The sequence below is a fragment of the Micrococcus sp. EWR3.9.1 genome (assembly GCF_052615555.1).
In genome coordinates this window covers 54,786-168,149 of record NZ_JBQXFD010000004.1, presented here as the reverse complement: position 1 = coordinate 168,149, position 113,364 = coordinate 54,786, and the positions used below count along the sequence as shown (strand labels likewise).

Annotated in this window: 99 protein-coding genes and 2 tRNA genes (2 of these 101 running past the window's edge); 33 read left to right on the top strand and 68 right to left on the bottom strand. The window is 73.4% G+C overall.

All coding sequences use genetic code 11. From position 1 onward, the window contains the following. From lepB to rsmI, 14 genes are all read right to left on the bottom strand, one after another. Positions 1-237: the start of a signal peptidase I gene (lepB, locus tag ACUJ8O_RS04455; protein WP_036317400.1), read on the bottom strand. The gene continues 510 nt to the left of window position 1, outside the view; 237 of the gene's 747 nt are visible here — the first part of the coding sequence; it begins with the start codon at positions 235-237; its stop codon lies beyond the left edge, outside the window. 2 nt (positions 238-239) lie between these two features. Next, the gene (locus ACUJ8O_RS04450; RefSeq protein WP_061867435.1) at positions 240-1,220 is read right to left on the bottom strand and encodes a ribose-phosphate diphosphokinase; all 981 of its coding nucleotides are present in this window, start codon (positions 1,218-1,220) and stop codon (positions 240-242) included. Positions 1,221-1,331: 111 nt separating this feature from the next. Then, complete coding sequence (locus ACUJ8O_RS04445; RefSeq protein ID WP_225348330.1) at positions 1,332-2,360, bottom strand: nucleotidyl transferase AbiEii/AbiGii toxin family protein; 1,029 nt, start codon at positions 2,358-2,360, stop codon at positions 1,332-1,334. Further along, positions 2,347-2,889: a type IV toxin-antitoxin system AbiEi family antitoxin domain-containing protein gene (locus tag ACUJ8O_RS04440; protein ID WP_255420483.1), complete on the bottom strand. Its 543-nt coding sequence runs from the start codon at positions 2,887-2,889 to the stop codon at positions 2,347-2,349. The genes ACUJ8O_RS04445 and ACUJ8O_RS04440 overlap by 14 nt, the downstream gene beginning before the upstream one ends. 112 nt (positions 2,890-3,001) lie before the next feature. Then, on the bottom strand, positions 3,002-4,495 hold the full coding sequence (gene glmU / locus ACUJ8O_RS04435; RefSeq protein WP_123243900.1) for a bifunctional UDP-N-acetylglucosamine diphosphorylase/glucosamine-1-phosphate N-acetyltransferase GlmU: 1,494 nt from the start codon (positions 4,493-4,495) through the stop codon (positions 3,002-3,004). 37 nt (positions 4,496-4,532) lie between these two features. Further along, positions 4,533-4,604, bottom strand: a tRNA-Gln gene (locus tag ACUJ8O_RS04430). 64 nt (positions 4,605-4,668) lie between these two features. Continuing rightward, positions 4,669-6,162: a sugar transferase gene (locus ACUJ8O_RS04425; protein WP_123243901.1), complete on the bottom strand. Its 1,494-nt coding sequence runs from the start codon at positions 6,160-6,162 to the stop codon at positions 4,669-4,671. A 140-nt stretch (positions 6,163-6,302) separates the two neighbouring features. After that, the gene (locus tag ACUJ8O_RS04420; protein WP_206495771.1) at positions 6,303-8,144 is read right to left on the bottom strand and encodes an ABC-F family ATP-binding cassette domain-containing protein; all 1,842 of its coding nucleotides are present in this window, start codon (positions 8,142-8,144) and stop codon (positions 6,303-6,305) included. A gap of 65 nt (positions 8,145-8,209) precedes the next feature. Next, the gene (locus ACUJ8O_RS04415; RefSeq protein WP_041104575.1) at positions 8,210-9,178 is read right to left on the bottom strand and encodes a 4-(cytidine 5'-diphospho)-2-C-methyl-D-erythritol kinase; all 969 of its coding nucleotides are present in this window, start codon (positions 9,176-9,178) and stop codon (positions 8,210-8,212) included. Beyond that, positions 9,175-10,098 carry a 16S rRNA (adenine(1518)-N(6)/adenine(1519)-N(6))-dimethyltransferase RsmA gene (gene rsmA, locus ACUJ8O_RS04410; RefSeq protein WP_041104577.1) on the bottom strand — a complete coding sequence of 308 codons (924 nt, stop codon included), beginning with the start codon at positions 10,096-10,098 and terminating at the stop codon, positions 9,175-9,177. The genes ACUJ8O_RS04415 and rsmA overlap by 4 nt, the downstream gene beginning before the upstream one ends. 60 nt (positions 10,099-10,158) lie before the next feature. Beyond that, positions 10,159-11,979, bottom strand: a complete 1,821-nt coding sequence (locus ACUJ8O_RS04405) for an ABC transporter ATP-binding protein (protein ID WP_241252448.1) — start codon at positions 11,977-11,979, stop codon at positions 10,159-10,161. A gap of 24 nt (positions 11,980-12,003) precedes the next feature. Then, positions 12,004-12,957 (bottom strand): TatD family hydrolase, encoded by a 954-nt coding sequence (locus ACUJ8O_RS04400; protein ID WP_445373185.1) that lies wholly within the window; start codon positions 12,955-12,957, stop codon positions 12,004-12,006. Between the two features lie 120 nt (positions 12,958-13,077). Next, positions 13,078-14,562: an NAD-dependent succinate-semialdehyde dehydrogenase gene (locus tag ACUJ8O_RS04395; RefSeq protein ID WP_434783538.1), complete on the bottom strand. Its 1,485-nt coding sequence runs from the start codon at positions 14,560-14,562 to the stop codon at positions 13,078-13,080. A 183-nt stretch (positions 14,563-14,745) separates the two neighbouring features. Further along, the gene (gene rsmI / locus ACUJ8O_RS04390) at positions 14,746-15,630 is read right to left on the bottom strand and encodes a 16S rRNA (cytidine(1402)-2'-O)-methyltransferase (RefSeq protein ID WP_141843375.1); all 885 of its coding nucleotides are present in this window, start codon (positions 15,628-15,630) and stop codon (positions 14,746-14,748) included. 67 nt (positions 15,631-15,697) lie between these two features. Between rsmI and ACUJ8O_RS04385 the strand changes: the two genes are divergently transcribed. From ACUJ8O_RS04385 to ACUJ8O_RS04375, 3 genes are all read left to right on the top strand, one after another. Further along, complete coding sequence (locus ACUJ8O_RS04385; protein ID WP_181743487.1) at positions 15,698-16,570, top strand: hypothetical protein; 873 nt, start codon at positions 15,698-15,700, stop codon at positions 16,568-16,570. Positions 16,571-16,625: 55 nt separating this feature from the next. Continuing rightward, on the top strand, positions 16,626-18,239 hold the full coding sequence (locus tag ACUJ8O_RS04380; RefSeq protein WP_445373184.1) for a dolichyl-phosphate-mannose--protein mannosyltransferase: 1,614 nt from the start codon (positions 16,626-16,628) through the stop codon (positions 18,237-18,239). A 66-nt stretch (positions 18,240-18,305) separates the two neighbouring features. Next, on the top strand, positions 18,306-20,144 hold the full coding sequence (locus tag ACUJ8O_RS04375) for an AMP-binding protein (RefSeq protein WP_170748153.1): 1,839 nt from the start codon (positions 18,306-18,308) through the stop codon (positions 20,142-20,144). Positions 20,145-20,215: 71 nt separating this feature from the next. Here ACUJ8O_RS04375 and ACUJ8O_RS04370 read toward each other — a convergent pair whose 3' ends face one another. The 3 genes from ACUJ8O_RS04370 to ACUJ8O_RS04360 are packed head-to-tail and all read right to left on the bottom strand — an operon-like array spanning position 20,216 to position 23,391. Then, positions 20,216-21,436, bottom strand: coding sequence for a TIGR01906 family membrane protein (locus ACUJ8O_RS04370; RefSeq protein WP_445373183.1), 1,221 nt, complete (start codon positions 21,434-21,436; stop codon positions 20,216-20,218). A gap of 47 nt (positions 21,437-21,483) precedes the next feature. Continuing rightward, on the bottom strand, positions 21,484-23,043 hold the full coding sequence (gene ahcY / locus ACUJ8O_RS04365) for an adenosylhomocysteinase (RefSeq protein ID WP_225348319.1): 1,560 nt from the start codon (positions 23,041-23,043) through the stop codon (positions 21,484-21,486). A 45-nt stretch (positions 23,044-23,088) separates the two neighbouring features. After that, positions 23,089-23,391, bottom strand: coding sequence for a DUF3499 family protein (locus ACUJ8O_RS04360; protein ID WP_020628239.1), 303 nt, complete (start codon positions 23,389-23,391; stop codon positions 23,089-23,091). A gap of 62 nt (positions 23,392-23,453) precedes the next feature. On the opposite strand from ACUJ8O_RS04360, the gene ACUJ8O_RS04355 reads away from it, so the two are divergent. Then, positions 23,454-23,999 carry a hypothetical protein gene (locus ACUJ8O_RS04355; protein WP_233569950.1) on the top strand — a complete coding sequence of 182 codons (546 nt, stop codon included), beginning with the start codon at positions 23,454-23,456 and terminating at the stop codon, positions 23,997-23,999. 55 nt (positions 24,000-24,054) lie between these two features. Here ACUJ8O_RS04355 and ACUJ8O_RS04350 read toward each other — a convergent pair whose 3' ends face one another. Beyond that, positions 24,055-24,582, bottom strand: coding sequence for a WhiB family transcriptional regulator (locus tag ACUJ8O_RS04350; protein WP_206495767.1), 528 nt, complete (start codon positions 24,580-24,582; stop codon positions 24,055-24,057). 170 nt (positions 24,583-24,752) lie between these two features. On the opposite strand from ACUJ8O_RS04350, the gene ACUJ8O_RS04345 reads away from it, so the two are divergent. Beyond that, complete coding sequence (locus ACUJ8O_RS04345) at positions 24,753-25,376, top strand: hypothetical protein (protein WP_206495766.1); 624 nt, start codon at positions 24,753-24,755, stop codon at positions 25,374-25,376. Between the two features lie 27 nt (positions 25,377-25,403). Here the strand turns inward: ACUJ8O_RS04345 and ACUJ8O_RS04340 are convergent, their stop codons facing one another. Next, positions 25,404-25,964, bottom strand: a complete 561-nt coding sequence (locus ACUJ8O_RS04340) for a GtrA family protein (protein ID WP_206495765.1) — start codon at positions 25,962-25,964, stop codon at positions 25,404-25,406. A 163-nt stretch (positions 25,965-26,127) separates the two neighbouring features. Here ACUJ8O_RS04340 and ACUJ8O_RS04335 point away from each other — a divergent pair, with 163 nt between their 5' ends. Genes ACUJ8O_RS04335 through manA form a run of 4 tightly spaced genes read left to right on the top strand, consistent with a single transcriptional unit; the run spans position 26,128 to position 30,786 of the window. Next, on the top strand, positions 26,128-27,333 hold the full coding sequence (locus tag ACUJ8O_RS04335) for a 5-(carboxyamino)imidazole ribonucleotide synthase (RefSeq protein ID WP_445373182.1): 1,206 nt from the start codon (positions 26,128-26,130) through the stop codon (positions 27,331-27,333). Continuing rightward, a complete protein-coding gene (gene purE / locus ACUJ8O_RS04330; protein WP_002854497.1) occupies positions 27,330-27,887 on the top strand; it encodes a 5-(carboxyamino)imidazole ribonucleotide mutase in 558 nt (185 codons plus the stop codon). The genes ACUJ8O_RS04335 and purE overlap by 4 nt, the downstream gene beginning before the upstream one ends. Next, entirely contained in the window at positions 27,887-29,500 is a 1,614-nt protein-coding gene (locus ACUJ8O_RS04325; protein ID WP_445373181.1) for an LCP family protein, read from the top strand. The genes purE and ACUJ8O_RS04325 overlap by 1 nt, the downstream gene beginning before the upstream one ends. A gap of 41 nt (positions 29,501-29,541) precedes the next feature. Continuing rightward, positions 29,542-30,786, top strand: a complete 1,245-nt coding sequence (manA, locus tag ACUJ8O_RS04320) for a mannose-6-phosphate isomerase, class I (RefSeq protein WP_445373180.1) — start codon at positions 29,542-29,544, stop codon at positions 30,784-30,786. 23 nt (positions 30,787-30,809) lie between these two features. Here the strand turns inward: manA and glpX are convergent, their stop codons facing one another. Next, the gene (glpX, locus tag ACUJ8O_RS04315; protein ID WP_445373179.1) at positions 30,810-31,832 is read right to left on the bottom strand and encodes a class II fructose-bisphosphatase; all 1,023 of its coding nucleotides are present in this window, start codon (positions 31,830-31,832) and stop codon (positions 30,810-30,812) included. Positions 31,833-31,939: 107 nt separating this feature from the next. Between glpX and ACUJ8O_RS04310 the strand changes: the two genes are divergently transcribed. From ACUJ8O_RS04310 to ACUJ8O_RS04300, 3 genes are read left to right on the top strand one after another with little or no spacing between them, the layout of a single operon-like run. Then, positions 31,940-32,530, top strand: a complete 591-nt coding sequence (locus tag ACUJ8O_RS04310; RefSeq protein WP_144879238.1) for a DUF4245 domain-containing protein — start codon at positions 31,940-31,942, stop codon at positions 32,528-32,530. Next, complete coding sequence (locus ACUJ8O_RS04305; RefSeq protein WP_002854504.1) at positions 32,527-33,198, top strand: carbonic anhydrase; 672 nt, start codon at positions 32,527-32,529, stop codon at positions 33,196-33,198. Before ACUJ8O_RS04310 ends, ACUJ8O_RS04305 begins: the two co-directional genes overlap by 4 nt. A gap of 55 nt (positions 33,199-33,253) precedes the next feature. Continuing rightward, positions 33,254-34,675 (top strand): class II fumarate hydratase, encoded by a 1,422-nt coding sequence (locus ACUJ8O_RS04300; RefSeq protein ID WP_070709327.1) that lies wholly within the window; start codon positions 33,254-33,256, stop codon positions 34,673-34,675. A 90-nt stretch (positions 34,676-34,765) separates the two neighbouring features. Here the strand turns inward: ACUJ8O_RS04300 and ACUJ8O_RS04295 are convergent, their stop codons facing one another. Both ACUJ8O_RS04295 and ACUJ8O_RS04290 read right to left on the bottom strand, forming a co-directional pair. Then, a complete protein-coding gene (locus ACUJ8O_RS04295) occupies positions 34,766-35,269 on the bottom strand; it encodes a prepilin peptidase (protein WP_036316321.1) in 504 nt (167 codons plus the stop codon). 343 nt (positions 35,270-35,612) lie between these two features. After that, the gene (locus ACUJ8O_RS04290; protein WP_041105009.1) at positions 35,613-37,061 is read right to left on the bottom strand and encodes a PhoH family protein; all 1,449 of its coding nucleotides are present in this window, start codon (positions 37,059-37,061) and stop codon (positions 35,613-35,615) included. A 227-nt stretch (positions 37,062-37,288) separates the two neighbouring features. On the opposite strand from ACUJ8O_RS04290, the gene ACUJ8O_RS04285 reads away from it, so the two are divergent. Next, on the top strand, positions 37,289-37,930 hold the full coding sequence (locus ACUJ8O_RS04285) for a rhomboid family intramembrane serine protease (protein WP_258183746.1): 642 nt from the start codon (positions 37,289-37,291) through the stop codon (positions 37,928-37,930). On the opposite strand, the gene ACUJ8O_RS04280 is transcribed toward ACUJ8O_RS04285, so the two are convergent. Then, the gene (locus ACUJ8O_RS04280) at positions 37,909-38,682 is read right to left on the bottom strand and encodes an isoprenyl transferase (protein ID WP_041105013.1); all 774 of its coding nucleotides are present in this window, start codon (positions 38,680-38,682) and stop codon (positions 37,909-37,911) included. The two genes, ACUJ8O_RS04285 and ACUJ8O_RS04280, sit on opposite strands and share 22 nt — an antisense overlap. Positions 38,683-38,787: 105 nt before the next feature. Here ACUJ8O_RS04280 and trhA point away from each other — a divergent pair, with 105 nt between their 5' ends. Further along, positions 38,788-39,507, top strand: coding sequence for a PAQR family membrane homeostasis protein TrhA (gene trhA / locus ACUJ8O_RS04275; RefSeq protein ID WP_036334246.1), 720 nt, complete (start codon positions 38,788-38,790; stop codon positions 39,505-39,507). 156 nt (positions 39,508-39,663) lie between these two features. On the opposite strand, the gene ACUJ8O_RS04270 is transcribed toward trhA, so the two are convergent. Both ACUJ8O_RS04270 and mca read right to left on the bottom strand, forming a co-directional pair. Beyond that, the gene (locus tag ACUJ8O_RS04270) at positions 39,664-40,068 is read right to left on the bottom strand and encodes a hypothetical protein (RefSeq protein ID WP_036384966.1); all 405 of its coding nucleotides are present in this window, start codon (positions 40,066-40,068) and stop codon (positions 39,664-39,666) included. 48 nt (positions 40,069-40,116) lie between these two features. Beyond that, on the bottom strand, positions 40,117-41,109 hold the full coding sequence (gene mca, locus ACUJ8O_RS04265) for a mycothiol conjugate amidase Mca (protein ID WP_095353415.1): 993 nt from the start codon (positions 41,107-41,109) through the stop codon (positions 40,117-40,119). A gap of 115 nt (positions 41,110-41,224) precedes the next feature. Here mca and ACUJ8O_RS04260 point away from each other — a divergent pair, with 115 nt between their 5' ends. The 3 genes from ACUJ8O_RS04260 (at position 41,225) to ACUJ8O_RS04250 (ending at position 43,158) form a co-directional block, all read left to right on the top strand. Next, positions 41,225-41,671, top strand: a complete 447-nt coding sequence (locus ACUJ8O_RS04260; protein WP_036316331.1) for a DUF4307 domain-containing protein — start codon at positions 41,225-41,227, stop codon at positions 41,669-41,671. 257 nt (positions 41,672-41,928) lie between these two features. Continuing rightward, entirely contained in the window at positions 41,929-42,423 is a 495-nt protein-coding gene (gene greA / locus ACUJ8O_RS04255) for a transcription elongation factor GreA (protein ID WP_002856531.1), read from the top strand. Between the two features lie 96 nt (positions 42,424-42,519). Then, complete coding sequence (locus tag ACUJ8O_RS04250) at positions 42,520-43,158, top strand: GPP34 family phosphoprotein (protein WP_101967353.1); 639 nt, start codon at positions 42,520-42,522, stop codon at positions 43,156-43,158. A gap of 10 nt (positions 43,159-43,168) precedes the next feature. On the opposite strand, the gene ilvA is transcribed toward ACUJ8O_RS04250, so the two are convergent. The 20 genes from ilvA to ACUJ8O_RS04150 all read right to left on the bottom strand — a co-directional run bounded on the left by ilvA (position 43,169) and on the right by ACUJ8O_RS04150 (position 66,320). Beyond that, positions 43,169-44,500, bottom strand: coding sequence for a threonine ammonia-lyase (ilvA, locus tag ACUJ8O_RS04245; RefSeq protein ID WP_445373178.1), 1,332 nt, complete (start codon positions 44,498-44,500; stop codon positions 43,169-43,171). Beyond that, the gene (locus ACUJ8O_RS04240; RefSeq protein WP_129867125.1) at positions 44,500-45,717 is read right to left on the bottom strand and encodes an AI-2E family transporter; all 1,218 of its coding nucleotides are present in this window, start codon (positions 45,715-45,717) and stop codon (positions 44,500-44,502) included. Before ACUJ8O_RS04240 ends, ilvA begins: the two co-directional genes overlap by 1 nt. Next, entirely contained in the window at positions 45,714-46,685 is a 972-nt protein-coding gene (locus tag ACUJ8O_RS04235; RefSeq protein ID WP_060973858.1) for an aldose 1-epimerase family protein, read from the bottom strand. The genes ACUJ8O_RS04240 and ACUJ8O_RS04235 overlap by 4 nt, the downstream gene beginning before the upstream one ends. 121 nt (positions 46,686-46,806) lie before the next feature. Further along, positions 46,807-47,682, bottom strand: coding sequence for a Bax inhibitor-1/YccA family protein (locus ACUJ8O_RS04230; RefSeq protein ID WP_036384970.1), 876 nt, complete (start codon positions 47,680-47,682; stop codon positions 46,807-46,809). Positions 47,683-47,866: 184 nt separating this feature from the next. Then, positions 47,867-47,943, bottom strand: a tRNA-Leu gene (locus ACUJ8O_RS04225). Positions 47,944-48,034: 91 nt separating this feature from the next. Next, complete coding sequence (locus ACUJ8O_RS04220) at positions 48,035-49,450, bottom strand: NAD(P)/FAD-dependent oxidoreductase (protein WP_036316342.1); 1,416 nt, start codon at positions 49,448-49,450, stop codon at positions 48,035-48,037. A gap of 53 nt (positions 49,451-49,503) precedes the next feature. After that, positions 49,504-51,102 carry a DUF501 domain-containing protein gene (locus ACUJ8O_RS04215; protein ID WP_445373177.1) on the bottom strand — a complete coding sequence of 533 codons (1,599 nt, stop codon included), beginning with the start codon at positions 51,100-51,102 and terminating at the stop codon, positions 49,504-49,506. 50 nt (positions 51,103-51,152) lie between these two features. Then, positions 51,153-51,971 (bottom strand): FtsB family cell division protein, encoded by an 819-nt coding sequence (locus ACUJ8O_RS04210; RefSeq protein WP_445373176.1) that lies wholly within the window; start codon positions 51,969-51,971, stop codon positions 51,153-51,155. Between the two features lie 136 nt (positions 51,972-52,107). Beyond that, positions 52,108-53,385 carry a phosphopyruvate hydratase gene (gene eno, locus ACUJ8O_RS04205; protein WP_445373175.1) on the bottom strand — a complete coding sequence of 426 codons (1,278 nt, stop codon included), beginning with the start codon at positions 53,383-53,385 and terminating at the stop codon, positions 52,108-52,110. 177 nt (positions 53,386-53,562) lie between these two features. Beyond that, positions 53,563-54,369 (bottom strand): MazG nucleotide pyrophosphohydrolase domain-containing protein, encoded by an 807-nt coding sequence (locus ACUJ8O_RS04200; RefSeq protein WP_073115971.1) that lies wholly within the window; start codon positions 54,367-54,369, stop codon positions 53,563-53,565. Positions 54,370-54,376: 7 nt separating this feature from the next. Beyond that, complete coding sequence (locus tag ACUJ8O_RS04195) at positions 54,377-55,588, bottom strand: adenosine deaminase (RefSeq protein ID WP_036317823.1); 1,212 nt, start codon at positions 55,586-55,588, stop codon at positions 54,377-54,379. A 24-nt stretch (positions 55,589-55,612) separates the two neighbouring features. Next, positions 55,613-56,260: a DedA family protein gene (locus ACUJ8O_RS04190; RefSeq protein WP_036317819.1), complete on the bottom strand. Its 648-nt coding sequence runs from the start codon at positions 56,258-56,260 to the stop codon at positions 55,613-55,615. Between the two features lie 4 nt (positions 56,261-56,264). After that, positions 56,265-57,599 carry a thymidine phosphorylase gene (locus ACUJ8O_RS04185; protein WP_036317816.1) on the bottom strand — a complete coding sequence of 445 codons (1,335 nt, stop codon included), beginning with the start codon at positions 57,597-57,599 and terminating at the stop codon, positions 56,265-56,267. Positions 57,600-57,673: 74 nt separating this feature from the next. Next, positions 57,674-58,105, bottom strand: coding sequence for a cytidine deaminase (locus tag ACUJ8O_RS04180; protein WP_010079337.1), 432 nt, complete (start codon positions 58,103-58,105; stop codon positions 57,674-57,676). A 2-nt stretch (positions 58,106-58,107) separates the two neighbouring features. Then, the gene (locus tag ACUJ8O_RS04175; RefSeq protein ID WP_036317814.1) at positions 58,108-59,415 is read right to left on the bottom strand and encodes an ABC transporter permease; all 1,308 of its coding nucleotides are present in this window, start codon (positions 59,413-59,415) and stop codon (positions 58,108-58,110) included. After that, positions 59,412-60,827: an ABC transporter permease gene (locus ACUJ8O_RS04170; protein WP_144820054.1), complete on the bottom strand. Its 1,416-nt coding sequence runs from the start codon at positions 60,825-60,827 to the stop codon at positions 59,412-59,414. Before ACUJ8O_RS04170 ends, ACUJ8O_RS04175 begins: the two co-directional genes overlap by 4 nt. Further along, on the bottom strand, positions 60,824-62,422 hold the full coding sequence (locus ACUJ8O_RS04165; RefSeq protein ID WP_036340061.1) for an ABC transporter ATP-binding protein: 1,599 nt from the start codon (positions 62,420-62,422) through the stop codon (positions 60,824-60,826). The genes ACUJ8O_RS04170 and ACUJ8O_RS04165 overlap by 4 nt, the downstream gene beginning before the upstream one ends. A 126-nt stretch (positions 62,423-62,548) precedes the next feature. Then, positions 62,549-63,706: a BMP family lipoprotein gene (locus ACUJ8O_RS04160; protein WP_036340064.1), complete on the bottom strand. Its 1,158-nt coding sequence runs from the start codon at positions 63,704-63,706 to the stop codon at positions 62,549-62,551. 144 nt (positions 63,707-63,850) lie between these two features. Further along, complete coding sequence (locus ACUJ8O_RS04155; protein WP_060974015.1) at positions 63,851-65,107, bottom strand: amidohydrolase; 1,257 nt, start codon at positions 65,105-65,107, stop codon at positions 63,851-63,853. 61 nt (positions 65,108-65,168) lie between these two features. After that, on the bottom strand, positions 65,169-66,320 hold the full coding sequence (locus ACUJ8O_RS04150) for a mannose-1-phosphate guanylyltransferase (protein WP_052001221.1): 1,152 nt from the start codon (positions 66,318-66,320) through the stop codon (positions 65,169-65,171). Positions 66,321-66,567: 247 nt separating this feature from the next. On the opposite strand from ACUJ8O_RS04150, the gene sdhC reads away from it, so the two are divergent. The 4 genes from sdhC (at position 66,568) to ACUJ8O_RS04130 (ending at position 70,111) form a co-directional block, all read left to right on the top strand. Further along, positions 66,568-66,972, top strand: coding sequence for a succinate dehydrogenase, cytochrome b556 subunit (sdhC, locus tag ACUJ8O_RS04145; RefSeq protein ID WP_078025777.1), 405 nt, complete (start codon positions 66,568-66,570; stop codon positions 66,970-66,972). 3 nt (positions 66,973-66,975) lie between these two features. After that, positions 66,976-67,455: a succinate dehydrogenase hydrophobic membrane anchor subunit gene (locus tag ACUJ8O_RS04140; protein ID WP_036340058.1), complete on the top strand. Its 480-nt coding sequence runs from the start codon at positions 66,976-66,978 to the stop codon at positions 67,453-67,455. 77 nt (positions 67,456-67,532) lie between these two features. Beyond that, positions 67,533-69,320 carry a succinate dehydrogenase flavoprotein subunit gene (sdhA, locus tag ACUJ8O_RS04135; RefSeq protein WP_069941877.1) on the top strand — a complete coding sequence of 596 codons (1,788 nt, stop codon included), beginning with the start codon at positions 67,533-67,535 and terminating at the stop codon, positions 69,318-69,320. After that, complete coding sequence (locus ACUJ8O_RS04130) at positions 69,320-70,111, top strand: succinate dehydrogenase iron-sulfur subunit (RefSeq protein ID WP_036381948.1); 792 nt, start codon at positions 69,320-69,322, stop codon at positions 70,109-70,111. Before sdhA ends, ACUJ8O_RS04130 begins: the two co-directional genes overlap by 1 nt. 180 nt (positions 70,112-70,291) lie before the next feature. Here the strand turns inward: ACUJ8O_RS04130 and ACUJ8O_RS04125 are convergent, their stop codons facing one another. The 8 genes from ACUJ8O_RS04125 to ACUJ8O_RS04090 form a co-directional block, all read right to left on the bottom strand. Continuing rightward, entirely contained in the window at positions 70,292-70,819 is a 528-nt protein-coding gene (locus ACUJ8O_RS04125) for a hypothetical protein (protein ID WP_063188988.1), read from the bottom strand. Between the two features lie 7 nt (positions 70,820-70,826). After that, positions 70,827-71,411, bottom strand: coding sequence for a hypothetical protein (locus tag ACUJ8O_RS04120; protein WP_065573848.1), 585 nt, complete (start codon positions 71,409-71,411; stop codon positions 70,827-70,829). 108 nt (positions 71,412-71,519) lie between these two features. Next, positions 71,520-72,122 (bottom strand): hypothetical protein, encoded by a 603-nt coding sequence (locus ACUJ8O_RS04115; RefSeq protein ID WP_063188986.1) that lies wholly within the window; start codon positions 72,120-72,122, stop codon positions 71,520-71,522. 58 nt (positions 72,123-72,180) lie between these two features. Continuing rightward, the gene (locus ACUJ8O_RS04110) at positions 72,181-73,464 is read right to left on the bottom strand and encodes an ABC transporter permease (RefSeq protein ID WP_063188984.1); all 1,284 of its coding nucleotides are present in this window, start codon (positions 73,462-73,464) and stop codon (positions 72,181-72,183) included. Next, on the bottom strand, positions 73,461-74,222 hold the full coding sequence (locus ACUJ8O_RS04105; protein ID WP_063188983.1) for an ABC transporter ATP-binding protein: 762 nt from the start codon (positions 74,220-74,222) through the stop codon (positions 73,461-73,463). The genes ACUJ8O_RS04110 and ACUJ8O_RS04105 overlap by 4 nt, the downstream gene beginning before the upstream one ends. Before the next feature lie 181 nt (positions 74,223-74,403). Beyond that, entirely contained in the window at positions 74,404-75,486 is a 1,083-nt protein-coding gene (gene trpS / locus ACUJ8O_RS04100) for a tryptophan--tRNA ligase (protein ID WP_002856591.1), read from the bottom strand. Positions 75,487-75,512: 26 nt separating this feature from the next. Then, a complete protein-coding gene (locus ACUJ8O_RS04095) occupies positions 75,513-76,439 on the bottom strand; it encodes an exodeoxyribonuclease III (RefSeq protein ID WP_063188981.1) in 927 nt (308 codons plus the stop codon). After that, positions 76,439-77,002, bottom strand: a complete 564-nt coding sequence (locus tag ACUJ8O_RS04090) for a hypothetical protein (RefSeq protein ID WP_063188979.1) — start codon at positions 77,000-77,002, stop codon at positions 76,439-76,441. The genes ACUJ8O_RS04095 and ACUJ8O_RS04090 overlap by 1 nt, the downstream gene beginning before the upstream one ends. A gap of 102 nt (positions 77,003-77,104) precedes the next feature. Here ACUJ8O_RS04090 and ACUJ8O_RS04085 point away from each other — a divergent pair, with 102 nt between their 5' ends. After that, on the top strand, positions 77,105-78,607 hold the full coding sequence (locus tag ACUJ8O_RS04085) for an MFS transporter (RefSeq protein WP_231866272.1): 1,503 nt from the start codon (positions 77,105-77,107) through the stop codon (positions 78,605-78,607). A 15-nt stretch (positions 78,608-78,622) separates the two neighbouring features. Here the strand turns inward: ACUJ8O_RS04085 and ACUJ8O_RS04080 are convergent, their stop codons facing one another. The 4 genes from ACUJ8O_RS04080 to glyA form a co-directional block, all read right to left on the bottom strand. Then, on the bottom strand, positions 78,623-80,488 hold the full coding sequence (locus tag ACUJ8O_RS04080; protein ID WP_063188977.1) for an ABC transporter permease: 1,866 nt from the start codon (positions 80,486-80,488) through the stop codon (positions 78,623-78,625). A 3-nt stretch (positions 80,489-80,491) separates the two neighbouring features. After that, on the bottom strand, positions 80,492-81,478 hold the full coding sequence (locus tag ACUJ8O_RS04075; RefSeq protein WP_036338212.1) for an ABC transporter ATP-binding protein: 987 nt from the start codon (positions 81,476-81,478) through the stop codon (positions 80,492-80,494). A 97-nt stretch (positions 81,479-81,575) separates the two neighbouring features. After that, complete coding sequence (locus ACUJ8O_RS04070) at positions 81,576-82,487, bottom strand: bifunctional methylenetetrahydrofolate dehydrogenase/methenyltetrahydrofolate cyclohydrolase (protein WP_203552521.1); 912 nt, start codon at positions 82,485-82,487, stop codon at positions 81,576-81,578. Between the two features lie 7 nt (positions 82,488-82,494). Beyond that, the gene (gene glyA / locus ACUJ8O_RS04065; RefSeq protein ID WP_063188973.1) at positions 82,495-83,775 is read right to left on the bottom strand and encodes a serine hydroxymethyltransferase; all 1,281 of its coding nucleotides are present in this window, start codon (positions 83,773-83,775) and stop codon (positions 82,495-82,497) included. Positions 83,776-84,002: 227 nt separating this feature from the next. Between glyA and ACUJ8O_RS04060 the strand changes: the two genes are divergently transcribed. Continuing rightward, positions 84,003-85,517 carry a catalase gene (locus tag ACUJ8O_RS04060; protein ID WP_158183526.1) on the top strand — a complete coding sequence of 505 codons (1,515 nt, stop codon included), beginning with the start codon at positions 84,003-84,005 and terminating at the stop codon, positions 85,515-85,517. 105 nt (positions 85,518-85,622) lie between these two features. Here the strand turns inward: ACUJ8O_RS04060 and ACUJ8O_RS04055 are convergent, their stop codons facing one another. Further along, entirely contained in the window at positions 85,623-87,239 is a 1,617-nt protein-coding gene (locus tag ACUJ8O_RS04055; RefSeq protein ID WP_445373174.1) for a hypothetical protein, read from the bottom strand. Between the two features lie 178 nt (positions 87,240-87,417). Here ACUJ8O_RS04055 and purU point away from each other — a divergent pair, with 178 nt between their 5' ends. From purU to ACUJ8O_RS04040, 3 genes are read left to right on the top strand one after another with little or no spacing between them, the layout of a single operon-like run. Beyond that, a complete protein-coding gene (gene purU, locus ACUJ8O_RS04050) occupies positions 87,418-88,323 on the top strand; it encodes a formyltetrahydrofolate deformylase (RefSeq protein ID WP_078025783.1) in 906 nt (301 codons plus the stop codon). Positions 88,324-88,378: 55 nt separating this feature from the next. Beyond that, positions 88,379-88,900: a gamma carbonic anhydrase family protein gene (locus ACUJ8O_RS04045; RefSeq protein ID WP_036338196.1), complete on the top strand. Its 522-nt coding sequence runs from the start codon at positions 88,379-88,381 to the stop codon at positions 88,898-88,900. A 24-nt stretch (positions 88,901-88,924) separates the two neighbouring features. Continuing rightward, the gene (locus tag ACUJ8O_RS04040) at positions 88,925-89,929 is read left to right on the top strand and encodes a D-isomer specific 2-hydroxyacid dehydrogenase family protein (protein WP_445373173.1); all 1,005 of its coding nucleotides are present in this window, start codon (positions 88,925-88,927) and stop codon (positions 89,927-89,929) included. Positions 89,930-89,956: 27 nt separating this feature from the next. Here the strand turns inward: ACUJ8O_RS04040 and ACUJ8O_RS04035 are convergent, their stop codons facing one another. The 5 genes from ACUJ8O_RS04035 to ACUJ8O_RS04015 form a co-directional block, all read right to left on the bottom strand. Continuing rightward, positions 89,957-91,249, bottom strand: coding sequence for an ABC transporter ATP-binding protein (locus ACUJ8O_RS04035; protein ID WP_036338190.1), 1,293 nt, complete (start codon positions 91,247-91,249; stop codon positions 89,957-89,959). A 35-nt stretch (positions 91,250-91,284) separates the two neighbouring features. After that, complete coding sequence (locus ACUJ8O_RS04030; protein ID WP_080694964.1) at positions 91,285-92,187, bottom strand: carbohydrate ABC transporter permease; 903 nt, start codon at positions 92,185-92,187, stop codon at positions 91,285-91,287. Then, the gene (locus tag ACUJ8O_RS04025) at positions 92,184-93,155 is read right to left on the bottom strand and encodes a carbohydrate ABC transporter permease (protein WP_036338187.1); all 972 of its coding nucleotides are present in this window, start codon (positions 93,153-93,155) and stop codon (positions 92,184-92,186) included. The genes ACUJ8O_RS04030 and ACUJ8O_RS04025 overlap by 4 nt, the downstream gene beginning before the upstream one ends. After that, a complete protein-coding gene (locus tag ACUJ8O_RS04020; RefSeq protein ID WP_036314598.1) occupies positions 93,152-94,456 on the bottom strand; it encodes an extracellular solute-binding protein in 1,305 nt (434 codons plus the stop codon). The genes ACUJ8O_RS04025 and ACUJ8O_RS04020 overlap by 4 nt, the downstream gene beginning before the upstream one ends. An 86-nt stretch (positions 94,457-94,542) precedes the next feature. Then, positions 94,543-97,239: an ATP-dependent helicase C-terminal domain-containing protein gene (locus ACUJ8O_RS04015; protein WP_445373172.1), complete on the bottom strand. Its 2,697-nt coding sequence runs from the start codon at positions 97,237-97,239 to the stop codon at positions 94,543-94,545. Positions 97,240-97,305: 66 nt separating this feature from the next. On the opposite strand from ACUJ8O_RS04015, the gene ACUJ8O_RS04010 reads away from it, so the two are divergent. Next, positions 97,306-99,153, top strand: coding sequence for a glutaminase (locus ACUJ8O_RS04010; RefSeq protein WP_445373171.1), 1,848 nt, complete (start codon positions 97,306-97,308; stop codon positions 99,151-99,153). Positions 99,154-99,198: 45 nt separating this feature from the next. Here the strand turns inward: ACUJ8O_RS04010 and ACUJ8O_RS04005 are convergent, their stop codons facing one another. Next, positions 99,199-100,797, bottom strand: coding sequence for a TIGR01777 family oxidoreductase (locus tag ACUJ8O_RS04005; RefSeq protein WP_445373170.1), 1,599 nt, complete (start codon positions 100,795-100,797; stop codon positions 99,199-99,201). Positions 100,798-100,869: 72 nt separating this feature from the next. Between ACUJ8O_RS04005 and ACUJ8O_RS04000 the strand changes: the two genes are divergently transcribed. Continuing rightward, positions 100,870-101,463: a methylated-DNA--[protein]-cysteine S-methyltransferase gene (locus ACUJ8O_RS04000; RefSeq protein WP_095347284.1), complete on the top strand. Its 594-nt coding sequence runs from the start codon at positions 100,870-100,872 to the stop codon at positions 101,461-101,463. A 199-nt stretch (positions 101,464-101,662) separates the two neighbouring features. Here the strand turns inward: ACUJ8O_RS04000 and ACUJ8O_RS03995 are convergent, their stop codons facing one another. Together ACUJ8O_RS03995 and purH are read right to left on the bottom strand one after the other, a co-directional pair. Beyond that, entirely contained in the window at positions 101,663-103,885 is a 2,223-nt protein-coding gene (locus ACUJ8O_RS03995; protein WP_123244106.1) for an NADP-dependent isocitrate dehydrogenase, read from the bottom strand. 314 nt (positions 103,886-104,199) lie between these two features. Beyond that, complete coding sequence (gene purH, locus ACUJ8O_RS03990) at positions 104,200-105,891, bottom strand: bifunctional phosphoribosylaminoimidazolecarboxamide formyltransferase/IMP cyclohydrolase (protein WP_036338171.1); 1,692 nt, start codon at positions 105,889-105,891, stop codon at positions 104,200-104,202. Between the two features lie 117 nt (positions 105,892-106,008). Here purH and ACUJ8O_RS03985 point away from each other — a divergent pair, with 117 nt between their 5' ends. Continuing rightward, positions 106,009-107,430 (top strand): MFS transporter, encoded by a 1,422-nt coding sequence (locus tag ACUJ8O_RS03985; RefSeq protein ID WP_036338169.1) that lies wholly within the window; start codon positions 106,009-106,011, stop codon positions 107,428-107,430. On the opposite strand, the gene purN is transcribed toward ACUJ8O_RS03985, so the two are convergent. Then, entirely contained in the window at positions 107,417-107,980 is a 564-nt protein-coding gene (gene purN, locus ACUJ8O_RS03980) for a phosphoribosylglycinamide formyltransferase (protein ID WP_078025794.1), read from the bottom strand. The genes ACUJ8O_RS03985 and purN overlap by 14 nt on opposite strands. 22 nt (positions 107,981-108,002) lie before the next feature. Here purN and ACUJ8O_RS03975 point away from each other — a divergent pair, with 22 nt between their 5' ends. Next, positions 108,003-108,440, top strand: a complete 438-nt coding sequence (locus tag ACUJ8O_RS03975; protein ID WP_070709856.1) for a hypothetical protein — start codon at positions 108,003-108,005, stop codon at positions 108,438-108,440. A 10-nt stretch (positions 108,441-108,450) separates the two neighbouring features. Here ACUJ8O_RS03975 and ACUJ8O_RS03970 read toward each other — a convergent pair whose 3' ends face one another. After that, positions 108,451-109,815, bottom strand: coding sequence for a cell division protein PerM (locus ACUJ8O_RS03970; RefSeq protein WP_445373169.1), 1,365 nt, complete (start codon positions 109,813-109,815; stop codon positions 108,451-108,453). Positions 109,816-109,975: 160 nt separating this feature from the next. Here ACUJ8O_RS03970 and ACUJ8O_RS03965 point away from each other — a divergent pair, with 160 nt between their 5' ends. From ACUJ8O_RS03965 to gdhA, 3 genes are all read left to right on the top strand, one after another. Further along, positions 109,976-111,193 (top strand): glycosyltransferase family 4 protein, encoded by a 1,218-nt coding sequence (locus ACUJ8O_RS03965; protein WP_445373168.1) that lies wholly within the window; start codon positions 109,976-109,978, stop codon positions 111,191-111,193. Between the two features lie 74 nt (positions 111,194-111,267). Continuing rightward, a complete protein-coding gene (locus tag ACUJ8O_RS03960) occupies positions 111,268-112,326 on the top strand; it encodes an aldo/keto reductase (RefSeq protein ID WP_445373167.1) in 1,059 nt (352 codons plus the stop codon). A 157-nt stretch (positions 112,327-112,483) separates the two neighbouring features. Continuing rightward, a protein-coding gene (gene gdhA / locus ACUJ8O_RS03955; protein ID WP_020621604.1) for an NADP-specific glutamate dehydrogenase crosses the window boundary here: on the top strand, positions 112,484-113,364 show its 5' portion. Its footprint extends 460 nt past the window's final position; 881 of the gene's 1,341 nt are visible here — the first part of the coding sequence; it begins with the start codon at positions 112,484-112,486; the stop codon falls past the right edge of the window.

Sequence of the window (113,364 nt, the reverse complement as noted above, 5' to 3'; positions counted from 1 at the left end):
CGGATAGGCGGTGCGGTTGACCAGCATGCGGTCCCCCACCTCGAGGGTGTTCTCCATCGAGCCGGACGGCACCGAGTACACCTTCACCCACAGGGCCTGCACCACGGCGACGACCGCGAGGGCCACCACCACGTTCAGCAGCAGGGAGGCCCAGAACGGCAGGCGCGGACGGTGAGGCTGCGGCGCGGCCACCGCGCCGCCGTCTTCCCCGTGGGCCGGCTCGACGCGCTCGGCCATGGTCAGGCGACGCCGTCGAAGAGGCTGGTGACCGAGCCGTCCTCGAAGACCTCGCGGATCGCGCGGGCGATCAGCGGGGCGATCGAGAGCACCGTGAGGGTCTCGAAGCGCTTCTCCTCCGGGATGGGCAGGGTGTTGGTCACCACGACCTCACGGGCTCCGCACTCGCCGAGACGCTGGGCGGCCGGGTCCGAGAACACCGCGTGCGTGGCGGCGATGATGACGTCCTTGGCGCCGGCGTCCTTGAGGATCTGCACGGCGCCGGCGATGGTGCCGCCGGTGTCGATCATGTCGTCGATCAGCACGCAGACGCGGCCCTCGACGTCCCCGACCACGGTCTTGGACTCGGCCTTGTTCGGAACGGTGAGGTCCCGGCTCTTGTGCACGAAGCCCAGCGGCACGCCGCCCAGGCGGTCCGCCCACTGCTCCGCCACGCGCACGCGACCGGTGTCCGGGGAGACGACCGTGACCTCCTCGCCCGCCACGCTGGAGCGGATGTGGTCCGCCAGCAGCGGGATGGCGAACAGGTGGTCCACCGGGCCGTCGAAGAAGCCCTGGATCTGGGCGGTGTGCAGGTCCACGCTCATCACGCGGGAGGCGCCGGCGGTCTTGTACAGGTCCGCCACGAGACGGGCCGAGATCGGCTCGCGGCCGCGGCCCTTCTTGTCCTGGCGGGCGTACGGGTAGAACGGCGAGACCACCGTGATGCGGCGGGCGGAGGCGCGCTTCATGGAGTCCACCATGATCAGCTGCTCCATGAGGTGGTTGTTCAGCGGCGCCGGGTGCGACTGGATGATGAACACGTCCTTGCCGCGCACCGACTCGCCCGAGCGCACGTAGATCTCGCCGTTGGCGAAGTCGTAGGCGCTCATGGGGAGCAGCTCGGTGCCCAGCTCCTCGGCGATCTCCTGCGCGAGCTCGGGGTGGGCGCGGCCCGTGGCCAGCACCAGTCGCTTGTCTTCGCTGCGGCTCAGCTCCGTCATGACGTCCTCATCATCCTTCGTGGTCTCGCGTTCCAGGGCCGACGGCGTCCGGCGTCGGTGTCGGCCGCCCGGGGCGGCCCGGTCCTCGCACCCATCCTAGGGCGCGAGGGATCAGCCCTGAGCGCCGGAGCCCTCGGCGCCGGCGGCCCGCGCGATCCTTGTGATCAACGACTCCAGCCAATCCGCCGCGTCGGACACGCGCGGCTGCAGGAGCCTGGCCTGTCCCTCCGCACCCACTCGTGTCTCCTCCAGCGCATCCAGGTACCCCTGCTCGAGAGTCCGGACGTGAGCGACCGGAGGCGGCCACTCATGCGGTGTGTGTCCTGCCGCAGTCCGGCCGGGTGACCGAAACATGAAAGTACGGCTGACGAGATCTGCGAGCAACGGGATGTCGACACCACCCTCGGCCTCCGCCCCATGCCAGAGCAACTGGATGTCCACGAGATCGTGGCCTCGCGTCTGATGTGGATCCGTGACGGCATGGATCTTCTGTGCGAGCTGCTGCTCGACAGCCATCACGGCCACAGACCGCGGTGTTCCACATCCCAACGCGGTGACCGCCTCCGCGACCTGGGGTGCCACGACCTCGACTGGCTGCGCCAGCGTGCTGCCCTCGAATTCGTCGCGCCCGATCTCGATCGGGACCGACACCCAACTTGTCCTCGCGGAGAGAAAATGCAGGGTCACCTTCGCTCGTGACAGGACGTAGGGATCGGGCACTCCGAGAGGCTCCGCAGGATCGTCCTCATGCACCGTGCCGAAGAAGGCCACCCGGGTCGCAGCCGGGTCGGCCTTGAGTTCTCTCTTGCTCCCGGGCGCGGCCCCCCATCCCCGGTCGACGAACCCGGTCAAGTCCTTCAGCGCCTGCTGGGGATCGCGAGCCAGTAGATCGAGATCCCGGGTCGCCCGCGTCCCGGTGGCTCCATGTCGGAGTCGAACGCCATTTCCACCCTTGACTACGACGCCTTCCGGCAACATCTGCGCCACGATCACTGCTCCCAGCAACCGGCGCGCCCGGTCCACCGGAACGCCCATCGCGTCAGCGATCGCCTCCAGTCGACGGTTGAGTTGGCCTTCGCTCCTGGGCGCACCTCGAGCTCCCAGATCGCCCAGGCCCACGACCACGTCATCGACCGCCACGATGTCCACCGTTCTGCCGCGCCTCCAGGTCCTTCTTCAAGCTCCTCGCCTCGCCCACCGTGAGCAGCCCGCGCGCGCGGGCCTCCTCGATCGCAGCGGCGACGCGCTCGAGAGGGATGCGGTCGAGTGCCTCACGAAGGGCTTGGTTGATCGTGAGGCCTCGCACGCCGCCGTGAAAGGTGAGGTCCTCGTCGCCCGGCGGGGGACGGCGTCGTGTCACTCGTACATGCGCGCGCGGCGAGCCGCGGTACCGCCTCGTCACGCCCACCCGTACGACGGAGGGATCGACCAGGGCGAGGTCGTACAGTGACAGCACTGCGTCCCAGTCCAGGAATGCATCTTCACCGCCCGTGGCCACGGCCTCCGCCGCGTCCGTGAACCGGTCGCGGGGAACCTGGCGATGGAGGTACACCCCGTGGGCCAGCCTCCGCAGAACGCCGCGCTGGGCGAGCTTGCGGACCTCGACGGCGGGCACGCCCGCCTCCTCCGCTTCCGTAGTGGTGATGACCCCGTGGTTCCCCGCAGCCACGTCCCACAGATCGTCACGATACGTCACGGGATCACCACCTCATCTCTGGTGTCACAACCGTACCGGAATCGGTACGGTTGTGACACGCCGACCTCTTGTCGGGCGCGCGGGGTCAGCCCTGAGCGCCGGAGCCCTCCGCGCCGGCGGCCCGCGCGGCCTCGGCCGAGGAGGTGCCCGGGCGCTTGGCGGGCACCCAGCCCTCGATGGTGCGCTGCGCCACGGCGTTCAGCGCCAGGGCGCCGGCCGGGACGTCGTCGCGGACCACCGCGCCGGCACCGGTGTAGGCGCCGTCGCCCACCGAGACCGGGGCCGTGAACACCGTGTTCGAGCCGGTGCGCACGTGGGCCCCGATCACGGTGCGGTGCTTGGCGACTCCGTCGTAGTTGGCGGTGATGTTGCCGCAGCCGATGTTGGTGTACTCGCCGATCTCGGCGTCCCCGGCGTAGCCCAGGTGGGAGAGCTTGGCGCCGCGGCCCACGGTCACGTTCTTGGTCTCGTAGAACGCGCCGATCTTGCCGTCCTCCCCCAGCACCGTGCCCGGGCGCAGGTAGGTGAACGGGCCGACGGTCGCGCCCGCGCCGATCACGGCCTCCGTGGCGTCGGTGCGCTTCACCACGGCGCCCTCCCCCACCTGCGTGTCCGTGAGCGTGGAGTCCGGGCCGACGACGGCGCCCGTGGCCACCGACGTCGCCCCATGCAGCTGGGTGCCGGGCTTGAGCCTGACGTCCGAGGCGAGGGAGACGGTGACGTCCACCCACGTGGAGGACGGGTCGACGACCGTGACACCCTCCTTCATCCAGCCGCGCAGCACGCGGTCGTTGAGCTGGCGGCCCAGGTCGGAGAGCTGCCGGCGGTCATTGGCACCCTCGACCTCCCACACGTCGTCCGTGCCCACCGAGGCGACGCGGCCGCCCTCGGCACGGGCCATGCCGAGCACGTCCGTGAGGTACTTCTCACCCTGCACGTTGTCCGTGGAGATCTCCGGCAGGGTGCGGCGCAGCAGGGCGGCGTCGAAGGCGTAGATGCCGGAGTTGACCTCGCGGATCGCCACGAAGGAGTCATCCCCCGTGGCCTCGGCGTGGGCGAGGGCGTCCTTGTGCTCCATGATCCGTTCCACGAGGCCCTCGGCGTCGCGGACGATGCGGCCGTAGCCCGTGGCGTCCTCGAGGGTGGCGGTGAGCACGGTGACGGCGTTGCCGTCCGCCTCGTGGTCCGCGACGAGGCGGGCGAGGGTCTCCGGGGTCAGCAGCGGGACGTCGCCGTAGGTCACCACGACGGTGCCCTCGAGGTCCGCGGGCAGGGCGGCCAGGCCCAGCTCGACGGCGCGGCCGGTGCCCGGCACGTCGTCCTGGTCGGCGATCGCCAGCGCGTCGATGCCCAGCTGGGCCGCCACCGTCTCGATGTGCTCGGCCACGCGAGCCCGCTCGTGCCGGACCACGGCCACGAGGTGCTCCGGCGCGAGCGACCAGGCCGCCGCGAGCGCGTGGCCCACGAGGGAGCGCCCCCCGATCGCATGCATGATCTTCGGCGTCGTCGACTTCATGCGGGTGCCCTGGCCCGCGGCCAGGACGATCACGGCGGAGGGACGGGCGGACGGCTGGGACATGGGGGCTCCTGCACCGGTGGGGGTCAGAGGACGGGGGTTCCGCCCCTAGGATTCGAACCTAGACCGCACGGCTCCAAAGGCCGGCGTGCTGCCATTACACCAGGGCGGAGCGCCGGACCCCAGGGGGCGGCGACGACGGCCCATTCTTCCACACAGGTCGCGCGGATCCGGGGTCAATAGGCGCCGTCGGCGGCGATCACGGCCTTGACGGTCCGGCCCAGGATCACGAGGTCGCCCAGGATGGACCAGTTCTCCACGTAGTAGAGGTCCAGGCGGACCGCCTCCTCCCACGGGAGGTCGGACCGGCCGGAGACCTGCCACAGGCCCGTGATGCCGGGCTGCACCAGGAACCGGCGGTGCACGTACTGCCCGTAGGCCTCGACCTCGTGCGGCAGGTGGGGCCGCGGGCCCACGAGGGACATGTCCCCCCGCAGCACGTTCACGAGCTGGGGCAGCTCGTCGATGCTGGTGCGGCGGATGAGCTTGCCGACCCGGGTGATGCGCGGGTCGTGCTTCATCTTGAACAGCACGTCCGCATCCCCGCCGTCCGAGACGAGCCGCTGCCGGATCTCCTCGGCGTCCACCACCATGGAACGGAACTTGAGCATGGTGAACGGCCTGCCGCCGAGACCGATGCGCTCCTGCCGGAACAGCACCGGCCCGCCGTCCGTGGCCTTGACCGCGATCGCGACGGCGATCAGCAGCGGCGAGATGGCGATCAGGCCCAGCCCCGACGCGACGACGTCGAACGCCCGCTTGGCGAACGCCTTGCCCTCGGAGAGGCGCGGGGTGGAGAGGTGGATGAGCGGCAGGCCGGCGAGGGGCTGCGTGTGGAGGCGGGGTCCGGCGACGTCCACGAGCGCGGGCGCCATGATCAGGGAGACGCCGCGTTCCTGCAGCTCCCAGCCCAGTCGGCGGACGTCCCCGGGGACGAACGGGTGGCCCGAGGTGATCACCACGGCTTCGACGTCGCGCACCTCCACGAGGGCGACCACGTCCTCCACGGTGTCCAGGTCCGTGGAGACCGGTATCGGGAGGTAGTCCTCCTGCCGGGTCCTGTATCCGGGGAGAGCCGCCGCCACGGGGGCGTAGCCGGCGCCGGCCTCGGAGTCGAGGGTCTGGAAGATGTGCCGGACCGCCTTCGGGCCGCCGACGAGCAGGAGCCGTCGCCGGAACCTGCCGCGGTGTCGCTGCCGCGCCACCCACCCGCGCACGAGGAACCGGCCCAGCAGGAGCAGGAGCACGCCCAGCGGCAGAGCCAGGCCCACGTAGCCGCGCGCCACTTCGAGACCTGCCGCATAGGCGAGGATCGCGACGGTGCCGAAGAGGTAGAGGGTGCCCTGCAGGACCCGCTTGTACTCCTCGCTGCCCACCCCCAGGATCCGGATGTCCCGCGAGCCCTGGATGGTCAGCGCGAGCACCCAGGCCGCGCTCAGCGCGAGGCTGATTACGCTGTAGTCGATGACTTCGGCGCCGGGGAGGGTGGTGCGCCGCGGTCCGCCGAAGCGGAGCTGGGCCGAGACGAAGGTGGCGAGCAGGACCGCGACCACGTCCCCGATGAGGACGAGCAGCGGAAGGCCCCGCTCCCAGGGCCGGCCCAGGACACGGCCGCGGACGGTCGAACCCATGCGGAGCGCGGTCGACTCATCACCGGGACTCCCGATCACGCTCTGCTCCTCCGTCCTGACGCGGGGGATGGTCCACGTCGTGGGGGTCGGGCATGGTGCTGTGCCCCGGCCCCCGATTGTAGGCCGGAAACAGCCTTGCGCTGTGCCACCTGCCACACTCTCCTGTGCACGCCCGCCGGTCAGTCCCCTTCGGCGAGTTCAGCGGCCTGCAGCCACTCCTCCTCCAGGACGTCCAGCTGCGCGTCGAGGTCCTTCAGGTCGGCGGAGGCCGCGGTGAGGGCGTCGAAGTCCTGCGCCTGCCCCAGCTCGGCCATCCGCGCCTCGAGGCCGGACCTGCGGTCCCGGAGCCGGGTCATCTGCTTCTCGAGCCGGGCCATCTCCTTGCGGGCCAGCCGACGCTCCGCCTCGGTGGGCCCGGTGTCCTCCTCCGGCCCGCCCATGCCCGCGCACGTCCCGACGACGTCGTTGCGGCCCCGGGCTGCGCCGGCTCCCCGGGCCGGGCCGCCGGCGTCGTCCATCGCGGCGCGCAGCTCGAGATACTGGCCCACCCCGCCGGGCAGGCCGCGGACCTTGCCGTCCCCGAGCAGGGCGACCTGGTGGTCGGTGACGCGCTCGAGCAGGTAACGGTCATGGGAGACCACCACGAGGGTCCCGGGCCACCCGTCCAGCACGTCCTCGACGGCAGCCAGGGTGTCCGTGTCCAGGTCGTTGGTCGGCTCGTCGAGCATGAGGACGTTGGGCTCGCCCACGAGCAGGCGCAGCAGCTGCAGGCGCCGGCGCTCGCCGCCCGAGAGCTCGGAGACCTGAGTCCACTGCCGGGAGGTGCCGAAGCCGAGCATCTCGAGCAGCTGGCCGGAGGACATCTCGCGGCCACCGACCTGGAAGGACGAGCCTTCGCGGGCCATGACTTCGGCGACGCGCAGGTGGGCGACGTCGTCGAGCTCCTTCACGTCCTGGGTGAGGGTGGCCGAGACCACCGTCTTGCCGCGCTTCACCCGCCCCGAGTCCGGGGCGATGCGGCCGTCGAGCAGGCGCAGCAGGGTCGACTTGCCCGCACCGTTGACGCCGACCACGCCGAGCCGCTCGCCGGGCGCCAGGCGCAGGGTGACGTCGTCGAGGATCGGCTTCTCCCCCAGCGTCAGGCTCACGTGCTCGAGGTCGAGGACGTCCTTGCCCAGCCGGGCCGTGGCCATCTTCGCCAGGGACACCGAGTCACGCGGGGCGGGGACGTCCTCGATGATGGCGTTGGCCGCCTCGATGCGGAACTTCGGCTTCGACGTGCGCGCCGGGGCGCCACGGCGCAGCCAGGCGAGTTCCTTCTTCACCAGCTGCTGACGCTTCTGCTCCGTCACCGCCGCCTGCCGGGAGCGCTCCGCGCGCGCGAGCACCCACGCCGCGTAGCCGCCGTCGAACGGGTCCACCGTGGCGTCGTGCACCTCCCACGTGCGCGTGCAGACCTCGTCGAGGAACCACCGGTCGTGGGTGACCACCACGAGGCCGCCGTCGGTGGGGCGCCAGCGCTGCTTCAGGTGGCGGGCGAGCCACGCGACGCCCTCGACGTCCAGGTGGTTGGTGGGCTCGTCGAGGAAGAGGACGTCGTCGTCCCCGGCGAGCAGACGGGCCAGGGCCACGCGACGGCGCTGGCCGCCGGAGAGGCCCCGCACGGACTGCTCCAGGTCGAAGCCGTCGAGGAGACCGCCCAGGACGTCCCGGACCTTGGGGTCTGAGGCCCACACGTGGTCGTCCACGTCCCCGACCACGGCCTGACGCACGGTGTGCTCCGGGTCGAGCCGGTCCTGCTGGTCCAGCACGCCCACGCGGACGCCGCCGCGGCGGGTGACGCGGCCCGTGTCGGGCTCCTGGAGGCCGGCGAGGATGCGCATGAGCGTGGATTTGCCGTCGCCGTTGCGGCCCACGAGTCCGATCCGGTCCCCCTCATCCACACCGAGGGAGAGGCCCTCGAGGACGGTGCGGGTTCCGAAGGCGATGCCGATGTTCTCGGCGCCGAGCAGGTGGGCCATGGAGGAGGTGGTCCTTTCCGGACGGAGGAGGGGTGGTCGGGTGCGGCGGGGTGCGCCGCCTGGTCTCACAGCACGTGGGCGCCGGGCACGGGGCCGTGGACGGGGAGGGCGCGCACGCCCGTGCGCTCCTCGATGGCCGAGGCCAGCCGCAGCGCGGAGGCCTCGTCCTGCGCCACGAAGAGCAGGGTGGGGCCGGAGCCGGAGACCATGCCGCGCAGCGCGCCTTCGTCCATACCGAGGTCGAGGACGTCCGAGAGCTCGGGGAACAGGACGACGGCCGGGGTCTGCAGGTCGTTGTCCATGGCGGTGGCGAGTTCGAGCGGGTCGGCCGCGGTGAGGGCCCGCAGGACGGCCTCGTTCACCTCCGGGCGCGCCGGCCCGTCGGGCAGGTGGCCCTCCCGGCGCAGCTCGTCCAGGGTCTGGAACACCACGGGGGTGGACAGCCCGGCGTCCGCCGGGACGAGGACGAGGTGCACCGGGGTGCGGGCCGCGACGGGGGTCAGCTCCGCCCCGGTCCCGAGCCCGACGGCGGCCCCGCCCAGCACGCTGAAGGGCACGTCCGCGCCCAGCGGGGCGGCCAGCTCGGCGAGCTCGGCGCGGGTGTGCCCGGTCTCCCACAGGACGCTGCACGCGAGCAGCGCGGCGGCCGCGTCGGCGGAGCCGCCGCCCATGCCGCCAGCGACCGGGACCTGCTTGGCGACCTCGAGGTGGACGCCGTGGGTGTCAGGATCGAGCCTGAGGGTGCGCCGCAGGTGCGCGGCGGCGCGGTGCGCGAGGTTGCGCTCGTCCCAGGGCACGTCTTCGGTGTCCACCAGACTGATGTGGCGGCCCGACGGGCCGACGGTGATCCTCCCGTCCGTGCGCGCGATCGCCGTGACGGTCTCCCGCAGGCTGACGGCCAGGTACACGGTGGCCACGGGGTGGTAGCCGTCTGCGCCGGGCGGCCCCACCCGCAGGGACAGGTTCACCTTGCCGGGGGCGCTGACCGTGACGTGCCGGGCCGTGGGGTCGAGGCCGAGGTCCTCCGTCGTCATGCGCTCACCTCCTCCGCCGCACGCCGCGGGCCGTGCTCGGCGATCCGCGCGAAGGCCGCGATGTCCAGGGCCTCGCCGCGGGCGCGCGGGTCCACGCCGGCGGCCACCAGGGCGTCCTCCGCCGCCTGCGGCGACCCCGCCCAGGAGGCGAGCGCGGCGCGCAGGGTCTTGCGGCGCTGGGCGAAGGCGGCGTCCACCACGGCGAAGACCTCCCGGCGGGACGCGCCGCCCGCCGGCGGCTCGCGCCGGGTGAAGGCGACCAGCCCGGAGTGGATGCGCGGAGCCGGCCAGAACACCTGGGTGCCGATGGTGCCCGCCTTGCGCACGTCCGCGTACCACGCCGCCTTGGCGGACGGCACGCCGTAGACCCTGGAACCGGGCCCGGCCGCGAGACGGTCCGCGACCTCCTCCTGCACCATCACCAGGCCGTGCCGCAGCCCCGGCAGGACCGCGAGCGCGTGCAGCAGCACGGGCACGGCCACGTTGTAGGGCAGGTTCGCCACGAGCGCGGTGGGGCCGCCGGCGGCGGCGGCGGGCCGGACCTCAGCCAGGGCCTGCTCGCTCAGCGTCATGGCGTCCGCGTGCAGCACGGCGAGGGCGTCCTCGACCCCGGGGCGGAACTCGGCGGCGGTGCGCGGCAGGCGGGCGGCGGTGACCGGGTCGATCTCGACGGCGGTGACGGCGGCGGCCGCGTCCAGCAGGCCGAGGGTGAGCGAACCCAGACCGGGGCCGATCTCCAGCACGTGCTCGTCCGCGGTCACGTCCGCGGCCTGCACGATGCGCCGGATCGTGTTCGGGTCGATCACGAAGTTCTGGCCCCACTGCTTGGTGGGACGCAGGTCCAGCTCGGCGGCGATGCGCCGCACGTCCGCGGCGCTCAGCAGCGGGGCGGGGGCGGGGTGCGGGGAGGGCTGGACCATGCCCGCGAGTCTATCGGGGCGCCGGACGGGGTAACCGGGGCGCAGCGGCGCGGGCTCCGCTCAGGTGGAGAGGTCACCGAGCCGGACGAGCTCGCGGAACTCGGGGCTCGTCTCCTGCAGCCCGGCGAACGTGCCCTGGCCGATGATCCGCCCCTGGTCCATCAGCACGATCTGATCGCAGCGCTTGACCGTGGAGAGACGGTGGGCGACCACGATGACCGTGATCCGTCCGCGCAGCGACTCGATCACCTCGGTGACCCGGCGTTCCGTGAGGTTGTCGAGGGCCGACGTCGCCTCGTCGAGCACGAGGAGGCGGGGCCGCCGGAAGAGCGCGCGGGCGATGCCCAGGCGCTGGCGCTGGCCGCCGGAGACGCCCACGGCCCCTTCGCCGATCACGGTGTCCAGGCCGTCGGGGAGCTCGTCCAGCCACTGCCCCAGCTGGGCTTCGCGCAGCACGCGCTCCACCTCGGCCCGGTCCGCCGTCTGGGTGGCCTCGACGTCCAGGAGCACGTTGTGCAGCACCGTCCCGTTGACCACGGTGACGGACTGCGGGACGAACGCCACGTTGTCCCACCAGCCGCGCGGGTTGGCCTCGAGCTCCACCCCGTCCACGTAGACCCCACCGCGCTGGGCGTGGTGGAAGCCGATGACCAGGTCCACCAGGGTGGTCTTGCCGGCACCGCTGCCGCCCACGAAGGCGTACGAGGAGCCGAAGGGGATGCGCAGGTCGATGTCGCGCAGGACCGGTTCGGCCTTGCCGGGGTAGGTGAAGGACGCGTCCCGCACCTCGATGGACTCCTCGAACGTGATGCGCTCGTAGGGCCGGTCCGCCGCGTGCAGGACCGGCTGCGCGGCGGCGAGCTCCGCCGTCGTGCGCTCGAAGGCCGGCCAGGAGGTGCGGATCTCATTGGTGGTGGCCATGAGCGCGGCCATGGACGGCAGCACGCGGAAGCCGGCCATCGCGAGCAGGGCGAGCGAGCCGAACGCCTCCCCGCCGCGGCCCTGGATGAAGGCCACGGCCACGAGCGCCGCGATGGCGGCCACGAAGGCGACCTCGAGCACGTAGCGCGGCATCATCGTGAGGATCATCTTGAGCCGCGTGGCTTCGGCGCTCTCCATGCGGGCCGCGCGGTACTCCTCCATGAAGGCCGAGTCGTTGCCGCGGATCTTCACGTCCTTGTAGTTCTCCAGGCCCTGCAGCGCCGCCGTGTTGGCCCGCTCCCCCGCGGTCACCAGGGTCCAGCCCAGGCGGGAGGCCGGGCGGCGGATCACGGTCTTGATCACCCAGGCGACGGCGAGGAAGTACAGGGCCATCCCGAGCCCCGTCAGCGGCATGGAGACGCCCACCACGACCGCCACCGCGACGAGCGTCACGGCCTCCGTGAGGAACGTGACGGACGCGTTCACCACGCCCGTGTACGCCATGCTGGAGGTGCCGGTGACGTTGTTGACCAGGGTGCCCACAGTGCGCGTCAGGTGCAGGCCGTAGTCGGCCCGCAGGTAGTAGCGCAGCAGCGTGGCGGACGTGCGGATCAGGTTCTGGTTGGTGAACCCCATGGTCCACCAGCGGAACGCGAGCACCAGGATCGCCTTGAGCAGGAAGGCCAGCACGATCACGACGGCGAAGGCCACCGTCTGCTCCGGCACCGTCACGGCCCCGAACCGGGCCAGCAGCCCTTCGAGCGCCGGGGAGCCCAGCTCACCCGAGGTCAGCAGGCTGACCAGCGGGATGATCGAGGCGAGCGCCACCATCTCGAGGCCGGCCACGAGGACGGACCCGAGGACCACGAACACGAGGCGGATCCGCATGGGGCGGTCCACCAGGTACTGCGTTCCCTCGGGCAGCCGGGCTTTGAGGAGTCGGGTCAGCACGTCGCCCATCCTAGGGGCCGGGTCTGGATCGGCTTAGAACGCCCCGTACACCCGGGCGGTGTTCTCGCTCACCGCGCGGGCGAGGGCCGCCACGTCGTCTCCGCGCGTCTCCGCCATGCCCCGCAGGGTCAGCGGGATCAGGTAGGGCGCGTTGGGGCGGCCCCGATGCGGATGCGGCGTGAGGAAGGGCGCGTCCGTCTCCACGAGCAGCAGCTCGGCCGGGGCGATCCGCAGCGCCTCGCGCAGCTCGTCGTTGGCCTTGAAGGTGACGGGCCCGGCGAAGGACATGTGCCAGCCGTGCTCGGCGCACGTGCGGGCCAGTTCGGGCCCGCCGGAGAAGCAGTGGAACACCACGTGCGGGGGCAGCCCGCCCTCGGCCGCCTCCTCGAGCAGGATCCGGACGACGTCGTCGTGCGCGTCCCGGTCGTGGATCTGCAGGGCCGTGCCGAGTTCGCGGGCGAGTCGGATGTGCCGGCGGAAGGACTCCTGCTGCGCGGCGTGGCCGGCCTCGTCCTGCGTCCGGAAGTAGTCGAGGCCCGTCTCGCCGACGGCGCGCACGCGGGGGTGGCGGGCAAGCTCCGCGATCTGCGCGAACGCCTCCTCGAACTCGCCACGCTCGGCCAGGCGAGCCGCGTCGTTGGGGTGCAGCGCCACGGCGCCGAGCAGGCGGGGCTCGGCCTCGATCGCCGCGATCGTGAACCGGGCCGAGGCGACGTCGCAGCCCACCTGGACCGCGCCGACCACGCCCACCGCCTCCGCCGCGTCCATCGCCTGGTGGACGTCCACGCGGACCAGGCCGTCGCGGAAGTCGAGGTGCGTGTGGTTGTCCACGACGGGCGCCGGCAGCGGCTCGGGTGCGGGCGGGTACTCGAGGCGCCGCCGACGTCCCGACTTCTCCTCGTGGGCGTCCCGGCGCGGGCCGCCGTCGTCGTCCGGCTGCGGGGCGGGGGCGCGGTAGGCGAGGGGGGTCTCGGATGCGTGGGCCATGCACCCCACTCTAGGGAGCCGAGCCCGGCCCCCCCGACACGCCTCGGGGGCGGTATCGGGTGGTATCCGACGTGGATACCACCCGATACCGCCCCCGGAGGGAACGGCTCGGCGGAGAGGTCAGGCCTTCGCGGCCCACGGGTCGGCGATGCCGATGTACTGCACCGAGGTGTACTCCTCGATGCCCTCGGCGCCGCCCTCGCGGCCCAGGCCCGACTGCTTCACGCCGCCGAACGGCGCGGCCGGGTTGGAGATGACGCCCACGTTGTAGCCCATGAGGCCGAACTCGATGCTCTCGGCCACGCGGTACATCCGGGCCTGATCCTTGGTGAACACGTAGGAGGCGAGGCCGTACTCGGTGTCGTTGGCCATCTCGATGGCCTCCTCCTCGGAGGAGAAGGTCACGATCGGGGCCACGGGGCCGAAGATCTCCTGCTGGAGGATCGGGTTGCCCTTCTCCACCTTGATCGCGGTCGGCGCGTAGAAGTAGCCGTCGCCCTCGATCTTGTGGCCGCCGGTGAGCACCTCGCCGCCGGCCGCCACGGCGTCCTGGACGAGCTGGTCGATGTCGTCGCGCGCGCCCTCGTCCACGATCGGGCCGAGGGTGGACTCCGGGTCGGTGCCGCGCAGGGGCTTGAGCGCCTCGAGCTTGGCCACGAACTTCTGCGTGAACTCCTCGGCCACGTCCTCGTGCACGAGGAAGCGGTTGGCGGCGGTGCAGGCCTCGCCCATGTTGCGCATCTTCGCGGCGAAGGCGCCCTCGACGGCGGCGTCCAGGTCCGCGTCCTCGAAGACGATGAGCGGGGCGTTGCCGCCGAGCTCCATGGAGGTGCGCAGCACGTTGTCCGCCGCGTCCTTCATGAGGCGCACACCGACCGGGGTGGAACCGGTGAAGGACACCTTGCGCAGGCGCCGGTCCTGCAGGATCGGGCTGGAGATCGACGAGGCGGAGGAGCCCGCGACGACGTTGAGCACGCCCTTGGGCAGGCCGGCCTCCTGCATCACCTGCGCGAACAGCTGGGTGGTCAGCGGGGTCAGCTTGGCGGCCTTGAGGACCATGGTGCAGCCGGCGGCGACGGCGGGGCCCACCTTGCGGGTGGCCATGGCCAGCGGGAAGTTCCACGGGGTGATCAGCAGGCACGGGCCCACCGGGCGATGGTGCACCTGCATGCGCAGCGTGCCCTCCGGCACGGTCAGGGTGCGGCCGTAGTGGCGGCCGGCCTCCTCGGAGAACCAGCGCAGGAAGCCGTTGCCGTACGTGACCTCGCCGCGAGCCTCGGCGAGCGGCTTGCCCATCTCGAGGGTCATCAGCAGTGCGAAGTCCTCGGCGCGCTCGTTGATCAGGTCGTAGGCGCGGCGCAGGATGTCGGCGCGCTCCTTGGCCGGGGTCCGGGCCCAGTCGGCCTGCGCGGCGCAGGCGGCGTCGAAGGCGGCCATGGCGTCGTCGGAGTTCGCGTCCTGCAGGCTCGCGATGACCTTGCCGGTGGCCGGGTCCTTCACGTCGAAGGTCTTGCCGGAGGAGGCATCGCGCCACTCGCCGTCGATCAGCAGGCCGGTGGGGACGGACTCCAGCAGCGCCTTCTCGCGCTCAGCGGTCACGGTCATGATGCACCTCTTTCGGGGTCGGTGGTCGGAGGCGGCACGCCCCGCGTCCCTCAGGGGAACGGGTGGACGGCCACGGGTATTCCGACGCCGTCCGGCGGCGGTCGGCAGCGGCTCCACGGCTGATCCTAGCCAGGCCCCGGGGCCGCGCCATCGCCCATGAGCATCTGTGTAGCCGGGGACGTGTCAGCCCCGGGCCGCGAGCACCGCCTGGTAGAGCTCCCGGCTCCGCATCCCGTGGGCTCCGGCCACCGCCGCCACGGCCTCCTTGAGCCGGGTGCCGGACTCCACCAGCACCCCCACCTCGGCGACGGCGTCCGCCTCGGACGCCTCGCCCTCGGCACCGGGCGCGGGCGGCCCGATCACCAGCACGATCTCCCCGCGGATCCCCTCCCCCGCGTGCCGCTCCGCAGCCCAGGCATGCACCTCGGCCGCGGTGCCGCGCACCACCTCCTCGTGCAGCTTGGTGAGCTCGCGGGCCACGCACACCGGCCGCTCCGCACCGAGGACCTCCACGACGACGGCCAGCGCGTCCGCCAGACGCTGCGGCGACTCGAAGGCGACCACCGTGCGGGCCTCGGTCAGCAGGGAGGTGAGCCATCGCCGTCGTTCCCCGTCCTTGCGGGGGACGAAGCCGTCGAAGGCGAACCGGTCCGTCGGCAGGCCGGAGAGGGCGAGCGCGGTGGTCACGGCGGAGGGGCCGGGCGCGCAGGTCACGGGCAGCCCTGCGGACACCGCGGCCGCCACGAGCCGGTACCCCGGGTCCGAGACCGTGGGCATGCCCGCGTCCGAGACCACCGCCACCGTGGCACCGCCCCGCACCTGGTCCAGCAGCCCCTGGGTCGAGGCCGCCTCGTTGTGCTCGTGATGGGCCACCACCCGGCCCGCCGGGGTGACACCCAGCCCGGCGCACAGGCGCCGCGCGGTCCTGGTGTCCTCGGCGGCGATCACGTCCGCCTCCGCCAGCAGCTCACGCAGGCGCGCGGACGCGTCCCCGAGGTGGCCGATGGGGGTGGCGGCCAGGACGATGCGGCCGGACGGGGACGGCAGATCAGTCGGTCTCGGGGTCATATGTCAAGATCGTAGAGGCACCGCCCCGAGCCCGCCCGGGCCCACGCCTCTCCGAAAGGTCAGGACCATGCCCGTCGAGCCCCGCATCTGCATCACGTCCGGTGGCGACGAGATCCGCCTGCGCTCCTACGTCAACCACGCGATCTACGCTCGAGAGCACGGGCTGGACTACCGGCTCGAGACGGGCATCGACCCGCATATCGTCACCAAGTTCGACTACAAGGTCGCCATCCTCCGCCGGCTGCTCCCACGTTATGACTGGCTCGTGTGGATGGACGACGATGCCTTCTTCACCGACTTCGAGGCGGACAACCTCCGACGCCTGATCTCCGAGGCCGAGCGTGACGACATCAGCCTGGTCATCGCCGAAGGGCCCACAGAGCCGAACGGGTTCTGGTCACGCATCAACACCGGGGTCATGCTGCTCCGGAACGACGAGACGGCGCGCACGATCGTGGAGTCGACCTCGACAGCGGACCTGGCCACGGTCCGGGCCTGGTGGGACGACGATCGCGACGGTCTGTTCACCCACGGCGACCAGGACCAGATGTGGTGGGCCATCCAGACGGGCGGGCACGCCGAGCGCGTCCGGATCGTCGGCCACCGAGAGCTGAACTCGCGCGGGCACTACTACGAGGACTCCCTGACGGACGCGTTCGTCATGCACTTCACGGGTTATCCGGACAAGGAACTCGGCATCGCCCGCTTCGCCGACCGCTTCGACATCGGACAGGAGATCGTCCCTGAGCCGCTCCTGGACAAGTATCACGTCAGAGTGCGCAGCCCCCTGAGGGGCGCCCGCCGTGTCTGGCGGGAACGCTCGGTGGACACGCTGGCAGCGGTCAAGTACCGGCTCCGCCCCCACAAGGACCGGATCCAGCGCGTCGCAGGGTTCCTCCCGCCCGCCGTGCGCCGCCGGTGGCCGCTCGGCCACGTCTGAGAGCAGGCCGCACGTCGAGGAGGCCTGCTCCACCCCGCCGCCTAGCATGGAGCCCGTGCCCGCCACCGCCCTCGCCTCCCGCCCCGCCGCCGTCGCGGTCGACGACGGCCCCTTCGGCGTCGCCGCCCTGCGCGCCCGCCTCGGGGTGAGTGCGGCACCCCTGACGCGGTGGCACTGGATCCTGCCGCTGCTGGTCACGGCGATCGCCGGCGTCCTGCGGTTCACGAACCTGGCCCACCCGGACCAGCTGATCTTCGACGAGACCTACTACCCCAAGGACGCCTACTCCCTCCTGGAGTCCGGCTACGAGCGGCGGTGGGACGAGGACGTCAACGACGCGTTCGCGCGCGGCGAGGCGGAGCCGCTCGAGGGGGCCGCCTACGTGGTGCACCCGCCGCTGGGCAAGTGGCTGATCGGCCTGGGCATGCTCGCGTTCGGTCCGGACAACGGGGTGGGCTGGCGGTTCAGCGCCGCGGTGGCCGGCACGCTCTCCGTCCTGCTGGTCGCCCTCGCCACGCAGCACCTGCTGCGCTCGGTGTCCCTGGGCGCGGTCGCCGGGCTGCTGCTGGCCGTGGAGGGCCACCACCTGGTGATGTCCCGCATCGGGCTGCTGGACATCTTCCTCTCGTTCTTCGTGCTCGCGGCCTTCGCCGCCCTGCTGGCGGACCGCGTCCACGGGCGGCGGCTGCTCGCGGAGCGGCTCGCCCACGACGTCGCCCGGCGGGGACGCGACGCCCTGGCCAGCGGGCCGTGGCTCGGCTGGCGCCCATGGCGACTGCTCGCGGGCGTGCTGCTGGGCGCCGGCTGCGCCGTGAAGCTCTCCGGGCTGGCGTTCATGGCGGCCTTCGGCCTGCTCACGGTCCTGTGGGACATGTCCGCGCGCCGGACCGCCGGGGTGCGGCGCTGGGCGTGGGCCGGCATCGAGAAGGACGGCCTGTACGCGTTCGTGGCCGTGGTGGGCGGCGGCCTGGTCGCCTACCTGGCCTCGTGGACCGGCTGGTTCGTCACGGAGGGCGGCTACTACCGGGACTGGCACCGGGACAACCCGCCGGAGGGCCTGCTCGCCGGGCTGGTCCCCGGCCCGCTGCGCTCCCTGTGGCACTACCACGTGGAGTCCACGACCTTCCACCAGGGCCTCACCAGCCCCCACGACTACGCCGCCAACCCGTGGACCTGGCCGTTCATGGGCCGGCCCGTGAGCTACTACTACGAGGGCGCAGAGCCCGGCGAGGGGATCTGCCCGGCGGACGCCGCGGGCGCGTGCTCGGCGGCCATCACGGACATCGCCAACCCGTTCGTGTGGTGGACGGGCCTGGCCGCCGTCCTCGTGTGCGTGTGGCTGCTGGTGCGCCACCGGGACTGGCGGGCCGGCGCCCTGCTCGGCGCCTACGCGGCCGGGCAGCTGGTGTGGTTCCTGTGGCCCGAGCGGACCATGTTCTTCTTCTACACGATCGCCTACGAGCCCTTCCTCGTGATGATGATCGCCCTGGCGCTCTCGCTGCTGCTGCGGCCGGGCCGCCGGCCCGGGCCCCGCTGGGGCTCGGCCCTGGTGCTGGCGTACGTGACGATCGCCGTCGCCGTGTCCCTGTTCTTCCTGCCCGTGTGGATCGGCGACGTCATCCCGTACGACCAGTGGCGCTGGCGGATGTGGTTCAGCAGCTGGATCTGACGGCCGCGTCCCGGGCGCGGGTGTGCCGACCGCGCGCCGCACGCCCGGAATGGATACCCTCGGACCGTGCAGAACCAGAGCCCCGTCCATGAGTCCGCCACCGAGCTCGTCGGCATGCCGCCGGCGGACTCCAACATCACGGACCTGATCGTCACCTCCTGTGCCGACCGGCCGGACGCCCCCGTATACGCCGTGCGCAACGGCGCGGGCGGCTGGGTGGACGTCCACTTCACCGCGTTCCTGACCCAGGTGCGCGCCGTGGCGGCCGGCCTCATCGCCCGCGGCGTCCAGCCCGGGGACCGGGTGGGCCTGTTCTCCCCCACCTCCTACGCGTGGGCCGTCCTCGACCAGGCCGTGTGGTTCGCCGGCGCCGTCTCCGTGCCGATCTACGAGACCTCCTCGGCCCACCAGGTGGAGCACATCGTCACGGACTCGGGCCTGCGGGTGGTCGCCGTCGGCAGCGAGGAGCTCGGCGAGCGCGTCGCCGAGGCCGCCGGGCACGCGGGCGTGGACGTGGCGACGTTCCCGCTGACGGACGCCGGACTGGCGGAGCTGGCCGAGGCCGGCGCGTTCGTGTCGGACGACGCCGTCGAGCACGCCCGCTCCCTGGCGACCCTCGCCAGCCCCGCCTCGATCGTCTACACCTCCGGCACCACCGGCCGCCCGAAGGGCGCCGTGATCACGCACGGCAACTTCGTGGGCGCGGCCATCAACGTGCTGCACTTCGCGCGCGAGGTGGTCCAGTGGTCCCCGGAGACGACGACGTCGCGCACCCTGCTCTTCCTCCCGCTGGCCCACGTGCTCGCCCACGCCGTCCAGGTCATCTGCCTGTACGCCCGCATCCAGGTGGCCCACTCCGGTTCCCCGGCCACGCTGCTCGGCGACCTCGCCTCCTTCCACCCCACGTGGCTGCTGGCCGTGCCGCGCGTGTTCGAGAAGGTCGAGGCCGGCATCGAGGCCAAGGCCCAGAAGGGCGGCACCGGGCCGATCTACGCGGCCGCCAAGCGCACCGCCATCGAGTGGTCCACGGCCGTGGACGAGGCCGAGTTCGGGGACGGCCCCGGGCCTTCGGCCCTGCTGCGCGCCCGGCGCGCGCTGTTCGACCGGCTGGTCTACCGCAAGATCCGGGAGGCCCTCGGCGGCGAGGTGATCTCGTGCGTGTCCGGCGCGTCCGCCCTCTCCCCGGAGCTGGTGCACTTCTTCCGCGGCGCCGGCATCCCGATCGTGGAGGGCTACGGCCTCACGGAGACCACCGCGCCGGCCACCGTGAACATCCCCGGCGCGCACCGGGTGGGCACCGTGGGCCTGCCCGTGGCCGGGGTGACGGTGAAGATCGCCGAGGACGGCGAGATCCTCATCCGCGGCCCCGTGGTGTTCGACGGCTACCACGGCATGCCCAAGGCGTCGGCGGAGGCCATGGAGGACGACTTCTTCCGCACCGGGGACATCGGTGCGCTGGACGAGCACGGCTTCCTGCGGATCACCGGCCGCAAGAAGGACGTGATCATCACCGCCGGCGGCAAGAACGTGTACCCCACGCCCATGGAGGAGGCGCTGCGCCAGCACCGGCTCATCGAGCACGTCGTGGTGGTCGGCGAGAACCGCCCGTTCGTGGGCGCCCTCATCACCCTGGACACCGAGGCCTTCACCCAGTGGGCCCTGGACCGCGAGCTCAGCCTCACGCCGGCCGAGGCCGCGACGGACCCCACCGTGCTGGCCTCGATCCAGGAGGCGGTGGACCAGGTCAACGCGGGCGTCTCCCGCGCCGAGTCCATCCGCCGCTTCCGCATCCTGGACCACCCGTTCACCGAGGACTCCGGGCACGTCACCCAGTCCCAGAAGCTCAAGCGGACCCAGGTGATCGAGGACCACGCCGAGGACGTCGAGGCCCTCTACCGCCGCTGACCCCGCGCCCCCGGACGACGACGGGCCGGGAGGACGCCTCGTCCTCCCGGCCCGTTCCCGTCCGGCGGCGGTCAGCGCACCACGGCGTCGTCCTCCCGGGCCCACCGCAGGCGGGTGCGCAGCAGCTGCTCGCGGCGGTCCGCGCTGAGCTCACGACGGCGGCGCGTGGGCCACGTGAGCACGAGCGTCACGAGGGACGCCAGCAGGGTCACCAGCCCGACCACCACGGCCGCGTCCACCCAGAACTGCTGGGGGTAGAGGCGGATGAGGGCGTCCCGCACGGAGAACGTCCACGTGCCGTCCGCGAAGAACAGCGAGTGGAACCCGGCGAAGAACGTCTCCCAGCCCAGCACCGCCAGGACCGCGAGCGCGATCACCGCGAGCGGCAGCCACACGGCGCCGGCGAACAGGCCGCGGCGCACCCCGCCGGGGCTGGTGCGCAGCAGGGACGCGATGAGCAGGGCGCACACCACCACGAGCACCACGAGCGCCGCAGTGGCGATCCACAGCACGGTCTTCACGTCCGTCATGTGGTCGACCTCGACCTCGGTGAACAGGGGCGCGCCCTGGTGTGTGAGGCTGCTGAGGTACCGCGGGCCGGCCAGGTTGGTCACGTAGTCCAGCCCGGCGGAGCCGTAGTGCATGCGGTCGGCGAGGGTGAAGCCGAACCGGTCCGCGGGGAACCCGGGCCGGTGGTACTCCAGCCACAGGAACACCGGGCTCGCCACGAGGCGGACGGCGGCCAGCAGCAGGGCGAGCGGGGCGAGGATCGCCAGCAGCACCTGTGCCAGGCGCGGGCCCGCCTTGGGCAGGCGCGCGCGCTCCTCCGGCGTGGGCCCCTGCAGGGCCGCCGCCTGCGCCACGGGGGCGGCGGTGCCGTCCTCGGGGTAGCGGTCGACCGGGGCGGCTGTGCTCGACCCCGCCGGGCGGGCCCCGACGGCGGCGCTCAGCGGGCCGAGCTCGTCGGCGCCGGGCAACGGCCGCCGGTCGCCCTCGGGCACGGCCCGGGAGGCGACGATGTCGCGGTCGGCGTCCGCGACCGGGCGGCCGGCGTCGCGTCGGTCCGCGGCCGCCGCGTCCCCGCCGCGCAGCGCGGCGAGGTCCTCGGGGCTGAGCGCCGAGGTGTGCTGGGCGCCGCCGTCGTCGTCCCGGCCCATGGCGGGCAGCGCCTGGGTGCGGTTCGGGTCGTCTGCGGCGTCGTCCTCGACGAACGCGCCGTAGTCCAGCCCGGAATCGAAGTCCTCCGCCCCGGCGCGCTCGTCGCGCCCGCGGCCGGCCTGATGGGAAGCCATGCTCGTGCCTCTCTCGAGTGGGTCCGTCCGCCCGCGGGCGCCGGGGATCAGTAGCGGTAGTGGTCGGCCTTGTAGGGGCCGGCCACGTCCACGCCGAGGTACTCGGCCTGGGCCTTGGTCAGCTCGGTCAGCCCGACGCCGAGGGCGTCCAGGTGCAGGCGGGCGACCTTCTCGTCCAGCACCTTGGGCAGCGTGTAGACGCGCTTCTCGTAGTGCTCGCCGGTCAGGGCGCCGGTGCCCGTGGAGCCGCCGAAGAGCTCGATCTGCGCCATCACCTGGTTGGTGAAGGACGCGCTCATCACGAACGAGGGGTGGCCGGTGGCGTTGCCGAGGTTCAGCAGGCGGCCCTCGGAGAGCACGATGATGCTGCGCTCGGCCTCCGTGCCGCCGTCCAGGGTCCACTCGTGGACCTGCGGCTTGATCTCCGTCTTCACGACGCCGGGGATGCGGGCCAGGCCGGCCATGTCGATCTCGTTGTCGAAGTGGCCGACGTTGCCCACGATGGCCTTGTCCTTCATGGCGGCCATGTGCTCGGCCATGATGATGTCCTTGCCGCCGGTGGTGGTGACGAAGATGTCGCCCTCGCCCACCACGTCCTCGAGGCGGGCCACCTGGTAGCCGTCCATCGCGGCCTGCAGCGCGCAGATCGGGTCGATCTCCGTGACGATCACGCGGGCACCCTGGCCGCGCAGGGCCTCGGCGGCGCCCTTGCCGACGTCGCCGTAGCCGCAGACCACGGCGACCTTGCCGCCGATCAGCACGTCCGTGGCGCGCATGATGCCGTCCGGCAGGGAGTGGCGGATGCCGTACTTGTTGTCGAACTTGGACTTGGTCACGGCGTCGTTCACGTTGATCGCCGGGAAGAGCAGGCGGCCCTCCTGCGCCAGCTGGTAGAGGCGCAGCACGCCCGTGGTGGTCTCCTCGGAGACGCCGCGCAGGGTGCCGGCGGTGCGGGTCCAGTGCTGCGGGTCGCGGGCCAGCGAGCGGCGCAGCGTCTCGAGGATGATCCGGTACTCCTCGGGGTCGTCCTCGGTGGCGCTGGGCACGGCGCCCGCGGCCTCGAACTCGACGCCCTTGTGCACCAGCAGGGTGGCGTCGCCGCCGTCGTCCAGGATCATGTTGGGGCCGCGCTCCGGATCCTCGTCCGCGCCCGGCCAGGTGAGGATCTGCGAGGCGGTCCACCAGTAGTCCTCGAGGGACTCGTTCTTCCAGGCGAACACCGGCACGCCCTGCGGGTCCTCGGGGGTTCCCGAGCCCACGACGACGGCGGCGGCGGCCTCGTCCTGCGTGGAGAAGATGTTGCAGGAGGCCCACCGGACCTCGGCGCCGAGGGCGATGAGGGTCTCGATGAGCACGGCGGTCTGCACGGTCATGTGCAGGGAGCCGGCGATGCGGGCGCCCTTGAGCGGCTGGGCCTCCCCGTACTCCTCGCGCAGGGACATCAGCCCCGGCATCTCGTGCTCGGCCAGGCGGATCTGGTGGCGGCCCGCCTCGGCCAGGGACAGGTCCCGGACCGTGAAGTCGAACGAGGCACCGGGCACGGTGGTGCGGTTGGCGAAGGCCGGGTCGACGTCGGGGGTGCGGAACTCTGCGGAGGTCTCAGTCATGCCCTCCAGCCTAGCGAGGCCCCGGACGGCACGACACGTGCCGCGTCAGTCCCCGTCACGCACCACGCGCAGCCCGGGGCGGGCCGGCGGGACGGCCATGGGCCGGGTGGGGACCGTGCGCACGCCGCCGTCCGCGTCGACGGCCTCGTAGTGCTCGGGCAGCTCCAGCCGCAGCACCTCCCAGCCGCGCGGGGCCGTGGTGCGCCGAGCGTGCTCGCCGCAGAGGTCGTACGTGTGCGGCTCCGCCCGGCGCGACAGGGGCCCGATGACCACCTGCGAGTCCGCGTAGTTGTACGTCAGCGTGGCCAGGGCAGGGCTCTGGCATCCGGTCTTGCTGCAGCGTCGCATGGGTCCCACGCCCGCCACCCTACTCGGCGGACGGCCCGGAGCGGTGGCCTACCATGGCGCGCATGACCGCGTCCGCCTCCTCCGATCCCCTCGACCCCCTGCCGTTCCGGGCGGGCGACGCCGCGGGGGCCGAGCCGGGCGTCGAGGGCGGCCCGGCCGAGGCCGGCGTCTCCTCCCCCGCGGGGCGCGGCGGTCGGGACCGCCGTGGCCGAGGGCTGCGGCATCCGCGCCCGTTCGGTGCACGCTCGGAGCGGGGCCGGGGCGAGGCGCTGCTGGCCGCCGTCGAGAAGGCGGTGGACCGGCTGGGCTCCCTGGACGCGCCCGGGCTGCGGCACGTGACCGCGCGGGTGGAGCGCATCCCGGACCGGCTCGACGAGCGGCTGCGCGAGCTGCACGCCGGCCGGGAACGGGATGAGGAGGCGCTGTTCGCGCGGGCCGAGCGGCAGGGCCGGGACGGGGTGCTGATCACCCTGTTCGAGCGGCCGCTGCGGGACGCGGCCGACCCGGCCGACCTCGAGGGGGCCGTCTACGGGGTGGCGCTGAGCCGTTGCGCCGACGCGCTGGGCGTGGACCCGCAGGTGCTCGACCCCAGCTGGGGCCGCGGCTGAGCCCGGGCCGGGCGGTCCGCACCGGGCACCGCGCCCGGTGGACGGGCGCCGCGCGTCAGGCGCGGGCGCGGCGCAGGCGCAGGCGGCGACGCTCGCGCTCGGAGAGCCCGCCCCAGATGCCGAAGCGCTCGTCGTTCGCCATGGCGTACTCCAGGCACGCGTCCTTGACGGTGCAGGCCTCGCACACACGCTTGGCGTCCCGCGTGGAGCCGCCCTTCTCCGGGAAGAACGCCTCGGGGTCCGTCTGCGCGCACAGGGCGTCCGCCTGCCAGGCCAGCTCGCCCTCGACGGGCTCGGTGGTCACGCCCGGGATGGCGGCCCAGTCGGCGGAGACGGGCACGGCCTCGACCGGACGCGCGTCACCGGGGAAGAGGGCGGTGACGGTGGCGGCCGGGGTGCCGGTCTCGCCGTCGAGGTCGTGGGCGGTGAGGAAGGCGGTCGCCTGATCCTCGAGGCTCGCGCCGGCGACGCCGGCCTGCGGGTCGGCGGGGTCGAGGAACCAGTCGCTGGGGACGCTCCGCGGACGAGGCGCCGGCGCGGGATCGGCGCGGTGCGCGTCCTCGACTCGCTGGGTCTGCTCCATGTGTGACGCCTCTTCCCGGGATCGACGTGGCGGTGTGGGCCGGGTGACCATGCGGTCCGCGCGGGTGCCGGGCAATCCGGCGGGCCCCTCCTGGCGGGACCGTTGGCCCGGGTTCATTACATCGGTGTGATTCATGCCGAGTCAAACCGAGCGGGTGCCACACTGGGCCCATGGTCTCCCTCTCCGCACCCCGGTCCACCGGCCCCCTCGTGCTCCGCCTCGCCTCCTCCCCGCGGCCCGCGCTCGTCCAGGAGCCGGGGGCCCCGGACGAGCCCGGCGCGGTGGACCAGCGCATCGAGCTCTCGGGCCGCGTGACCGTGAACTGGGCCGCCAAGTTCGCGGGCCTGCTCGGCGCCGAGGGCATCGGCGCGGGCGACGCCGTCGCCCTGGACCTGCCCGTCCACTGGCTCTCCCACGCCCTCGCCCTCGGCGTGCTCTGCGCCGAGGCCGAGCCCGCCCTCGAGGGCGACTCCCCCGCCGCCGTCCTCACGGACCGGCCCGAGGCGTGGCCGGACCCGTCCGTGACCGTGTTCGCCGTCGCCCTGCCGCGCGGCCTCGAGCCCGAGTTCGACGGCCCGGCCGCCGATCCGGCCGTCGTGGACGTGGCCGCCGAGATCCGCGCCCAGCCGGATGCCCTGCCCGGCCCCGTGGATCACGTGCGGCCCGCGTCGATCCCGGCCGGGGCCGACGTCGCCCCGGACGACGACGGCCCGCGCCCCCGCCTGACGTGGGCGGGAGTGCGGGCCGCGCTGGAGGCGTGGGACGCGGGCCGGGCGGTGACCGTGCGCCCCTGACGGGGCGGCGGGGTCAGGCCGGGACGCTCAGACCCCAGCGTCGGGGGTGCGGTGCCGGCCGTGCGGAGGCAGCTGGTCCTCGCGCAGCACGGGCATCTGGCCGGTGATGATCGCGAGGTCGCTGGCGAAGCCGGGCTCCACGTCCAGCTCCTCCTTGAACACCCAGAACCGGTAGGCGAAGTAGCGGAACACGGTGCCGAAGAACAGGCCGATCACGTTGCCGGCGATGAACAGGCCGGCCGGGTCGGTCACGCCCATCAGGTACTGCGCGATCGCCACGCAGCCGGCCTGGATGCCCAGCCCGATCGCGTTCATGATCAGGAACATCACGAGCTCGCGCGTCTTGTTCGAGGAGCGCTTGTCCCGGAACGTCCAGTAGCGGTTGGCGACCCAGCTGAACAGGGTGGCGACGACGCCGCCCACGATCTTGGCCTTGACGTTGGATCCCTCGAGCGGGCCGGTCATCATCCACCAGAAGACGAGCGAGTCCACCACGAACGCGGCCGCACCGACGGTGCCGAACTTGGCCACCTCCCGCCACAGCAGGGAGACCATCCCGGTCAGGCGGCCCCAGAGATCGGACAGCATGGGCGTGGACTCCTCGGTTCGGGACGGGGGGTGTGCACGCGGGGCGGACCCGCGCAGGGCTGGGGAACACTGTAGCCGCGCCCCCGGCGCGCGACCTCCCCGGATCCGGCATCGGCCACCCCTCCGTGACGGAGTTCTCAGCCGGTCCGACTACCCTGTCCGGGTGACTTCCCCTCGACTCGGTGTGATCGGTGGCGGGCAGCTGGCCCGCATGATGGCGGGCGCCGCCGCGGAGCTCGGCGTGCCCTTCCGCGTGCTCGCGGAGGCCCCGGACGCGTCAGCGGCCCAGGTCGCCCCCCACGTGGTCGGCGACCACACGGACCTGGCGGACCTGCGCGCGTTCGCGGCCACGGTGGACGTGGTCACCTTCGACCACGAGCACGTGCCCACCGAGCACCTGCGGGCCCTGCAGGAGGCCGGCGTCGCCGTGCGCCCCGACCCCGAGGCGCTGCAGCACGCCCAGGACAAGCTGGTCATGCGCGCCGCCGTCGAGCGGCTGGGCCTGCCGAACCCGGCGTGGGCGCCGGTCGACGACCTCGAGGCCGTCCTCGCCTTCGGCGACGAGCACGGCTGGCCCATGATCCTCAAGACCGCCCGCGGCGGCTACGACGGCAAGGGCGTGCTCAAGCTCGACGACGCCGACGACGCCCGCGCCTCCGCCGCGGACGGCACCCTGGCCGCGTGGCTCGGCGCCGGCATCACCCCGCTGCTGGCCGAGGCCCTCGTCCCCTTCGCCCGTGAGCTCTCCGCGCAGGTGGCGCGCACCCCCTCCGGTGAGGTGGCCGTCTACCCCGTCGTCGACTCGGTCCAGGTGGCCGGCGTGTGCGACCTCGTGGTCGCCCCGGCCCAGGACCTCGACCCGGCCGTCGCCGCGGCCGCGACCGCCGCGGCCGTCCGCCTCGCCGAGGAGCTGGACGTCACCGGCATGCTCGCGGTCGAGCTGTTCGAGACGCCGGGGGTCGGCCCGGGCTTCCAGGTGAACGAGCTGGCCATGCGCCCCCACAACTCCGGCCACTGGTCCATGGACGGCGCCGTCACCGGCCAGTTCGAGCAGCACGTCCGCGCCGTGCTCGACCTGCCGCTGGGCGAGACGACCCCCCGCGGGGCCGGCGTCGTGATGAAGAACGTCCTCGGCGGCGCCCGCGAGGACCTGCACGCCGGCAGCGTCGCGGCCCTCGCCGCCCACCCGCAGGCCAAGGTCCACCTCTACGGCAAGGACGTGCGCCCGGGCCGCAAGGTCGGTCACGTCAACGTCGTCGCGGACCACGGCCTCAGCCTCGAGGAGGCCGTGCGGACCGCCGAGTCCGCCGCCGCACTCCTGCGCGACGACGCCCCCACCACCGGCACCGAGACGGAGGCCCGCCCATGACCGCCACGCCCCAGACCCCCGCCCAGCCCCTGCAGGACGACGCCCCGGTCGTCTCCGTCGTGATGGGCTCCGACTCCGACTGGCCCGTGATGAGCGCGGCCGCCGAGGCCCTGCGCGAGCTCGACGTGCCCGTCGAGGTCGGCGTGGTCTCCGCGCACCGCATGCCCCACGAGATGGTGGAGTTCGGCGCCCGCGCGCACGAGCGCGGCATCCGCGTGATCGTGGCCGGCGCGGGCGGCGCGGCCCACCTGCCCGGGATGCTCGCCGCCGTCACCCCCCTGCCCGTGATCGGCGTACCCGTGAAGCTCAAGAGCCTGGACGGGATGGACTCCCTGCTCTCGATCGTCCAGATGCCCGCCGGTGTGCCGGTGGCCACCGTCTCCATCGACGGCGCCCGCAACGCCGGCCTGCTGGCCGCCCGCATCCTCGCCTCGGCCGACACCGCGGAGGGCGACCGCCTGCGCGCCGCCCTCGCCGAGCACGCCGACGAGCTCAACGCCCAGGCCCGGGCCAAGGGGGCCCGCCTGCGCGAGCGGATGGCCGCCGACCGCTGATGTCGTCCGCCACCGGATCCGTGCCCGCCGGTCACGCGCAGCCCGACCCGCTCCGAGATCCACGCGTCGCCTCCCCCACCGAGCGCACCCGCCGGGCGCTGATCCTCACCGCCCTGACCCTGCTGGTCCCCGGCGGCGCCCAGCTCGTCGCCGGCAGCCGCCGGCTCGGCCGCGTGGCGCTGCGGGTCACCGTCACCGTGTGGGCCGTGCTGATCCTCGGGCTGCTGTGGTGGCTGGTCTCCCGCGCGAGCCTGATCTCGCTCATGGCCCGGGACGGCGTGCTGCTCGGGCTGGCGGTGGTCCTGGCGGCGCTGGCGGTGGGCTGGGCGGTGCTGTGGGTGGACACGTTCCGGCTGATCCGGCCGCACCTGCTCGCCCCCGGCGCGCGGAAGATCACGGCGGCGGTCACCGCGCTCGCGCTCGTGCTCACCAGCGGCGCCCTGCTCTACGGCGGCTGGGCGGCGAACACGAGCCGCGGGGCGCTCGGCGAGGTCTTCCAGGAGGGGCCGGCCGTCCCGGAGGCCGAGGGCCGCTACAACATCCTGGTCCTGGGCGCGGACGCCGGCGAGGGCCGCCAGGGGCTGCGCCCGGACTCCATGCACGTGGTCTCCGTGGACGCCCGCACCGGCGCCATCGTGATGTTCTCCCTGCCCCGCAACCTCCAGAACGCGCCGTTCGTCGAGGGCTCCCCACTGTGGGACGTGTACCCGAACGGCTTCGACTGCGGCGACGAGTGCATCCTCAACGCCCTCTACACGGACGTGGAGGAGCATCACGCAGACCTCTACCCGGACGCCGAACACCCCGGCGCCGAGGCCATGAAGGACGCCGCCGGCGGCATCCTCGGCCTGGACGTCTCCGGCTACGCCCTCATGGACATGGGCGGCTTCGCCCAGCTGATCGACGCCATGGGCGGGGTGGACGTCGTCAGCGGCGGCTACGTGGTGCACCGCGGCGTCCGGCCCGACGGCGCCTGGGGCAACATCTGGTGGGAGCCGGGCACCCACCACTTCAACGGCGACGACGCGCTCGCCTTCGCCCGCTCCCGGCACTGGTCCACCGACTATGCCCGCATCCGCCGGCAGCAGTGCATGCAGGCGGCGATGCTGGAGCAGTTCAGCCCCGCCACCGTGCTCACCCGCTTCGAGGGGATCCTCGCGGCGGGCGAGCAGATCGTGACCACCGACCTGCCGCAGTCCCAGCTCGGCACGTTCGCGGACCTCGCCGAGCGCTCGCGCGGCCAGAAGATGCGGCGGCTGACCATCGGCCCGCCCGACTTCGGCGACACGGGCACCCACTTCACCACCTACCCCGACTACGACCTCGTCCACCGCCGCGTGGACGAGATGCTGGCCGACGAGTCCGCGACCGCCGGATCGGAGCCGACCGGGGTCTCGGCGACGCCGTTGCTCACCGTGCTGGCCGTCGTCGCGCAGGAGACGGAGGCCCCCGACGTCGACGAGGACGACCCGGCCACGTGGCCGGCCCCGCCGACCCGCTCCGACGGCGAGCCCTTCACCGCCGAGGACCTGATGACGGCCGAGGACCTGGGCCAGGAGGACGTGCTGAACCACGCGTCCTCGACGAACGGGCTGTGCGTCCCCGCCCCGTGAGGCGCGACGCGCGGGCCGACGGGCTGACCTAGGCTGGGCGCATGCACGTCCTGAAGCCCGTGATCCGTGACTACGCCTGGGGCTCCCCCACGCTCCTCGCCGACCTGCAGGGACGCGAGCCCACCGGCCGCCCCGAGGCCGAGCTGTGGCTGGGCGACCATCCGGGCGCCCCGTGCGTCGCCGTCGTGGCGGACGGCGCCCACGTCGGCCTGGACGAGGTGGTGGCCGCGGACCCCGAGCACTGCCTCGGACCCGCCGCGCCGGAGGGCCGTCTGCCCTTCCTGATGAAGCTGCTCGCCGCGGGCGCCCCGCTGTCCATCCAGGCGCACCCCACCCTGGAGCAGGCCCGCGCGGGCTACGCCGCGGAGGAGGCGGCCGGCGTGCCGGTCGACGCCCCGGAGCGCAACTACAGGGACGCGAACCACAAGCCGGAGATGCTGCTCGCGCTGACCCCCTTCTCGGCGATGTGCGGCTTCCGCTCCCCCGAGGTCTCCTCGGACAGCTTCGAGGCCCTGGCCCGTGCCCTCACGGAGCGGGCGGACGGGGACACGTCCGCCGTCGCCATCGCCGCCGCCCGGATCAGCCAGGCCCTCGCCGCCGGGGACCTCGAGGACGCGTTCACCTCGATCCTCGACCCGGACTCCGTGTGGGGCGCCCCCGGCGCCGTGGCGCAGGTCGTGGACGTGCTGCGGGCTGCGCCGGACCTGGCCGAGCGCGACCCCTCGCTGGCCACGGCCCTCGAGGCCGCCCAGCACCACCCGGACGACCCCGGCGTGGTGGTGGCCATCCTGCTCAACCGCGTGGACCTGGCCCCGGGTCAGGCCATCCATCTGCCCGCCGGCAACGTGCACGCGTACCTGCACGGGCTGGGCGTGGAGGTCATGGCGGCCTCGGACAACGTGCTGCGCGGCGGGCTCACCCCGAAGCACATGGACGTGCCCGAGCTGCGCCGCGTGGTCACCTTCGAGGCGCTGCCGGTGCCCTCCACCGAGCCCGAGCGCGTGGCCGACTCCGTGGTGGCCTTCCGCCCGCCGTTCGAGGAGTTCGAGCTGCTCCAGGCCACGCTCGAGGACGACGCCGTCCACGGGCTCGACGTGCACGGGCCCGGGATCGCGGTGGTCACCCGCGGCACGGCAAGCCTGGCCCTGGCAGGCCAGGAGATCGAGCTGGGCCCGGGCGAGGCCGTGTTCCTGCCCGCCGCGGAGACGGCGTCCGGCCCGCTGGCCGTCCGCGCCGCGGCCGGCGCCCCGGCCACGGTGCACGTGGCCGGCCTGCCGCGGGGCTGAACCCGGCAGTCCGGCCCGCGAGCTCAGCGGGCGTCGCGGTCCCCCAGCCACTTGGACCACTTCTTCACGTCGTGCTCGGCGTCCACGGTGCGGACCGTGCCGGACCACGAGCGCATCACGATGGACTGCGTGTGCACGCGGCCGTCGGCGAAGCGCACACCGCGCAGCAGGTCGCCGTCGGTGATGCCGGTGGCCGCGAAGTAGCAGTGGTCGGAGGTGACCAGCTCGTTCGTGGTCAGCACGGCGTCGAGGTCGAGGCCGGCGTCGAGGGCCTTCTGCTTCTCGGCGTCGTCGGTGGGGGCCAGGCGGCCCTGGATGATGCCGCCGGTGGCCTTGATCGCGCACGCGGTGACGATGCCCTCCGGGGTGCCGCCGATGCCCATCATCATGTCCACGCCGGTGTCCGGGCGGGCGGCGGCGATGGCGCCGGCGACGTCGCCGTCCAGGATGAACTTCACGCGGGCGCCGGCCTGGCGGATCTCCTTGACCAGGCCCTCGTGGCGGGGGCGGTCCAGCACGCACACGGTCACCTGGGAGACGGGCTTGTCCAGGGCCTTGGCCACGAGGTTCACGTTCTGCTTCACCGGCAGGCGCATGTCCACGAAGTCGGCGGCCTCGGGGCCCACCACGAGCTTGTCCATGTAGAACACGGCCGACGGGTCGAACATGGTGCCGCGCTCCGCCACCGCGAAGACGGAGAGCGCGTTGTTGTAGCCCATGGCGGTCAGTCGGGTGCCGTCGATCGGGTCCACGGCCACGTCCACGGCGGCGCCGGAGCCGTCGCCGACCTGCTCGCCGTTGAACAGCATGGGGGCCTCGTCCTTCTCGCCCTCGCCGATCACCACGGTGCCGTCCATGGCCACGGTGTCCATGAACGCGCGCATCGCGTCCACCGCGGCGCCGTCCGCCTTGTTCTTGTCCCCGTAACCCACCCAGGGGCTCGCGGCGATGGACGCCGCCTCGGTCACCCGCACCAACTCCATGGCCAGGTTGCGGTCCGGGACGTGATTCTCGTAGCCGGTCTTCTCCGAGGACGCGCTGGTCATCGCTGCTCCGATCCTTGCTCGCGGCGCTCCGTCCGCACGGGACGGGGCGTGAGGGCGGCTCTGCCCCGGTCCTCATCCTACGGGGGCGGTCTCCCGCGGGTGGCACAATGCTGACCGTGAGCTCCGCCGACCCCCACTCCCCCGCCCCCCGCCCCGTCCTGACCGCCACGCAGGCGCAGCGGGCCCGGCAGCCGTGGATGGCCATGGTGCTCTCCCTGGTGGCTCTGCTGGCGATCGTGGCCGTGGTCCTCCTGCTCAACCCGGAGCCGCCGCAGCGGCCCCGCGAGGACCGCGTCGACGTCGCCGCCGAGGCCGCCACGGTCCCCCACGACGACGGCGACCTGCCGGCCCTGGCGCCCGAGGTGCCGGAGTCCTGGTACGCCAACTACGCCCGCCTGCAGAAGCTGGACGGCGTCTCCACGTGGGACGTCGGCTGGGTGGTCACGGACACGGTGTTCGCGGGCCTGCAGCAGGCCGAGGACGTCGACCCCACCTGGGTGAGCCTGCGGGTGGACCAGGTCCCGACGTCGGAGACGATCGAGATCGACGGGATCGCGTGGGACCTCCACGCCGATCCGAAGAAGCCGGAGCGACGGCTCGTGGCGGAGGTGGACGGCAGCACCGTGGTGCTGACCACCACCGGCGACCAGGCCGTCCTCGAAGACCTGGCGCACGGCGTCGCGAAGGAGACCCGATGACCCCCCACACCCGCCCCGAGACGACGCCGGCCCCCGACGTCGTCGTCCCCACCTCCGACCTCACGCCCGCCGAGGCGTGGGAGGTCCTCGCCGAGGGCAACCGCCGCTTCGTGGCGGGCGAGCCGAGCCACCCGAACCAGAACGCCGAGCGGCGCAGCGACCTGACCGCCGGTCAGGCCCCGGTCGCCGTGATCTTCGGCTGCGCCGACTCGCGCCTGGCGGCCGAGATCATCTTCGACCTCGGCCTCGGCGACGTGTTCGTGGTGCGCACGGCCGGCCACGTGATCGACGACGCCGTGCTGGGCTCCATCGAGTACGGCGTGGACGTGCTGGAGATCCCGCTCGTCATCGTCCTGGGCCACAACTCGTGCGGCGCCGTCACGGCGACGGTCGAGTCCTACATCTCCGGCACCATGCCGCGCGGGTTCGTGCGCCCCCTCGTGGAGCGCATCATCCCGTCCGTGCTGGCCGGGCGCCGCCGCGGACTGGAGGAGGTCGACGAGTTCGTGGCCGAGCACGTGGACCAGACCTGCGACCACCTCCTGGAGACCTCGCAGTCCGTCCGCGCGGCCGTCGAGTCGGGGCGCACCGCCGTCGTCGGGCTCACCTACTCGCTGTCCGAGGGCACCGCGCGACCGGGCCGCGTGCACGGCGACCTGGCGGTCTGACGACGTCGGGCGTCCGGTGCGGCACCGGGCGCCCACGCCGTCCTAGGATGTGACCATGACCGCAGAGAACACCGATCAGCAGTTCCGCATCGAGCACGACACCATGGGCGAGGTGAAGGTGCCGGTGAACGCGCTCTACCGTGCGCAGACCCAGCGCGCCGTGGAGAACTTCCCGATCTCCGGCAAGGGCCTCGAGCCCGCCCACATCCACGCCCTCGCGCAGGTCAAGAAGGCCGCGGCCAAGGCGAACGCCGAGCTGGGCATCATCTCGCAGGAGCGCGCGGACGCCATCGTCGCCGCCGCGGACCAGGTCATCGCCGGCGACCACGACGACCAGTTCCCGATCGACGTGTTCCAGACCGGCTCCGGCACCTCCTCCAACATGAACACCAACGAGGTGCTCGCCACCCTCGCCACCCGCGCACTGAAGGAGGCCGGCTCCGAGGACGAGGTGCACCCCAACGACCACGTCAACGCCTCCCAGTCCTCGAACGACGTGTTCCCGACCTCCGTGCACGTGGCCGTCACCGCCGCCCTCGTGAACGACCTCGTCCCGGCGCTGGACCACCTGGCCGTCTCCCTCGAGAAGAAGGCGGAGGCCTTCGCCGGCGTCGTGAAGTCCGGCCGCACCCACCTCATGGACGCCACTCCGGTGACCCTGGGCCAGGAGTTCGGCGGCTACGCCGCGCAGGTCCGCTACGGCATCGAGCGCATCCAGTCCGCGCTGCCGCGCGTGGCCGAGGTCCCGCTCGGCGGCACCGCCGTGGGCACCGGCATCAACACCCCGAAGGGCTTCTCCGCCCGCGTGATCGAGCTGCTCGCCGAGGAGACCGGTCTGCCGCTGACCGAGGCCCGCAACCACTTCGAGGCCCAGGCCAACCGTGACGGCCTCGTGGAGGCCTCCGGCCAGCTGCGGAACATCGCGTTCTCGCTCATGAAGATCAACAACGACCTGCGCTGGATGGGCTCCGGCCCGAACACCGGCCTCGGCGAGATCGCCATCCCGGACCTGCAGCCGGGCTCCTCGATCATGCCGGGCAAGGTCAACCCCGTGATCTGCGAGGCCGCGATCATGGTGTGCGCCCAGGTGATCGGCAACGACACCACCGTCGCCCTGTCCTCCACCAACGGCGCGTTCGAGCTCAACGTGGGCATCCCCGTGATGGCCGCCAACCTGCTCGAGTCCATCCGCCTGCTGGCCAACACGACGCGCGTCATGGCGGACAAGATGATCGACGGCATCGAGGCCAACGAGGAGCGCTGCGCCTTCCTCGCCGGCGCCTCGCCGTCCATCGTGACCCCGCTGAACAAGGTGATCGGCTACGAGGCCGCCGCCAAGATCGCCAAGCACGCCGTCGCGAACAAGATGACCGTGCGCGAGGCCGTCGTGGACCTCGGCTACGTCGAGCGCGGCGAGATCACCGAGGAGCAGCTGGACAAGGCCCTGGACACCATGTCCATGACCCACCCGGAGTGATCCGGCGGATTCGGTGAGCGGCGCGACGCCGCCTCCCGGGCCACGACGCCGAGCGGCCGTCCTCCCGTGCGGAGGGCGGCCGCTCGACGTTCACGCCAGCACCAGCACTCCGGCGGCCGCCGCCACCATCGCCGGCCCGAACGGCAGCGCCGTTCGCCCCGTCGCCCGGCCCGCGAGGACCAGCAGCCCCGCCACGACGCCGCCGAGCAGGATCGCGCCCACCCCGGCGGCGAGCACCGCCGTCGGACCGAGCACCCCCGTGTACACGCCCAGGCCGCCGGCCAGCTTCACGTCCCCCATCCCGAGGCCGCCGCGGCTGAGCACGTGCAGCGCGAGCATCGCCACGGTGTAGCCGAGACCGCCCAGCAGGCTGCAGAGGGCCAGGTCACCCCGGCCCGCCAGCAGCGCTCCCCCGGTCATCATCGCCAACCCGCCCAGCGCCAGCCGCAGCGTCCATCGGTTCGACAGCCGATGCTCCCGCAGGTCCGTGCGCACGAGCACGCCCGAGCACACCGCGAACCACGCCAGCCCCAGGGTCCACAGCACCGCCGTCGCCGGCGCGCCGTGCGTCCACGCCCATCCCACTCCGCTCATGCGCCCAGCCTAGGCCGGGCGGCGCACCCGCCGGGCCGCCGTCCACAGGCGATCAGGCCACCTCGCGTTCACGGTCCGGCCACCCGGTGTTCTGCCGACAGCGCAACCGGGGCCGCCCATTGCGACGACCCCGGGCACGGGTCTACTCTGAAGTCACGAGCTTCCAGCCGTCTCATGGACGTACGGGGCTCACACAGACCCCATGGCCTCAATCCCGTTTCAAAGGGGCCATGGTGGCGGGCTTCCTCGGTCCCCCATCCCCCCTCCGCGGGGCCGAGCACCCCCGCCGGGGGCCGCTGCTTCGGCAGCGGCCCCTTTTTCATGACCGACCCCGCCGCCCGGCTCAGGCCCGGCCCTCCTCCAGCAGGTCCGTGACCAGCGCGGCGATCGGGGAACGCTCGGAACGGGTCAGCGTCACGTGTCCGAACAGCGGGTGGCCCTTGAGGCGCTCCACCACGGCCGCGATGCCGTCGTGCCGGCCCACGCGCAGGTTGTCCCGCTGGGCGACGTCGTGGGTCAGCACGACCTTCGAGTTGCGGCCCATCCGGCTCAGCACCGTGAGCAGCACGTTCCGCTCGAGCGACTGCGCCTCGTCCACGATCACCCACGCATCGTGCAGCGAGCGGCCGCGGATGTGCGTCAGCGGCAGGATCTCCAGCATCCCGCGGTCCACCACCTCGTCCACCACGGACGGGGAGACCAGCGCACCCAGGGTGTCGAACACGGCCTGCGCCCACGGGCCCATCTTGTCGCCCTCGGAGCCGGGCAGGTAGCCGAGGTCCTGGCCGCCGACGGCGTACAGCGGGCGGAACACGACCACCCTGCGGTGCTCGCGGCGCTCCATCACGGCGTCGAGGCCCGCGCACAGCGCCAGCGCGGACTTGCCGGTGCCCGCGCGGCCGCCGAGGGAGACGATGCCCACGCTCGGATCCGTCAGCAGCTCGATGGCCAGCCGCTGCTCGGCGGAACGGCCGTGCAGGCCGAACACGTCGCGGTCCCCGCGCACCAGGCAGGCTCGGCCGCCCTCGCCGACCCGGGCCAGGGCGGAGCCCCGGGGCGCGGTGAGCACCAGCCCCGTGTTGACCGGCAGGCGGTCCGCCTCGGCCGGGGCCTCCTCCGGCCCGGTCTCGACGCCCGTGCCGGTCAGGGTCCCCAGCGGGACGCCGGCCAGGTCGACCTCGCCGTCGTCGTAGAGGGCGTCCAGCCGCTCCTGCGCCACGCTGAGGGAGACGGTGCCGCGCCAGCCCGAGTCACGCACGAGCTCGTGGCGGTACTCGTCCGCGGCGAGGCCCATGGCCGCCGCCTTCACGCGCATCGGCAGGTCCTTGGACACGACCGTGACCGTGGCGCCCTCGTCCGCGAGCGCCTTCGCGACGGCGAGGATGCGGGAGTCGTTGTCCGTGCCGCGGATGCCCAGGGGCAGCACGTCCACGGACACGTGGTTCAGTTCGATCCGCAGCGTGCCGCCCTCGGGGGTGATCGGCACGGGCTGGTCCAGCGCGCCGTGGCGGCCGCGCAGGTCGTCGAGCAGGCGGAGGGCCGTGCGCGCGTAGTAGCCGAGGTCGGGGTCGGCGCGCTTGGCCTCGAGCTCCGAGACCACCACGAGCGGCAGGACCACCTCGTGCTCGGCGAAGTGCAGCAGGGCGCGCGGGTCCGAGAGCAGCACGGACGTGTCCACCACGTAGGTCCGCAGGCCGGTCGCCTCCGCCGCCCCCGCCTCGGCACGCGCCTGGCCCGGCCGGCTCGACGGCTCCTGCCGGGTCTGCGCGTGCTCCACGAGCTCTGCCACCATGTCTGCCTCCTGTGCCGGTGAACCGTGCGGGCGGGGGTCCGCCCACGGTCCACGCTAGGAAGCGGCGTCGTCCGCCGGGTCCCGGCACGGTGAACCCGGGATGAAGTCGCGGTGACGGTCCGTCCGGGCTCCGCCACGGCCCCGGCGTCCCGCGCTCCCTACACTGGAGACGCGCCGCCGACGTCCCGACGGCCGCCCGCTCCCCGTCCACAGGAGGGCCCTTGAGCATGCACCGCCCGTCCCCCGGCCTGCCCGATCTGCCGGGCGGCCCGGCCCCCGCCCCGACCCTGGCCGAGCGCGCCGGCGGCCGCCTGCTGGGCGCCGTCGCGCCCACCGCCGTGCTGATCGCGGCCATGTGGGTCGCGCAGGTCGTGCTGATCTTCCTCGGCCGGGTGATCATCCCCGGCGTGGGCCTGATCCCGCGACGCCTCGGCGGCCTCGACGGGGTCCTGTTCTCCCCCGTGCTGCATGCCGGCTGGGCCCACCTGATCGGCAACACGACGGCGCTGCTCGTCCTCGGTCCGCTGGCCGCCCTGGTCTCGCGTCGGCCGGTGGCCCTGCTCGTCTGCGCCTGGCTGGGCTCGGGCCTGCTGACCTGGGTGATCGGCACCCCGGGCGTGCACATCGGCGCCTCCGGGATCGTGTACGTGCTGATCGCGTTCCTGATCGTCTACGGGATCGCGGTGCGGCGGATCGGGGCGGTCGTCGTCTCCGTGCTCGTCGCGCTCACGCACCTGGGCTCGAGCCTGATCGGCCTGCTGCCGGCACCCGGCATCTCGTGGACCGGCCACCTGGCCGGGGCCGTCGTCGGGGTGCTGCTGGGCCTGTGGTGGGGCCGCGCCGACCGTCAGGTGCCGAACCGGCGCTGACGGCTGCCGTAGTCGCGCAGGGCACGCAGGAAGTCGACCTTGCGGAACGCGGGCCACATGGCCTCGCAGAAGTAGAACTCCGAGTACGCGGACTGCCAGAGCAGGAACCCGGAGAGCCGCTGCTCCCCGGACGTGCGGATGACCAGGTCCGGGTCCGGCTGGCCGCGCGTGTAGAGCCGGTCCGCGATCTGCTCGACGGTGACGGACTCGGCCACCTCCGCCGCGCTGTGGCCCAGGGCGTGCTCGTCCCGCAGCAGCTCGCGCACGGCGTCGAGGATCTCCTGGCGGCCCCCGTAGCCCACGGCCACGTTCACGTGCACGCCGTCGTGGCCCTTGGTCTGCTCGGCGACCTCGGCGAGCCGTCGCGCCATGGGCTCGGGGAGCAGGTCCACCGCGCCGACCGGCTGCACGCAGACGGGGGCGCGGCCCTCGGCCGGCTGGGCGAGGCGCTCCGCCGTCGTCTGGATGATCTCCAGGAGCGGGGCGAGCTCCTCCGCCGGACGCCGCAGGTTCTCGGTGGAGAGCATGTAGAGCGTGACCACGGGGATGCCGGCCTCGTCGCACCAGCCGATGAAGTCGAGGATGCGCTCAGCTCCGGCCTGGTGGCCCTGCTGCGTGGACGCCCCGAACGCGCGGGCCCAGCGACGGTTGCCGTCCACCAGCACGCCGATGTGCCGGGGCAGGCGCTCCGGGTCCAGGCCGCGCGTCAGCCGCCGCTCGTACAGGCGGTAGAAGGCCTCGGGTCGACCCACGGCGCGCTCCCCTCTCGGACGGTCCTGCGAGCCTCCAGGATACGCGCGCGGCACACAGCGACCATCCCGTGCCCCGGCCCCGGGCCGACCGACGACAATGGAGGCATGGACCCCGTGACACCCCTCCCCGACGCCGACGCCGCCCGCCGCCTGCGCTGGCGCATCGAGCGCATCCGCGACCCCGAGCATCCGCTGTACAAGCCCCGACTGCGGGGCTGGACCCACGCGGTCATGGCGCCGCTGACGCTCGCGGCCGGCATCGTGCTCATCGTGCTCGCGCCGACCGCGACGCTGCGGTGGGCCAGCGCGGTCTACGCCGTGACGGGCCTGCTGCTGTTCGCGGTCTCGGCGACGTACCACCTGGTGCAGTGGAACGAGGTGGTCTCCCGTGTCCTCAAGCGGCTGGACCACACGAACATCATGCTGGTCATCGCCGGCACCTACACGCCACTCTCCCTGGCCCTGCTGCCTCCGGACCGGGCGCGTGTGCTGCTCACCCTGGTATGGGTGGGGGCCGTGGCCGGCGTCGGGTTCCGGGTGCTGTGGACGGACGCCCCGCGCTGGCTCTACACGCCGGTGTACGTGGTGCTGGGGCTGGCGGCGCTGCTGTACCTGGGCGACTTCTTCGCCGCGGATGCGGCGGCGGGGTGGCTGATCGTGGCCGGCGGCGTCGCGTACATCACGGGCGCGGTCTTCTACGCGCTGCAGGCCCCCACGATCCACCGCGAGTGGTTCGGCTTCCACGAGCTGTTCCACGCCTTCACGGTGGCCGGCTTCGTGTGCCACGCCGTCGCCATCTACCGGGCGGTGCTCGTCGTCGCCTGAGCGTGTCGAGGAAGGGGGTCTGCGCCCCGCCGGGCAGCGCCGAGGCCCGCAGACGCGCCGCTACGGTCATGCCGTAGCGGCGCGTCTGCGGGCCTCAAGGGTTCGGGCGTGGAGTCTCCGGCGTCGAGTCTCGGGCGTGCACGGGCCCGACGACGGTCAGTCGCGTCCGGTGTCCGGGGCCTGGGGCTCCGGGGCCGGCTCCTGGAGGTACCCGGGGTACTTCTCCTGCAGGCGGCGCAGCCGGTCCTCGGAGTCCGCGTCCAGGTGCTCGCCGCCCGCGCGGACCTCGTCCGGCAGGTGCTGCTGATGGCGCTCCACGAGCATGGCCTCGGCCTCCGGGGAACGCTGCTGGACGCGGCGCACCGAGCGGACCATGACGCGGAGGACGATGATCGCCATGACCACCATGAGCGCGGTGAACAGGAACCCCTCGATGCCGGGGGTGACCTCCGCCTCCTCGAGCCCGGGGCGCAGCGTCGGCTCCGGGACGGCGGGCACCGGCGCGGGGCTCGCGGCCGCGAGCGCGGTGAGGACGAGGGGAAGGCCAGACAGGGGTGTCACGCCGCCCCACTCTACCGGCCCCGGCCGCTCGGCCCGAGCCGGGGCGGCTCAGCGCAGGCCGGCGAAGAGGTCGTGCTCCGGCAGCTCGGAGGGCACGCGCGAGTCGATCAGCGCGAAGTCCTCCCACGGCCAGGCGCGCCGCTGCAGGTCGTGGGGGGCGTCGAAGAACATGCCGTCGGGGTCGATCTGCGTGCGGTGCGCCCGCAGGGCGGCGTCGCGCTCGTCGAGGAAGCCGGTGACGTCCACCTGCGTGGTGACGTCGTGGTCCGCGGTGACCCACGGCGGGATGACCTCCGGGTCGGGCACGTCCTCCCCGGCTTCGCGGCGGCGCAGCACCTCGCGCATCGCGTCCATCGCGTCGAACATCATCAGGCGTCGGGCGAACGGCACGTCCTCGCCGTCGGCCTCGGCCACCGCGGCCATCGTGCGGAACTTCCGCGGGTTGAAGCCGCAGTCGTAGTAGACCTTCGAGACCTCCCACGCGGGCCCGGCCTCGGGGTACTCGTCTGCGAGGCCCGCGGCCCGGTAGGCCTCCATCGTCACGGCGTGGGCCTGCAGGTGGTCCGGGTGCGGGTAGCCGCCGACCTCGTCGTAGGAGATGAGCACGTGCGGGCGGAACCGGCGCACGAGCGAGATCAGCGGGGTCGCCGCATCCCGGAGCGGGACCTCGGCGAAGCAGTTCGCCGGGAGGGCCGGCAGCGGATCCCCCTCGGGCAGGCCCGAGTCGAGGAAGCCGAGCCAGGCGTGCCGGACGCCGAGGATGCGCGCGGCCTCCGCCATCTCCTCGCGGCGCACGGCCGCGATGTCCCGGTCGGCCCGGGTGGTGTCCCCGAACGACGGGTTGAGCAGGGTGCCGGCCTCGCCGCCGGTGCACGTGACGACCATGACCTCGGCCCCGGCCGCCGCGTAGGCGGCCATCGTGCCGGCCCCCTTCGAGGACTCGTCGTCCGGGTGGGCGTGCACCGCCATGAGGCGCAGCCCGGTGGAGGGCGGCAGGGCGGTGCCTGCGGCGGGCTGGGCCTGGGGGGTCTGATCGGTCACGGGGATCGCACACTCCTGTCCGGATGGCGGGGCCGCCGCGGGGGCGGCGGCGTGAGGGGGCGGGGCCGACGTCGTCATCGGCCTCCGGCGGCGGGCAGCGGCTAGGGTGGAGGGGATGTCTCACCACGCCCCCGCGGTCCGCGCGCAGGACCCCACATTAGCCAACCGGTACGGCACGAACCACACGCGTCCGGGCCGTCGTCGGCTGTGGGCGGGCCTCGGCGGGCTCGGGCTGGTCGTGGCCGTGCTGCTGTCCGTGTGGATCGGCCTGAACATGTCCGTGGGCGCCATCGAGTACAAGGACGTCGGCTTCACCATCGAGGACGACGGCCACGCGACCGTCACCTTCCAGGCCTCCGTCCCGGAGGGCGTCCAGGCCGAGTGCGATGTGCTCGTCACCGACTCCCACGCCGCCCCCGTCGGCTTCCGCACCGTCCGCCTGGAGACCCTGCCGGCCGACCGGCGGGACTCCCCCTCGGACGCGCAGCAGCGCTACACCGTGGACGTGCGCACCGTGGTGCGGGGCGACTCCGGCATCGTCGAGACCTGCCGCAAGGTCTGAGCCCTCCCGGCCGCTCCGCCCTCGGCGTAGCGGCCGCCTTTGGTGTGACGCACGCCGCCCGGATAGACTCGTCGGAGCATTCCCGCCCCGCCGGTGAGTCAGGCAGGCGTCGCACGGAGCCCTCGGGTCACGCGCGTCCTCCTGGTCGGCGGGGTCTTTCGCATGCGGGCGCGTCCGCCGGACGCGGATCGCGCACCGGACCCGGTGTGCCGCGCCCCGGACTCCGCATCACCCGAGACAGAAAGGCGGAACAGAGCATGACCACCAGCCAGTCCGACGCCCCGTGGCTGACCCAGGAGGCGTACGACCGCCTCTCCAAGGAGCTCGAGCACATCTCCGGCCCCGGCCGCCAGGAGATCATCGAGCGCATCGAGGCCGCCCGCGACGAGGGCGACCTCAAGGAGAACGGCGGCTACCACGCCGCCCGCGAGGAGCAGTCCAAGAACGAGGGCCGCATCGCCGAGCTGAAGCACCTGCTCGAGACCGCCCGCGTCGGCGAGGCCGCCGAGAACGACGGCGCCGTGCACCCGGGCACCGTGGTGACCGCCGTCGTCGCCGGCGACGAGATGACGTTCCTCTTCGGCAACCGCGAGATCGCCGCGGACGACGAGTCGCTCGAGGTCTACTCCGAGCGCTCCCCGCTCGGTGAGGCCATCAACGGCGCCAAGAAGGGCGACAAGGTCTCCTACACCGCCCCGAACGGCAAGGACATCAAGGTCGAGGTCAAGGACGTCCAGCCCTACTCCGGCTGACCGACCCCGGCTCCGACGACGGCCGCGGTCCCCTCCAGGGGCCGCGGCCGTCGTCCGTCCCGGGTCCCACCGCGCCCCCGTTGCTACTCTGGCCCCATGCTGACCGTCGAGAAGGCGCACCTGCTGCTCACCCGCGAGGACGGGCTCTCCGAGAGCCCCTCCCACCACCGCGTGGCCCTTGCGGCCGCCGCGCTGGCCGACCACCGCTCCGCCGGGATCGTGACCCTCGAGGACGTCCCCGTGGACCGGGCCCGCGTGCTCGTGACCGCGGCCGGCACCACCGGCGACCCCGTCCTGGACTCCTCCCTCGGACAGGTCGACGCCCTGGCCGGCCGACCGCTCGTGTCCACTGTGGCGGCCGGCAAGCCGGACCTGCGCAAGGCCGTCGTCGCCCATCTGACCGAGACCGGCCGCCTCACCGAGCGCAAGGCCTTCCTGGCCACCCGGCACGTCCCCCGGGGCACCGAGCGCACCGAGCTGCTGGCGCACCTGACCGCCGTGGTCCTCGACGAGGCCGAGCCCTCCGACGAGGACGTGCTCCTGCTCGGCGTGCTGCAGCACCTCAACCTCGCCCGACGCCTGCTGCCGGGCGCCCACGAGCGCTACGACCGCCGCGAGATGGTCCGCCGCATCGAGGCGCTGACGCGCGAGGACCTCCTGGTCCAGGCCGTGCGCCGCGCGGTGGGCGGGACCTCCGGCACCGTCACCGCGGCCGCCGCCGGCTCCGCGGCCTGAGCCGGCCCGGTCAGGGCAGCGGGGCCGGGCTGTAGCCGGCCGCGCGCAGCGCCTCCAGCACCTGGGCGGAGTGCTCGGCGCCGCGGGTCTCCATGTCGATCGTGATGTGCACGCCGCCCATGGACAGCTCCGGGCCGACGCGGGTGTGGTCCACGCGCACCACGTTGGCGTCCGTGTCCGCGATGATCCGTGAGATCGTGGCCAGCTCACCCGGGCGGTCCCGCAGCGGGATGCGCACGGTCATGTAGCGCCCCGCGGCCGACAATCCGGCCTGGATGGACTTCAGCATGAGCATCGGATCGATGTTCCCGCCGGAGAGGATCACGGCGGTGGTGCCGAGCTCGAAGCCCAGGTCCGCCGTGCGGCCCGCCAGCAGGGCGGCCACCCCGACGGCGCCCGCCGGCTCCACCACGAGCTTGGAGCGCTCGAGGAGGTGGACGAGGGCCGCGGCGATCTCGTCGTCCGTGACGGTCACGACGGCGTCCACCAGCTCGGCGGCGATCCGCAGCGGCAGGGCCCCGGGCTTGCCGACGGCGATGCCGTCCGCGATGGTGGACACGCTCTCCAGCACCTGGACGCGGCCCTCCTCGAGGGAGCCGGGGAACGCGGCGGCGGTGGCAGCCTGCACGCCGATGACGCGCACCGTGCGCCCACGACGCCGGGCGGCCTCCTTGAGGGCCACGGCCGTGCCGGCGATGAGTCCCCCGCCGCCGATGCCCATGATCACGGTGTCCACGTCCGGCAGCACGTCGAGGATCTCGAGGCCGACGGTGCCCTGGCCCGCGATCACGGCCGGGTCGTCGAACGGCGGGATGAACACGGCACCGGTCTCCGTGGCCCACCGCTGCGCCTCGGCGAGGGACTCGTCCACGGTGGAGCCGTGCAGGACGACCTCGGCGCCGTGGTCCCGGGTGGCCTGCAGCTTGGGCAGGGCGACGCCGTGCGGCATGAAGATGCGGGCGCGGATGCCGAGCTTGGCGGCCGCGAGGGCGACGCCCTGGGCGTGGTTGCCGGCCGAGGCGGCCACGACGCCGCGGCCGCGCTCCTCCTCGCTCAGCTGCGCCATCCGCACGTAGGCGCCGCGGACCTTGAACGAGCCGGCCCGCTGCAGGTTCTCGCACTTCAGGTGTACGTCCGTGCCCGCGGCCCGGGAGAGCGCCCGGGAGTGCTGCAGCGGGGAGAGCTCGGCGATCCCGCGCAGCGTCTCGCGCGCCCGCTCGATCTCCTCGAGGGTGACGGGCAGCGCCGCCGGGGCCGGCGGGCCGCCGGCGGGCCGCACCCACCGGGGCGACGGCGTCGGGACGGTCCGGTCCGGGGTGTCCGTGGCCTGCGTCGCGCCCATCAGGCGTCGTCCCCGTGCCGGGTGCCCGCGTCGGCCTCGGAGGCGAGGGCGGCGTCGTCGTGCGCCGAGGGGCGGTACCGGTGGGAGCCGGCCGTCTCGTCCTCCGCGCCGCCCGGTTCGAGGGCGTGGTCCGTCCGCTCCGTGAGCTCCTCGGGCACGTCCGCGGTGAGGGCGCGGACGAAGCTGTTCACGAAGGCCAGCACCGGCACGGCGAACACGGCGCCCGCCAGCCCGAAGACGGTGGACCCGGCGGCGACGGCCAGGAACACGGCCAGCGGGTGCAGCGCGACGGCCTTGCCCATCACGAGCGGCTGCAGGACGTTCGACTCGATCTGCTGCACGAGCAGCACCACGCCCAGCATGAGCAGCGCATTGACCAGGCCGTTGGAAATCAACGCCAGGAGCACCGCCATCGCGCCGGTCAGGGTGGCGCCGATCATCGGGATGAACGAGGCCAGGAAGACGAGCACGGCCAGCGGGATGGCCAGCGGCACGCCCAGGATCAGGGCACCGATGCCGATGCCGACGGCGTCGATGAACGCCACGAAGATCTGGACCCGCACGTAGGAGCCGAGCGACTGCCAGCCCGAGCGGCCCGCGCGGCCCACGGTGGCACGGTGCGCCTTCGGCACGAAGATCAGGAGGAAGCGCCAGATGCGGTCGCCGTCGTAGAGGAAGAAGATCAGGGAGAACAGGGCGATGAACAGGCCCGCACCGATGTTGACGGCCGTGGAGCCGAACGAGACGGCGCTGTTCATGAGCGTGGCGGAGTTGTCCCGCAGCGTCTGCCACAGGCCCTCCAGCCCGCCACCGGACCGGGGGATCTCCACGCCCACGCCGGCCAGCCAGGCGATCGCGCCGTCGACGGCCTGGCCCAGCTGGTCGCCCAGCTGGGCGAAGCCCTGCACGATCTGCTGACCGGCGAGCCCCATGAGGCCCACCACGACGACGATCAGCAGCAGCACGCACAGCAGGGCGGCCGCGACGCCCGGCACCCGGATGCGCCGCATCGCCTGGTACACCGGGGCCAGCAGGGTGGCCAGCAGCGCGGCCACCAGGATGGGGATCAGCACGAGGCTCACGAAGCTGAGCAGGTACACCACGACGCCGACGCCGATGACGACGGCCACCAGCCGCCAGGACCAGGCTGCGGCCACCGTCAGCCCATAGGGCACGTCCTTGTTGATCTTGGTCTGGGCCGCCAGGGTCGAGCTCACGCGCGATCCTCCTCGTGTGGGTGGTCGGGGACATGGGGGGTCAGACCCCACTGGACGCTCCAGCGGGCGTGCGGGGCGAGCCGGTGCAGGCCCTCCCCCGAGTTCAGGGCGTCCGCGGGAGCGGTGAGCGGCTCCACCGCGAGTGCCGTGTCACGGCCGGGCAGCCGGTCCGTGACGAAGACGTGGGTGTAGGCGAACGCGTGGTCGGTCCACAGGGTCACGGCGCGGCCGTCCGCGGCGAGCAGGGTCTGGCGGTGCCGGCCGTCGGCGTCCGGGGTCAGGCCGGTGAGGCACACGTCCAGGGCGGCCTCGCCCACGGCCCGGCCGCGGCGGAAGTCCAGGTCGGTGCCGTCCACCGGCAGGGTCTCCACGGGGATGAGGTCCTCCCCCGTGCGGATCCAGGCGTCCGCGGGCACGCGCAGGCTCAGCTCCGCCGTCGGGACGTCCCCGATCCGCAGGAACGGGTGGGCGCCGACCGCCACGGGCACGGTGGCGTCCGTGTGGTTCTGCACCTCGGCGGTGACGGTGAGGCCGCCGTCCGCCTCGAGCTCGTACGTGACGCGGTGGGTGAGCCGGAACGGCCAGCCGTGCTGGGGGTGGATCTCACCGCGCAGGGTCACCGCGTGGGCGGAGAACGTCTCGGTGACGAAGTGGGTGTTGCGCAGCAGGCCGTGGCTGGCGTGGCCGCGCGCGGGTTCGGTGACGTCCAGGCGCTGCTCGACGCCGTCCAGGATCCAGCGGGCGCCGGCGACGCGGTTCGGCCAGGGGCTCATCTGGATGCCGTTGGCGGCGGGCGGGACCACGTCCGGGCCGTACGGCTCGGTGAGGTCCACGCCGGACACGCGGTACCTGCGCAGGGCACCGGCCAGGCCGACGACGACGGCCTCCGCGGACCCGCGGTGCAGGCGGTGCTGGGTGCCGGTGGCGTCCGGGGCCCCGAAGGCGGGCAGGTCGCTGGTCTCGGTCACGGGACCTCCTGGGTGACGGCGAGGGACCCCCTCAATCTACGCCCTCGCGGACGCAGACCGCCCCGGCCCTGTGCAGGACCGGGGCGGCGGTGCGGGTCTCCGTGCGGGGACGGGGCGCCGGTCAGTCGTTGCCGCGCAGGATGGCGACGATGCGCAGGATCTCGATGTACAGCCAGATCAGGGTCACGGTCAGGCCGAAGGCCACGGACCAGGAGTACTTCTGCGGGGCGCCGTTCTTCACGCCCACGGCGGCCATCTCGAAGTCCATCGTCAGCGAGTACGCGGCGAGCAGCACGGCGATCGCGCCGATGATCAGGCCCAGGCCGCCCTCACGCATGTTGCCGATGCCGGTCCAGGTGAGGACCAGGTTGACGAGCATGAAGACGAGGTAGCCGATCATGGCGCCCATGACGATCTTCGTCATGCGCGGGGTCGGGCGGAACTTGCCCGAGGTGTAGAGCGCCAGCATCACCGCGAACACGGAGAAGGTGCCGAGCACGGCCTGCACCACGATGCCCGGGTAGGCGCCCTCGAAGAACGCCGAGATGCCGCCCAGGAACAGGCCCTGCGCCACGGCGTAGGCCATGATCAGCACGGGCGAGGGCTCGCGCTTGAACGCGTTGACCAGGCCCAGCACGAGGCCGGCGATCGCGCCGATGATCATCAGGCCCGGCGAGAACCAGCCCACGGCGCCCGCCACCACGACGAGCACGAGCATCAGGCCGGTCTTGCCGACGACGTCGTTGAAGGTCATCCGGCCGGTCTGCTCCGGGCCGGCGGAGGGCGCGCGGAAGGCGTCCTCCATGGACTGCTGGTGCGCGTACTGCTGGGCCGCCTGGCCGGCGCCGAACGCCTGGGCCTGGCCGTACGGGCTCTGCTGCTGGCCGTACGGGGACTGCGCGGACTGCTGCCCGCCCTGGTACCAACCGGGCTGCGCCTGTCCGCCGCCCTGCATCTGCTGCTGGAAGTTCTGAGAGTTCATGACCGGATTCGCCACGGCTCACTCCTTCGGGTCGAGTCGGCCCGGTCGCACGCCGCCGCAGTGAGCCGCGTTCGTGCCCCGGGGTTCAGCACGATCCTATCGGGAGGTCTGTGTCCGCGCGCGGGGTCGGAGCGTGGATCCGCGCCGGTTCACCGGCTGTTCACGGTGGGCGCAGAAGCGAGGCGCGCGGGGAGACGCGTGGTGCCCCCGGCGGGACTCGAACCCGCAACACGCCGATTTTAAGTCGGCCGCCTCTGCCAGTTGGGCCACGGGGGCGTGGCGGGCCCGTGGACGCGGGCCCGGGTGCGGACGACGCCGGCCCCGCCCGATGCGCTCGGACGGGGCCGGCGGCCCGCTGGCTGCGGGATCAGCCCTTCGAGGACTCGAGGGCCCGCTGCCGCTCGAAGCGGCCGGGCTCGAGCTCGACGCCCGCGGCGCGGCGGAACGGGTTGAACGGGGTGTCCAGGCCCGCCACCGAGGTGGAGTCACGGCCGAACAGGGTCTCGGCGACCCAGCCGGACAGGATGCGGAACTTCCGCTCCAGGGTGGGCATCGCGTAGCCGTGGTAGCCGCGGTGGGCCAGGAACGCCGGGATGCCGGCGATCTTGGTGCCCAGCGGGTTGCCCACGCCGCGGCCGAAGCCCAGCCCCGCCACGGTGCCCAGGGACTTGTGCACGTACTCCTGCACCTCGCCCTCGCCGTGGCGCACGGCCATGTAGTTGGCGGCCAGACGCTTGGCCTGACGGATGGCGTGCTGGGCGTTCGGGACGCAGAAGCCGCCCGGGCCGGCCCCGGTCAGGTCCGGCACGGCGGAGACGTCGCCGCAGGCCCACGCACCCTCGAGCGCGCCGGCCTCGCCGTCCTTGATCTGCAGGGTGGGGGTGGCCTCCACGCGGCCGCGGTCGTCCACCGGAAAGTCGGTGCTCTTGACCACGGAGTTGGCCACCACGCCGGCGCACCACACGAGGGTGTCCGCCGCGAAGGTCTCCGCCTCCTCCTTGGAGGGCATGGCCACGAGCTTCATGACGCCGTCCGTGGCGTCGCCCAGCGAGGTGTTGAGCAGGACCTCGATGCCGCGGTCCTTCAGGTGCTCCACCACGCCCTGGGCCTGCTCCTCGGAGACCTCGGGCATGATGCGGCCCATGGCCTCGACGAGGACGATCCGGATCTCCGACTGGGAGAGGCGCTCGTTGCGCTCCACGGCGTTGCGGATGAGGTTCTCCATCTCCGCGATGGCCTCGATCCCGGCGAAGCCGCCGCCCACCACCACGAAGGTCAGGGCACGCTTGCGCTCCTCGGCGTCCGTCATCAGGGAACCGGCGTCCAGGCGCTCCAGGATCTGGTTGCGCAGCTGGACGGCCTCCTCGACCGAGCGCAGACCGATGCCCTGCTCGCCCAGACCCGGGATCGGGAACACGCGGGTCACGGCGCCCGCGGTCATCACGATGTCCTGGTACGGGATCTCGAACTCGTCGCCGCCCTCGCCGCGCACCACGGCGGTGCGGCCGGCGTGGTCCACGGACACGACGGCGCCGCGGACGACCTCGGCGTCCTTGAGGTGCGTCTGCAGGTCCACGTTCACGTGGCGGCCCTCGATGTGGCCGCCCACGACCTCGGGCAGGAACGGGTAGTACGTCATGTACGGGCGGGGGTCGACGACGGTCACGACGCCGCCGCGCTCGGCGACCTTCTTCTGCAGCTCGCGGGCGACATGGAACCCGGCGTAGCCGCCGCCGACGATCAGCAGGCGCGGCTTGGGAGACAGTTCAGGGGTGAGAGACATACCGCCAGTCTACGCACGCACGGGCCCGGCCCCTCCACTCTCCGCCGTCGTGGTCAGGACCGCAGCGAGAGCACGATCCCGTCCAGGATGTCGTGCTCGCTCGCCCAGGCCTCGGTGACGCCCGCGACCTCGGCCACCCGCTCCAGGACGGTGCTCCACAGCAGCGCGCCCGCGCCGATCACGTCCACCCGTCCCGGGTGCATGAACCCCCGCTCGGCGCGTTCGGCCCGGGTCGCCGCCACGAGGCCCTCCGCCGCCGCGCGGAACTCCGCGATCGGCAGGCGCGCACCGTGGATGGCCTCGGGCTCGTACGTGCTGAGCCCGAGGGCCTCGGCGGTCACGGTGGTCACCGAGCCGGCCACGCCGACCACGCGCGCCACGCGTTCCAGCGGCAGGCGGGCGGCGGCGTCGTCGAGGAGACGGAGCGCGTCTGCGCGGGCCGCGGTGACCTCATCCGACGTCGGGGGGTCGGAGCGCAGATGACGCTCGGTGAACCGCACGCAGCCCATGTCCAGGCTGACCGCGCCCACGACCTCGCCCGCGGGCGTGCCGACGACCAGCTCGGTGGAGCCGCCGCCGAGGTCCACGACGAGCACGAGGTCCTCCGGGCCCAGGTCCGCGGTCTCGACGGCGGAGACGGCGCCCGCGAAGGACAGGCCGGCCTCCTCGGCGCCCGAGACGACCTCCGGCTCGACGCCGAGCCGCTCCCGGACGCCGTCGACGAACGCGGCCCGGTTGGAGACGTCCCGGCTGGCGGAGGTGGCCACGAACCGGACCCGGCCGGCGTGGTGGCGCTGGACCAGGCGGGCGTACTCGTCGACCGCCGCGAAGGTGCGCTCCAGCGCGGCGTCGGAGAACGCGCCGGTGGCGTCCACGCCCTCGCCCAGGCGCACCACGCGCATCTCGCGCACGACGTCGGCCAGCGGCGCCGCCGGGTCGGCCACGGCGCCGGTGGTCTCGTCCGTCCCGGCCGGCCGGGAGATCAGCAGGCGGATGGAGTTCGTGCCGCAGTCCACGCCGGCCACCGTCACCTCCTTCAGCGCGGCGACGCGCTCGAGGTGCCTCACGTGCCGGGAGAGGTCCTTCGTGGGCACCGCCGCGGCCTCGTCCCACGCGCCCTCGCACGCGCAGACCTCGGGCGTCCACCACGGGGCCACCAGGGCGATCGCCTCGTCCCCGAGCGGGTTCACCCCCGGCCCGGCCGCGAGCGCGTGGCCCACGAGGGCGTGCAGGCACTTCACGCGCTCGGGCATGCCGCCGGCCGAGACCCCGGCGATCTCCGGGACGGGCCCCGTGCCGGCCTCGGCCCCGACCCGGTCCCGCTCGGCGATGTAGGCCTCGTGCGCCGCGCGGTGCGCGGCCGCGAGCGCGGGGTCCTGGGCGAGGCGGTCGTTCATGCGCGCCATCTCCCCGTCCGCCTCCACGCGCGAGACCGCCGCCGTCAGCACGGGGTGGGTCAGGTAGAAGGTCGTGGGGAACGGGATGCCGTTGGAGAGCCGCGGCGCGGTGGTGGCCACGAGGGGGTTGCCGCACACGCAGCGGGCGCCGATCTCCACGACGTCCCGGACCGCGCGGCCGAGCTGGCGGGACAGGGTGTCCAGGTCCTTCTCGGTGACGGTGCGGTCCTGGGCGGGGCGGGGGCTGACGGTCATGGTGTCCTCGGGGGTGCGGGGGTGGTGCGGGCGGGGGCGGGACGCGGGGCTCACTCGAGCCCGGCGCGGACGGCCGAGTCCCACAGGCCCTCGGCCCACGGCAGGCGGGTGTTGACGACCTCGTCCGCGCCGGCGGCGGGCGTGTCCTCGGTCTCGGTCGCGGTGTCGGTCTCGGAGGGCCGCCCCGTCACGGAGTACAGGGTCTCCCCCGGCATGACCAGCTCGAGACGCTCACGCGCCTGCTGGGTCACGTAGGCGGGATCGTCCCACAGCTGGATCCGCCGTTCGTAGTCCTCGCGCTGGGCCTGCATGGTGGCGATCTCCTCGCGCGCGGCCGAGATCTCCAGCTGCTGGTTCAGGAACGCGCGCAGCGTGGGCGCCACCAGGACGGCGGCCACCAGCAGCACGGCGACGACGATGAGCGAGCGGCCCGTGATCTGCCGGGCCGGCACCGGCTCCGGCAGCGGGGCCCGACGGCGGGCGGCCGTGGCGGCGGCGGATGCGGCGCGGCGGGGGGCGGGCCGGGGCCGACGCCCGGCCGGGCGGGCCGGTGCCGTCCGGCGCGGGGGTGCCGACGGGGATGCGGGGGCGGCGGTGTCCTCGGCGGGGGCCGTGTCGGCCCGGTCCACGTCGGGGTGCCCGTCCAGGTGTCCGGGGTGACCGGCCTGGCGGCGCTCCTGGACGCTCTGCAGGTCGATGACCTCGGCGTCCGTCGCCGCGGGCGCCGGCGTGGGGGCCGCAGGGGTCGGCGTGGGCGTGTCCGCCTCCGGGAAGGCCGTCGTCGGGGCCGCCGGGGCCGCGACGGCGGTCCGGCGCGGGGCGCCCGTCGTCGGGTCGACACGGGGCACGCGGGGGCGGCGCGGACTCATCGCGGACTCCTTCGGACGCGTGGCGGGGACCCTCCCAGCCTACTGCCCGCCCCTGACAGGATCCTGGTCGCGCCGGGACGGGCGCGGGCCCGCCCGGAGGGATCCGGGCGGGCCCGCGCGTCGTCGTCGGGGACGGTCAGCCGCGGAAGCGCGGGAAGGCGGAGCGGCCCGCGTAGACGGCGGCGTCGTCCAGGTCCTCCTCGATGCGCAGCAGCTGGTTGTACTTGGCCACGCGGTCCGAGCGGGCCGGGGCGCCGGTCTTGATCTGGCCGGCGTTGGTGGCCACCGCGAGGTCCGCGATGAACGTGTCTTCGGTCTCGCCCGAGCGGTGCGAGATCATGCAGTGGAACATGTGGCGCTGGGCCAGGGCGATCGCGTCGAAGGTCTCGGTCAGGGAGCCGATCTGGTTGACCTTCACGAGCAGGGCGTTGCCGGCCTTCTCGTCGATGCCGCGCTGCAGCCGCTCCACGTTGGTGACGAACAGGTCGTCGCCCACCAGCTGGACGCGATCGCCCAGCTGCGCGGTCAGGTGCTGCCAGCCGTCCCAGTCGTCCTCGTCGAGCGGGTCCTCGATGGAGACGATCGGGTAGTTGTCCACCAGCTCGGTGTAGTAGGCGGCCATCTCCTCGGCGGAGCGCTGCTGGCCCTCGAAGGTGTAGGAGCCCTTGTCGAAGAACTCGGAGGAGGCGACGTCCAGCGCCAGCGCGATGTCCTCGCCCAGGCGGTAGCCGGCCTTCGTCACGGCCTCGGCGATGAGGTCCAGGGCGGCCCGGTTGGACTCCAGGGACGGGGCGAACCCGCCCTCGTCGCCCAGGCCGGTGGACAGGCCCTTCTCCTGCAGCACGGTCTTCAGGGCGTGGTAGACCTCGGTGCCCCAGCGCAGGGCCTCGCGGAAGGACGGGGCGCCGATCGGGGCGATCATGAACTCCTGGATGTCCACGTTGGAGTCCGCGTGGGCGCCACCGTTGAGGATGTTCATCATCGGCACGGGCAGCACGTGGGCGTTCGGGCCGCCCAGGTACTTGTAGAGCATGAGGTCGGAGGCCTGCGCGGCGGCCACGGCGACGGCCATCGACACGCCCAGGATCGCGTTCGCGCCCAGCGTGCCCTTGTTGGGGGTGCCGTCCAGGTCCAGCATCGCGCGGTCCACGGCGCGCTGGTCCGCGGCGAACTCGCCCTCGAGCTCCTCCGCGATGCCCTCGACGGCGGCGACGGCGTCCAGCACGCCCTTGCCGCCGTAGCGCTTCTTGTCCCCGTCACGGCGCTCGACCGCCTCGAACTCGCCGGTGGACGCGCCCGAGGGCACGGCCGCGCGGCCCAGGGAGCCGTCGGTCAGCAGCACCTCCACCTCGACGGTGGGGTTGCCGCGCGAGTCGAGGATCTCGCGAGCGTGGATGGCGTCGATCAGGGCCATGGACGGGTCTCCTTCAATCGAAGTCGGAAGTCGTGCCCGCGGCGTGGACACGGCCTCAGCCTAGCGGGGACCTCCGGTTCCAGGCGGCCGCGCGCCGGCGACAAGACCGCCGTTCCCCCCGGCTGCGATGTCGCTGGGGCGCGGTCGGGGCTGCGGCCGGGCCGGCGCGGCGTCGCGTCAGCCGGACGGACGCAGCGCCGACCAGTCCCCCGCACGCACTCGCGCCACCGTGGTGCGCAGGGCCCGTTCGGGGTCCAGCCCCGCCGCCCGGGCCCGGAACACCAGCGCGAACAGCTCCGCCCCGAGCGCGGTCTCGTCCGGCCACACCGCCACCGGACGCTCCCCCGCCTCCGCGGCCGGCACCGGGACGTGCGCCGCGAGCGGGTCCGGCTCCTGCCGGGCCGCGCGGTCGACCACCTTCGCGGCGGCGGCCAGCGCCGGCAGCCGGGCCGGGATGTCGCCGACGTCGAGGCCCGGGCCGGTGCCGCCGTCGCCGTGGGCCGGGGCGGCGGACGAGAGCCCCGCGGCGGCCCGCTCCTGCGCCTTGACCCGCTCCCAGGCCAGCTCGACGGCCTCGGGCGTGACGGCGGCGAGCTCCTCGGCCGGGCGCAGGCCGCCCTCGGGGGTGAGCACGAGCGGGTTGCGCCGGATCATCTTGGCGGTGAGGGCGTCGGCGGCGTCGTCCAGGCGGAACCCGGCCGTCTCCGCCGGGGCGCCCGGCGCCCGGGAGACGGCGGCGTGCAGGACCACCTGGAACAGGACGTCCCCGAGCTCGGCGGCCAGGGCGGGGTACGCGCCGTCGGCCCGACGCGCGGGCACGTCGGCCCATGCGGCGGCGTCGCGGGACTCGATCTCCGCCACCGCCTCGTACGCCTCCTCCACGAGGTACTCGGCGAGGTCGGCGTGGGTGAGCGCGGCCGTCCAGGGGCAGTGGTCGCGCAGGGCCTCGACCACCGCCACCAGACGGTCCACACTCGCGCTCACGGGCGGGTCAGTCGTCCTCGTCCGCGTCGTCCAGCTCTTCGAGGACCGGGCCGACGGCGTCGCCGGAGATGACCTCGCCCCAGCCGGCCACGAGGATCTCGGCGAGGTCCTCGCGCTCGTCCACGGACAGGAAGGCGGCCTCGGCAGCGTTGAGCTGCAGGTCCAGCAGCTCGGAGAGCGAGTAGCCGAAGGTCTCGGCGAGCAGGTAGAGCTCGTCGGTCAGGGACACGTCCGAGACGAGCCGGTTGTCCGTGTTCACGGTGACGCGGAAGCCGAGCTGCACGAGCAGGTCGATGGGATGGCCCGCGATGCCCGCCGCGGCGTCCACCGCGCCGGTCTGCAGGTTCGAGGACGGGCAGACCTCCAGGGCGATCTGCCGGTCCCGCACCCACGCGGCGGTCTCGCCCAGGTCCACGAGGCCGGTCAGCTCGTCCAGCTGCTCGCCGTCCTCGTCCACGCCGCCGTACTCCACCGAGATGTCCTCCGCCAGGCGCACGCCGTGGCCCAGACGCAGGGCGCGGCCGTCCACGAGGGCCGAGCGGACGGAGTCCAAGCCGTCGCCCTCGCCCGCGTGCACGGTGACGGGCAGGTGGTGGGCGGCCAGCCACGTGAAGGTGTCGGCGAAGCGGGAGGGCGGGAACCCGGCCTCGGCGCCCGCGATGTCGAAGCCCACGACGCCGGCCTCGCGGTGGCGCACGGCCAGCTCGGCGATCTCCTGGGCCCGGTCGGCGTGCCGCATCGCGGTGACCAGCTGGCCCACGCGGATCACGTGGCCCGCGGCGTCGGCGGCCTCGACCGCCTCGTCCAGGCCGGCCTGCACGGCCTCGACCGCCTCGTCCAGGCTCAGCCCGCCGGCCAGGTGCTGCTCGGGGGCCCAGCGGATCTCGCCGTAGACGACGCCGTCGGCGACCAGGTCCTCGACGAACTCGCGGGCCACGCGGCGCAGCTGCTCGCGGGTCTGCATCACGGCGGTGGTCAGGGCGAAGACCTGCAGGTACTTCTCGAGGGACTCGCCGTTGGCGTGCTCGGCGATCCACTCGGCCAGGCCCTCGACGGTGTCCGCGGGGACGTCGACGCCGGCCTCGCGGGCCAGGTCGAGGACGGTGCCCACGCGCAGGCCGCCGTCGAGGTGGTCGTGGAGGGAGACCTTGGGCAGGACGGCCAGGTCGACCTCGAGCGGGGAGGGGGATGCGGTGTCCGGAAGCTGCGTCGTCGTCACGGGCGTCACTCTACGGCAGGGCGCTCAGCGCAGGGCCTCCTGCTCGGCCAGGGTGAGGCCCTTCACCCCGGTGCCCAGCCGGCGGCGCAGCAGGGCCTTGAGCAGGCGGTCCAGCAGCAGGCCCACGAGCGCGGCACCCGTCACGGAGACGGCGATCTGCAGCACCGGGTTCTCCAGCCAGCCCGCGGTCAGGCGCGCGATCATGATCGAGTACGCGGCCCAGCTGGCCGTGGAGACCAGGTCCAGCGCCACGAACCGCACCGGCGGATAGCGGGTGGCGCCGGCGGTGAAGTTGAGGGCCACGCGGCCGCCGGGGATGAACCGAGCGGTGAACAGCAGCAGCGCGCCGTGGCTGTGCAGGTGGTGACGGGCGACCTCGACCGTGGCCCGCACCCGCCGCAGCCGCATCCACCGGAACCGCTCCACGCCCACGGCACGGCCGATCGCGTACGCGGCCACGTCCCCCAGGAACGCGCCCGCGAAGCCGACCCCCCACAGCGCCCACAGGGAGAACGGATGCCCGTCGCGGACGATCGCGCCGAGGGCCACCAGCACCGACTCCGACGGGAAGACCGGCACGATGCCGTCGAGCAGGCACAGCAGCAGCGTCAGCGGCAGAACCCACCACTGCGCGGAGGCGTGGAGGATCGCCCCCTCGAGCCACGCGAGCATCCGGTCAGCCGATCCGGTCCAGGATCACGGAGCGCTCGCGCAAGGCCCGGGCGGCGTCGTCGTCGAGCTCGCCGACCGCCCAGCCGCCGGCGAGCGCGGCCTTCGCCCGCTCGAAGCGCTCCGGCGTGTCCGTGTGCAGGGTCAGCACCTTCTGGCCCCGGGCCACGCGCTCGCCGGGGCGCACGTGCACCTCGACGCCGGCCGCGGCCTGGACGGCCTGGCCCTGTCGCTCCCGCCCGGCGCCGAGGCGCCACGCGGCCAGGCCCACGGCCATCGCGTCCAGCTCGGTGAGGACGCCGTCCGTCTCCGCGACGACGTCCTCGGTGTGGGCCGCCGTCGGGAGGTCCGCGCGCGGGTCGCCACCCTGGGCCTCGATCATCCGGTTCCACACGTCCATCGCCCGGCCGTTGGCCAGGTGCTCGGCCGGGTCCACGTCCGTGACCCCGGCGCCGGCGAGCATCGCGGCGGCGAGCGCCACGGTGAGCTCCACGACGTCGGCCGGGCCGCCGCCGGCGAGCACCTCCACCGACTCGCGGACCTCGAGGGCGTTGCCGGCCGTCCGGCCCAGGGGCACGGACATGTCCGTGAGCAGCGCCGAGGTGTCCACCCCGGCGTCCCGGCCGAGGTCCACCATGGTCCGGGCCAGCTCGCGGGCGGACGCCTCGTCCTTCATGAAGGCGCCCGAGCCGCACTTGACGTCCAGCACGAGGGCGCCGGTGCCCTCGGCGATCTTCTTGGACATGATCGAGGAGGCGATCAGCGGGATGGCCTCCACCGTGCCGGTGACGTCGCGCAGGGCGTACAGGCGCTTGTCCGCCGGGGCCAGGCCCGAGCCGGCGGCGCAGATCACGGCGCCCACCTCGGAGAGCTGGCGCAGCATCGCCTCGTTGCTGAGGTCGGCCCGCCACCCGGGGATCGCCTCGAGCTTGTCCAGGGTGCCGCCGGTGTGCCCGAGGCCGCGGCCGGACAGCTGCGGCACCGCCACCCCGAAGGAGGCCACGAGCGGGGCCAGCGGCAGGGTGATCTTGTCCCCCACGCCGCCGGTGGAGTGCTTGTCCGCGGTGGCCAGGGGGCGGCCGTCCGGGGTGGTGAGCCCGCCGAAGTCCATGCGCTCGCCCGAGGCGATCATCGCGTCCGTCCAGCGGGCGATCTCGGCGCGGTCCATGCCGTTGAGCAGGATCGCCATGGCCAGGGCGGACATCTGCTCGTCCGCCACCACGCCGCGGGTGTACGCGTCCACCACCCAGTCGATCTGCTCGGGGGACAGCGTCCCCCGGTCCCGCTTGGTGCGGATCACCTCGACGGCGTCGAAGGGCTCGGCCTGCGGCTGCGCGGTCATGGGGTTCTCCTCGGAGGACGGCTGCGACGGTCAGCCTCCGACTCTAGCGAGCGGGCCCGGGAGCGCGCCGCAGGTCAGGGACGGTCCGCCCGCTCCAGGTCGGCCGGGCCGAAGGCGTCCGGCAGCACCGCGTCGATCCCCCGCTCCCCCGCCGGGGTGAGCAGCACGAGCCCGGGGGCGCGGAACTCGTACAGCAGCTGGCGGCACCGCCCGCAGGGCATGGTGAGCACGCCCTCGCCGTCCACGCACACGAACGCGGCCAGTCGGCCGCCCCCGCCCATGCGCAGGTCGGCCAGCAGCGCGCACTCGGCGCACAGGGTCAGCCCGTAGGACGCGTTCTCGATGTTGCAGCCCGAGACGAGGCGGCCGTCGTCGGTGAGCGCGGCGGCGCCCACCCGGAACCCCGAGTAGGGCACGTAGGCGTGCTCCGTGGCGGCCAGGGCCGCGGCCCGCAGCCGGTCCCAGTCCACGCGCGGCGCCGTCGTCGTGTGCTGCCCGTCCGCCACGGCTACTCCTTCACGTACGGCACGCCCGAGGCGGCCGGGCCGCGCGAGCGACCCACGAGGCCGGCCACGGCGAACACCGTGACGAGGTACGGGAGCATCGCCATGAACTGGCTCGGCACCGGGGTGCCGAGGATCGCCAGGACGTACTGCATGTTGGTGGCGAAGCCGAACAGCAGCGCCGCGAAGAACGCGCCGATCGGGTTCCAGCGGCCGAAGATCACGGCCGCGAGCGCGATGAAGCCCTGGCCCGCCGTCATCTCCTTGGTGAAGGACGACGCGGAGACGAGCGTGAAGAACGCCCCACCCATGCCGGCCACCGCACCGCCCAGCAGGACGGCGGCGTACCGCGTGCGGTTCACGTCGATGCCCACGGTGTCCGCGGCCTTGGGATGCTCGCCCACGGCGCGCACGCGCAGGCCCCAGCGGGTGCGGAACAGGGCGAACCACAGCGCGATCACGAGCAGGTACATCGCGTAGCCCAGGATCGTCTGGTCGAACAGGATGGGCCCGAGCACGGGGATGTCCGCCAGGCCCGGGATCCGCAGGTTCGGGAAGTGCGGCGGCGCGTTGAGCTCGGTGTCCCCGCCCGTGAGGACGGTGGAGTACAGGAAGCTCGTCAGGCCGGCCACGAGCACGTTGAGCACGACGCCGACGATCACCTGGTTGACCAGGTACTTGATCGAGAACACGGCGAGCAGCCAGGACACGAGGACGCCGGCCACGATCGCGGCGGCCAGGCCCGCCCAGGGCGAGCCGGTGGCGGTGCCGACGACGGCGGCCGTGAACGCGCCCGCCAGCAGCTGACCCTCGATCGCGATGTTCACCACGCCCGAGCGCTCGGCCAGGATGCCGGCCATCGAGCCGAAGATCAGCGGGACGGCCAGCGCGAACGAGCCGGCGATCAGGCCGGTGAGGAACACGGTGGTGTTGTCCGCCGAGCCGATCACCCAGATGAGGAACGCGGCCACGAAGGCGACGGCGAACAGGGCCGCGGCCCAGCCGGGGGTGCGCCCCGAGCGCAGGGTCGCCAGCCAGGCCACCGCGGTCAGCAGCGCCATGAGCCCGACGAGCAGCCAGCCCCCCAGCACGGGGTCGGCGGTCAGGTCCGGGAGCACGACGGCGTCGGACGCGTTCGAGAGTCGGAAGGTCGCCGCCGCCTCGGGGGCGCCGAGGGCGAAGACGGCCAGGGCCAGCAGGGTCAGGATCGTCAGGGCGATCGGGGTGGTCCAGTGCCGGACCACGACCCGGGCGGGCTCGGCGGCCTCGGGGCGGACGACGTCGGCGTGGGGCCGGGCGGCGGTCGCGCTCATCGGGCGTCCCCCTTCTGCTCGTGCGGGCGGTGGGTCGGGGCCGTGTCCGTGGGTGCAGTGGTCGGAGCCTGCGGGTCCGCGACGGCGGCGGCCGCGGCCTCCTGGACGCCCGTGGACGGGGCGGCGGCGTGGCCGCCGGCGCCGGTCAGCGCGGCGCCGGCCACGGCGGGCTGGGTCACGGGGTCGGCCGCGCGGCGGGCGCGCGCGGCGCCCGGGGCGGGCAGCCGGAAGATGGCGCGCACCAGCGGCGGGGCCGCGATGAGCAGCACGATCACGGACTGCACCACGAGGACGATGTCGACCGGCACCCCGGTCTCGGTCTGCATGGTCACGCCGCCGGCGCGCAGGGCGCCGAAGAGCAGGCCCGCGAACAGCACGCCCACCGGGTGGGACCGGCCGAGCAGCGCCACCGTGATCGCGTCGAAGCCGAAGGACCCGGCCACGGAGGTGTTCAGCGTGCTCTCCGTGCCGGCCACGTGGGTGGCGCCGGCCAGGCCGGCGAGGCCGCCGGAGATCGCCATGGCGGCCAGGTAGGAGCCCTTGACGGAGATGCCGGCCGTGCGGGCGGCGTCCGGGTTGGCGCCCACGGCCCGCAGGCGGAAGCCGAGGGTGGAGCGCTGCATCAGCCACCACGTGAAGAGCACGGCCAGCAGCGCGACGAAGAAGCCCCAGTGCAGCCGGAAGTCGGTCCCCAGCAGCCGCGGGAACATGGCGGAGCGGTCCAGCGGCGCGGACACCGGGTTCGTGGTGCCGGGCGCCCGCAGGACGGGGGTGTTCAACAGGTAGGCGAGCAGGTTCACCGCCACGTAGTTGAGCATGATCGTGAGGATCACCTCGTGCGCGCCCGTCCAGGCCTTGAGCACGCCGACGACGGAGCCCCACAGCACGCCGCCGAGCACGCCCATCACGACGACGAGCAGCAGGTGCACGCCGGCCGGCAGGTGCAGGTGCACGCCGAACCACGCGGCGAACATGGCGCCGAAGATGAACTGACCCTGGCCGCCGATGTTGAACAGGCCCGCCCGGAAGGCGATGGCGATGCCCAGCGAGATGATGATCAGCGGGGTCGCCACGGTGAGGGTCTCGGTGAGCGGGTAGAGCATGCCCGTCGCGTCCGAGGCCCGGTAGTTGAAGACGGCGCCGCGGAACAGGGCCGCGAAGGCTCCGGCGAACGCGGCCCAGGCGGCGGAGAGCAGGTCGCCCGGGCGGGCGAAGAAGTAGCCGGCGGCGTCGCGGACGTCCTCGTCCACGGCGATGATCAGCAGGCCGGAGATCAGCAGGGACAGCAGGATCGCCAGGGCGGTGACCGTGCCGTTGCCCGAGAGGATCCGGCGCAGGGCGGAGTCGGCGGGGGCGGGCCGGGCGGCCGCGTCGGACGCGGGGGCCGGGCGCTGCGGGGCGGCGGTGCTCACGGGCGCTCTCCTTCCGTGGTGGGGTGGGCGGCGGGCGCCTCACCGGCGGTGCCGGGCGTGCCCGCGGCGACGTCTGCGCCGGAGGCGAGGGCCGCGTCGTCGGGGGTCTGGCCGGCCATCATGAGGCCGAGCGTCTCGCGCGAGGTGTCCCCCGGCACGATGCCGACGATCCGCCCGTGGTACATCACGGCGATCCGGTCCGCCAGCTCGAGGACCTCGTCCAGCTCGGTGGAGACGATCAGCACGGGGGTGCCGGCGTCGCGCTCGGCGATGATCCGGTCGTGCAGGAACTCGATCGAGCCGACGTCCACGCCGCGCGTGGGCTGCGAGGCGATGAACAGGCGCAGCCCGTCCACGAGTTCGCGGGCCATGACGACCTTCTGCTGGTTGCCTCCCGAGAGGGAGGAGACCGGCAGGTCCACGCCCTGGGTGCGGACGTCGAACTCGGCCACGCGGCGCTCGGCGAGCGCCCGCACCGCGGCGGGGCGCATCTGCACGGCGTTGCCGGCCGGGGCGACGTCGTACCGGTTGAGCACCATGTTCTCCGCCACGGAGAACGGGCCGACGAGCCCGTCCGTGGAGCGGTCCTCGGGCACGAAGCCGACGCCGGCGCGGATGATCTGGCGGGTGGACCGGCCGATCAGCTCCCGACCGTCCAGGGTGACGGAGCCGGTGGCCTTGACCAGGCCCATGATCGCCTCGGTCAGCTCGGTCTGCCCGTTGCCCTGCACACCGGCCACGGCGAGCACCTCGCCCTGGCGGACGGCGAAGGACACGGCGTCCAGCAGCACCTGGCCCGTGGGCGAGACGACGGAGAGGTCCTCGACGCGGAACGTCTCCTCCCCCAGGGTCGGGGCCGTCTTGCGCCGCTCGAGGACGACGCTCCGGCCCACCATGAGGGCGGCCAGCTCGGCGGCCTCGGCGGAGGGGTCCGCCGTGCCGACCACGCGGCCGCGGCGCAGCACGGTGATGTCGTCCGAGACGGCCTTGACCTCGCGCAGCTTGTGGGAGATGAACACGATCGCCGTGCCGTCCTCCCGCAGCTGCCGGATGATGCCGAGCAGCTCGTCGGTCTCCTGGGGGGTGAGCACGGCGGTCGGCTCGTCCAGGATGAGGATGCGCGCGTCGCGGACGAGGGCCTTGATGATCTCGACGCGCTGCTGCACGCCCACGGGCAGGTCCTCGACGACGGCGTCCGGGTCCACGTCGAAGCCGTACTGGGCGGAGATCTCCCGGATCCGCCGGCGGGTGGCCTCGAGGTCGAGCACGCCCAGGGCGCGGGTGTGCTCGTCGCCGAGGGCCACGTTCTCGGCCACCGTGAAGACGGGCACGAGCATGAAGTGCTGGTGCACCATGCCGATGCCCGCGCGCATGGCCTCACCGGGACCGGAGAACCGGACGGGCTCGCCGTCGAGGAGGATCTCCCCCTCGGTGGGCTCGTAGAGCCCGAAGAGGACGTTCATCAGGGTGGACTTGCCGGCGCCGTTCTCGCCGAGGAGGGTGTGCACCCGCCCCGACTCCACGGTCAGGTTCACGTCCTCGTTCGCGGCGAACGAGCCGAAGCGCTTGGTGATCCCGCGCAGTTCGAGCCTCATCGAGGGCCTTCCGTCTGGTCGATGCTCGTGGTGCCGCGCTCGGCGGCGGGGGCGGGCCGGGCGCCCGCGCGCCGCGGGGCCGGTCCGGAGGGGTCCGGGCCGGCCCCGCGGCGGTGGCGAGGCGGGTCAGGCCTCCGGGGAGTACTCCGAACCGACCTTCAGCTCGCCCGAGATGATCTTCGCCTCGAGGTCCTTGAGCTCGTCCTTGAGCTCCTGCGGCACCGTGTCCTCGAAGTCGTGGAACGGGGCCAGCTCGACGCCCTTGTTCTCCAGCGTGCCCACGTAGGGCTCGGCCGAGAACTCGTCCTTCAGGTCCGCGGCGATCACGTCGGTGACGGACTGGCCCATGTTCTTCTTCACCGAGGTGAGGATCAGGTTGCCGTCCTTGGTGGACTCGTAGCCGTCCGAGTCCGGCCAGATGACCTTGACGTCCTTGCCGCCCTGGTTCGCCTCGCGGACGGCGTCCAGGGTGCCCAGGCCCACGGGGCCCGCCACCGGCATCACGATGTCGGCGCCCTCGTTGATGAAGTTGGCGGTGTTCGTCTTGCCGTTGGCCACGTTCTCGAAGTCGCCCGTAAACGAGCCGGTCTTCGCGTCCTTGTCCCAGCCCAGGACCTTGACGTCCTTGTCCTTGACCTCGTTGTAGTGCTCCACGCCGCGGGCGAAGCCGTCCATGAAGATGGTGACGGTGGGGATCTCGGCCCCTCCGTAGGTGGCCACGGTGCCGGTCTCGGTGGTGCCCGCCGCCAGGTACCCGGCCAGGAACGCCGCCTGCGCCGTGTCGTAGGTGAGCTTCTGGAAGTTGTCGGTGAAGTCGCCGTCGGTGACGTCCACGCCGAAGAAGTGGGTGTCCGAGTGCTGCGCGGCGATCGGCTTCATGGCGTCGCCGAGGAGGAAGCCCACGCCGATGACGGCGTCGCAGTCGCCGTTGACCATGGCGGTCACGTTCGGGGTGTACTCGCTGGGCTCGTTCGACTCGGCCTCGCTGGTGGTGATGCCGTAGGCCTCCTCGGCGGCCTTGAGGCCCTCGTAGGAGGACTGGTTGAAGGAGCGGTCGTCGAAGCCGCCCTCGTCCGAGACGATGCAGGCCTTGTAGTCCTTGTTGTCCGAGCCGACGCCGTCCACGGTGGCGATGGCCTCGCTCTCGGCGGCGCCGGAGTCCGAGGCCTCGGACTGCTCCGGCGGGGCGCCGCACGCGGTCAGCAGCAGGCCGGAGACGCCGAGCGCGGCGGCGGGGAGCAGGAGACGACGGCGGCGCGCGGCCGACGGGGTGGCGATGCCCATGGGGTCCTCATTTCGGAAGGCACGGTGCGAGGTCCGCGGCCGGTGGCCGCGGAAAGACGGGGCCCGTGCGGGTGGCCCCGTCCGGATGAGCGCGAGTCTACCGAACGGTGGGCCCGTCCCCTCCGGCGGGGGCGGGCGGTGGGGTCAGTGGTGGTCCTCGCCCGTGAGCACCTGCAGCGCGGCGGCGGTGAAGACCCGCATGCCCACGCCGATGGCCCGCTCGTCCGGCGCGTAGTCCCCGCGGTGCAGATCGTAGATGGGGCCACCCGGGGACCGGGTGCCGAGGCGCAGCATGGAGCCGGGCACCTTCTGGGTCATCCAGGCGAAGTCCTCGCCGCCCATCGACTGCGGGGTCAGGACGATCGCCCGCGAGCCGAGCTCCCGCCGCGCCGCGGTCTCGATCAGCGCCGTCTCGCCCTCGGTGTTGTGCACCGGCGGGACGCCGCGCACGTGCTCGAGCTGCACGTGCACGCCGTACGGCGCGGCCACCTGTCGGACCACCTCGTCGAGCAGCGCACCGGCCTCCTCCCACACGTCCGCGTCGAGGCAGCGCATGGTCCCGGCGAGGTAGCCGGTGTTGTCGATCGCGTTGGGCGCGCTGCCGGCGGCGATCTGCCCCCACACCACGGAGACGGCCGAGCGCACGTCGATCCGCCGGGAGAGCACGGCGGGCACGTTCACGGCAATCTGGGACAGGGCGAAGACCATGTCCTCGGTGAGGTGGGGCCGCGAGGTGTGCCCCCCGCGTCCGGTGAGGGTGATCCGGATGGTGTCCGCCGCCGAGGTGATGGCGCCGATGCGGGTGCCGATCGAGCCGACGTCGACCTGGGGATCGCAGTGCGCCGCCAGGATGCGGGGCACGTCGTCGAGGACCCCCTGGCGCAGCACGGCCAGGGAGCCGCCGGGCAGCCGCTCCTCCGCGGGCTGGAAGATGACGCGGACCGTGCCGTGGGCCCGCTCACCGGCCGCGCGCAGGTCGGCGTCGGCGGTGGCCCCGCGGAGGATGCGGCCGAGGGAGACGGCCACACCCGCCATGACGGCGGTGTGCATGTCGTGGCCGCACGCGTGCGCGACGCCGTCATTGACGGACACGTAGGGCAGGCCGGTCTCCTCCTCGACCGGCAGCGCGTCGATGTCGGCGCGCAGGGCCAGCACCACCGGCCCCTCCCCGACGTCCACGTAGGCACCCGTGGACTCCATCCGCACGGGCGAGAGCCCGTAGCCGGCGAGCAGCTCCACGATGCGGTCGGTGGTGCGGTACTCCTCATAGGAGAGCTCGGGATGCCGGTGCACGTCGCGGCGGAAGGCCACGATCTCCTCCTCGAGCTCGGCCACCACGGGGGCCACCGAGGGGACGGAGGTCGGACGGGGCCCGGTCAGCACGGAGTCGGAGGTGGTCATGGCCCAGCACCCTACTCCGGGGGTGCCGGTCGGTGGGGGCCGGACCCGGCCGGGGACGCGGTCAGAGGACCTCGTCCACGCCCTCCGCCTTGAGCGCCTCGACGGCCTTCTTGACCTCCTGGGCGTGCTCCGTGGTGGTGACCAGCAGCGCGTCCTCGGTGTCCACCACGACGACGTCCTCGATGCCGATCAAGGCGATGACGCGCTTCGTGTCCGTCACCACGACGCCGGACGCGTCGTCCGAGTACACGCGCGGGGTGTCCCCGATCACCGTGATGCCGGAGGCGTCCTTGACCGGGTTCAGGCGGGCGATCGCCGCGAAGTCCCCCACGTCGTCCCACGTGAAGGAGCCGGGGATCATGGCCACGTCGCCGACGGCGGCGGCGGGCTCGGCCACGGCGTAGTCGATGGCGGTCTTCGTCAGCTCGGGCCACACCCGGGCCATGACCTCGTCCCGCTCCGGCGTCTCCCACGCGCGGGCGATCTCCATCAGGCCGGCGTGCAGCGCGGGCTCGTTCTCCTCGAGGTGGGCCAGCATGAGGCCCACGGGCGCCACGAACATGCCCGCGTTCCAGAGGTAGCGGCCGGACTTCACGTACTGCTGGGCGACCTTCAGGTCCGGCTTCTCCACGAACGCGGCGACGTCGTGCGCGTCCGGGGCGCCGGCCACGCGGAGGCGGCGGCCCCGGCGGATGTAGCCGAAGCCCGTGGCCGCGTGCGTGGGCTCGATGCCGATGGTCACGATCCGGCCCGTGGCCGCCGTCTCGACGGCCTGCCGCACCGCGTCCTGGAAGACCTCCACCGGGGAGATCACCTGATCCGCCGCGAACGATCCCATGATCGTGTCCGGGTCGCGCAGGGAGAGGATCGCCGCGGCCAGGCCGATGGCGGCCGCGGAGTCCTTAGGCGAGGGCTCGAGCACCAGATCCGTCTCCGCCAGGGACGGCAGCTGCGTGCACACCGCCTCCCGGTGGGCCTCCCCGGTCACCACGAGCATGCCCGCGGCCAGGGGCGCCAGACGGTCCCACGTGGCACGGATCAGGGTCTGACCCGAGCCGGTGAGGTCGTGGAGGAACTTCGGCGCGGCGGCCCGCGAGAGGGGCCACAGGCGGGTGCCCACGCCCCCGGCGGGGATCACGGCGTGGAAGCGGGACAGGGCCGTGCCCGGCGCGGCCTCGCGCGGGGCATCGGTCAGGTTCGGATCGGTGCTCACCGGGCCAGACTACGGAACCGTCCGGACGGGGGACCACTCGCCGCGTCCCAGGCGGGGCACAGCCCAGACCGAGCGAGACGTTCGCGGGGCGCCGCGCGCGTCACAGTGGTCGCCCGGGTCCCCGATCGGGCACGGAGGCGCGGGAAGGGTCTACCCTAGGCGGAGGAATCCACTCGCACACGCCCCTGCCCGTCGTCGTCCCACGGCGGAGGACCGGGATCGTGCATTCCCCCTGGAGGTATCAACCGTGTCTAGCGCCACTGCGCAGGCCCCGGCCAAGAACGGCCGCGGAACCCTGTACCGGGGCCACGGCGGCATGTGGTCCTGGGTGGGCCACCGCGTCACCGGCGTCGTCATCTTCTTCTACCTGCTCGTCCACGTGCTGGACACGGCCCTGGTCCGGGTCTCCCCCGAGGCCTACAACGCCGTGATCGGCTCGTACAAGACGTGGTACTTCGCGCTCGGCGAGGCCGGCCTCGTCGCGGCGATCATCTTCCACGCCCTGAACGGCCTGCGCATCATCCTGGTCGACTTCTGGAAGGGCGGCACCCAGCACCACAAGACCCTGCTGTGGATCGTGCTGGGGCTGTGGGTCGTCCTGACCCTGGGCTTCGCCATCCGTCACTTCAGCCTCGCACTCGGAGGTCACTGAGCCATGAGCACCACCGCTGAGACCACCATCGCGGCGCCCCGCAGCCGCCGTCTGGACCCCAAGTACACGCGCGACGGCGGCGGCCGCGGCAACTTCGAGATGCTCGCCTGGCTGTTCATGCGCATCTCGGGCGTCTTCCTCGTCGTGCTGATCGCCGTGCACCTGACCACCAACCTGCTGGTGGGCGACGGCATCCACGCCATCGACTTCGGCTTCGTGGCCGGCAAGTGGGCGCACCCGCTGTGGCAGTTCTGGGACCTGGCCCTCCTGTGGCTGGCCATGCTGCACGGCGCCAACGGCGTGCGCACGATCATCAACGACTACACCCGTCGCGGCACCGGCCGCTTCTGGCTGACGATGATCCTGTACATCGCCACGGCCGTGATCATCACCCTCGGCACCCTGGTGATCTTCACCTTCGATCCCTGCATGGTGGACGCCTCCGGCGCCCTGCTCGAGGGCTCCCCGGCCTTCTGCGGCTGACCTCGGAAACGCTCACCCTGCGGTGCGGCCGGCCCGAGCGGCCGCCGCGTCACAGACACCCAGAAAGAGAGACCTGAATGCAGGTGCACAAGTACGACGTGGTGATCGTCGGCGCCGGCGGCGCGGGCATGCGCGCGGCCATCGAGGCCGGTCAGCGCGCGCACACCGCCGTCCTCACCAAGATCTACCCCACGCGTTCCCACACCGGCGCGGCCCAGGGCGGCATGTGCGCGGCCCTCGCCAACGTCGAGGAGGACAACTGGGAGTGGCACACGTTCGACACCGTCAAGGGCGGCGACTACCTGGTGGACCAGGACGCCGCGGAGGTCATGGCCAAGGAGGCCATCGACGCGGTGCTGGACCTCGAGAAGATGGGCCTGCCCTTCAACCGCACCCCCGAGGGCAAGATCGACCAGCGCCGCTTCGGCGGCCACACCCGTGACCACGGCAAGGCGCCCGTGCGCCGCGCCTGCTACGCCGCGGACCGCACCGGCCACATGATCCTCCAGACGCTGTACCAGAACTGCGTCAAGCACAACGTGGAGTTCTTCAACGAGTTCTACGTGCTCGACCTGCTGCTGGTGGAGGAGGACGCCGTGCGCGAGGACGGCACCGCCTACAAGCAGAAGCGCACCGCCGGCGTCGTCTCCTACGAGCTGGCCACCGGCGAGATCCACGTCTTCCAGGCCAAGTCGGTCATCTTCGCCACCGGCGGCGCCGGCAAGGTGTACAAGACCACCTCGAACGCCCACACCCTCACCGGCGACGGCATGGCCATCGCCTACCGCGCGGGCCTGCCGCTCGAGGACATGGAGTTCGTGCAGTTCCACCCGACCGGCCTGGCCGGCCTGGGCATCCTGCTCTCCGAGGCCGCACGCGGCGAGGGCGGCATCCTCCGCAACGCGGACGGCGAGCGCTTCATGGAGCGCTACGCCCCCACCATCAAGGACCTCGCCCCGCGCGACATCGTGGCCCGGTCCATGGCCGAGGAGGTCCGTCAGGGCCGCGGCGCCGGCCCCAACAAGGACTACGTGCTGCTCGACCTGACGCACCTGGAGCCCTCGCACATCGACGAGAAGCTCCCGGACATCACCGAGTTCGCCCGCACGTACCTGGGCGTCGAGCCCTACACGGAGCCGGTGCCGGTGTTCCCCACCTGCCACTACTTCATGGGCGGCATCCCCACGAACATCAAGGCCGAGGTCCTCCAGGACAACGACACCGTCGTGCCGGGCCTGTACGCCGCCGGTGAGGTGGCCTGCGTGTCCGTGCACGGGTCCAACCGCCTGGGCACCAACTCGCTGCTGGACATCAACGTGTTCGGCCGCCGCGCCGGCATCTACGCCGCCGAGTACGCCGCGCAGGCGGACTGGGTGGAGCTGCCCGAGGGCGGCGAGCTGCCGACCGTGGAGCACATCGAGAACCTGCGCTCCGCCACCGGCTCCGAGCGCGTCGCGGACATCCGCGCCGAGCTCCAGGAGTCGATGGACGCGGACATGCAGGTCTTCCGCGACGAGGACTCGATCCGCCGCGCACTGGCCAAGATCGAGGAGCTGCGCGGGCGCTACGAGAACGTGTCCGTCCAGGACAAGGGCCACCGCTTCAACCTCGACCTGCTCGAGGGCATGGAGCTGGGCTACCTCCTGGACATCGCCGAGGCGATGACCCTCGCGGCCCTGGGCCGCAAGGAGTCCCGCGGCGGCCACTACCGCGAGGACTACCCCGACCGCGACGACGAGAACTTCATGGCGCACACCATGATCTACCGTGACGAGACCGCGGAGATGGAGGGCGTCAAGGGCATCCGCTTCGAGACCAAGCCCGTCGTCGTGACCCGTTACCAGCCGATGGAGCGTAAGTACTGATGAGCCACTCAGCAACCGAGACCGAGGCCCCCGTGGCCCAGGCGCAGACCCAGTCCGCCGGCGGCGGCGCAGGCGAGGTCGAGAGCTTCGACATCGTGCTCAAGGTCCGCCGCTACCTCCCGGAGTCCTCCGAGGAGTCCTACTGGGACGAGTGGCGCCTGACCATGTACGGCACCGACCGCGTGCTGGACGCCCTGCACAAGGTCAAGTGGGACCATGACGGCACCCTGTCGTTCCGCCGCTCCTGCGCCCACGGCGTGTGCGGCTCCGACGCCATGCGCATCAACGGCCGCAACCGGCTGGCCTGCAAGACGCTCCTGAAGGACCTCGACCTGTCCAAGCCCATCCTGGTGGAGCCCATCAAGGGCCTGCCGGTGGAGAAGGACCTGATCGTGGACATGGACCCGTTCTTCCAGTCCTACCGCGAGATCATGCCGTTCCTGGTCGCCGAGGGCCACGCGCCCACCAAGGAGCGCTACCAGTCCCAGGCCGACCGGGCGATCTACGACGACACCACGAAGTGCATCCTGTGCGCCGCGTGCACCTCGTCCTGCCCGGTGTTCTGGACGGACGGCCAATACTTCGGCCCGGCCGCCATCGTCAACGCGCACCGGTTCATCTTCGACTCGCGTGACGAGGCCGGTGACATGCGCCTGGAGATCCTGAACGACAAGGAGGGCGTGTGGCGCTGCCGCACGACCTTCAACTGCACCGACGCGTGCCCCCGCGGCATCCAGGTGACCAAGGCGATCGCCGAGGTGAAGCAGGCCATCCTGGCCCGCCAGTTCTGATCCCCCGCACCACGACGGCAGCCCGTCTCCTCACCTCGAGGAGGCGGGCCGCCGTCGTCGTGGAGGGGTGCCCCTCCCGCCGAGGCCCGCAGACGCGCCGTCACCGGCCCGGCGTAGCGGCGTGTCTGCGGGCCTCGGCGTGGGGACGGGGGCGGGACCGGGGGCGGAGGCGGTGCGAGCTCAGCCGTCGAAGGCGGCGCGCGTCTCCCGCCGGTGCGCCACACGCAGCCACACCGCGCTGGACACGAGCATCCCGACGACGGCCCCCAGCACGACCGGCCCCCCTCCCCCGGCCTGCACCATCCGCCCGCCGTCGACCATCCAGAAGGCCGCCGTGAGCATCCCCAGCACCACGAACACGCTGCCCACGGGGCGCACCGCCCGGATCCGACGCGTGATGCCGGCCAGGAGCACCAGGGTCAGGACGACCACCGCCGCGGCGGCCACCGGCCACGCCCCCGCCGGGGTGAGGAACGCGGCGACGTCGGCGTCGGTGACCTCGCTCGCGCCCCAGGAGCGCGCCTCCAGCACGGCACGGGCGTAGCCGGGCGCCGACTGCAGCGCCAGTACGCCCCCCACGCCGGCCGCGCTCAGTGCGCCCGTGACGGCCGTGACGGTCTGGAACAGGCGCAGGGGACGCAGGGCCGCGCGGTCGAGGGCGGAGTCGCGGTCCGTCGCGTCGTGGGGATCGTCGGCGAGGGGGTGCATGCCCCCATCATGCCCGGCGGCGCAGGAAGGTCGTCGCGAGGCCCGGGTTGAAGGCGCACACGAGCCAGGCCGCATTCACGAGCGCGAACAGCCCGCCCAGGACCAGGGGCAGCACGACGTCCCCGGCGGGGAAGACGAACAGGCGGATGGTCCCCAGCAGAGTCACGAAGATGGCGATCGAGGCGAACAGGGCGCCCATGATGCGCGCCGTGTTGCTGTGCCGGGTCAGGCCGACGAGGACGATCGCGTAGACCGCCAGGCCCAGCAGGGTCGCGAACCAGACGCTGCCCGTGAGAGCGCCCTCGATCGCGTCGACGGTCATCGCGGGCGACTGCGCGCTGCCCTCCGGCAGCGAGTCCGCGACGTCCTGGGCCGCGCCCGGGAGGAGGTTGCGCAGGATCGACGCGGCGTAGAGGACCGCGGATGCCACCGTCAGCCCGAGCAGCGCCCGGAACACGCCGGGGGTGCGGGCGTCGGGACGGATCAGCGGGCGGGCGTCCGGACCGGAGTGCCCGGCGATGCGCCGCCGCGCCTCATCCGGGCTCACTTCGGGCCGCCCGCCGCCGCCCAGGTCGTCGGGGTGGGGGGACACGGGATGCGGGGGTCGATGATCGGAGGCCATGTCGCCATGGTCTCCGCTGGCCGACGCCGGGGCGAGGGCTGGCGACCCCGGACTCGCCGCCGGCGAACGGCGTCGGGATCAGGCGCGGCGGCCCTGACGGGTGTAGGCCGCGACCTGCGGGTTGAAGGCCTTGACCAGCCACAGGATGTTCACGATCACCAGCGCCAGGCTCAGCACGGAGGCCAGGACGCCGCCGATGCCGGGGAAGGTCACGAAGGAGAAGACGCCGCCGACGGCGCTGAGGGTGCCCAGGATCGCGAGGACGATGCCGAGGATGCGGGCCCAGTTCTTGGCCCCGCGGAGGTTGAAGTACACCAGGGCGTACAGGGCCACGCCGATGAGCAGGACGATGATCGAGCCCACCGTCACGGAGGCGCCCACGACGGGCGCGATCTCCTCCACCTGCTCGGGGGTGAGGCCGCTCTGGCGAAGGGAGTCCCGCATGCGTTCGATGCTCTCCTCGCCGCCGAACAGGGCCGGCAGGGAGGACAGCACGTACAGCGCGAGCGACGTGAGCGTCAGCGTCAGGAGGGCGGGGAACGCGGTCGGCTCCGGGACGATGCCGTACGGGCTGCCCGGCTGGGCGCCGTAGCCCGGGGCCGCGTAGGGCTGCGTGCCGTAGCGGGAGCCCGCGGCGGGCTGACCCGGGTTCGGGTCCTGGTGCGGTCGATCGGTGGTCATGGTGTGCTCCTCGGTGTCGTGGGTGACGGTGATGGCGGTGACGGGCGCGGCGGCCGGATCACTCGTGCCGCAGTGCCTCGATGGGATCCTTCCGGGCCGCACGCAGGGCGGGCAAGGTGCCGGCGATGAACGCGATGGCCACGATCAGCAGCAGGATCAGCAGCAGGGCGAGGGGGTTGACGGCGAACAGGACCAGGCCGGTGACGCCGCTGAGGGGGCCGGTGGTCAGCACCTGGTTCGCGATGAGTCCGACGGCGACGCCCAGGCCGATGCCGATCAGCGAGCCGAGCAGGCCGATCACGACGGCCTCCATGGTGAACAGGCCGAAGATCTTCCCGCCGGTCATGCCGAGGGCCTTCATGAGGCCGATCTCCCGGGTGCGCTCCTGCACCGCCATGAGCAGGGTGTTGATGATGCCGAAGCTGGCGGCGAGCAGGGCGATGAGCGCGAAGCCGGTGAGCACCCACGTGACGGCGTCGATGATGCCGCGGATCACGCCGAGCTGCTCCTCGAGGGTCTGCGCCAGCAGGCCCTGGTCGGCCAGCGCCTGCTTCACGGCGTCCTCGTTCGCCTCCGGGTCCTCCACGATCGCCGTGGCCTGGAAGTAGGTGTCCCGCTGGGAGTCCGGCAGGCCCTCCGTCGTGATGTCGTAGATCGCCTGCTCGAGCGACTCCGACGGCGTCGGGGCGGTGCCCGCACCGGACGCGGCCGCCTCCGTCACCCCGACCACGGTGGCCTTCACGGACTTCTGCTCCTGCAGCGGGGTCGCCGCCACGACGGTCAGCTCCGTGCCGATCAGGTCCTCGGCGTCGCTGGCGCCCAGGTCCTCCACCCACGACTCGGGCATGACGATCTCCTCGGCGCCGGCCTCGGGGGCACGGCCCGCGGAGAAGGTGAGCATGTCGATCTCACCGGAGCTGCCCATGAAGCCGGTCTGCCACTTGCGGCCGTCCGGGCCCTGGATGTACTCCGGCTCGGCCACCCGATAGGTCTTCACCTCGGTGACGTGCTCGGTGTCCTCGATCGCGGCGAGGTCCTCCTGCGTGAGCAGCGGCATGCCGAACATCTCGCCGCCGGCGGCGTCCTGCTCCGTGTACTCCTGGGGCGAACCGCTCGCCGCGCCGGCCGAGGACATGTCCTGCTGCTTCATCACGGTCAGCTCGCCGGGCTTGCCGAAGCCCTCCACCACGTTGTCCACGTACTTGTTGATGCCCGCGCCGAGCCCCGTGGTGAGGGTCAGCGTGAATGCGCCGATCACGATCGCGACGACGGTGAGGAAGGTGCGCAGCTTGGAGCGCATCGTGTTGGCGAGCGCCGTGCCCGCGACGTCGGTGACCTTCATGCCCGTGCTCCGTCCCGCTCGGTGCCGACGCGCTCGTCGGCGATGACCACGCCGTCCTGCAGCTCGACGCGACGGTCGCACTTCGCGGCCAGGTCGTCGTCGTGCGTGACCACCACGAGGGTGATGCCCTCGTCGCGGTGCAGGCCGAAGAGGATGTCCTCCACGGCCGCCGAGGTGGCGGAGTCCAGGTTGCCCGTGGGCTCGTCCGCGAACAGCACCGCCGGGTTGTTCACGAGCGCGCGGGCGATGCACACGCGCTGCTTCTGGCCGCCGGAGAGGTCCGTGGCCTTGTTCTTCGCCTTGTCCGCGAGCTCGAGCCGCTCGAGCACTGCCATGCCGCGGCGGGTGCGCTCGGCCCGGCCCACGCCGGCGATCTTCAGCGGCAGCACGGTGTTCTCCAGGACCGTCTGGTTCGGGTTCAGGAAGAACTGCTGGAACACAAAGCCGAACCGCTCGTTGCGCAGCTGCGAGATCTCCGCGGCCTTGAGCTGGGAGACGGGACGGCCGTCCATCGCGACGACGCCGGCGGAGGGCTGGTCCAGCAGCGCCAGCAGGTGCATCAGGGTGGACTTGCCGGAGCCGGACTTGCCGACGACGGCCAGGGACTCGCCGCGCTGGATCTGCAGGGTGATGCCCTTCAGCGCGTCGAAGCGGGACGCCCCGCGGCCGTAGACCTTGACGAGGTTCTCCGTCTCCAGGACGGGTTCGGCCCCGGGCGGGACCTCGGCGACCCCGGGGGTCGCGACTGCGGTGGACATGGCTCCGGCACTCCTCTGTCGGTGGGGCATGCCCCCACGGCGGCAGGAGCGGGGGCGATGCCTCCATCCTGTCAGCCGCGCACGCGCCGCCGCCTCCACCTCGAGTCGGAGAAACACGACGGCCCGCGTCCCCCGCAGGTCGGGGGCGCGGGCCGTCGTCGGGGGGCCGGTGCGGTCCGGCTCAGCGCAGCGGCGGCAGGAAGCCGACCTTGGCGTAGACGTCCTCGAGCACGGGCGTGGCCACGGCGCGGGCCTTCTCGGCGCCGGCGGCGAGGATGCGGTCCAGCTCGGCGGGATCGTCCAGCAGCGCGAGGGCGCGCTCGCGCACGGGGGCCAGGCGCTCGACGACGGCGTCCGCCACCGCGACCTTGAGGTGCCCGTACATCTTGCCGACGAACTCCTCCTCGAGCTGCGGGATCGGTGTGCCGGACACCGCGGAGAGGATGGTCAGCAGGTTGGAGACGCCGGGCTTGGCCTCACGGTCGAAGCGCACCTCGGTGCCGTCGTCGGTCACGGCCGACTTGATCTTCTTGGCGGTCTTCTTCGGCTCCTCGAGGATGTTGATGAGCCCGTTCGGGGACGCCGCGGACTTGGACATCTTCGACGTGGGGTCCTGCAGGTCGTAGATGCGCGCGCCGGTCTCCGGGTAGAAGCCGGTGGGCACCACGAACGTCTCGCCGTAGCGATGGTTGAAGCGCTGGGCGAGGTCGCGGGTGAGCTCCACGTGCTGGCGCTGGTCGTCGCCCACGGGCACGCCGTGCGGCTGGTAGAGCAGGATGTCCGCGGCCATGAGCATGGGATACGCGAGCAGGCCGACGCCGGCCGCGTCCGCGCCCTGCTTGGCGGACTTGTCCTTGAACTGGGTCATCCGCATGGCCTCGCCCATGCCGGTCATGCAGGTCAGCACCCACGCCAACTGCGCGTGCTCGGGCACCTGGGACTGGACGAACAGCGTGGAGCGCTCGGGGTCGATGCCGCCGGCGATGAACTGCGCGGCGGCCACCCGCGTGCGCTCCGCCAGGGCTGCCGGGTCCTGGGGCACGGTGATGGCGTGCAGGTCGGGGATGAAGAAGAACGCCTCGAAGTCGGCCTGGGTGCGCTCCCAGTTCACGAGGGCGCCGAGGTAGTTGCCCAGGTGGAGGGAGTCCGCCGAGGGCTGCATGCCGGAGAGCACGCGGTGCCGGGCGGACGCGCCGGCCAGGTGGGCGGTGGCGGCGGCGTCCTGGGCCAGGACGTCCTGGACGGAGTTCTTCTTCATGGTCATCTCAGCCTCGGGTCTCTCCTGCACGGTCAGAACTGGTAGTCGACCACGAGCGGGGCGTGGTCGGAGAAGCGGGTGCCCCAGCTGGGGGCGCGGTCCACGACGGCGGTCCTCGCCCGCTCGGCCAGGCCCGCGGTCGCCATGTGGTAGTCGATGCGCCATCCGGCGTCGTTGTCGAAGGCCTTGCCCCGCATGGACCACCACGTGTACGGGCCCGGCACCGGCCCGGCGAGGGCTCGGTGCACGTCCGTGAAGCCGAGCTCGCCGAAGAACCGGTCGAAGTAGGCGCGCTCCTCGGGCAGGAAGCCGGCCTTCTTCACGTTGCCCTTCCAGTTCTTGATGTCCAGCTCGGTGTGGCCCACGTTGAGGTCGCCCGTGACGAGGGCGTGCCCCTCCCCCGCGGCCAGCTCGGAGAGGCGGCGGACCATCTCGTCGAGGAACCGGTACTTGTCCACCTGCTTCGGGGTGTCGACCTCGCCCGAGTGCACGTAGGCGGAGACCACGGTCAGCGGCGAGCCGTCCGGCAGGCGCAGGTCGGCCTCGATCCAGCGGCCGGCGTCGTCGAAGTACCCGTCGGCGTCGGCGATGCCCGTGCGGACCTCGCCGAGCGGGAACCGCGAGGCGATCGCGACGCCGGCCCGCCCCTTGGCGGCGGCCACGGCGTCCGCCAGGTGCACCTCGTCCCAGTCCTCGCCCACGATCTCGCGGACCAGCTGCGCCGTGACGTCCGCGGGGGCGCGCACCTCCTGGAGGGTGAGCACGTCCACGCCGCGACCGGCGAACCACTCCCGCATGCCCTTGCGGTGCGAGGCGCGGATGCCGTTGACGTTCACGGTGGCCACGCGCACGGCGCCGTCGGCCTTGGGCGCGCCGGCGTTGGCGTGCACCACGGGCTCGCCCTCGGCGGGCTCGGGGTACTTCCCGGTGACGGGGTCCTTCTCGGGCAGCGCCGTCATCAGCTGATCACCGTCCCGCTCACCGGGCCCTCGGCGCCGCCGGCCCGGGACTCCTTGATCATGTCGCGGGCGTTGGAGGCCGTGATGTCGATGGTCTCCAGGGCGCGGTCCACCATCTCGCGGTCCATGCCCTCGCCCGCGGCGAGCTGCTCGCGCACCACGCGCACCTGCACCTGGGCGATCTTGAACGAGTGGTCCAGCTTGGTGTCCCGCAGGGGGTCCGCGGCCGGTGCCGGCGGGGCCACCGCGGGGGCGGCGGCGTCGGTGTCCCGGCCGCGCAGGGCGGCGACGTCGGCGCGGGCGTTCTGCATGGCGGTGTCCACCTTGCGTCCCGCGGCCTGGACGCCGCGGCGCATCTGCAGGTACACGACCACCGCGAACACGAGCCAGCCGGCGGCGACGGCGACCACGAGCCACCCGATCACGTCGTTCTGGTTCGCGGCGAAGATGATCGCCACGATCAGGATGACGATCATCGCGACGAAGCCGAGCGATCCCACGCGCAGGCCGGCGCGGGGGCCGCGGCGCGCGCCGTCGGGACCGGGGGTCAGGGACTGGGACATGGGTGCTCCTCCGGAGGGGCTCGTGGGGTCTGCCCTCCATCATCCCGCATCGTGGGGTGCGCTCCGAATCGGGCGTCCCGCGTCGGCGCCTATCCTGAGGCGATGACCCCCCGCCCCCCGCGCCCCGCCGACTCCGCGTCCGGGGCCTTCACCCCTGACCAGCGCCGCATCCTCACCGCGCTGCTCATGCCGCTCTTCCTCGCTCTGATGAGCGTGTCCGTGGTGAACGTGGCGCTGCCGGCCATCGAGTCGGGCCTGGACGCCACGAGCGCGGATCTGCAGTGGGTGCTGGCGGGGTACACGCTGACGTTCGGCACCGTGCTCGTGGCCGCGGGCCGCGCCGGCGACCTGTGGGGCCGCAAGAGCCTGTTCCTGGCGGGCATCACGCTGTACATGCTCGGCTCCCTGCTCTCCGGCCTGGCCGGGGACACCCTGCTGCTCAACGCGGGGCGCCTGCTCACGGGCCTGGGCGCGGGTGTGTTCAACCCCCAGGTCATCGGGTTCATCCAGTCGAACTTCCACGGCCGCGCCCGCGGGCGGGCCTACGGGCTCTTCGGCACCGTGGTGGGCCTCGGCGTGGCCGTGGGACCCCTGCTCGGCGGGCTGTTCCTCGGCGCGTTCGGCCCCGAGTGGGGCTGGCGCTCCACGTTCCTCATGAACGTGCCCGTGGGCCTGGCCGCCGTCGCGATGGGCGCCCTCTGGCTGCCGCCGCCCACCCGCGTGCACGGCCTGCCCGCCGCCCCCGGACCGCGCGGGATCGCCGCGCTCGACCCGGTGGGCGCCCTGCTGCTCGGCGCCGGCGGGGTGAGCCTCATGGTGCCGTTCATCGTCCCGGGCACCGCCGGGCTGCTGGTGCTCGCCGCCGCGCTCGTGACGGCGTGGTGGCTCTGGGAGAAGCGCGTGAAGGCCCGGGCGGCGGCCACCGGCGTGCAGCCCATGGTGGACCCGGCCCTGTTCCGGCGGCCGTCCTTCACGATCGGCGCGCTCGAGTCCACCATCTACCTGGCGACGATGCCGGCGGTGTTCGCGATCGTGGCGATCTTCCTGCAGCGCGGCATGGGGTTCACGCCGCTCGAGGCCGGCCTCGTGGGCCTGCCCGGCGCCGTCGTCGTGGCCTCCCTGTCCCCGTGGGTGGGCTCGATGGTGCAGCGGCGCGGGCCCGTGCTCGTGCTGCTCGGCGCCCTCGTGGGCCTCGTGTCGCTGGGGGTGCTCGCGCTCGCGTTCGAGCGCAGCGCGGCCGGCGCGTGGTCGCCGTGGATCGTGGGGGTGGGGCTGATCGTGCAGTCGGCCTCGCAGGCCCTGCTGCTCACCAGCACGCAGGTGCTGATGATGGACGACGTCGCCGGCCACGAGGCGGGGGCGGCCGGCGGCGTCGCCCAGACGGCGCAGCGCCTCGGCACCGCCCTGGGCCTGTCCGTGGTGACGGGCGCGTTCTTCGCGGCCCTGGCCGGCGCCGCAGCCGAGAGCGCCGGGCCGCCGTCGGCCGCGGCGTACGCGCACGCGGCCTCGACCGCCATGGGCATGGTGGCCGTGTGCTGGGCGCTCACCGCCGCGGTCGCGGCCCTGGACGTGGTCCGGCGACGCCGCGCCGCGCGCGCGGCCTGACCGGCCCGCGGGGCCTCAGCGCAGGAACAGCGCGCCGAGCCGGCGGGCGGCCAGCCACACCCCGACGCCGGCCATCACCACGAAGTAGAGGACGTGGCCGGCGGTCGCCCAGCTCAGCACGCCCACCGCGAGCGCGCGCATCAGCTCCACGGCGTGCCACAGCGGGAACACGCGGATCACCCACTGGATCGGCTCCGGGTAGACCGCGAGCGGGAAGAACGTGGCCGAGAACAGGAACATGGGCATCAGCACGATCTGGACCCAGTCCATGTGCTGGAACGTCTTCATCCAGCTCGTCACCGCCATGCCGAGGGAGGCGAAGCCCAGCGCCACGAGCAGGGCGCCGGGGATCATGAGCAGCGCCGTCCAGGAGGTGACGAGCCCGGCCGCGGTCATGACGATCAGGAAGCCGACCGCGTAGATCAGCCCGCGCAGCAGCGCCATCGCGATCTCCCCGAGTGCCACGTCCAGCGGGCCCAGCCGCGTGGAGAGCATGGTCTGGTACGTCTTCGCGTAGCGCAGCTTGAAGAACACGTTCCACGTGGAGTCGTAGATGGCGCCGTTCATCGCCGAGACCGCCAGCAGCGCGGGGGCGAGGTACATGCCGTACGGGACGGGGGTGCCGTCCGGGCCGGCCACGTCGCCGACCAGCGCACCGAGACCCAGCCCCATGGAGGCCAGGTAGAGCACGGGCTCGAAGAACCCGGAGAAGAACACCACCCAGTTGTTGGACTTCAGGGAGAGGAACGCCCGCTCCATCACCGCGCGCACGTTGCCCGAGTACGCGCCGGCCAGCGGGCCGCGGCGCACGGGGATCTCGGGCATGGGCGGCACGGCGACGGCGTGTTCCCGCACCACCGACGACGGCGCGGCCGGGTCCGCCTGCGCGGCGGCGGGTGCGACGTCGGCGCGGGCGGCCTTGGTGTGCGCGGCACGGCGGCCCAGGCGCGGGGCACGGTCCCGACGGGCGGCCGTGACGGCGTCGCGGTCCGGGGCGCCGCGGACCCAGCCGAGGCGGCGCGTGTAGATCCGCACCGCGAGCCAGGCCCCGCCGAGCGCGAGGGCCAGCAGGAACGCCACGTGCACCACGGTGAGCCAGCCCGGCTCGGCCATCCCGTAGGAGAGCACGCGGCCGAGCTGGGCGGCATGCCACTGCGGCGAGAGCCAGCCGATCCAGCGCAGCCACACCGGCAGCGCCTCGAGCGGGTAGAAGGTGGCGGAGAACAGGAACAGGGGCATGATCACGAGCCGCTGCAGGGTGGCGAACTGGCCCTTGTCCTCCTTCAGGGAGGCCGCGAACGCCATGATCGGCGCGCCGACGGCGAGCCCGCCGAGCGTGGCGGTGAGGACCTGCACCCACGCCCACGGGCTCGAGACCACGCCGAACGCCAGCATCACCAGCAGGAACACGGCAGCCTGGAACACGAACCGCAGGCTCACCGCCACGAGGTGGCCCAGGGCGATCTGCGCCGGAGACAGCGGAGTGGCCTGCGCCGCGTAGTACGTCCGCTGCCACTGGAACCCGCCCATCACCGGGTAGGAGAACTCGACGGACGCGGTCATCAGCGCGCCCGAGGCCAGCAGCGCCGGGGCGATGAACGCGACGTAGGAGACCCCGCCCAGGGCGTCCTGCGGCATCCCCCCGCCCATGAGCTGGGCCAGGCCCAGGCCCATGGCCAGCAGGTAGAGCACGGGCTCGCCGAGCGCCCCGACGAGCAGCACCGCGCCGTAGCGACGCATGTTCCGCAGCTGGTGTTCGGCGTAGAGCAGGACGCCGCGGCGCCTCACACGCTCCGCGGACGCCGCCGCGGTGACCGGCGGGCGCAGCGGCTCGGCGGGCGAGGCGGGGCCGGGGGCCGTCGTCGTGGTGGGGGACGGCACGGGTCAGTCCACCAGGGTGCGGCCGGTGAGGATGAGGAACACGTCCTCGAGGCTCGCGCGGCGGGTCAGCGTGGTGGCGGGGGCGGGCAGGGCGCCCTCGTCGACGAGGCGCTGCACGACGTCGTGCAGGTCGTCCGCGCGTCGGGCGTAGACGAGGACGCGGTCCGGGAGGACCTCGACGCGGTGCACGACGCCGTCACCCGCGTGGGCCTGGACGGTGCGGGCCGCGGCCTCGTTGCGGTCCGCGCCGAAGCGCGCCTCGAGGACCTCACGGGAGGCGTGCTCGCGGATGAGCTCGGCGGGGGTGCCGGCGGCCATGATCTCGCCGCCGTCGACGACGACGAGCCGGTCGCACAGCTGCTCCGCCTCGTCCATGTGGTGCGTGGTCAGCAGCAGCGTGGTGCCGCGTTCCTTGAGCCGGTAGAGGCGGTCCCACAGGATGTGGCGGGCCTGCGGGTCCAGGCCCGTGGTGGGCTCGTCGAGGAGGAAGAGGGCCGGCTCGTTGACCAGGGCGCGGGCGATCACGAGCCGGCGCTTCATGCCGCCGGAGAGGTCGGTGACCTTGGCGTCCGCCTTCTCGGTGAGCTGGGCGAAGGCCAGCAGCTCCTCGGCCTTGGGCCGCAGGTATGAGTAGGGCAGGCCGAAGTAGCGGCCGTAGATCAGGATGTTCTCCCGGGCGGTGAGCTCCTCGTCCAGGTTGTCCTGCTGCGGCACCACGCCCAGGCGCGCACGGACGGCCGGCCCGTCCTCCTCCGGGTCGATGCCCAGGATGGTCAGCTCGCCCGCGGTGCGCTGCGAGGTGCCCGCGAGCATGCGCATGGTGGTGGACTTGCCCGCGCCGTTGGGGCCGAGCAGGCCGAAGCACTCGCCGGGACGCACGTCCAGGTCGATGCCCTTCACGGCGTGGAACTCGCCGTACTGCTTGCGCAGCCCACGGGCACGGATGACGGAGGCGTCGCCGGGGGACGCGTGCAGAGTGGTGTGACTCACAAGGCGACAGCATAGGCGCACCACCCGCCCGGACGCGCGCCGCCCCCTCGGCGACGAACCCTGCGATTCGCAGGGTTCGTCGCGGGGCGGGGAGAGGTCAGGCGCCGGCCCGCTCCCCCGCCCAGTCCTCGCCGTCGGCGGCGCGCTCGGCGGCCTCGACGACGTTCGCCAGCAGCATGACGCGGGTCATCGGCCCGACGCCGCCCGGGTTCGGCGCCATCCAGGCCGCCTTCTCCTTCACGGCCGGGTCCACGTCGCCCAGGACGCGGGACGTCCCGTCCTCCCCGGTCACGCGGGAGACGCCCACGTCCAGGACGATCACGCCCTCCTTGACCTGTTCCGGCTTCACCATGTGGGCGGAGCCGGCGGCGGCGATCACGACGTCGGCGCTCGCCAGCAGCTCGTCGAGGTTCGTGGTGCCGGTGTGGGCCAGGGTCACGGTGGCGTTGACCTCGCGGCGGGTGAGCACGAGGCCGGCAGGCCGGCCGATGGTCACGCCGCGGCCGATCACGAGCACGTGCTTGCCGGCCAGCTCCACACCGTGGTGGCGCAGCAGCTCGACGCAGCCGGCCGGGGTGCACGGCAGCGGCGAGTCCAGCTCGCCGCCGACCGAGGCCACGAGCCGCCCCAGGTTCATGGGGTGCAGGCCGTCCGCGTCCTTGTCCGGGTCGATGGCCTCGAGCACCTTCTGGGTGTCCACGTGCCGGGGCAGCGGCAGCTGGACGATGTAGCCCGTGCAGGCCGGGTCCTCGTTCAGCTCTCGCACGACGTCGAGGATCTGCTCCTCCGTCGCGTCCGCGGGCAGCTCACGCTGGATGGACTCGATGCCCACCTCGGCGCAGTCGCGGTGCTTGCCCGCCACGTACTTCTGCGAGCCGGCATCCTCACCCACGAGCAGGGTGCCGAGGCCGGGGGTGTACCCACGCTCGGCGAGGGCGGCCACGCGGCCGCGCAGCTCCTCCTTGATCGCGGCGGCGGTGGCCTTGCCGTCCAGGACCTTCGCGGTCATCGGCGGCTCACCAGCCCTCGAGGCCGTCGTACAGCGGGAAGTCCTCGGTGAGCTTCACGACGCGGGCGCGCAGCGCCTCCACGTCCGGGCTCGGCTTCAGCGCCTCGGCGATGACGTCGGACACCTCGCGGAACTCGGCCTCGCCGAAGCCGCGGGAGGCCAGCGCGGGGGTGCCGATGCGCAGGCCGGAGGTGGTCATCGGCGGACGCGGGTCCCACGGCACCGAGTTGCGGTTCACGGTGATGCCGACCTCGTGCAGGATGTCCTCGCCCTGCCTGCCGTCCAGCTGGGACTCGCGCAGGTCCACCAGGACCAGGTGCACGTCCGTGCCGCCGGTGAGCACCGAGATGCCGTGCTCGGCCATGTCCGGGGCGGTCAGGCGCTCGGCCAGGATCTGCGCGCCGGCCAGGGTCCGCTCCTGCTTCTCCTTGAAGTCCGCGGAGCCGGCGATCTTGAAGGCCACGGCCTTGCCCGCGATCGCGTGCATCAGCGGGCCGCCCTGCTGGCCCGGGAACACGGCGGAGTCGATCTTCTTCTTCAGCTCCTCGGTGGAGAGGATGAAGCCCGAACGGGGGCCGGCGAGGGTCTTGTGCACGGTGGAGGAGACGACGTCGGCGTGCGGCACCGGGTTCAGGTGCAGGCCGGCGGCCACGAGGCCGGCGAAGTGGGCCATGTCCACCCAGAGCCGGGCGCCGACCTCGTCCGCGATCGAGCGGAAGGCGGCGAAGTCGAGCTGACGGGGATAGGCGGACCAGCCGGCCACGATCACCTTCGGCCGGGCCTCGAGGGCCTTCTCGCGCACCTTGTCCATGTCGATGCGGTGGGTGTCCGGCTCCACCTCGTACGCGGCGATGCTGTAGTTCTTGCCGGAGAAGTTCAGCTTCATGCCGTGCGTCAGGTGGCCGCCGTGCGCCAGGGACAGGCCCATCATCGTGTCCCCGTGGTCCAGCAGCGAGGTCATCACGGCCACGTTGGCCTGAGCGCCGGCGTGCGGCTGGACGTTGGCGTGCTCGGCGCCGAACAGGTCCTTGGCGCGCTGGATGGCCAGGTTCTCGGCCACGTCCACGAACTCGCAGCCGCCGTAGTAGCGGCGGCCCGGGTAGCCCTCCGCGTACTTGTTGGTCAGCACCGAGCCCTGCGTCTCGAGGATGGCGCGCGGCACGAAGTTCTCCGAGGCGATCATCTCGAGCGTGCCCCGCTGGCGGCCGAGCTCGTCCGCGAGCGCCGCGGCGATCTCCGGGTCCACCTCGGCGAGGGGCTGGGTGTTGATGTCGGGCGTCTGCGTCACGGGGGTTCCCTTCGAACGGGGGTCTGTGCGGCCGGAAGGCTCCGGTGCCCTCCATCCTAGTGACCAGGCGCCGTCGTCGGGCCTGCGCGACGGCGGCCCGCGGCCCCGGCGACCGACCCCGGCACCCGGTTCTTTTGACTGATTCAGAAATATGCCAAGATCGGGGATGACGCCGCCCACCGCGCCGATCGGTGCGCGGCCGACGTCGATCGACGAAGGAGAGTTCCATGACGGAGTACCAGAAGAAGACCCCGCACGCGACCGGTTCCACCCGCCAGAACGGCGCCCCGGCCATCAGCGACCGCCAGTCCCTGACCGTGGGCAGCGAGGGGCCCATCGTCCTGCACGACACCCACCTGCTGGAGACCCACCAGCACTTCAACCGCATGAACATCCCGGAGCGCCGCCCGCACGCCAAGGGCTCCGGCGCCTTCGGCGAGTTCGAGGTGACCGAGGACGTGTCGAAGTACACCAAGGCCCTCGTGTTCCAGCCGGGCACGAAGACCGAGACCCTCCTGCGCTTCTCCACCGTGGCCGGCGAGCTCGGCTCCCCGGACACCTGGCGCGACGTGCGCGGCTTCGCGCTGCGCTTCTACAGCGAGGAGGGCAACTACGACATCGTCGGCAACAACACCCCGATCTTCTTCCTGCGTGACCCGATGAAGTTCACCCACTTCATCCGCTCGCAGAAGCGTCTGCCGGACTCCGGCCTGCGCGATGCCACCATGCAGTGGGACTTCTGGACCAACAACCCCGAGTCGGCGCACCAGGTGACCTACCTGATGGGCCCGCGCGGCCTGCCCCGCACCTGGCGTGAGATGAACGGCTACGGCTCCCACACCTACCTGTGGGTCAACGCCCAGGGCGAGAAGCACTGGGTGAAGTACCACTTCATCTCCCAGCAGGGCGTGCACAGCCTCTCGAACGACGAGGCCACCAAGATCGCCGGCGAGAACGCCGACTTCCACCGCCAGGACCTGTTCGAGTCCATCGCCAAGGGCGACCACCCCAAGTGGGACCTCTACATCCAGGCGATCCCCTACGAGGAGGGCAAGACCTACCGGTTCAACCCCTTCGACCTGACGAAGACGATCTCCAAGAAGGACTACCCGCGCATCAAGGTCGGCACGCTGACCCTGAACCGCAACCCGGAGAACCACTTCGCGCAGATCGAGTCCGCCGCGTTCAGCCCGAGCAACACCGTGCCGGGCATCGGCCTCTCCCCGGACCGCATGCTCCTGGGCCGCGCCTTCGCGTACCACGACGCACAGCTGTACCGCGTGGGCGCCCACGTGAACCAGCTGCCGGTGAACCGTCCCAAGAACGCGGTGCACAACTACGCCTTCGACGGCCAGATGTGGTACGACCACACCGGCGACCGCTCCACCTACGCGCCGAACTCCAACGGCGACTCCTGGTCGGACGAGACCGGCCCGGTGGACGACGGCTGGGAGGCCGACGGCACCCTGACCCGCGAGGCCCAGGCCCTGCGCGCGGACGACGACGACTTCGGCCAGGCCGGCACCCTCGTCCGGGAGGTCTTCTCGGCCCAGGAGCGCGAGGACTTCGTGGAGACCGTGGCCGGCGCGCTGAAGGGCGTCCGCCAGGACGTCCAGGCCCGCGCCTTCGAGTACTGGAAGAACGTGGACACCGCGATCGGCCAGCGCATCGAGGACGAGGTCAAGCGCCACGAGGGCGACGGCATCCCGGGCGTCGAGGCCGGCGGCGAGGCCCGCATCTGACGGCTCCCTCCCCCGGCGGGCGCCCGCGCGCGCTCCGCTGAACGCACGGCGGCCGCTCCCTCGCACGAGGGGGCGGCCGCCGTCGTCGTGGGGCGAATGCCCAGGTCAGCGCTTGCCCCAGCGGCGCTCCTGCGCCTGGGCCAGCTTGTCCTTGACCACCTTCACGGCCTTGTCCTTGGCGGGCACGGCCACGTTGTCCCGCAGCGGGATGGCGACCTTGTCACGCACGGTCTCGAACGCGGAGGCCGCCACGGCGCCGGCCTGGGCCAGCTTCGACTCGCCCTCGGCGTCCGAGCCTCGGGTCTCGTCGCGGTCCGCCCGCAGGTCCGGGAGGGCGGCGCCCTCGGTGTCGTCCTCGGCGGGCTCCTCATTCGTGGGGGCGGAGGAGGTGGAGGTGTCCGGGGCCACGGTCGTGGGCGTCGACGACGTCGGCGCGGCGGTCCCAGCCGTCCCGGCGGTCGCAGCCGTCCCGGCGGCTGCCGCCGACTGGGCGGCGCGGGCCTCGCGGCGGGTCGCCGGGGTGGCGTCCTCCGCACGGCCGGACGAGGCCGCGGTCGGATCCAGCTCCGGGGCGCCGCCCAGGGGCGTAGCCGGCGTGGTGCCGGCGTGGGTCTCCGGGGCCTCGGCCCGTCGGGTGGCCGGGGTGGCCTCGAGGGACGGGCGCTCGGCCGCGGCCTCGAGGGACGGGCGCTCGGCCGCGGCCTCGAGGGACGGGCGCTCGGCCGCGGGCTCGACCGCCGCCGGCTGCGCGGCGTCCGCGCGGTGGTCCTCGGTGCGCGCCGGCTCGCGGCCCGCCTCGGCCACGCGACCGGGCACGCCGGGCGTGCCGTCGATGCGCAGGGATCCGGCGGCCGAGCGCTCAGCGCCGTCGGCGTCGTTCTGCCGGGTCTGGTCCGACTCGGCGGCCACGACCGTGACCGAGCCGTGCGCGGTGGTGGCGACCGTGTTCGTCTCGAGGTGCTCGCCCTGCGCGACGGGGATGGCGTCCGTGGCGAACTCCTTGGTGGGGGTGTGCTCGGCGGCGACCTCCTCGGCGGGGACGGTCCCGTGCACGTGCTCGGGAGCCGGGGTGAGGTGGCTCCTGTGCTGCGGAGCCTCGGCGGCCGGTGCCGCCGGGGCGGGGGTCTCGGTCACCGGGGACGGGGAGGCCGGGGCCGCCGCGACGTCCGCCGCGGGCGTCTGCTCGTCCAGGGTGATGCCGGAGCCGCCGGCCACACCGGCCGCGCCCAGGCCCACGGTGTCCGCTTCGCGCGCCGTGCTCGGCGCCGCCGCGGCGGGGCGCAGCGTGCCCCGGGTGGTCGGAGCCGCGGTGGGGCGAGAGGTCTCAGCGGTGGCGTCGGTGCGCGGGGCGTCCTGCTGGTCCACGGTCACCCCCGCACCGCCGGCCACGCCGGCCACGGACTCGTCAGTCTCGCGGCCCGCCGCGGCGGTCTCGGACGCAGCCGGACCCCCGGCGGGCTTCACCGCGGCCGCGGGGCGCGCGTCCTGCTCGGCCGCCACCTCGTCCAGGCGGGAGAGGCGGGTCGGGGCCGCGGGGGCGGCCGCCTGCTCACCCGCGGTGTCCGCGGTGTCCGCGGTGGTGCCGCGGCGCTCGAGCCGGGTCTCGGCGGCCTCGGCCTCGGCCTCACGACGACGGCGGGAGGCGATCACCGAGAGGATGATCAGGATCAGCAGCACGACGATGATGGCCGCGATGATCCAGTAGAGGGTGGACTCTGGCATGGGGTGCTCCTCGGTCGTCTGGGGCGACCGGCCGGGCCGGGCGCCGCGTCTTGCTTCCCGCGCCGCCGCGCGGCGGGGAACCTGGTCTTGAGAATGACACGGGGCCCGGCCCCCCGACCAGGGATCAGCCCCGTCATCCCGCGGTTCCGCGCGGCCGGCACCGCCTACCATCGACGCCATGGACACGGCAGCCCTCTCACCCAGCCCCTCCCCCGCCTCCGGCGCGGAGCACGCCCACGTGCTCACGCTGGCCTGCACGAACCGCAAGGGCATCGTGCACGCCGTGACGGGCGCCTTGCTGGGCGTGGAGGCGGACATCACCGAGTCGCAGCAGTACGGCTCCCCGGACACCGGCGACTTCTTCATGCGCGTGGAGTTCATGACCCCGGCCGTGCGGGAGGACATCGAGCAGGCGCTCGCGCCGGTGCGCGAGGAGTTCGGCATGCGCATGGGCCTGTGGGACGCGGCGCACCGCATGCGCACCCTCGTGATGTGCTCCAAGGACGGGCACACCCTCAACGACCTGCTCTTCCAGCAGCGCGCCGGCACCCTGCCGATCGAGATCCCCGTGGTGGTCTCGAACCACCTGGACCTGCAGCCGCTCGCCTCCTTCTACGGCGTGCCCTTCATCCACGTGCCCGTCTCCAAGGACCCCTCGAGCCGGGACTCCAAAGAGGCCGCGGAGGACCGGCTGCGCGACCTGATCGCCCAGTTCGACATCGAGCTGGTGGTGCTGGCCCGCTACATGCAGATCCTCTCGGACGAGCTGTGCCGGGACCTGGCCGGGATGGCCATCAACATCCACCACTCGTTCCTGCCCTCCTTCAAGGGCGCCCGCCCCTACCACCAGGCGCACGAACGCGGCGTGAAGCTCATCGGCGCCACCGCCCACTACGTGACCGCCGACCTGGACGAGGGCCCGATCATCGCGCAGTCCGTGCAGCCGGTGACCCACGCCCAGACCGCCGCCGACTTCGTGGCCCGCGGCCGCGACGTCGAGGGCTCCACGCTCGCGCAGGCCGTGCGCTGGCACGCCCAGCACCGCGTCCTCACGGACGGCCGGCGGACCGTCGTCTTCAGCTGAGCCCGGGACGACGGCGCCACGCGGCGCCGTCGTCCGGCCCGCCTAGGCTGGTGGCATGGCCCACATCATCACCGTCGCGGGTGCCACCCCGCGCATCCACGAGTCCGTCTTCCTCGCCCCGACCGCCGCGATCACCGGCGACGTCGAGATGGCCGAGCACTCCTCCGCGTTCTACGGCGCCTCCGCCCGCGGCGACTCCGCCCCCATCCGCGTCGGGGCGGGCACCAACCTGCAGGACAACGTGGTGCTGCACGCCGACGAGGGCTTTCCGTGCACCCTCGGCGCCGGCGTCTCCGTGGGCCACTCCGCCGTGGTGCACGGGGCCACCGTGGAGGACGACTGCCTGATCGGCATGTCCGCCACGGTGATGAACGGCGCGGTCATCGGCGCCGGTTCGCTCGTGGCCGCCGGTGCCCTGGTGCTCGAGGGGACGCAGGTCCCGGCCGGCTCGCTCGTGGCGGGCGTGCCCGCGAAGGTCCGCCGCCCCCTCACGGACGAGGAGCGGGAGGGCCTGAAGAAGAACGCGGCCACCTACCTGCGGCTGTCCGCCGCGCACCGGGACGCCGTCGCCGGCTGAACCGGGCCCGGAGGATGTGGGACGGTGGGCACCATGCCCACCTCTTCCGCTCTCCCCCGCACCACGCCCGACGACGTCCCCGAGCGTCTGCTCGTCCTCCCCGCGGCGCAGGACGTCGCCGGCACCCCCTACGCCCACGCCCGTCGGCTGGCCGAGCAGGCCGTGGCCGACGTCGGCGGCACCGTGGTGGCCGAGGGCGATGCCTCCGCCACGGCCCTGCTGATGGTCCGCCCGATCCCGGTCGAGGCGCTCGCCGCGGCCCTGGCCGCCCACCCCCACGTGAGCTGGGTGCAGTTCCCGTTCGCCGGGATCGAGCCGTTCATCCCCCTCGTGCGCAGCCGCCCGGACATCGTGTGGACGTCCGCCAAGGGCACGTACGCGCCGCCGGTGGCCGAGCACGCGCTGCTGCTCACCCTGGCCCTGCTGCGGGACCTGCCCGCGCGCGTCCGCGCCGCCACGTGGGGCCCCTCCTCCGGCCGCACCCTGAACGGCCTGCACGCCGTGGTCGTGGGCGGCGGCGGGATCGCCCAGGAGTACATCCGCCTGCTGAAGACCTGGGACGTGCACGTCACCGCGGTCCGACGACGCGCGGGCGACGTGCCCGGTGCGGACCGCACCGTCACGACCGACCGCCTCGACGAGGTCCTGCCCGGTGCGCAGGTCGTGATGATCGCCGCGGCCGCCACGGACGAGACCCGCGGCCTGTTCGACGCCGACCGCCTCGCCCTCCTGAACGAGGACGCCGTGCTCGTGAACATCGCCCGCGGGACGCTGGTGGACACGGACGCCGTCGTCCGGGCGCTCGCGGCGGGCCGGCTGCACGGCTACGGCACGGACGTCACCGACCCCGAGCCGCTGCCGGAGGGCCACCCGCTCTGGACCGAGGAGCGCGCCCTCATCACGCCGCACACGGCGGACACCCCACAGATGTGCGTTCCGCTGCTTCACGCGCGGGTCGAACGGAACCTGCGGGCCCGCGCGGCCGGGACGGAGCTGGAGGGCCTGGTGGACGCCGAGGGCGGGTACTGACCCGCCCCCGGCGTCCGCGGCGCCGGCTCAGCGGCGCGGCTCGGCCGCCTCGTGCTCGGCGGCGTCGCGCTCGGCCGCCATCTCGATCTGGCGGCGGCGCTCCTCGGCGGCCCGGCGGGTCAGCTCGGCGCCGACCTCGGGGTCGCGGGTGAGGTTCTCACCGGTGGTCGGGTCGAACAGGTGCACGCGCGTGGTGTCCACCCACAGGCGGGTCGGCGTGCCCGGCCGGGCGCGGGACTCGCCGGAGAGGGTGGCCACGACGACGGGGCGCAGCTCGTCCGCGTCCAGGTCCTTGGCCAGCGAGGAGAGCATCTCGGCCACGGCCGGGTCCGGATCGAACTCGATGTAGCCGTACTGCTCGTGGCCCAGCCACTCCAGGTGGGTCAGCGTCGCGTCGAAGGTGGAGCCCTGGTCGCGGCGGCTGTCCTCCACCAGCTCGGCGTCCTCGAAGAACTCCGGCCGCAGGCCGAGGAACACGATGTCCCGCCCCTCGGCGGCGCGGGCCTTCTCGGGCGGCACCGGGATGTCACCGATCGGCGAGGACAGCACGTGGCCGCCCTCCTTCTGCTTCAGCGAGGCGGGCAGGAAGTTCATCGACGGCGAGCCGATGAAGCCGGCCACGAACAGGTTGAGCGGCTGCTCGTAGAGCTCGCGCGGGCTGGCCACCTGCTGCAGCTCGCCCTTCTTGAGCACGGCCACCCGGTCGCCCAGGGTCATGGCCTCGGTCTGGTCGTGCGTCACGTAGATGGAGGTGGTGGCCAGGCGGCGCTGCAGCTGCGAGATCTCCGCGCGCATCTGCCCGCGCAGCTTGGCGTCCAGGTTGGACAGCGGCTCGTCGAAGAGGAACGCGTCCGCCTCGCGCACGATCGCCCGGCCCATGGCCACGCGCTGACGCTGGCCGCCGGAGAGGTTGCCGGGCTTGCGCTCGAGGTGGTCCTCGAGCTCGAGCACGCGGGCGGCGTCGCGCACCTTGCGGTCGATCTCCTCATCGGAGGGCTTGTTGTCCTTGATCAGCCGCAGCGGGAAGGCGATGTTCTCGTACACCGTCAGGTGCGGGTACAGCGCGTAGTTCTGGAACACCATCGCGAGGTTGCGGTCCTTGGGGGCCGCCTCGTTCACGCGGCGGCCGTCGATCAGCATCTCGCCGTCGGTGATGTCCTCGAGGCCCACGATCATGCGCAGCAGCGTGGACTTGCCGGAGCCGGAGGGGCCCACGAGGATGACGAACTCGCCGTCCTCGATCTCCAGGTTCACGTCCTTGATGGCGTGGAAGCCGTCGTCGTAGGTCTTGTCGATGTGGTTCAGGGTGATGGAGGCCATCGGGGGGTCCTTTCGGGAGGTCTCGTGTGCGGGCCTCAGCCCTTCACCGCGCCGTTGGTCAGGCCGGCCACGATCTGACGCTGGAACGCCAGCACCAGGATCACGATCGGGATGGTCACGATGATCGCGGCCGCCGAGATGGCCCCGGTCGGCGACTCGAACTGCGAGGCGCCGGTGAAGAAGGCCAGGGCGGCGGGCACGGTGCGCGCGGTCTCGGTGGAGGTCAGGGAGATGCCGAACACGAAGTCGTTCCAGGCGATGAAGAAGGCGATGATCGCCGTCGTGAAGACGCCGGGGGCGGCCAGCGGGACGATCACCTTGCGGAACGCCTCGAGCGGGGTCGCGCCGTCCACCTGCGCGGCCTGGTCGAGCTCCCACGGGATCTGGCGGAAGAACGCGGCCAGGGTCCAGATGGAGATCGGCAGGGTCAGGGACAGGTAGGGGATGATCAGGCCGAGCCACGTGTCGTACAGCCCGAGGGTGCGCCACATGTTGAACAGCGGCGTCACCAGGGAGATGACGGGGAACATCGAGACCATCAGGGACACCGTGAGCACGAGCCGCTTGCCCGGGAAGTCCAGGCGGGCGATCGCGTAGGCGCACAGCGTGGCCAGGATGACGGCGATGATCGTGGCGATCACGGTGATGCCGATCGAGTTGCGCAGCGCCGTGAGGAACAGCTCGCGCGAGCCGCCCACGAAGATCTCCTCGTAGTTCACGGTGGACCACTGGGTGGGCAGCAGCTTGCCGTTGGAGAGGTCGGCGGGCGTCTTGAAGCTGGTCGCGAAGATCGAGAACAGCGGGAAGAGGCACCACACGCCGATCACGACGGTGAGGATCCACCACAGTGCGGTGGCCTTCCCGGTGCCGCGACGGTGGGGCGCGCGGCCCTCAGGCGCGCGGCCCTCGGGGGCGGGAGCGGATGCGGCGGTGCTCACTTGGAACCTCCTCGGTCGGCCAGGTCCACCTTGAAGCCCTTGACGGCGATGACCGCCATGAGGGCCACGCACAGGAACAGGAGCACGGAGACCGCCGAACCCATGCCGATCTCGAGCCGGCCGATGGACGTGCGGTAGGCCAGCAGCGAGAGGACCTCGGTGCCGTAGGCGCCGTTGGTCATGATGTAGATGGAGTCGAAGATGCGGAACGCGTCCATCGCGCGGAACAGGACGGCCACCATGATCGAGGCCTTCATGTTCGGCAGGATGACCAGCTTCATCCGCTGCCACCACGAGGCGCCGTCGACGGCGGCGGCCTCGGTGAGGTCGCCCGGCACCTGGGCCAGGCCGGCCAGCAGGAGCAGGGAGATGAACGGGGTGGTCTTCCAGATCTCGGAGAGCATGATCACGAACAGCGCGGTGCTGCCCTGCGCGAACCAGTTCAGGTCCGCGTCGACGCCCGGCAGCCACTCGAACCAGGCGTTGATGTAGCCCGAGTCGATCGAGAACATGTAGAACCACGCGAACGCGGAGACCACGGTGATGATGCCGTACGGCACCAGGATGATCGTGCGGATCAGGCCGCGGGTCTGCTTGATGGCGTGGTGCATGGCCAGGGCCAGCAGGAAGCCGAGGATGAGCTCGACCACCACGGTCACCACGGTGATCAGCAGGGTCACCCCGAGGCCCTTCCAGAACACGGGGTCCGTAAGGATCACGCCGTAGTTGCCCAGGCCCACGAACTCGCGGTCGCCCGGCGCGGTGAGCCGGTACTTGAACAGCGAGTCGTAGAGGGCCTGCAGGATCGGGTACAGGACCACGAACAGCATCACGAAGAACGCGGGGCCGGCCAGGAGCCAGCCGAGACGCGCCTCGGACTTCGCGCGCTGGGACTTCACCCGGCGGGGGCGACGACCCTCGGCGGCGCGCGGGGTGGATGCGGCGGGTGCGGTGTCGACGTGGCTCACAGCAGACGCTCCCCTCTCAGGACTTCCTGGATGAAGTCGTCGGTCTCGGCCGGGGTGGACTCGGAGACGCCCGACGGCGGCGCGTAGCGCTGCTGGATCGCGGTGGAGACCTCGTTGTAGTACGGGGTCTGCGGCCGCGGGGCGCCGAGTTCGAGGGACTCCCGGATGGTGTCCGCCATGGGGTACTTCTCGGCGACCTCGGGGGCGTCGTAGGCCGCCGGGTCGGCGGGCGGGTTGCCGTTCTCGACGAAGTACTGGCTCTGGTGCTCGGTGGTGGTGATGCAGGAGATCGCGTCCCAGGCGAGGTCCTGGTGCTCGGACTTCGCGCCGACCCCCAGGTTGATGCCGCCCACGGGCGGCGCGGCGTCCTTGCCCTCGACGGTGCGGGGGTAGACGGCCCAGCCGATGTCCTCGGGCAGGTCCTCCGGCAGCGAGCCCTCCTCCACGGAGCCGAGGGTGGCCGGCCAGACGAACGGCCAGTTGACCATGAACGAGCCGTTCTTGCCCTGGAAGAGCAGCATGGAGGCGTTCTCGTCCTGGGTCGGCAGACCGGCGCTGCCGAGGCCCTCCTTGCCGATCGTGGAGATGATCCGGGCGGCCGTGCGGCCGGCCTCGGAGTCGAGGTTCGTGGTGACCTCGTCCGTGGGCGCCTCGGCGTTGGGGACGATCTGCTCCCCGCCGCCCTCGATGAGCGCGTTGAGCCACACGGTCATGGACTCTGCACGGGCGCCCTGGACGGCCAGGTCCTTGTCCTGGCTGCGGGCGGCCTCGATCAGCTGGTCCCACGTGACGGGCTGGGACATGTCCAGCCCCGCGGCCTCGGCGACCGATTTGCGGTACCAGAGCAGCTGCGTGTTGGCCCAGAACGGGACCGTGACGAGCTCGTCCTTCCAGCTGGCAGCCGCGAGCGCGCCCTCCAGGGCGTTGTCCTTCGCGTACGCCTGCATGTCCTCCGGCACGGGGGCCAGGAAGCCGGGCTCGGCGAGCTCGGGGACGAACGGCGGGTCGAGGGACATGATGTCCATCGACGTGTCGCCCGCGGCGAGGCGGCGGGTCAGCTGCTCGCGCTGGGAGGCGGCGTCCGTCGGAAGCATGGACGTCTCGACTCTGTACCGGCCGTTCGCGGCGTCGGTGCACTGGGCGGCGATCTTCGCCTGCCCGCCGTCGTCGGGGTTGGTGTACCAGGTCAGGGTGGGCGTCTGCTCGGCCGGGGCACACCCGGCCAGGATGAGCGCGCCCGCGGCGACGGCGCCGGCCAGCGTGGCCCGGCGCCGTTGACGTGCCCGCGTGTCGTGTCTCACAAGTGGAACCTCAATCGATGCGAGTCGGATGTGACGGCCATCATCACGCATCACAGCGATTCCTGCACGTTTCGCGGACCCCTTTCTCAGCGGGCGCGGCGGTTCGTCCGGGCGGTCGGCTCCGCGGCGGCGGGGTCTTCGGGCCACGGGTGCTTGGGGTAGCGCCCCCGGTTCTCGGCGCGGACCTGCGCGTAGGGGCCGGCCCAGAAGGACGGCAGGTCGGCGGTCACGGCGAGTGGGCGGCCTGCCGGGGAGAGCAGGTGCAGGACCACCGGCTCACGGCCGTCCGCCACAGCGGGGGTGACACGCGCCCCGAAGAACTCCTGCAGCTTGGCGGCGACCACGGGCGGGGTGTCCTCGTGGACGGCCGGATAGTCCACGACGACGGCGCGCCCGCTCGGCACGGGCAGGCGCTCGGGGGCGAGCTCGTCCAGCCGGCCCGCCTCCGGCCAGGGCAGGGCGCCGCGCAGCAGCGCCTCGGCGTCCAGGCGCGTGAGGGGCCGTCCTGCGGCCAGGTCGGCCGCGAGCCCGTCGACCAGCGCGTCCAGGCCGGGCAGCGCCGTGTCCGAGAGGTCCGGCCACGGGGCGCCGAGGACGCGGTGGAGCAGGTGCACCCGGCGGCGCAGGCGTTCGGCCCGACCGCTCGGGTCGAACCGGGCGAGGCCGTCGGCGGCGAGTGCGGCGCGCACGGCCTGGGCGGCGGCGTCGGGGGCGACGGGGGCCGGCGTCTCCGTCAGCACGAGCGCGCCCAGCCCGTCCACGCGGCGGCCGGTGAGCCGGTCCCCACGCCAGTCGGCGGTGTCCTCGGTGCGCCGCAGGCCCACGCCGGCGAGCTCGACGATCGGCCGGTCGATCGGTGCGGCCGCGCGGATCGCGGCACCGGTGCCGGCAGCGTCCCCGGCCACGCGGGCGACCTCGGCCACGGCCAGCCACTCCTGCCCCGCCAGGCCGCCGCCGGCGGCGTCGCGGGGCAGGGCCGCGCGCGTGCCGGAGGCGAGCAGGTACGCGCCCGCCTCCCCCGCGCGTCGGGCGATCCACGCGGGGAAGGCCAGGGCGGCCACGAGGCCGGCGGGGTGCCGCCGCGCGGTCGCCGCGGCCTCGGGCCCGGGCTCGTCCGGCACCCGCGGTTCCGGGGCGTGATGCGCGTGCCGACGGGCGAGTCGTTCCAGTCGGTCCGCCTCCCGGCGCCAGCGCCCGGCCTCCGGGTGCCGGCCGTCCCGCACGGCCGCGACCAGCGCCTCGAGGTCGGCCCCGGGGGCGCGCAGGTCCAGGGCGAGGGCCGCCGTCGCCTCGGCCGCGGGGCGGGGCCCCGTCCACGGTGCCGCCCGCAGGAGGGCGTGGCCGAGGGGCGGGTCCAGGGGCAGCTCGGCCAGGACGGCGCCGTGCGGGGTGATGCGCCCGTCCGCGTCCACCGCGCCGAGGGAGGCGAGCGCGCGCTCGGCGGCGGCCATCGCGTCGGCCGGCGGGTCCTCGGGCAGGGTCAGCCCACGGCCGCCCGGGGCGCCCCACGCCGCGAACGCCAGGGCCACCGGCGCGAGGTCGACAACGGCGAGGGCCGGCGTCGGGGCTGCGGGAGCGGTGCCCAGGGCCGCGGCGGTGTGGCAGCGGACCACGGTGCCGGGGCCGAGGCGGGCGGCGCGGCCCGCACGTTGGCCGGCGGCGGCACGCGAGGCCTGGACGGTGACGAGCCCGGCCATGCCGCGCCCCCGGTCCCGGCGCGGCTCGCGGGCCAGGCCCGAGTCGACGACGAGGCGCACCCCCGGCACGGTCAGTGAGGACTCGGCGACCGCCGTCGCGACGACGACGCGCGGCACGGCGGGGTCGGCGCGGCCCGCGAGCGCGGCGTCCTGGTCGGCGGGTTCCTGGCGGCCGTGCAGGACGCGGACCTCGGTGTCCGGGGCGAGCGCGGCGACGCGCCCCGCGACGGTCTCGACCTCGGCCACGCCGGGCAGGAAGACGAGGGCGTCCACGCTCGGGTCGGCGTCGAGCGCCTCGGCGTGGGCGCGCGCGGCCGTGGCCGCGACGTGGTCGAGGAAGGCCCGGTCCACGCGGCCCTCGGCGGTGAGGCGGTGGCCGCGGAAGGGGGCGTGCTCCTCGCGCAGTGGGTGCAGCACGGCCGGGGTGGAGACCACGGGCAGGGGCGCGTCCTCCCCCATGCTGCGGGCCCAGCGGGCGGCCAGGGCGGCCGCGTCCACGGTGGCGGACATGGCCACGAGCGCGAGTTCGGGACGCAGCTGCCGCAGGTCGGCGAGGAGGGCGAAGAGCACGTCCGTGTCCAGGTCCCGCTCGTGGACCTCGTCCAGGACCACCGCGTCCACGCCGTCGAGCCCGGGGTCGGCGAGGAGGCGACGCAGCAGCAGGCCCGGGGTCACGAACTCGACGGCCGAGGCCCCGCCGCCCGCCGCGTCGCCGCGCACGGCGTACCCGGCGGCCGCGTCCCCGAGCCGAGCCTGCGCGTCGGGGTCGGCGCCGGGATGCACGTCGGCCGCGGCGGCCAGCACCGCCGTGCGCAGCCGCCGCCACGCCGCGCGCACCGCGACCCGCCGCGGCTGCGTGACCAGGACGCGCCCACCGCCGTCCTCCGCGAGCCGGACCACGAGCGCGGGCGGGACCACGGTGGTCTTGCCCGTGCCCGGGGGCGCCTCGACGACGGCCACCCCGCGCGCGTCCAGCGCCGCTTCGAGGTCGGGCAGGGCGGCCGCGAACGTCAGGCCAGCGCCGAGGCGGCCGAGGGCGGCGGCGAGGGCGGAGGGGACGGAGACGGGATCGACGGGGGTGGGCATCGGGACCCATTGTGCCCGCCTCCGCCACGCTGTCCCGGGACTGTCCCACTGACTAGGCTGTGACCCATGACCACACCCGTCCAGGAGCACCTCGATCGCCTCACCTCGGCCCACGCGGGCGAGGGGGAGGTCCCGGACGGGGTGGGCGTCGCGATGCTCATGGTGGACGGTCACCGCTACGTCTCCGGATCCATGACGCCCGTGCCGCTCGCCACGCTCGCCTCTCCCCTGTTCCACGCGCAGGCCCTCGAGGACCTCGGCGCGGTGCGGGTGGGCGAGCGCGTGGGAGCCGCCCCCGTGCGCGACCTGGACCACCGGGTCGAGGTGGACGCCGTCACGGGCCTGCCGCACAACCCGCTGCAGAACGCGGGCGCGGTGGCCACCGCCTCCCTCGTGAAGGGCCGCGGTGGCCGCGACCGCACCGCGCGCATGATGCAGCTGCTCTCCGCACTGTTCGACCGCGAGGTCACCGTCACGGAGTCGGCCGCGCGCGCCGAGAACCGCGCCCAGCACCACACCCGGTCCGCTGCCTGGCTGATGAAGTCCCTCGACACCCTGGACGCCGACCCCGAGACGCTGCTCGAGGACATCGCCACGGTGCGTGCCGCCGCCGTGACCGTGGAGGACCTCGCCCTGCTCGCCGGCACCCTCGCGCACGGTGGCGTCCACCCCGTCACCGGGGACCGTGTGCTGAGCGAGGAGACGGTCCGCGGTGTGCTCTCCGTGATGGACTCCTGCGGCATGGACACCCGGGACTCCCGGTGGGCGTACGACGTCGGCCAGCCCGGCTGGGCGTCCACGCGCGGCGGCACGGTGCTCGTGGTGGTGCCGGGCCACCTCGGTCTGGCGCTGCAGTCGGACACGACGGACGAGAACGGGCTCGGCGCCGCGGCGATGGCCGCCCTGCGGACCATCGTCGAGGACTTCGAGCTGCACCCGTCGGTGGTCACCGGCTCCCCGCGGGCGGCCCTGCGCACCCACTACCGGATCGACCAGGCGCCCTCGGGCACGGTGCGCAGCGCCGTCGTCCTCGAGGCGCTCGGGCGGTTCGCGGACACCGTGCACGTGATGGAGCTGGGTGGTCACCTCGGCTTCAGCCAGGTGGACGCGATCGCCCGCGTCAGCCGCGGTCTGCCGGAGGTCCTCGAGACGCTCGTGGTGGACATGCGCTCGGTCAGCTCCATCTCCCGTCCGGCCCGGCTGCTGGTGGCCCAGTGGTTCGCCCGCGCGCTGGGCAACGGGCTCGACGTCGTCGTCGTGGACCGGGACGCCGCGGAGATGAAGGAGCTGATGTCGGCCGTCGAGGAGTCCGTGGAGGTGGACCTGCCCGAGCCGCTGCAGGATGAGGCCGAGGGGGTGGACCCCGCCGCCGAGGGCGCGCAGTTCGTGTTCTTCGACTCCCGCTCGCGTGCCGCCCAGTGGGCCGAGCAGCGGCTGCTCTCCCGGCACGCCCCCCACCTGCTGCCGCGGGACGCCCAGGAGGCGGCCGTGGCACCTCTGCTGCAGCACCTCTCCGCGGACGACGCGCGTCTGCTCGAGTCCATGATGGACGAGCGGGTCTACTCGGACGGCCAGATCATCCGTCGCGCCGGCCAGCCGTTCGGCGGCATCTACGTGATCGTCTCCGGCACCGTGGAGCTCTCGGGTCAGGGCACGGGCAGCCGCCGCGTGCGCCGCACCCTGCTCACCCCGGGGATGACGTTCGGCGAGATGGCCCTCGGCCAGCCCGGCCGCCAGCCCTCCACCGTCCGCGCGCGCGGGCCGGTGACGACGCGAGTCCTCACCGCCCAGGTGATGGTCGCGCTCCAGGAGGGCTTCCCCCAGCTGGCCCTGGCCCTCTGGGAGGCGCTGGCCCGCGACGCGTTCACCGCGCTGAGCCAGCTCATCCGGGAGACCGGCGCGCTGCAGGACTGACGACCCGCGGGGGCAGCGTCCCCGGGGACGCTGCCCCCACCCCCGTCACCGCCCGAGCACGTGGCGCAACGCGCCCTCCAGTTCGGGGTCGCGCATCTCGTAGCCGGAGGAGACCAGTCGGTCCGCCACGACCTTCTGGTCGGCCGCGACAGTCTCCACCCGGCCCTCCTCGCCCAGCAACAGGCGCGGCCCAGCCTCGGGCACCGGGATGACCGCGGGCCGGCGCAGCACCCGCCCGAGCACGGTGGCGAACTCCCGGGCCGTGACCGGCTCGGGCGCCACCGCGTTCACCGGGCCGGTGACGCCGTCGTCGAGCACCGCGTGGGCGAAGGCCCCCGCGATGTCATCCGCGCCGATCCAGCTCAGCCACGGGCTGCCGTCGTGGCTCTCCCCGCCCGAGGTCGCGACCGGGCCGCCGAGACCCGCGAGGAACAGCGGCAGCACCTGCTGCAGCATGCCCCCGGCCGGGCTCAGGACCACGCCGGTCCGCAGCATCGCGACCCGGATCCCGGCCGCCTCGGCGCGCCGGGCCTCCGCCTCCCAGTCCGCGACGACCTCGGCGAGGAAGTCGTCCCCGGGCTCCAGATCCTCGACGAGGCCGTTGCCGAACGGGCCCGTGCCCGCGTCCGCCCCGTAGTACCCGATCGCCGAGCCGTTCACGAGTGCCCGCGCCCGCGCGTCGTCCCCCTCCCGCGCGGCGATCCGGGCGAGCGCGTCCACGAGGGTGCGCGTGCCGCGCACGCGCGAGTCGTGCACGGCCTCCTTGTGCGCGTCCGTGAACCGGCCCGCGATGGGCTCGCCCGCCAGGTTCACGACGACGTCGGCCTCGGCCAGGGCGTCCTCATCCACGGTCTCCCGGCCGGGGTCCCACAGCGCCGCGTCCAGCGCACCGGCCCTCTTCGGGCTCCGCACGAGCCGGATGACGCGGTGGCCGCCGGTGGTGAGCAGGGCACAGAGCTGCCGACCGATCAGTCCACCGGACCCCGTCACGGCGACCGTGCGGGCCGGCCCGCCGACGAGGGGGCCGGGGTGGGCGGCGTGGAAGTCCAGGTCATCGGCCATCACGCGGGCGCGGTAGGCGAACTGGCGGCCCAGCTCCGCCTCGAACGCCTCGTGGGTGCGGCGCGAGGCCGCGGCGCCCAGACCGGGCACGCGGGACACCAGGGACTCCCCCGGCAGGGCGTACTCGATGTGGTCCGTCACGACCGTGCCGCGCCGGCCGTCCGCCGTGTCCGCCTCACCGGGCGCGGCGTCGTCGAGCAGGTGGGTGTGCCGCCAGGAGGCGAGGGGACCGGAGACCATCTCGTCCCGGAACATGCGGCCCTCCTCGTAGGCCGTGTGGCGGGCTCGCCACGGCACCGCGGGCGCGGCCCCACCGGGCAGGCGGGAGGCGACGGCGTCCGGCAGCAGGCCGGTGAGCATCCCGTGGGCCGCGCCGGCGAACAGGCCGGCCGCCCCGGGGGCCTGGATGCGCAGCCGCGACTCGGAGCCCACGCGGAGGCCGTCCGTGGGCCCCTGGACCACCTCGCCGGCGAAGGGCGGGGTGAGCCGCTCCAGCGCGCCGGGGTTCTCCAGCCAGCGGAAGACGACCTCACGCGGGTGGCGCAGGAGGGTGCGATGCTCGAAGACGCGGATCTCGGTCATGGACGCCAGCCTGACACAGGGAGGGGACGCGCGAACACCTGTCCGGGCCGGGCCGTGCAGGACAATGAGGGGATGGACCTGCTTCCCGAGCTGCGCTGGACCGCCGCCGCCCTGCCCGCCACCGAGCTCACCCTCGTGGCCGTCTTCTCCCCCGAGGACCAGACGGTGCGCGCCTCCGGCGTGGCCGTGCCGGAGGACTCGGAGCCCCCCGCCGCCGCGATCGGGCGCCTCCTCGAGACGCTCATGGACCGGCTCGTGGCCCTGGACCCGGAGACCGCCGACCGCGAGATGAACCCGCGCCCCGTGGAACCGCGTCCGGGTGCGTCCCAGCCCGTCGCCGACGCCCTGGCCGCCTACGCCGCGGGGGACGTGGCCGCGCTCGACGTCCTCGACGTCACCCAGCCGGGCACCGCGTTCCGGCAGCGGGCGTGGCGGGAGCTGCGCGGCATCGCCCCCGGCTCCCCCGCCACCTACGGCGGCCTGGCCGAACGGTGCGGGGCCCCGCGGGCCGTGCGCGCCGCCGGCGGGGCGTGCGCCGCCAACCTGGTGGCCGTCGTCGTGCCCTGCCACCGCGTGGTGCGCGCCGACGGCGCGGCCGGCCACTACCTCTACGGCACCGCCGCGAAGCAGGCCCTGCTGGCCCACGAGGCGGCCCACGCGGGCTGACCACCCCCTCGCCACGGCAACGTCGGTTGAGTTGTCACGGGTCCGGGGCACGCACACCCGTGACAACTCAACCCGCGTTGCGGGCGGGGAGCCGTCTCGGGTGGCCGGGTGGCCGGGGGTCGGCGTCGGGCGCCGGGGAACGAGAAGGGGCCGGGCCGCGCGCTCCACGCACGCGACCCGGCCCCCGACGCTCAGGCGCTCAGACGGAGATCTTGTCCACGATCGCGTTGAGCGTCGCGGACGGACGCATCACCGAGGTGACCTTCTCCATATCCGGCGCGTAGTAGCCGCCCAGGTCCACCGGGGAACCCTGCACGCCGTTGAGCTCGGCCAGGATGGTCTCCTCCTGGGCCCCCAGCTCCTCGGCGATCGGCTTCGCCGCGGCCGCCAGCTCGGCGTCCTCGGTCTGCTTCGCCAGCTCGCGGGCCCAGTACAGCGCCAGGTAGAAGTGGCTGCCGCGGTTGTCCAGCTCGCCGACCTTGCGCTTCGGGGACTTGCCCTCGATCAGCAGGGTGCCGGTGGCGGCGTCCAGGGTGTCCGCCAGGACCTGCGCGCGGTGGTTCTCGTTCGCGACCGCCTCGTGCTCGAAGGACACGGCCAGCGCGAGGAACTCGCCGAGGGAGTCCCAGCGAAGGTGGTTCTCCTCCAGCAGCTGCTGCACGTGCTTCGGGGCGGAGCCGCCCGCGCCGGTCTCGAACAGGCCGCCGCCGTTGAGCAGCGGGACGATCGACAGCATCTTCGCGGACGTGCCCAGCTCGAGGATCGGGAACAGGTCCGTGTTGTAGTCACGCAGCACGTTGCCGGTCACGGAGATGGTGTCCTCGCCGCGGCGGATGCGCTCCACCGAGAGCTTGGCGGCCTCCACCGGGGAGAGGATGCGCAGATCCAGGCCCTCGGTGTCGTGCTCCTTGAGGTACTCCTCGACCTTCTTGATGAGCTCGCGGTCGTGGGCGCGGGTCTCGTCCAGCCAGAACACGGCCGGGGTCTGGGACGCGCGGGCGCGGGTCACGGCCAGCTTCACCCAGTCGCGCACCGGGACGTCCTTGGTCTGGCAGGCGCGCCAGATGTCGCCGGCCTCGACGTCGTGGGAGAGCAGGGTCTCCCCGGCGGAGTTCTTCACGGCCACGGTGCCCGCGGCGTCCATGATGAACGTCTTGTCGTGCGAGCCGTACTCCTCGGCCTTCTGCGCCATGAGGCCCACGTTCGGGACGGTGCCCATGGTGGAGGGGTCGTAGGCGCCGTTGGCCTTGCAGTCGTCGATCACGGCCTGGAAGACGCCGGCGTAGGAGGAGTCCGGGATGACGGCCAGGGTGTCCTGGGTCTGGTCGTGCTTGTTCCACATGCGGCCGGAGTTGCGGATCATGGCGGGCATGGAGGCGTCCACGATCACGTCGGAGGGCACGTGGAGGTTGGTGATGCCCTTGGCGGAGTTCACCATGGCCACGTCCGGGCCGTTCTCGTAGGCGGCGGCGATGGCGGCGCGCACACCCTCGGCGGTCTCGGCGTCGAGCTTGTCCAGGCCGCCCTCGATCGCGGCGAGGCCGTTGTTCGCGGACAGGCCGGCGGCGGCCAGCTGCTCGCCGTACTTCTCGAACAGCTCGGAGAAGTAGGCCTTCACGACGTGGCCGAAGATCACCGGGTCGGAGACCTTCATCATGGTGGCCTTCAGGTGCGCGGAGAAGAGGATGCCCTCCTCCTTGGCGCGCTTGACCTGCTCGGCGAGGAACGCGTCCAGGGCCTTGGCGGACATGAACGTGCCGTCCACGACCTCGCCCTTGAGGACCTTCAGGCCCTCCTTGAGCACGGTGGTCTTGCCGTCCTCGCCGGTGAACTCGATCGTCAGCACGTCGGCGGCCGGCAGGGTCACGGACTGCTCATTGGCGCGGAAGTCGTCCGCGCCCATGGTGGCGACGGCGGTCTTGGAGTCCGGGGTCCACTCGCCCATCGAGTGGGGGAAGCGCTTGGCGTACGCCTTCACGGCCTTCGGGGCGCGGCGGTCCGAGTTGCCCTCGCGCAGCACCGGATTCACGGCGGAGCCCTTGACCGAGTCGTAGCGCGCCTTCGCGTCCTTCTCCGCGTCCGTCTTCGGCTCGTCCGGGTACTCCGGCAGCGCGTAGCCGTGCGCCTGCAGCTCCTTGATCGCGGCGCGCAGCTGCGGCACGGACGCGGAGATGTTCGGCAGCTTGATGACGTTGGCCTCGGGGGTCTTCACGAGCTCGCCGAGCTCGGCGAGGGCGTCCGCGGTGCGCTGCTCCTCGGGCAGGACGTCCTTGAACGCGGCGAGGATGCGGCCGGCCAGCGAGATGTCACGGGTCTCCAGCTCCACGCCGGCGGTGCCCGCGTAGGCGCGCACGATCGGCAGCAGCGACGCGGTGGCCAGCATGGGCGCCTCGTCCGTGAGCGTGTAGATGATCTTCGACATGCGGATGATCTCTCCTTCTGGCCGCACTCGAGACGCGGCCCTCGTCGGCAGGGAACGGGTGACTCGCCGCCAATCTACCCGGCGTCTCGGACGCGCCACACCGTGTGTGGCTCGGCGTCAGCGCCCCCGGCCGTCGCCGGTGCCCTCGCCGGGCCGGGAGGGGTCGCTCGGGTACCAGGGGGGCGTCGGGTCGGAGGGGGCGCCCTCCGACGACGGCGGCGTGGATCGTGGCCGGCTCAGGTGCCCCGCACGGCCTGGGCGATGAAGAAGGAGACGACCAGGCCGAGGGGCTCCACACCATCGGCCCGCCGCGCTCAGCCGTGGAAGAAGTGGCGCGCCCCGGTCAGGTACAGGGTCACGCCGGCGGCCTCGGCCGCGGCCACGACCTCCTCGTCCCGGACGGAGCCGCCCGGCTGGACGACGGCCTTCACGCCGGCGTCGATGAGGATCTGCAGCCCGTCCGCGAACGGGAAGAACGCGTCCGAGGCGGCCACGGACCCGCGGGCCCGCTCGGGGGCCCCCTCCCCGGAGACGTTCTCGGCGCCGCCGGCGCTGCTCACGTCCTGCCCGCCGGTCTGCGCGGCGCCCAGGGTGTTGGCGCGCTCGACGGCCAGGCGGCAGGAGTCGAGGCGGTTGACCTGGCCCATGCCCACGCCGACCGTGGCGCCGTCGTGGGCCAGCAGCACGGCGTTGGACTTGGCCGCGCGCACGGCGCGCCACGCGAAGGCCAGGTCGGCCAGGACGGCCTCGTCGGCGGCCGGGCCGGCGGCGAGGGTCCAGGTGGCCGGGTCGTCGCCGTCCGCGTCCACCGCGTCCGCGATCTGCAGCAGCATGCCGCCGGAGACCTGCTTGGCCTCCACGGCGTCCCGCAGGAAGCCCTCGGGCAGGCTCAGCAGGCGCAGGTTCTTCTTGGCGGAGAGGATCTCCAGGGCCTCAGGCTCGAACGCCGGGGCCACGACGACCTCCGTGAACACGTCCTTCACCTGGGCGGCCATGGCGGCGGTGACGGGGCGGTTGGCCGCGATCACGCCGCCGAACGCGGAGACCGGATCGCACGCGTGGGCCTTGGCGTGCGCCTGCGCGATGTCCGTGCCCTCGTCCGTGACGGCCACGCCGCACGGGTTGGCGTGCTTGACGATCGCCACGGCCGGGACCGGGTGGTCGAAGGCGGCGCGCACCGCGGCGTCGGCGTCCACGTAGTTGTTGTAGCTCATCGGCTTGCCGTGCAGCAGCTCGGCCTGCGCGATGCCGGGGGCCGCCGAGGAGTCCAGGTACAGCGCCGCGGGCTGGTGCGGGTTCTCGCCGTAGCGCAGGATCTGCGCGCGCTCGAGGGAGAAGCCGGCGTAGGGCGGGAACACGGGGATCTCGTCGGCGTGCGTGTCCTCGCCGAAGTGGGCGGCGGTCCAGGCGGCCACGGCGTTGTCGTACGCCGCGGTGTGGGCGAAGGCCAGGGCGGCCAGGCGCCGGCGGGCACGCAGGTCGAAGCCGCCGGACTGGGCAGCCTGGACGACCTCGCCGTAGCGGGCCGGGTCCACGACGATCGCCACGGACGCGTGGTTCTTCGCCGCCGCGCGCACCATGGACGGCCCGCCGATGTCGATCTGCTCGACGACGGCGTCCTCCGCGGCGCCCGAGTTCACGGTGTCCACGAACGGGTAGAGGTTCACGACGACGAGGTCGAACGGCTCCACCTCGAGCTCGCGCAGCTGGGTCACGTGGTCCTCACGACGACGGTCGGCCAGAATGCCCGCGTGCACGCGCGGGTGCAGCGTCTTCACGCGGCCGTCCAGGCACTCCTGGAACCCGGTGACCTCGGCGACCTCGGTGACGGGCACACCGGCGGCGGCGATGCGCTGGGCGGTGGAGCCGGTCGAGACGATCTGCACGCCCGCGGCGTGGAGCCCGGTGGCGAGCTCCTCGAGGCCGGTCTTGTCGTACACGGAGATCAGGGCCCGCTTCAGGGGCACCGTGTCCAGGACGGTGGGGATGGGCTGGGCAGAGGTCACGAGGGGGCGCTCCTTCGAGGGGGTCCGGGTGCATCCCCAGCATAGGCCGGGCCGCATAATGGCCCAGGCGTCCACGTGACGGACCGCCCCACTCCACCCGACGAACGGGAGCCGACCATGTCCTCCGCCACCCCACCCCGCCCCAGCGCCGACGGCGCGCACCCCGGGCCCACGCCCGACGTCGTCTCCCCCGACGCCGCCCTGCCCACCGGCGAGGCGGTCGTCCAGGAGCTGCCGTGGCGCTGGTCCGTCCAGGGCCGCATCTTCCTGATCGGCGGCCTGGGCTTCATGTTCGACGCGTGGGACGTCACGCTCAACGGCGTGATGATCCCCTTGCTGCGCGAGGAGTGGGCCCTGGACAAGGCCGACGCCGCGTGGATCGGCACCGCCAACCTCATCGGCATGGCCGTGGGCGCGTTCCTGTGGGGCACCATCGCGGACCGCATCGGCCGCAAGGCGGCGTTCGCGTGGACGCTCGCGATCTTCTCCGTGTTCACGATCGCGGGCGCGCTGACGGACTCGCTGCTGTGGTTCGCGCTGTTCCGCTTCGTGGCCGGTGTGGGCCTGGGCGGCACGATCCCCGTGGACTACGCACTCGTGGGCGAGTTCACCCCGCGCCGGCTGCGCGGCCGCGTCCTGGCCGCGATGGACGGCTGGTGGCCCGTCGGCGCCGCGCTGTGCGGCCTCGTCTCCGCCTGGCTCGTGGGCACGTGGGGCGACTGGCGCCTGCCCCTGCTGGCCATGGTCCTGCCGGCCCTGCTCGTGTTCGTCGTGCGCCTGGGCATCCCCGAGTCCCCGCTGTTCCTGATGAGCCGGGGCCGCGAGGCACAGGCCCGCGCCGTCATCGACCGCATGGTGGCGGCCACCGGCGCGCCTCGCCGGCCCTACACGATGCCCCCGGCCGAGCCGGCCCGCTCCGGCGGCGTCGGCGCGCAGCTCGCCGCGGTCTGGCGGTTCTCCCCGCGCATCACCGCGGTCGCCTGGGCCCTGTTCGTGGCCATCATGCTCGTCTACTACATCGCGCTGCAGTGGCTGCCGACGTTCCTCATCGACGCCGGCTACGCGGAGGGCCGCGCCTTCATCATGACCTCCGGCATGGCCGCGGCCGGCCTGCTCGGCGTGGTCGTGGCCACCGCGCTGATCGAGGTCACCGGCCGCCGCTGGCTGCTGGCCGTCAGCGCCGTCGTCGCGAGCGCCCTGACCGTCTGGCTGGCGAGCGTGCTGGACGTGCCCGCTGCGGTGCTGCCGCTCGTGCTGGCGTTCGGCTTCGTGGTGCAGGTCGCGATCCCGGTGCTCTACACGTACGTCTCCGAGCTGTACCCGACGACGCTGCGCGCCTCCGGCTTCGGCTGGGCGTCGGCGGCCTCGCGGGTGGGCGCGGGCCTGGGTCCGCTGCTCTTCGTGGGCACGCTGGTCCCCGCCCTCGGGCTGCCGGGGGCGTTCGCCGTCACCGGCGGGCTCGTGGTCCTGGCCTGCGCGGCGATGCTGGCGCTGGCCCCGGAGACCCGCGGCCGCGCCCTCGAGGTCAGCGCCGACTGAGCTCGCCGAGCACGCGCAGCAGCAGGGCCCGCTCCTGGACCTTGATGCGCTCGTGCAGCTCGGCCTCGGTGTCCGTGTCCAGCACGGGCACCGCGGCCTGCGCGAGGATCGGGCCGGTGTCCACGCCCGCGTCCACCACGTGCACGGTGCAGCCGGTGACCTTCACCCCGTGCGCCAGCGCGTCCCGGACGCCGTGGGCCCCCGGGAAGGACGGCAGCAGGGCCGGGTGGGTGTTGAGGATGCGGCCGTCGAACCGCTCGAGCAGCGGGGCGCCCAGGATCCGCATGAATCCGGAGCACACCACCCAGTCCGGCGCGTAGGCGGCGACGGCGTCCGCGAGCGCCTCGTCCCACGCGCGCCGGTCCGCGTGGTCCTTCGGGGACACCACGAACGTCTCGATCCCGTGGGCGCGGGCACGCTCCAGGCCGCCGGCGTCGGCGACGTCGGCGCCCACCGCGGCGATCTCCATGTCCAGGGCGCCGGAGGCCACGGCGTCGAGGACGGCCTGCAGGTTGGTGCCGGAACCGGAGACGAGGGCAACGATGCGCATGCGCCCATCGTAGGGTGAGGGGGTGTCCGCCCCCGTTCCCTCCTCCCCGCCCCGCCCGCCGCAGGGCGCCCCGGATCCCGGCCGCGTGCGCACCGGTCGTGCCCTGCTGTGGCAGTCCGTGGCGCTGCTGGGGATGGTGCTCTCCTTCTCCCTCGTGCTGCCGTGGAAGCTGATCGCCCTCGCGCTGGGGCTGGTCGCCCTCGTGCTCGGCGTGCGCGTGTGGGTCACGAGCCGCGGCGCCGAGCGCTCGGGGCTGCCCCGCGCGGTGGCGTCCGCCGGCATGGCGATGGCGCTGATGGGCATGACGACGGCGGCGCTGCCGCTGCTCGCGTGGGACGCGACGGTCCAGCTCGAGCAGTGCGGCGCCTCCGCGCTCACCGTGCGGGCGCAGCAGGCGTGCGCGGACGAGTTCACCCGTCAGGTGGAGGAGCGCACGGGGGTGCCCCAGCTGCGGCCCTGAGCCGCGGGCGTCAGTCCCGCGCCCGGCGCGGGGACGGCCGGTCGCGCAGGCCCGAGGCGCGGTCGCCGGACCGCGGCACCGTCGTCGTCCCGTCCCGGTGCCCGGTCACGGCCAGGGCGGTGAGGTAGCCGGCCGCGCAGCCCAGCGCGACCCACCCGGCGACGGCGGCGCACACCGCCCAGACGTGGGGGCCGATGTCCGTCAGCGTGCCGAGCCCGAGCGTCCCGGAGGTGAGGGCCAGCGGCACGAGCAGCAGCAGCCCGGCGAGCAGTCCGGTGAGCACGGCCAGGGCCAGCGTGGACAGCGTCAGGGACACCGCGCGGCTGCCGTGGCGGGTGTGCAGCCAGTCGTCGAGGTGGTTCTCCCCCTCCCGCAGCAGCCACACGCCGGCCACGGCGCCGGCGCTGATCGGCACGGCCAGCAGGAGCAGCTGCCACGGCGACCACGTCCCGGGCAGCGCACCCAGCGCCGGGAGGGCGGGCGCGGTGGCCGGCGTCGCGCCGAACACGGAGTAGAGGCTGTCCGCGCCCACGGAGAACCCCGGGCCCGCCGTCCACGCGATCGACCACGCGGTGAACGTGGGCAGCCAGCCGATCTGCAGCAGCGCCAGGAGCAGGCCGCCCAGCGGACCGCCCCCGATCGCCTCGGCCACGGTGACGACGGCGGTCCACTCGACGGCCAGCCGCCCCGCCACGAGCAGCGCGTTCAGGCCCGTCAGGGCGAGCACGGCGAGGACCGCGGCGCGCACCACGGACCAGGCGTACGAACCGGCCCAGCGTTCGTACTGCGAGCGCCGCGAGATCCGCTCCGTGAGGTCCAGGCCGATCAGGTGCGCCCAGGTGCCGGCCTCGCGCCGCGCCCCCGCGAGGGCGGCGACGCCGAAGAGCAGGGCGGGCAGCAGCGCCGCCGGGGCGGGGTGGGCCGTCAGCTCGTCCGTGCCGGGCAGGAACGCGACGGCCAGCCCCACCAGGGCGTAGGCCCCCACCGCGCCCACGAAGGCCTGCCACGCCTGGTCCCGGTAGGACGCGCGGGCCAGGCGCCGGCCGGCCCGCCAGGACAGCGCGAGCGGGAGCAGGGTCAGGCCCCACGGCACGAGCCACGCCGTGCCGGTGATGAGGTGGTCCGGCGCGGTGGGCATGGCCGTGGTCACGGTGACGGGCACCGCGTGCAGGGCCAGCCACAGGACGCCGCCCACCTGGACGGCGCCTTCGATGGTCGGCCGCTCGAACCCGCCGGTGGCCCACACCGCGAGGGTGGGGACCATGACCGCGAGCAGGCTGATCATCGCCGTGACGAGCGCCTCGACCACCCCCTGCAGCCACAGCGGCAGGGGGACGGGGCGCAGCAGACGGGGCGCAGCGGGGCGGGAACTCACCCGTCCATGGTGCCACCCGACTCCGGGCGGCGCCTGGACGGGGGCGGGCCGCGCGGGCCGGTGCGACGACCGTCACGCGCCCCGAGAGTTCACCGCGGGGTCACCGGGCTGTCGTCGGCGGGTGTCCCGGCCGTGGTCCGGGGTCCTTAGCGTCGGCCACGTGCGTGTCGTCGTGGTCGCCGAATCGTTCCTGCCCCATATGAACGGGGTCACCAACTCCATCCTCCAGGTGCTGCGGCACCTGCGGGAACGGGGCGACGAGGCGATGGTGGTCGCCCCGGCCGCCTCGTGGTCCGCCGGGTGGACCCAACGCGCGGGCGCCGGTGAGGCCCCCCGCGAGGTCGAGGGCTTCCCCGTGCGCACCCTGCCCTCCGTGCCCCTGACCGGGTACACCTCCGTGCGGGTGGCCGCCGGCACGGTGGGCCGGCTGCGCGGCATGCTCGCCGACTTCGCCCCGGACGTGGTGCACATCGCCTCCCCCTTCGTGCTGGGCTGGCGCGCGGTGCAGGCGGCCGAGGAGCTCGGCATCCCCTCCGTGGCCGTCTACCAGACCGAGGTCCCCGGCTACGCGGCCCGGTACGGCGCCCCGTGGCTGGAGGACGTGCTGTGGAGCCACGTGGCGCGCCTGCACAACATGGCCACGCTGACGCTCGCGCCGTCGTCGTTCACCGTCCGGCAGCTGCACCGCCAGGGGGTGCGACGCGTGCACCTGTGGGGCCGCGGCGTCGACTCCCGCCGATTCCATCCCGCCAAGCGGGACGAGGCGCTGCGCGCCGAGCTCGCCCCGAACGGCGAGAAGCTCGTGGGCTTCGTGGGGCGGCTGGCGCACGAGAAGCAGGTCGGGGACCTGCGGGTGCTCTCGGACCTGCCGGGCACCCGCCTCGTGGTCATCGGCTCCGGGCCGCTGCGCGAACAGCTCGAGCGGGAGCTGCCCGGCGCGCACTTCGCCGGCTTCCAGGGAGGCGAGGACCTCGCACGCCACGTGGCGAGCCTGGACCTGTTCGTGCACCCCGGCGAGTCCGACACCTTCGGCCAGACGCTGCAGGAGGCGATGGCCTCGGGCGTGCCCGTCGTCGCCGTCGGCCGCGGCGGCCCCCTCGACATCGTGGACGTCTCCCGCACCGGCTGGCTCTACCCGCCCGGCGAGCTGAGCGAGCTGCGCCGCCACGTCGCGGACCTCGTGTACGACGACGTCAAGCGGGCCGCGTTCGCCGACGCGGCGTGGGCGTCGGTGCAGGGCCGTACCTGGCCGGTGCTGTGCGAGCAGCTCGTGGGCTACTACGAGAAGGCGATCGCGGTGCAGGATCGCCGCCGCGTGGAGCTGGCCCGCCGGCTGCTGACGGCGCCGGCGCTGCTGGCCGCGCGCGTGTTCGGCTGAGCCCCGGGCCGGACGCCGGGCGGGCGCCCGGCGGTCCGGGTCTCGCGTCCGGAGCCGTGGCTAGGGTGGCGGGCATGGACGCCACCCCGCACCCCCGACCCGCCGAGCCCGGCCCCCTGCCCGATCCCGCCGCGCCCCGCCGCCTCGCCGGCAAGGACGTGCACCCCGTCGGCCTCGGGTGCATGAACATCGTGCACGGCTACTCCGGATTCCTCGACGACGACGCCGCCGTCGACCTGCTCACCCGCGTGCTGGAGGACGGCACCGACCACCTGGACACCGCCACCCTCTACGGCGGCGGCCGCAGCGAGGAGCTCGTGGGGCGCGCGCTCGCCCGGGCGGGGTCGGACGTCCGCGAGCGCGTGCTGCTCGCCTCCAAGGGCGGGCTCGTGCGGGACGGGCAGCGGCGGATCGACGGCCGCCCGGAGACGCTGCGCGCGCACGTGGACGCCTCCCTGAGCCGGCTCGGCCAGGACCGGATCGACCTGTACTACCTGCACCGGCTGGACCCGGAGGTCCCCGTCGAGGAGTCCGTGGGGGCGCTCGCAGAGGCCGTCACGGAGGGCAAGATCGGGGCGATCGGCCTGTCCGAGGTCTCGGCCGTCACCCTGACCCGGGCCGTGGCCGTCCACCCGATCGCGGCCGTGCAGTCCGAGTACTCCCTCGCCACCCGCAACCCCGAGTGGGGCGTGCTCGAGGCGTGCCGCCGCCATGGGACCGCCTTCGTGGCCTTCTCCCCCGTCAGCCGCGGCCTCCTCACGGACGCGCCGCCGCGGCTGGACCGGCTGGACGCGGGAGATCTGCGGCACCGGCTGCCCCGCTTCGCCGAGGGCCACTACGAGGCCAACCTGACGCTGCGCGAGGCGCTCTCGGCCGAGGCCGTCCGGCTCGGGACGAGCACGGCGGGGCTCGCCGTCGCCTGGGTCCTGGCCCAGGGCAAGGACGTCCTGGCGATCCCGGGCACCACCTCGTGGGACCACTGGCTCGAGGACCGGGGCGCGCACGAGGTGCGGCTGACCCCGGCCGACGTCGCCCGGCTGGACGGCCTCGTCAATGACGCGACCGTGGCGGGCCCGCGCTACAGCGAGAGCCAGCAGGCCAGCATCGACACCGAGGCGGCGCCGCCGCGCTGAGCCGAACGCGGGGCCCGGGGTGGCCCGCGTCTCATTTCGGCAACAGAGCGCGCTCCCTGTCAGGATGGGCGTCAGGCACCGCGGCCTCCTCCGACCGCGGCGCGCCACGGCGGGGGCACCGCGGGGCGTCTTTATCCCGACGTCCGAGGAGGACACCATGAATGAGTCTCTGGAGACCCTGCGCGACGAAGTGTTCGCGCGCAACCCCGGCGAGGCCGAGTTCCACCAGGCGGTGTCCGAGGTGTTCGAGGCGCTGGGGCCGGTGGTGCAGCGCCACCCCCAGTACGTCGAGGCCGGGGTCATGCACCGCCTCTGCGAGCCGGAGCGCCAGATCATCTTCCGCGTCCCGTGGATCGACGATGCCGGCGTCGTGCAGGTCAACCGCGGGTTCCGCGTGGAGTTCAACTCGGCGCTCGGCCCGTACAAGGGCGGGCTGCGTTTCCACCCCTCCGTGTACCTCGGGATCGTCAAGTTCCTGGGCTTCGAGCAGATCTTCAAGAACTCGCTCACCGGCATGCCGATCGGCGGCGGCAAGGGTGGCTCGGACTTCGACCCCGCCGGCAAGTCCGACCGCGAGATCATGCGGTTCTGCCAGTCCTTCATGACGGAGCTGCATCGCCACATCGGTGAGCACACGGACGTGCCGGCCGGTGACATCGGCGTGGGCGCCCGCGAGATCGGCTACATGTTCGGCCAGTACAAGCGACTGACCAACCGCTTCGAGGCCGGCGCCCTCACCGGCAAGGGCCTGACGTGGGGCGGCTCGCTGGTCCGCACCGAGGCCACCGGCTACGGCGCCGTGATGTTCGTCGACTCCATGCTCCGCACGCGCGGCGAATCCATGGACGGCCAGCAGGTGCTGATCTCCGGCTCCGGCAACGTGGCCATCTACGCCGCGGAGAAGGCCGCCGCGCTCGGGGCCACCGTGCTCACCGCGTCCGACTCCTCGGGCTACATCGTGGACCCGGACGGCCTCGACCTGGACCTGCTCAAGCAGATCAAGGAGGTCGAGCGTGCCCGTATCTCCGAGTACGCCGA

Bases quoted from the DNA above. Each gene is read 5' to 3' on its own strand.
- ACUJ8O_RS04450 (WP_061867435.1), bottom strand. From the start codon at position 1,220: ATGACGGAGCTGAGCCGCAGCGAAGACAAGCGACTGGTGCTGGCCACG.
- glmU (WP_123243900.1), bottom strand. From the start codon at position 4,495: ATGTCCCAGCCGTCCGCCCGTCCCTCCGCCGTGATCGTCCTGGCCGCG.
- ACUJ8O_RS04420 (WP_206495771.1), bottom strand. From the start codon at position 8,144: ATGGCCCACCTGCTCGGCGCCGAGAACATCGGCATCGCCTTCGGAACC.
- ACUJ8O_RS04415 (WP_041104575.1), bottom strand. From the start codon at position 9,178: ATGACGACGGAGGACCTCGGCCTCGACCCCACGGCCCGGCACGTCACG.
- rsmA (WP_041104577.1), bottom strand. From the start codon at position 10,098: ATGGTCCAGCCCTCCCCGCACCCCGCCCCCGCCCCGCTGCTGAGCGCC.
- ACUJ8O_RS04405 (WP_241252448.1), bottom strand. From the start codon at position 11,979: ATGGGCGACGTGCTGACCCGACTCCTCAAAGCCCGGCTGCCCGAGGGA.
- ACUJ8O_RS04400 (WP_445373185.1), bottom strand. From the start codon at position 12,957: ATGGCCCACGCATCCGAGACCCCCCTCGCCTACCGCGCCCCCGCCCCG.
- ACUJ8O_RS04395 (WP_434783538.1), bottom strand. From the start codon at position 14,562: ATGACCGTGACCGCTGAGCGCGAGAAGGCGCTGCTGGAGTCCGTCCCC.
- rsmI (WP_141843375.1), bottom strand. From the start codon at position 15,630: ATGACCCCGAGACCGACTGATCTGCCGTCCCCGTCCGGCCGCATCGTC.
- ACUJ8O_RS04385 (WP_181743487.1), top strand. From the start codon at position 15,698: ATGCCCGTCGAGCCCCGCATCTGCATCACGTCCGGTGGCGACGAGATC.
- ACUJ8O_RS04370 (WP_445373183.1), bottom strand. From the start codon at position 21,436: ATGGCTTCCCATCAGGCCGGCCGCGGGCGCGACGAGCGCGCCGGGGCG.
- ahcY (WP_225348319.1), bottom strand. From the start codon at position 23,043: ATGACTGAGACCTCCGCAGAGTTCCGCACCCCCGACGTCGACCCGGCC.
- ACUJ8O_RS04360 (WP_020628239.1), bottom strand. From the start codon at position 23,391: ATGCGACGCTGCAGCAAGACCGGATGCCAGAGCCCTGCCCTGGCCACG.
- ACUJ8O_RS04355 (WP_233569950.1), top strand. From the start codon at position 23,454: ATGACCGCGTCCGCCTCCTCCGATCCCCTCGACCCCCTGCCGTTCCGG.
- ACUJ8O_RS04350 (WP_206495767.1), bottom strand. From the start codon at position 24,582: ATGGAGCAGACCCAGCGAGTCGAGGACGCGCACCGCGCCGATCCCGCG.
- ACUJ8O_RS04345 (WP_206495766.1), top strand. From the start codon at position 24,753: ATGGTCTCCCTCTCCGCACCCCGGTCCACCGGCCCCCTCGTGCTCCGC.
- ACUJ8O_RS04340 (WP_206495765.1), bottom strand. From the start codon at position 25,964: ATGCTGTCCGATCTCTGGGGCCGCCTGACCGGGATGGTCTCCCTGCTG.
- purE (WP_002854497.1), top strand. From the start codon at position 27,330: ATGACCGCCACGCCCCAGACCCCCGCCCAGCCCCTGCAGGACGACGCC.
- ACUJ8O_RS04325 (WP_445373181.1), top strand. From the start codon at position 27,887: ATGTCGTCCGCCACCGGATCCGTGCCCGCCGGTCACGCGCAGCCCGAC.
- manA (WP_445373180.1), top strand. From the start codon at position 29,542: ATGCACGTCCTGAAGCCCGTGATCCGTGACTACGCCTGGGGCTCCCCC.
- glpX (WP_445373179.1), bottom strand. From the start codon at position 31,832: ATGACCAGCGCGTCCTCGGAGAAGACCGGCTACGAGAATCACGTCCCG.
- ACUJ8O_RS04310 (WP_144879238.1), top strand. From the start codon at position 31,940: ATGCTGACCGTGAGCTCCGCCGACCCCCACTCCCCCGCCCCCCGCCCC.
- ACUJ8O_RS04305 (WP_002854504.1), top strand. From the start codon at position 32,527: ATGACCCCCCACACCCGCCCCGAGACGACGCCGGCCCCCGACGTCGTC.
- ACUJ8O_RS04300 (WP_070709327.1), top strand. From the start codon at position 33,254: ATGACCGCAGAGAACACCGATCAGCAGTTCCGCATCGAGCACGACACC.
- ACUJ8O_RS04295 (WP_036316321.1), bottom strand. From the start codon at position 35,269: ATGAGCGGAGTGGGATGGGCGTGGACGCACGGCGCGCCGGCGACGGCG.
- ACUJ8O_RS04290 (WP_041105009.1), bottom strand. From the start codon at position 37,061: ATGGTGGCAGAGCTCGTGGAGCACGCGCAGACCCGGCAGGAGCCGTCG.
- ACUJ8O_RS04285 (WP_258183746.1), top strand. From the start codon at position 37,289: ATGCACCGCCCGTCCCCCGGCCTGCCCGATCTGCCGGGCGGCCCGGCC.
- trhA (WP_036334246.1), top strand. From the start codon at position 38,788: ATGGACCCCGTGACACCCCTCCCCGACGCCGACGCCGCCCGCCGCCTG.
- ACUJ8O_RS04260 (WP_036316331.1), top strand. From the start codon at position 41,225: ATGTCTCACCACGCCCCCGCGGTCCGCGCGCAGGACCCCACATTAGCC.
- greA (WP_002856531.1), top strand. From the start codon at position 41,929: ATGACCACCAGCCAGTCCGACGCCCCGTGGCTGACCCAGGAGGCGTAC.
- ACUJ8O_RS04250 (WP_101967353.1), top strand. From the start codon at position 42,520: ATGCTGACCGTCGAGAAGGCGCACCTGCTGCTCACCCGCGAGGACGGG.
- ilvA (WP_445373178.1), bottom strand. From the start codon at position 44,500: ATGGGCGCGACGCAGGCCACGGACACCCCGGACCGGACCGTCCCGACG.
- ACUJ8O_RS04220 (WP_036316342.1), bottom strand. From the start codon at position 49,450: ATGTCTCTCACCCCTGAACTGTCTCCCAAGCCGCGCCTGCTGATCGTC.
- ACUJ8O_RS04215 (WP_445373177.1), bottom strand. From the start codon at position 51,102: ATGACCGTCAGCCCCCGCCCCGCCCAGGACCGCACCGTCACCGAGAAG.
- ACUJ8O_RS04210 (WP_445373176.1), bottom strand. From the start codon at position 51,971: ATGAGTCCGCGCCGCCCCCGCGTGCCCCGTGTCGACCCGACGACGGGC.
- eno (WP_445373175.1), bottom strand. From the start codon at position 53,385: ATGGCCCTGATCGACGCCATCCACGCTCGCGAGATCCTCGACTCGCGC.
- ACUJ8O_RS04190 (WP_036317819.1), bottom strand. From the start codon at position 56,260: ATGCTCGCGTGGCTCGAGGGGGCGATCCTCCACGCCTCCGCGCAGTGG.
- ACUJ8O_RS04185 (WP_036317816.1), bottom strand. From the start codon at position 57,599: ATGACCGCGCAGCCGCAGGCCGAGCCCTTCGACGCCGTCGAGGTGATC.
- ACUJ8O_RS04175 (WP_036317814.1), bottom strand. From the start codon at position 59,415: ATGAGCGCGACCGCCGCCCGGCCCCACGCCGACGTCGTCCGCCCCGAG.
- ACUJ8O_RS04165 (WP_036340061.1), bottom strand. From the start codon at position 62,422: ATGAGGCTCGAACTGCGCGGGATCACCAAGCGCTTCGGCTCGTTCGCC.
- ACUJ8O_RS04160 (WP_036340064.1), bottom strand. From the start codon at position 63,706: ATGGGCATCGCCACCCCGTCGGCCGCGCGCCGCCGTCGTCTCCTGCTC.
- ACUJ8O_RS04155 (WP_060974015.1), bottom strand. From the start codon at position 65,107: ATGACCACCTCCGACTCCGTGCTGACCGGGCCCCGTCCGACCTCCGTC.
- ACUJ8O_RS04140 (WP_036340058.1), top strand. From the start codon at position 66,976: ATGAGCACCACCGCTGAGACCACCATCGCGGCGCCCCGCAGCCGCCGT.
- sdhA (WP_069941877.1), top strand. From the start codon at position 67,533: ATGCAGGTGCACAAGTACGACGTGGTGATCGTCGGCGCCGGCGGCGCG.
- ACUJ8O_RS04130 (WP_036381948.1), top strand. From the start codon at position 69,320: ATGAGCCACTCAGCAACCGAGACCGAGGCCCCCGTGGCCCAGGCGCAG.
- ACUJ8O_RS04125 (WP_063188988.1), bottom strand. From the start codon at position 70,819: ATGCACCCCCTCGCCGACGATCCCCACGACGCGACGGACCGCGACTCC.
- ACUJ8O_RS04115 (WP_063188986.1), bottom strand. From the start codon at position 72,122: ATGACCACCGATCGACCGCACCAGGACCCGAACCCGGGTCAGCCCGCC.
- ACUJ8O_RS04110 (WP_063188984.1), bottom strand. From the start codon at position 73,464: ATGAAGGTCACCGACGTCGCGGGCACGGCGCTCGCCAACACGATGCGC.
- ACUJ8O_RS04105 (WP_063188983.1), bottom strand. From the start codon at position 74,222: ATGTCCACCGCAGTCGCGACCCCCGGGGTCGCCGAGGTCCCGCCCGGG.
- trpS (WP_002856591.1), bottom strand. From the start codon at position 75,486: ATGACCATGAAGAAGAACTCCGTCCAGGACGTCCTGGCCCAGGACGCC.
- ACUJ8O_RS04095 (WP_063188981.1), bottom strand. From the start codon at position 76,439: ATGACGGCGCTGCCCGAGAAGGACCCCGTCACCGGGAAGTACCCCGAG.
- ACUJ8O_RS04090 (WP_063188979.1), bottom strand. From the start codon at position 77,002: ATGTCCCAGTCCCTGACCCCCGGTCCCGACGGCGCGCGCCGCGGCCCC.
- ACUJ8O_RS04085 (WP_231866272.1), top strand. From the start codon at position 77,105: ATGACCCCCCGCCCCCCGCGCCCCGCCGACTCCGCGTCCGGGGCCTTC.
- ACUJ8O_RS04070 (WP_203552521.1), bottom strand. From the start codon at position 82,487: ATGACCGCGAAGGTCCTGGACGGCAAGGCCACCGCCGCCGCGATCAAG.
- ACUJ8O_RS04060 (WP_158183526.1), top strand. From the start codon at position 84,003: ATGACGGAGTACCAGAAGAAGACCCCGCACGCGACCGGTTCCACCCGC.
- ACUJ8O_RS04055 (WP_445373174.1), bottom strand. From the start codon at position 87,239: ATGCCAGAGTCCACCCTCTACTGGATCATCGCGGCCATCATCGTCGTG.
- purU (WP_078025783.1), top strand. From the start codon at position 87,418: ATGGACACGGCAGCCCTCTCACCCAGCCCCTCCCCCGCCTCCGGCGCG.
- ACUJ8O_RS04045 (WP_036338196.1), top strand. From the start codon at position 88,379: ATGGCCCACATCATCACCGTCGCGGGTGCCACCCCGCGCATCCACGAG.
- ACUJ8O_RS04035 (WP_036338190.1), bottom strand. From the start codon at position 91,249: ATGGCCTCCATCACCCTGAACCACATCGACAAGACCTACGACGACGGC.
- ACUJ8O_RS04015 (WP_445373172.1), bottom strand. From the start codon at position 97,239: ATGCCCACCCCCGTCGATCCCGTCTCCGTCCCCTCCGCCCTCGCCGCC.
- ACUJ8O_RS04010 (WP_445373171.1), top strand. From the start codon at position 97,306: ATGACCACACCCGTCCAGGAGCACCTCGATCGCCTCACCTCGGCCCAC.
- ACUJ8O_RS04005 (WP_445373170.1), bottom strand. From the start codon at position 100,797: ATGACCGAGATCCGCGTCTTCGAGCATCGCACCCTCCTGCGCCACCCG.
- ACUJ8O_RS04000 (WP_095347284.1), top strand. From the start codon at position 100,870: ATGGACCTGCTTCCCGAGCTGCGCTGGACCGCCGCCGCCCTGCCCGCC.
- ACUJ8O_RS03995 (WP_123244106.1), bottom strand. From the start codon at position 103,885: ATGTCGAAGATCATCTACACGCTCACGGACGAGGCGCCCATGCTGGCC.
- ACUJ8O_RS03985 (WP_036338169.1), top strand. From the start codon at position 106,009: ATGTCCTCCGCCACCCCACCCCGCCCCAGCGCCGACGGCGCGCACCCC.
- purN (WP_078025794.1), bottom strand. From the start codon at position 107,980: ATGCGCATCGTTGCCCTCGTCTCCGGTTCCGGCACCAACCTGCAGGCC.
- ACUJ8O_RS03960 (WP_445373167.1), top strand. From the start codon at position 111,268: ATGGACGCCACCCCGCACCCCCGACCCGCCGAGCCCGGCCCCCTGCCC.